At 59.5% G+C, this 113,633-nt stretch carries 111 protein-coding genes (1 of these 111 running past the window's edge); 55 read left to right on the forward strand and 56 right to left on the reverse strand.

Features of this window, described 5'->3' with window-relative positions:
* A partial coding sequence (locus tag WKI41_RS12070; protein ID WP_340193757.1) for a hypothetical protein occupies positions 1–658 on the reverse strand: 658 nt, incomplete at its 3' end.
* A gap of 11 nt (positions 659–669) precedes the next feature.
* Here WKI41_RS12070 and WKI41_RS12075 point away from each other — a divergent pair.
* Positions 670–948, forward strand: a complete 279-nt coding sequence (locus WKI41_RS12075; RefSeq protein ID WP_340193758.1) for a hypothetical protein — start codon at positions 670–672, stop codon at positions 946–948.
* A gap of 157 nt (positions 949–1,105) precedes the next feature.
* On the opposite strand, the gene WKI41_RS12080 is transcribed toward WKI41_RS12075, so the two are convergent.
* A complete protein-coding gene (locus tag WKI41_RS12080) occupies positions 1,106–3,523 on the reverse strand; it encodes a hypothetical protein (protein WP_340193759.1) in 2,418 nt (805 codons plus the stop codon).
* Between the two features lie 336 nt (positions 3,524–3,859).
* On the opposite strand from WKI41_RS12080, the gene WKI41_RS12085 reads away from it, so the two are divergent.
* From WKI41_RS12085 to WKI41_RS12105, 5 genes are all read left to right on the forward strand, one after another.
* On the forward strand, positions 3,860–4,468 hold the full coding sequence (locus tag WKI41_RS12085) for a hypothetical protein (RefSeq protein WP_340193760.1): 609 nt from the start codon (positions 3,860–3,862) through the stop codon (positions 4,466–4,468).
* Positions 4,469–4,473: 5 nt separating this feature from the next.
* Positions 4,474–5,280, forward strand: a complete 807-nt coding sequence (locus WKI41_RS12090; protein WP_340193761.1) for a hypothetical protein — start codon at positions 4,474–4,476, stop codon at positions 5,278–5,280.
* A gap of 93 nt (positions 5,281–5,373) precedes the next feature.
* Positions 5,374–6,015: a hypothetical protein gene (locus WKI41_RS12095; RefSeq protein WP_306934324.1), complete on the forward strand. Its 642-nt coding sequence runs from the start codon at positions 5,374–5,376 to the stop codon at positions 6,013–6,015.
* A gap of 270 nt (positions 6,016–6,285) precedes the next feature.
* Positions 6,286–6,891 carry a hypothetical protein gene (locus WKI41_RS12100; protein WP_340193762.1) on the forward strand — a complete coding sequence of 202 codons (606 nt, stop codon included), beginning with the start codon at positions 6,286–6,288 and terminating at the stop codon, positions 6,889–6,891.
* Positions 6,892–7,008: 117 nt separating this feature from the next.
* Positions 7,009–7,554: a hypothetical protein gene (locus tag WKI41_RS12105; RefSeq protein WP_340193763.1), complete on the forward strand. Its 546-nt coding sequence runs from the start codon at positions 7,009–7,011 to the stop codon at positions 7,552–7,554.
* Between the two features lie 54 nt (positions 7,555–7,608).
* On the opposite strand, the gene WKI41_RS12110 is transcribed toward WKI41_RS12105, so the two are convergent.
* From WKI41_RS12110 to WKI41_RS12125, 4 genes are all read right to left on the reverse strand, one after another.
* Positions 7,609–8,118, reverse strand: coding sequence for a virion core protein, T7 gp14 family (locus WKI41_RS12110; RefSeq protein ID WP_340193764.1), 510 nt, complete (start codon positions 8,116–8,118; stop codon positions 7,609–7,611).
* A gap of 3 nt (positions 8,119–8,121) precedes the next feature.
* On the reverse strand, positions 8,122–8,646 hold the full coding sequence (locus tag WKI41_RS12115; protein ID WP_340193765.1) for a hypothetical protein: 525 nt from the start codon (positions 8,644–8,646) through the stop codon (positions 8,122–8,124).
* Positions 8,647–9,316: 670 nt separating this feature from the next.
* On the reverse strand, positions 9,317–9,862 hold the full coding sequence (locus WKI41_RS12120) for a terminase small subunit (protein WP_340193766.1): 546 nt from the start codon (positions 9,860–9,862) through the stop codon (positions 9,317–9,319).
* A gap of 119 nt (positions 9,863–9,981) precedes the next feature.
* Positions 9,982–10,884 (reverse strand): hypothetical protein, encoded by a 903-nt coding sequence (locus WKI41_RS12125; protein WP_340193767.1) that lies wholly within the window; start codon positions 10,882–10,884, stop codon positions 9,982–9,984.
* A gap of 439 nt (positions 10,885–11,323) precedes the next feature.
* Between WKI41_RS12125 and WKI41_RS12130 the strand changes: the two genes are divergently transcribed.
* The gene (locus WKI41_RS12130; protein WP_340193768.1) at positions 11,324–11,770 is read left to right on the forward strand and encodes a hypothetical protein; all 447 of its coding nucleotides are present in this window, start codon (positions 11,324–11,326) and stop codon (positions 11,768–11,770) included.
* 170 nt (positions 11,771–11,940) lie between these two features.
* Here WKI41_RS12130 and WKI41_RS12135 read toward each other — a convergent pair whose 3' ends face one another.
* From WKI41_RS12135 to WKI41_RS12170, 8 genes are all read right to left on the reverse strand, one after another.
* Positions 11,941–12,501, reverse strand: a complete 561-nt coding sequence (locus tag WKI41_RS12135) for a hypothetical protein (RefSeq protein WP_340193769.1) — start codon at positions 12,499–12,501, stop codon at positions 11,941–11,943.
* On the reverse strand, positions 12,498–12,896 hold the full coding sequence (locus WKI41_RS12140) for a hypothetical protein (RefSeq protein WP_340193770.1): 399 nt from the start codon (positions 12,894–12,896) through the stop codon (positions 12,498–12,500). The genes WKI41_RS12135 and WKI41_RS12140 overlap by 4 nt, the downstream gene beginning before the upstream one ends.
* The gene (locus WKI41_RS12145; protein ID WP_340193771.1) at positions 12,893–13,531 is read right to left on the reverse strand and encodes a hypothetical protein; all 639 of its coding nucleotides are present in this window, start codon (positions 13,529–13,531) and stop codon (positions 12,893–12,895) included. Before WKI41_RS12145 ends, WKI41_RS12140 begins: the two co-directional genes overlap by 4 nt.
* Positions 13,524–13,997: a DUF1376 domain-containing protein gene (locus tag WKI41_RS12150; RefSeq protein ID WP_340193772.1), complete on the reverse strand. Its 474-nt coding sequence runs from the start codon at positions 13,995–13,997 to the stop codon at positions 13,524–13,526. Before WKI41_RS12150 ends, WKI41_RS12145 begins: the two co-directional genes overlap by 8 nt.
* 10 nt (positions 13,998–14,007) lie before the next feature.
* The gene (locus tag WKI41_RS12155; protein WP_340193773.1) at positions 14,008–14,214 is read right to left on the reverse strand and encodes a hypothetical protein; all 207 of its coding nucleotides are present in this window, start codon (positions 14,212–14,214) and stop codon (positions 14,008–14,010) included.
* Between the two features lie 358 nt (positions 14,215–14,572).
* Positions 14,573–14,704, reverse strand: coding sequence for a hypothetical protein (locus WKI41_RS12160; RefSeq protein WP_340193774.1), 132 nt, complete (start codon positions 14,702–14,704; stop codon positions 14,573–14,575).
* On the reverse strand, positions 14,701–14,931 hold the full coding sequence (locus WKI41_RS12165) for a hypothetical protein (RefSeq protein WP_340193775.1): 231 nt from the start codon (positions 14,929–14,931) through the stop codon (positions 14,701–14,703). The genes WKI41_RS12160 and WKI41_RS12165 overlap by 4 nt, the downstream gene beginning before the upstream one ends.
* Entirely contained in the window at positions 14,924–15,103 is a 180-nt protein-coding gene (locus WKI41_RS12170; RefSeq protein WP_340193776.1) for a hypothetical protein, read from the reverse strand. Before WKI41_RS12170 ends, WKI41_RS12165 begins: the two co-directional genes overlap by 8 nt.
* 409 nt (positions 15,104–15,512) lie before the next feature.
* Here WKI41_RS12170 and WKI41_RS12175 point away from each other — a divergent pair, with 409 nt between their 5' ends.
* From WKI41_RS12175 to WKI41_RS12185, 3 genes are all read left to right on the forward strand, one after another.
* Positions 15,513–16,112 (forward strand): helix-turn-helix domain-containing protein, encoded by a 600-nt coding sequence (locus WKI41_RS12175; protein WP_340193777.1) that lies wholly within the window; start codon positions 15,513–15,515, stop codon positions 16,110–16,112.
* Positions 16,113–16,336: 224 nt separating this feature from the next.
* Positions 16,337–16,705, forward strand: coding sequence for a hypothetical protein (locus WKI41_RS12180; protein ID WP_340193778.1), 369 nt, complete (start codon positions 16,337–16,339; stop codon positions 16,703–16,705).
* A 254-nt stretch (positions 16,706–16,959) separates the two neighbouring features.
* Positions 16,960–17,628 (forward strand): outer membrane protein, encoded by a 669-nt coding sequence (locus WKI41_RS12185; protein WP_340193779.1) that lies wholly within the window; start codon positions 16,960–16,962, stop codon positions 17,626–17,628.
* A gap of 210 nt (positions 17,629–17,838) precedes the next feature.
* Here WKI41_RS12185 and WKI41_RS12190 read toward each other — a convergent pair whose 3' ends face one another.
* Entirely contained in the window at positions 17,839–18,222 is a 384-nt protein-coding gene (locus tag WKI41_RS12190; RefSeq protein WP_340193780.1) for an acyl-CoA thioesterase, read from the reverse strand.
* 378 nt (positions 18,223–18,600) lie between these two features.
* On the opposite strand from WKI41_RS12190, the gene WKI41_RS12195 reads away from it, so the two are divergent.
* Entirely contained in the window at positions 18,601–18,807 is a 207-nt protein-coding gene (locus WKI41_RS12195; RefSeq protein WP_340193781.1) for a hypothetical protein, read from the forward strand.
* Here WKI41_RS12195 and WKI41_RS12200 read toward each other — a convergent pair.
* Positions 18,785–20,560, reverse strand: a complete 1,776-nt coding sequence (locus WKI41_RS12200) for an ABC transporter ATP-binding protein/permease (RefSeq protein ID WP_340193782.1) — start codon at positions 20,558–20,560, stop codon at positions 18,785–18,787. The two genes, WKI41_RS12195 and WKI41_RS12200, sit on opposite strands and share 23 nt — an antisense overlap.
* A 265-nt stretch (positions 20,561–20,825) precedes the next feature.
* Here WKI41_RS12200 and WKI41_RS12205 point away from each other — a divergent pair, with 265 nt between their 5' ends.
* The 13 genes from WKI41_RS12205 (at position 20,826) to WKI41_RS12265 (ending at position 43,970) form a co-directional block, all read left to right on the forward strand.
* Positions 20,826–24,155, forward strand: a complete 3,330-nt coding sequence (locus tag WKI41_RS12205; protein WP_340193783.1) for a DUF2126 domain-containing protein — start codon at positions 20,826–20,828, stop codon at positions 24,153–24,155.
* 1 nt (position 24,156) lies between these two features.
* Complete coding sequence (locus WKI41_RS12210; protein WP_425341024.1) at positions 24,157–26,577, forward strand: circularly permuted type 2 ATP-grasp protein; 2,421 nt, start codon at positions 24,157–24,159, stop codon at positions 26,575–26,577.
* Positions 26,578–26,580: 3 nt separating this feature from the next.
* The gene (locus WKI41_RS12215) at positions 26,581–27,459 is read left to right on the forward strand and encodes a transglutaminase family protein (protein WP_340193784.1); all 879 of its coding nucleotides are present in this window, start codon (positions 26,581–26,583) and stop codon (positions 27,457–27,459) included.
* A gap of 189 nt (positions 27,460–27,648) precedes the next feature.
* Positions 27,649–29,034: a vWA domain-containing protein gene (locus WKI41_RS12220; protein WP_340193785.1), complete on the forward strand. Its 1,386-nt coding sequence runs from the start codon at positions 27,649–27,651 to the stop codon at positions 29,032–29,034.
* A gap of 325 nt (positions 29,035–29,359) precedes the next feature.
* Complete coding sequence (locus WKI41_RS12225; protein WP_340193786.1) at positions 29,360–31,822, forward strand: glycogen/starch/alpha-glucan family phosphorylase; 2,463 nt, start codon at positions 29,360–29,362, stop codon at positions 31,820–31,822.
* A complete protein-coding gene (gene glgB, locus WKI41_RS12230; RefSeq protein WP_340193787.1) occupies positions 31,822–34,029 on the forward strand; it encodes a 1,4-alpha-glucan branching protein GlgB in 2,208 nt (735 codons plus the stop codon). The genes WKI41_RS12225 and glgB overlap by 1 nt, the downstream gene beginning before the upstream one ends.
* Before the next feature lie 120 nt (positions 34,030–34,149).
* The gene (gene glgC / locus WKI41_RS12235) at positions 34,150–35,412 is read left to right on the forward strand and encodes a glucose-1-phosphate adenylyltransferase (RefSeq protein ID WP_340193788.1); all 1,263 of its coding nucleotides are present in this window, start codon (positions 34,150–34,152) and stop codon (positions 35,410–35,412) included.
* A 5-nt stretch (positions 35,413–35,417) separates the two neighbouring features.
* Positions 35,418–36,860: a glycogen synthase GlgA gene (glgA, locus tag WKI41_RS12240; RefSeq protein WP_340193789.1), complete on the forward strand. Its 1,443-nt coding sequence runs from the start codon at positions 35,418–35,420 to the stop codon at positions 36,858–36,860.
* Complete coding sequence (locus WKI41_RS12245; protein ID WP_340193790.1) at positions 36,861–38,492, forward strand: alpha-D-glucose phosphate-specific phosphoglucomutase; 1,632 nt, start codon at positions 36,861–36,863, stop codon at positions 38,490–38,492.
* A 312-nt stretch (positions 38,493–38,804) separates the two neighbouring features.
* Entirely contained in the window at positions 38,805–40,763 is a 1,959-nt protein-coding gene (glgX, locus tag WKI41_RS12250; protein ID WP_340193791.1) for a glycogen debranching protein GlgX, read from the forward strand.
* A gap of 50 nt (positions 40,764–40,813) precedes the next feature.
* Positions 40,814–41,299, forward strand: coding sequence for a MaoC family dehydratase (locus WKI41_RS12255; RefSeq protein WP_340193792.1), 486 nt, complete (start codon positions 40,814–40,816; stop codon positions 41,297–41,299).
* Positions 41,300–41,368: 69 nt separating this feature from the next.
* Positions 41,369–42,406 carry a DUF2332 domain-containing protein gene (locus WKI41_RS12260; RefSeq protein ID WP_340193793.1) on the forward strand — a complete coding sequence of 346 codons (1,038 nt, stop codon included), beginning with the start codon at positions 41,369–41,371 and terminating at the stop codon, positions 42,404–42,406.
* Between the two features lie 193 nt (positions 42,407–42,599).
* The gene (locus WKI41_RS12265; RefSeq protein ID WP_340193794.1) at positions 42,600–43,970 is read left to right on the forward strand and encodes an APC family permease; all 1,371 of its coding nucleotides are present in this window, start codon (positions 42,600–42,602) and stop codon (positions 43,968–43,970) included.
* A 252-nt stretch (positions 43,971–44,222) separates the two neighbouring features.
* On the opposite strand, the gene WKI41_RS12270 is transcribed toward WKI41_RS12265, so the two are convergent.
* The 7 genes from WKI41_RS12270 to WKI41_RS12300 form a co-directional block, all read right to left on the reverse strand.
* Positions 44,223–44,582 (reverse strand): type II toxin-antitoxin system PemK/MazF family toxin, encoded by a 360-nt coding sequence (locus WKI41_RS12270; protein ID WP_340193795.1) that lies wholly within the window; start codon positions 44,580–44,582, stop codon positions 44,223–44,225.
* A complete protein-coding gene (locus WKI41_RS12275) occupies positions 44,582–44,845 on the reverse strand; it encodes an AbrB/MazE/SpoVT family DNA-binding domain-containing protein (protein ID WP_062598912.1) in 264 nt (87 codons plus the stop codon). Before WKI41_RS12275 ends, WKI41_RS12270 begins: the two co-directional genes overlap by 1 nt.
* A 137-nt stretch (positions 44,846–44,982) precedes the next feature.
* Positions 44,983–45,531 carry a sarcosine oxidase subunit gamma gene (locus WKI41_RS12280; protein WP_340193796.1) on the reverse strand — a complete coding sequence of 183 codons (549 nt, stop codon included), beginning with the start codon at positions 45,529–45,531 and terminating at the stop codon, positions 44,983–44,985.
* Positions 45,524–48,484: a sarcosine oxidase subunit alpha family protein gene (locus tag WKI41_RS12285; protein WP_340193797.1), complete on the reverse strand. Its 2,961-nt coding sequence runs from the start codon at positions 48,482–48,484 to the stop codon at positions 45,524–45,526. The genes WKI41_RS12280 and WKI41_RS12285 overlap by 8 nt, the downstream gene beginning before the upstream one ends.
* Entirely contained in the window at positions 48,481–48,795 is a 315-nt protein-coding gene (locus tag WKI41_RS12290) for a sarcosine oxidase subunit delta family protein (protein ID WP_340193798.1), read from the reverse strand. Before WKI41_RS12290 ends, WKI41_RS12285 begins: the two co-directional genes overlap by 4 nt.
* A 9-nt stretch (positions 48,796–48,804) precedes the next feature.
* Positions 48,805–49,206 carry a hypothetical protein gene (locus WKI41_RS12295; RefSeq protein ID WP_340193881.1) on the reverse strand — a complete coding sequence of 134 codons (402 nt, stop codon included), beginning with the start codon at positions 49,204–49,206 and terminating at the stop codon, positions 48,805–48,807.
* Between the two features lie 2 nt (positions 49,207–49,208).
* Positions 49,209–50,462, reverse strand: coding sequence for a sarcosine oxidase subunit beta family protein (locus WKI41_RS12300; RefSeq protein ID WP_112520933.1), 1,254 nt, complete (start codon positions 50,460–50,462; stop codon positions 49,209–49,211).
* A gap of 319 nt (positions 50,463–50,781) precedes the next feature.
* Between WKI41_RS12300 and rpsU the strand changes: the two genes are divergently transcribed.
* Together rpsU and WKI41_RS12310 are read left to right on the forward strand one after the other, a co-directional pair.
* Complete coding sequence (gene rpsU / locus WKI41_RS12305) at positions 50,782–51,012, forward strand: 30S ribosomal protein S21 (protein ID WP_062427830.1); 231 nt, start codon at positions 50,782–50,784, stop codon at positions 51,010–51,012.
* Positions 51,013–51,339: 327 nt separating this feature from the next.
* Positions 51,340–52,164: a tetratricopeptide repeat protein gene (locus WKI41_RS12310; RefSeq protein ID WP_340193882.1), complete on the forward strand. Its 825-nt coding sequence runs from the start codon at positions 51,340–51,342 to the stop codon at positions 52,162–52,164.
* 496 nt (positions 52,165–52,660) lie between these two features.
* Here the strand turns inward: WKI41_RS12310 and WKI41_RS12315 are convergent, their stop codons facing one another.
* From WKI41_RS12315 to WKI41_RS12325, 3 genes are read right to left on the reverse strand one after another with little or no spacing between them, the layout of a single operon-like run.
* Positions 52,661–55,750, reverse strand: a complete 3,090-nt coding sequence (locus WKI41_RS12315) for an efflux RND transporter permease subunit (protein WP_340193799.1) — start codon at positions 55,748–55,750, stop codon at positions 52,661–52,663.
* Positions 55,747–56,829 carry an efflux RND transporter periplasmic adaptor subunit gene (locus WKI41_RS12320; RefSeq protein ID WP_340193800.1) on the reverse strand — a complete coding sequence of 361 codons (1,083 nt, stop codon included), beginning with the start codon at positions 56,827–56,829 and terminating at the stop codon, positions 55,747–55,749. Before WKI41_RS12320 ends, WKI41_RS12315 begins: the two co-directional genes overlap by 4 nt.
* Complete coding sequence (locus WKI41_RS12325; protein ID WP_425341025.1) at positions 56,826–57,902, reverse strand: efflux RND transporter periplasmic adaptor subunit; 1,077 nt, start codon at positions 57,900–57,902, stop codon at positions 56,826–56,828. Before WKI41_RS12325 ends, WKI41_RS12320 begins: the two co-directional genes overlap by 4 nt.
* 217 nt (positions 57,903–58,119) lie before the next feature.
* Here WKI41_RS12325 and WKI41_RS12330 point away from each other — a divergent pair, with 217 nt between their 5' ends.
* Positions 58,120–58,767 (forward strand): TetR/AcrR family transcriptional regulator, encoded by a 648-nt coding sequence (locus tag WKI41_RS12330; RefSeq protein WP_340193801.1) that lies wholly within the window; start codon positions 58,120–58,122, stop codon positions 58,765–58,767.
* 86 nt (positions 58,768–58,853) lie between these two features.
* On the opposite strand, the gene WKI41_RS12335 is transcribed toward WKI41_RS12330, so the two are convergent.
* Positions 58,854–59,744: a LysR family transcriptional regulator gene (locus WKI41_RS12335; RefSeq protein WP_340193802.1), complete on the reverse strand. Its 891-nt coding sequence runs from the start codon at positions 59,742–59,744 to the stop codon at positions 58,854–58,856.
* A 121-nt stretch (positions 59,745–59,865) separates the two neighbouring features.
* Between WKI41_RS12335 and WKI41_RS12340 the strand changes: the two genes are divergently transcribed.
* Positions 59,866–60,735, forward strand: coding sequence for an SDR family oxidoreductase (locus WKI41_RS12340; RefSeq protein ID WP_340193803.1), 870 nt, complete (start codon positions 59,866–59,868; stop codon positions 60,733–60,735).
* Between the two features lie 35 nt (positions 60,736–60,770).
* The gene (locus tag WKI41_RS12345) at positions 60,771–61,244 is read left to right on the forward strand and encodes an AtaL-like protein (RefSeq protein WP_340193804.1); all 474 of its coding nucleotides are present in this window, start codon (positions 60,771–60,773) and stop codon (positions 61,242–61,244) included.
* 102 nt (positions 61,245–61,346) lie between these two features.
* Here WKI41_RS12345 and WKI41_RS12350 read toward each other — a convergent pair whose 3' ends face one another.
* Positions 61,347–62,249, reverse strand: coding sequence for a LysR family transcriptional regulator (locus tag WKI41_RS12350; protein WP_340193805.1), 903 nt, complete (start codon positions 62,247–62,249; stop codon positions 61,347–61,349).
* A 91-nt stretch (positions 62,250–62,340) separates the two neighbouring features.
* Between WKI41_RS12350 and WKI41_RS12355 the strand changes: the two genes are divergently transcribed.
* Positions 62,341–63,357, forward strand: a complete 1,017-nt coding sequence (locus WKI41_RS12355) for an NADP-dependent oxidoreductase (protein ID WP_340193806.1) — start codon at positions 62,341–62,343, stop codon at positions 63,355–63,357.
* A gap of 62 nt (positions 63,358–63,419) precedes the next feature.
* On the forward strand, positions 63,420–63,725 hold the full coding sequence (locus WKI41_RS12360; RefSeq protein ID WP_340193807.1) for a putative quinol monooxygenase: 306 nt from the start codon (positions 63,420–63,422) through the stop codon (positions 63,723–63,725).
* A 6-nt stretch (positions 63,726–63,731) separates the two neighbouring features.
* Here the strand turns inward: WKI41_RS12360 and WKI41_RS12365 are convergent, their stop codons facing one another.
* Both WKI41_RS12365 and WKI41_RS12370 read right to left on the reverse strand, forming a co-directional pair.
* The gene (locus tag WKI41_RS12365) at positions 63,732–64,298 is read right to left on the reverse strand and encodes a TetR/AcrR family transcriptional regulator (RefSeq protein ID WP_340193808.1); all 567 of its coding nucleotides are present in this window, start codon (positions 64,296–64,298) and stop codon (positions 63,732–63,734) included.
* Between the two features lie 2 nt (positions 64,299–64,300).
* A complete protein-coding gene (locus tag WKI41_RS12370; RefSeq protein WP_340193809.1) occupies positions 64,301–64,765 on the reverse strand; it encodes a DUF1348 family protein in 465 nt (154 codons plus the stop codon).
* Between the two features lie 408 nt (positions 64,766–65,173).
* On the opposite strand from WKI41_RS12370, the gene alaE reads away from it, so the two are divergent.
* Complete coding sequence (alaE, locus tag WKI41_RS12375) at positions 65,174–65,635, forward strand: L-alanine exporter AlaE (protein ID WP_425341026.1); 462 nt, start codon at positions 65,174–65,176, stop codon at positions 65,633–65,635.
* Between the two features lie 80 nt (positions 65,636–65,715).
* On the opposite strand, the gene WKI41_RS12380 is transcribed toward alaE, so the two are convergent.
* The gene (locus WKI41_RS12380) at positions 65,716–66,657 is read right to left on the reverse strand and encodes a LysR family transcriptional regulator (RefSeq protein WP_340193811.1); all 942 of its coding nucleotides are present in this window, start codon (positions 66,655–66,657) and stop codon (positions 65,716–65,718) included.
* 104 nt (positions 66,658–66,761) lie between these two features.
* Between WKI41_RS12380 and WKI41_RS12385 the strand changes: the two genes are divergently transcribed.
* A complete protein-coding gene (locus WKI41_RS12385) occupies positions 66,762–67,628 on the forward strand; it encodes an oxidoreductase (RefSeq protein WP_340193812.1) in 867 nt (288 codons plus the stop codon).
* Between the two features lie 53 nt (positions 67,629–67,681).
* Here the strand turns inward: WKI41_RS12385 and WKI41_RS12390 are convergent, their stop codons facing one another.
* From WKI41_RS12390 to WKI41_RS12400, 3 genes are all read right to left on the reverse strand, one after another.
* The gene (locus WKI41_RS12390; RefSeq protein WP_340193813.1) at positions 67,682–68,500 is read right to left on the reverse strand and encodes a diguanylate cyclase; all 819 of its coding nucleotides are present in this window, start codon (positions 68,498–68,500) and stop codon (positions 67,682–67,684) included.
* An 80-nt stretch (positions 68,501–68,580) separates the two neighbouring features.
* A complete protein-coding gene (locus WKI41_RS12395) occupies positions 68,581–68,718 on the reverse strand; it encodes a C2 domain-containing protein (RefSeq protein WP_340193814.1) in 138 nt (45 codons plus the stop codon).
* The gene (locus WKI41_RS12400) at positions 68,718–69,149 is read right to left on the reverse strand and encodes an ester cyclase (protein ID WP_340193815.1); all 432 of its coding nucleotides are present in this window, start codon (positions 69,147–69,149) and stop codon (positions 68,718–68,720) included. Before WKI41_RS12400 ends, WKI41_RS12395 begins: the two co-directional genes overlap by 1 nt.
* 114 nt (positions 69,150–69,263) lie before the next feature.
* Here WKI41_RS12400 and WKI41_RS12405 point away from each other — a divergent pair, with 114 nt between their 5' ends.
* A complete protein-coding gene (locus tag WKI41_RS12405) occupies positions 69,264–69,605 on the forward strand; it encodes a winged helix-turn-helix transcriptional regulator (RefSeq protein WP_340193816.1) in 342 nt (113 codons plus the stop codon).
* 72 nt (positions 69,606–69,677) lie between these two features.
* On the opposite strand, the gene WKI41_RS12410 is transcribed toward WKI41_RS12405, so the two are convergent.
* Together WKI41_RS12410 and WKI41_RS12415 are read right to left on the reverse strand one after the other, a co-directional pair.
* Positions 69,678–70,211, reverse strand: coding sequence for a hypothetical protein (locus tag WKI41_RS12410; protein WP_340193817.1), 534 nt, complete (start codon positions 70,209–70,211; stop codon positions 69,678–69,680).
* A gap of 84 nt (positions 70,212–70,295) precedes the next feature.
* On the reverse strand, positions 70,296–70,517 hold the full coding sequence (locus WKI41_RS12415) for an aa3-type cytochrome c oxidase subunit IV (protein WP_340193818.1): 222 nt from the start codon (positions 70,515–70,517) through the stop codon (positions 70,296–70,298).
* Between the two features lie 427 nt (positions 70,518–70,944).
* Here WKI41_RS12415 and WKI41_RS12420 point away from each other — a divergent pair, with 427 nt between their 5' ends.
* Both WKI41_RS12420 and WKI41_RS12425 read left to right on the forward strand, forming a co-directional pair.
* Complete coding sequence (locus WKI41_RS12420; RefSeq protein ID WP_340193819.1) at positions 70,945–71,484, forward strand: TRAP transporter small permease subunit; 540 nt, start codon at positions 70,945–70,947, stop codon at positions 71,482–71,484.
* Positions 71,485–71,510: 26 nt separating this feature from the next.
* Positions 71,511–73,013 (forward strand): TRAP transporter large permease subunit, encoded by a 1,503-nt coding sequence (locus WKI41_RS12425; RefSeq protein ID WP_340193820.1) that lies wholly within the window; start codon positions 71,511–71,513, stop codon positions 73,011–73,013.
* A 165-nt stretch (positions 73,014–73,178) separates the two neighbouring features.
* On the opposite strand, the gene WKI41_RS12430 is transcribed toward WKI41_RS12425, so the two are convergent.
* Entirely contained in the window at positions 73,179–74,285 is a 1,107-nt protein-coding gene (locus WKI41_RS12430; RefSeq protein WP_340193821.1) for a TRAP transporter substrate-binding protein DctP, read from the reverse strand.
* Between the two features lie 298 nt (positions 74,286–74,583).
* Here WKI41_RS12430 and WKI41_RS12435 point away from each other — a divergent pair, with 298 nt between their 5' ends.
* Positions 74,584–75,339: a gamma-glutamyl-gamma-aminobutyrate hydrolase family protein gene (locus WKI41_RS12435; RefSeq protein WP_340193822.1), complete on the forward strand. Its 756-nt coding sequence runs from the start codon at positions 74,584–74,586 to the stop codon at positions 75,337–75,339.
* 22 nt (positions 75,340–75,361) lie between these two features.
* Here the strand turns inward: WKI41_RS12435 and WKI41_RS12440 are convergent, their stop codons facing one another.
* The 3 genes from WKI41_RS12440 to WKI41_RS12450 all read right to left on the reverse strand — a co-directional run bounded on the left by WKI41_RS12440 (position 75,362) and on the right by WKI41_RS12450 (position 78,145).
* The gene (locus WKI41_RS12440) at positions 75,362–76,324 is read right to left on the reverse strand and encodes a 2-hydroxyacid dehydrogenase (protein ID WP_340193823.1); all 963 of its coding nucleotides are present in this window, start codon (positions 76,322–76,324) and stop codon (positions 75,362–75,364) included.
* Positions 76,325–76,490: 166 nt separating this feature from the next.
* Positions 76,491–77,513: a LacI family DNA-binding transcriptional regulator gene (locus WKI41_RS12445; RefSeq protein ID WP_340193824.1), complete on the reverse strand. Its 1,023-nt coding sequence runs from the start codon at positions 77,511–77,513 to the stop codon at positions 76,491–76,493.
* A gap of 122 nt (positions 77,514–77,635) precedes the next feature.
* Entirely contained in the window at positions 77,636–78,145 is a 510-nt protein-coding gene (locus tag WKI41_RS12450) for a MarR family winged helix-turn-helix transcriptional regulator (RefSeq protein WP_340193825.1), read from the reverse strand.
* Between the two features lie 79 nt (positions 78,146–78,224).
* Here WKI41_RS12450 and WKI41_RS12455 point away from each other — a divergent pair, with 79 nt between their 5' ends.
* The 3 genes from WKI41_RS12455 to WKI41_RS12465 all read left to right on the forward strand — a co-directional run bounded on the left by WKI41_RS12455 (position 78,225) and on the right by WKI41_RS12465 (position 81,509).
* Complete coding sequence (locus WKI41_RS12455) at positions 78,225–79,019, forward strand: creatininase family protein (protein WP_425341027.1); 795 nt, start codon at positions 78,225–78,227, stop codon at positions 79,017–79,019.
* Positions 79,020–79,132: 113 nt separating this feature from the next.
* Complete coding sequence (locus WKI41_RS12460; RefSeq protein WP_340193826.1) at positions 79,133–80,266, forward strand: CobW family GTP-binding protein; 1,134 nt, start codon at positions 79,133–79,135, stop codon at positions 80,264–80,266.
* A gap of 253 nt (positions 80,267–80,519) precedes the next feature.
* On the forward strand, positions 80,520–81,509 hold the full coding sequence (locus WKI41_RS12465) for a WD40 repeat domain-containing protein (RefSeq protein ID WP_340193827.1): 990 nt from the start codon (positions 80,520–80,522) through the stop codon (positions 81,507–81,509).
* 66 nt (positions 81,510–81,575) lie between these two features.
* Here the strand turns inward: WKI41_RS12465 and WKI41_RS12470 are convergent, their stop codons facing one another.
* Together WKI41_RS12470 and WKI41_RS12475 are read right to left on the reverse strand one after the other, a co-directional pair.
* On the reverse strand, positions 81,576–82,022 hold the full coding sequence (locus WKI41_RS12470; protein WP_340193828.1) for a glyoxalase superfamily protein: 447 nt from the start codon (positions 82,020–82,022) through the stop codon (positions 81,576–81,578).
* 427 nt (positions 82,023–82,449) lie between these two features.
* Positions 82,450–83,130 carry an OmpW/AlkL family protein gene (locus WKI41_RS12475; protein ID WP_425341029.1) on the reverse strand — a complete coding sequence of 227 codons (681 nt, stop codon included), beginning with the start codon at positions 83,128–83,130 and terminating at the stop codon, positions 82,450–82,452.
* Positions 83,131–83,489: 359 nt separating this feature from the next.
* Between WKI41_RS12475 and WKI41_RS12480 the strand changes: the two genes are divergently transcribed.
* Together WKI41_RS12480 and WKI41_RS12485 are read left to right on the forward strand one after the other, a co-directional pair.
* Positions 83,490–85,304, forward strand: a complete 1,815-nt coding sequence (locus WKI41_RS12480; RefSeq protein ID WP_340193829.1) for a methyl-accepting chemotaxis protein — start codon at positions 83,490–83,492, stop codon at positions 85,302–85,304.
* 276 nt (positions 85,305–85,580) lie between these two features.
* Positions 85,581–86,405, forward strand: coding sequence for an AraC family transcriptional regulator (locus WKI41_RS12485; RefSeq protein WP_340193830.1), 825 nt, complete (start codon positions 85,581–85,583; stop codon positions 86,403–86,405).
* A 483-nt stretch (positions 86,406–86,888) separates the two neighbouring features.
* Here WKI41_RS12485 and WKI41_RS12490 read toward each other — a convergent pair whose 3' ends face one another.
* Together WKI41_RS12490 and odc2 are read right to left on the reverse strand one after the other, a co-directional pair.
* Positions 86,889–87,455, reverse strand: coding sequence for a GNAT family N-acetyltransferase (locus WKI41_RS12490; protein WP_340193831.1), 567 nt, complete (start codon positions 87,453–87,455; stop codon positions 86,889–86,891).
* A 286-nt stretch (positions 87,456–87,741) separates the two neighbouring features.
* Positions 87,742–88,875 carry an ornithine/lysine decarboxylase gene (odc2, locus tag WKI41_RS12495; protein ID WP_113180914.1) on the reverse strand — a complete coding sequence of 378 codons (1,134 nt, stop codon included), beginning with the start codon at positions 88,873–88,875 and terminating at the stop codon, positions 87,742–87,744.
* 542 nt (positions 88,876–89,417) lie between these two features.
* Between odc2 and WKI41_RS12500 the strand changes: the two genes are divergently transcribed.
* The 3 genes from WKI41_RS12500 (at position 89,418) to WKI41_RS12510 (ending at position 92,218) form a co-directional block, all read left to right on the forward strand.
* Positions 89,418–90,311, forward strand: a complete 894-nt coding sequence (locus WKI41_RS12500) for a LysR family transcriptional regulator (protein WP_062427799.1) — start codon at positions 89,418–89,420, stop codon at positions 90,309–90,311.
* 75 nt (positions 90,312–90,386) lie between these two features.
* Positions 90,387–91,034 carry a DUF1007 family protein gene (locus WKI41_RS12505; RefSeq protein WP_340193832.1) on the forward strand — a complete coding sequence of 216 codons (648 nt, stop codon included), beginning with the start codon at positions 90,387–90,389 and terminating at the stop codon, positions 91,032–91,034.
* An 8-nt stretch (positions 91,035–91,042) separates the two neighbouring features.
* Positions 91,043–92,218, forward strand: coding sequence for a nickel/cobalt transporter (locus tag WKI41_RS12510; RefSeq protein ID WP_425341030.1), 1,176 nt, complete (start codon positions 91,043–91,045; stop codon positions 92,216–92,218).
* Between the two features lie 22 nt (positions 92,219–92,240).
* On the opposite strand, the gene WKI41_RS12515 is transcribed toward WKI41_RS12510, so the two are convergent.
* Complete coding sequence (locus WKI41_RS12515; protein ID WP_340193834.1) at positions 92,241–93,965, reverse strand: diguanylate cyclase; 1,725 nt, start codon at positions 93,963–93,965, stop codon at positions 92,241–92,243.
* Between the two features lie 239 nt (positions 93,966–94,204).
* On the opposite strand from WKI41_RS12515, the gene WKI41_RS12520 reads away from it, so the two are divergent.
* From WKI41_RS12520 to WKI41_RS12530, 3 genes are all read left to right on the forward strand, one after another.
* The gene (locus WKI41_RS12520) at positions 94,205–96,220 is read left to right on the forward strand and encodes an ATP-binding protein (protein ID WP_340193835.1); all 2,016 of its coding nucleotides are present in this window, start codon (positions 94,205–94,207) and stop codon (positions 96,218–96,220) included.
* Between the two features lie 110 nt (positions 96,221–96,330).
* A complete protein-coding gene (locus WKI41_RS12525) occupies positions 96,331–96,771 on the forward strand; it encodes a GNAT family N-acetyltransferase (protein ID WP_340193836.1) in 441 nt (146 codons plus the stop codon).
* Between the two features lie 260 nt (positions 96,772–97,031).
* On the forward strand, positions 97,032–97,976 hold the full coding sequence (locus tag WKI41_RS12530; protein ID WP_340193837.1) for a bile acid:sodium symporter family protein: 945 nt from the start codon (positions 97,032–97,034) through the stop codon (positions 97,974–97,976).
* A 247-nt stretch (positions 97,977–98,223) separates the two neighbouring features.
* Here the strand turns inward: WKI41_RS12530 and WKI41_RS12535 are convergent, their stop codons facing one another.
* A complete protein-coding gene (locus tag WKI41_RS12535) occupies positions 98,224–98,955 on the reverse strand; it encodes a glucose 1-dehydrogenase (RefSeq protein ID WP_340193838.1) in 732 nt (243 codons plus the stop codon).
* A gap of 81 nt (positions 98,956–99,036) precedes the next feature.
* Here WKI41_RS12535 and WKI41_RS12540 point away from each other — a divergent pair, with 81 nt between their 5' ends.
* The 3 genes from WKI41_RS12540 to WKI41_RS12550 all read left to right on the forward strand — a co-directional run bounded on the left by WKI41_RS12540 (position 99,037) and on the right by WKI41_RS12550 (position 101,348).
* Positions 99,037–99,429, forward strand: coding sequence for a winged helix-turn-helix transcriptional regulator (locus tag WKI41_RS12540; protein ID WP_340193839.1), 393 nt, complete (start codon positions 99,037–99,039; stop codon positions 99,427–99,429).
* A 245-nt stretch (positions 99,430–99,674) separates the two neighbouring features.
* Entirely contained in the window at positions 99,675–100,073 is a 399-nt protein-coding gene (locus WKI41_RS12545) for a hypothetical protein (protein ID WP_340193840.1), read from the forward strand.
* An 87-nt stretch (positions 100,074–100,160) separates the two neighbouring features.
* Positions 100,161–101,348 (forward strand): FAD-dependent oxidoreductase, encoded by a 1,188-nt coding sequence (locus tag WKI41_RS12550; protein WP_340193886.1) that lies wholly within the window; start codon positions 100,161–100,163, stop codon positions 101,346–101,348.
* 43 nt (positions 101,349–101,391) lie between these two features.
* Here WKI41_RS12550 and WKI41_RS12555 read toward each other — a convergent pair whose 3' ends face one another.
* Entirely contained in the window at positions 101,392–101,742 is a 351-nt protein-coding gene (locus WKI41_RS12555; RefSeq protein ID WP_340193841.1) for an HNH endonuclease, read from the reverse strand.
* A 132-nt stretch (positions 101,743–101,874) separates the two neighbouring features.
* Positions 101,875–102,078: a DUF4287 domain-containing protein gene (locus WKI41_RS12560; RefSeq protein ID WP_340193842.1), complete on the reverse strand. Its 204-nt coding sequence runs from the start codon at positions 102,076–102,078 to the stop codon at positions 101,875–101,877.
* A 206-nt stretch (positions 102,079–102,284) separates the two neighbouring features.
* Here WKI41_RS12560 and WKI41_RS12565 point away from each other — a divergent pair, with 206 nt between their 5' ends.
* Positions 102,285–102,788: a PAS domain-containing protein gene (locus WKI41_RS12565; protein ID WP_340193843.1), complete on the forward strand. Its 504-nt coding sequence runs from the start codon at positions 102,285–102,287 to the stop codon at positions 102,786–102,788.
* Between the two features lie 40 nt (positions 102,789–102,828).
* Here the strand turns inward: WKI41_RS12565 and WKI41_RS12570 are convergent, their stop codons facing one another.
* Positions 102,829–103,197 (reverse strand): response regulator, encoded by a 369-nt coding sequence (locus WKI41_RS12570; RefSeq protein WP_340193844.1) that lies wholly within the window; start codon positions 103,195–103,197, stop codon positions 102,829–102,831.
* On the reverse strand, positions 103,197–104,591 hold the full coding sequence (locus WKI41_RS12575; RefSeq protein WP_340193845.1) for a sensor histidine kinase: 1,395 nt from the start codon (positions 104,589–104,591) through the stop codon (positions 103,197–103,199). Before WKI41_RS12575 ends, WKI41_RS12570 begins: the two co-directional genes overlap by 1 nt.
* 252 nt (positions 104,592–104,843) lie before the next feature.
* Between WKI41_RS12575 and WKI41_RS12580 the strand changes: the two genes are divergently transcribed.
* Positions 104,844–105,689, forward strand: coding sequence for a diguanylate cyclase (locus tag WKI41_RS12580; protein WP_340193846.1), 846 nt, complete (start codon positions 104,844–104,846; stop codon positions 105,687–105,689).
* Between the two features lie 31 nt (positions 105,690–105,720).
* Here the strand turns inward: WKI41_RS12580 and WKI41_RS12585 are convergent, their stop codons facing one another.
* From WKI41_RS12585 to WKI41_RS12610, 6 genes are all read right to left on the reverse strand, one after another.
* Positions 105,721–106,377 (reverse strand): 4'-phosphopantetheinyl transferase family protein, encoded by a 657-nt coding sequence (locus WKI41_RS12585; RefSeq protein WP_340193847.1) that lies wholly within the window; start codon positions 106,375–106,377, stop codon positions 105,721–105,723.
* Positions 106,374–110,390 carry a Pls/PosA family non-ribosomal peptide synthetase gene (locus WKI41_RS12590; RefSeq protein ID WP_340193848.1) on the reverse strand — a complete coding sequence of 1,339 codons (4,017 nt, stop codon included), beginning with the start codon at positions 110,388–110,390 and terminating at the stop codon, positions 106,374–106,376. Before WKI41_RS12590 ends, WKI41_RS12585 begins: the two co-directional genes overlap by 4 nt.
* A gap of 135 nt (positions 110,391–110,525) precedes the next feature.
* Positions 110,526–110,732 (reverse strand): hypothetical protein, encoded by a 207-nt coding sequence (locus WKI41_RS12595; protein WP_340193849.1) that lies wholly within the window; start codon positions 110,730–110,732, stop codon positions 110,526–110,528.
* Positions 110,729–111,424 (reverse strand): GNAT family N-acetyltransferase, encoded by a 696-nt coding sequence (locus tag WKI41_RS12600; RefSeq protein WP_340193850.1) that lies wholly within the window; start codon positions 111,422–111,424, stop codon positions 110,729–110,731. The genes WKI41_RS12595 and WKI41_RS12600 overlap by 4 nt, the downstream gene beginning before the upstream one ends.
* A gap of 86 nt (positions 111,425–111,510) precedes the next feature.
* Positions 111,511–112,212, reverse strand: coding sequence for a tellurite resistance TerB family protein (locus WKI41_RS12605; RefSeq protein WP_340193851.1), 702 nt, complete (start codon positions 112,210–112,212; stop codon positions 111,511–111,513).
* A 105-nt stretch (positions 112,213–112,317) separates the two neighbouring features.
* Positions 112,318–112,956 (reverse strand): 2-dehydro-3-deoxy-phosphogluconate aldolase, encoded by a 639-nt coding sequence (locus tag WKI41_RS12610; protein ID WP_340193852.1) that lies wholly within the window; start codon positions 112,954–112,956, stop codon positions 112,318–112,320.
* Positions 112,957–113,110: 154 nt separating this feature from the next.
* Here WKI41_RS12610 and WKI41_RS12615 point away from each other — a divergent pair, with 154 nt between their 5' ends.
* Both WKI41_RS12615 and WKI41_RS12620 read left to right on the forward strand, forming a co-directional pair.
* On the forward strand, positions 113,111–113,599 hold the full coding sequence (locus WKI41_RS12615) for a CYTH domain-containing protein (RefSeq protein WP_340193853.1): 489 nt from the start codon (positions 113,111–113,113) through the stop codon (positions 113,597–113,599).
* Positions 113,583–113,633, forward strand: the start of a protein-coding gene (locus WKI41_RS12620; RefSeq protein WP_340193854.1) for a CHAD domain-containing protein. 858 nt of this gene lie beyond the right edge of the window; only the first 51 of its 909 coding nucleotides appear in the window; the start codon lies at positions 113,583–113,585; its stop codon lies off the right edge, out of view. Before WKI41_RS12615 ends, WKI41_RS12620 begins: the two co-directional genes overlap by 17 nt.

Consider the following 113,633-nt stretch of genomic DNA (forward strand, 5'->3'; position numbering starts at 1 on the left):
GAAAATACTCCAATTCTTTGGTATGTTGTGCGACAGCAAGGGCGGATTCACGTGCCGATTCTTCATCGTCCGTGCCGATCATATCAGCATAACGCGCATCTATATACCGAAACGCGGCATATAAGACGCCAACGTCGGGACCACTGTTCGCAATTCCCGAAAATGAAGCCTTGCGATCCCACGCTCGTTCCGCGGTTTGTTGAAACCTGTACTGATTATATGCGATCTTCGTCTTCAAGATGCTACGAGAGATCGAATTTGCTGCTTCAAGCCCGAACCCTTTGATCCATCCGCGTCTACTTGCCTCAATAGAACTAGCATAGGCATCTTCTTGTTGAACACGCTCTAGCGCATGCTCAAAAAGCGCGAGACTTGACAAATCTTTTACGGTTAGGCCCGCATGTCCAGGAGCTTTCAGTGCCTCATTGAGCTTCGGATTTTGCTTTAAAATAAGTTCAACCTGCTTCCGATTAGGTTCTGGAGCGGTCAGTTTGCTCCGCAAATCGATGACAGACGTGCGTTCGCTCAAGAGAAACGGCATGTCGCCTACGCGAAAATATTCAAGGGGCTCCGGCTCACGCCCCACTTCATACGCCGTCTGCTTGACAGAAGACCCGCCTTGTGTACGTGTCCTGTCTCGATTTTCTTCTGGGGACATGGGGGTCTCGCTTGAAAAAGATGTTTTTCGCAGCACTGTGCACGACTGTCGTCGCTGCGCTGGTCACGGCACCGCTTGATTGGGATTCGTCTCGATTGTCTCAGAGTCCTGGCCGGATTTTGGGAGAGTGGGTTGGAGGCATGCTCCCCACATTCGCAGCAGGCGCGATCGTTGGCTCAATCGTCTATTTCATCCGACGACGTTCCAATAATCCGTGGAAAGGCGCGCTTTCAGCGGTCATCGCTTGCGTCATTTTTGAAGCGCTCGCGGTCGTTGGAAAGATGAACTGAGAGCTCCGGCTGAAGATCCGAATCTGACCTTCCAAAGGCGCCAGATGCCGGTTCAAACAGTTACAGCGCCACTCGCCCTAGGGAAATCGCGCTCACAGGTGTTTGAAGCTTAGAGGCATCGCCTCAACAGTCGAGCACGAACCTGGCAAGCCCAGCATCAATCTGTCCCAATGGTTTCCATCGCCTCAGCGCTGTACTCCGCTTCGATTTCAGCTCGTGACGGCGCCTTGCCGTTCTTCTTCATCAGCACCTTGAAAACCCGCGCCCGCTCGTTTGGCGGGATCTTGCCATAGCGCGCCGTAAGTCTGACGTCAGATCCTTCCGGCCTGTGGTCATTGTCGAACATATAGCCGCTGCCAACCTGATCTTCGTCGTCGTCAATCAGCCTCATGGGAGACAGACGAGCACGTTTCTCCGTGTAGATGACTTCCATGGCCAGCATGTTGAACATCGACTGCCTCTCGGCAAAATTCGGATATTCGCCTTTACGCTCCAACCACTGGTCGATCTCGCGTTGCAACCGCGCATCATAACGCAGCGTCTGGCGAGGTGTGTTGATCCCCGCCTCCTCCAGCGTCAACCCGGCTTCCTGGAACGCCTGCTTGTAAAATGTGCCATTGCGGTCGGCCTTGGCCTCGTCGGCCCGGATGGAACCTTGCTTGTCCGCCAGACCCTTCCATTGCTCGCGGGAAAGCCTGTTGATGATCTCCGGTCCGGTGAGGTCCGTCTTCAGAAACTGCCGAGGATTGCTCGCACTCATGATTGAAAGCTGATCGTAGAGATCGGAATTGGGTTTTATCCTGTCTCCCTGCGCCTCGCGCTGCTTGACGCCATCGACAGCATCCGGGCCGGCCGCGAGTTTCAGGTCGAGCGGGATCTGGGACAAGGGCACGTTGTCCATGATCATCTGGCACATCTGCATCTTCGCCGCGTTGGCAGCCGCACTCTCGGCTCTGCCACTCTCCCGGAACATTCCCTTCACATATCGAAGCGCCGAAGACCGCAACTCGGAGTCTTCAATCTGCCGCACCCTTCCCATCGCTTGCGAAAAGGGCAGCATTTGACTGCGCGCCGCTACACCATCCTGCGCCGCAACAAGAGTGCTGCCACCACGACCGAACGCTTCCGGCGCGGTGGAGGATGGAGCAGTCTCATAGGGAAACCGCAGACCATATTGTTCGGCATTGTCGTGCAGCCAGTCGAGAACCTGCGCCGGAGCCTGATCCAGCGGCCGCCCCTCATAGGTCAATTGAATTCTGCGCCCGGTAGAAGTGGACGCAAGAGGCACGCGCGACCCTGAGTCGCTGAAGCTCACTCCCAATCCATTACGGATACGCTCTGGCGCATCCTCGATAAAGGCTTTGGTGTTTTCGGCAAGGGCGTTGTCAAGCGGAAGCGCGTCGCCGGGTCGATCGGGCTTTGCGGAGATTGAAACGAGAAACGCTTTCGCCCGCGTTGGTCCTCCGCGTTGCGGTTCTTCCTCCGCGGCACGGTTCACGCCACCTGTGGATGTCTGACCCGGCTGAGCCTTCGCGTCCGCACCCTCGGGAGGATTGCTCCTGTCCGTTCCGACAACCGTATCCTTGCCGGCATCAGCGGTTGGATTCTGAGCGGCATTGGCATCGCCTCGCGTGCCAACATCCTTCCCAACACCAGTCTCTGCCTTTCCCGACGCAGCTTTACCCACAGCGCCGGTCACAACATCGTCACTCGCACCGGCGGAGGTCCGTTTCTCCGAAACGATCTCCAGGGCAATCTGCTTGCCCTTCTCGTCGATTGCCAAGGGCCTGATCTTGGTCTCCAGGTCCGCCCGCGCCTTCGGGTCCACCTGGGCACTGTTGGCCTTCAGATACTCCATCGCCGCGGTCGCCCCACCAGGCTTTCCGGCCATCGTCATGGCGACCCCGGTGTGCAGTCCCGTTATGAAGTCCATGGACTTGGCCACGATCACCTCCGGCGTCCAGCCGTTCAGCTTACCGAGATTGTGGATTTCGGTGACGCCGGACGCCACCGCGGAAGTGATCTGCTCGGGCTTGTTGTACCCGGCGATCGCCTGGTCCTTGGCAAGAGAAAGCCTGCCTTCAGCAGCCTTGCCCACCCACTCCTTCTGCCCCTGCGCCTTGTGCTTGATGGCGGCTTCCAGGCTGGTCGTCACCACAGGAGCGACCATCGCCTCATATCGTCCCGCCGCCAGCGGGTCTTTCGGTTCAAAGGTCTTTTGAAGCTTGGCAAGCGCCTCTTCATAGCCGGGATAGCCTTCGACAGCGCCTTGGCCGCTTGTGTTGAGATAACCATCTTCGCCATGCTCCAACGCAAGCTTTGCACGCTCGAAGGCGGTCTTGCTGTCCTTGGCGGTGGTGTCGGCCTGAAGGTCGCGCAGCTTGCTGGCAAACTCGGCCATCTTGCCAAGACCTTCGCCAAGAGACTGCATGCCCCTGCCCACCTGCGCACCAAAATCATTCTCCGTCGCCTTCACCGTCAGTGGCTGCTGGAGGATCGGCCGCGGGACAACGCTGCCCTGATAAACAGGCACGGCAGCCTGGCGAAAATATTGTTTGACCGGAACCTCAGCCATGGCGCACTCCATAAAAAAGGCGCCCCGAAGAACGCCTGGCAACATCTAATCTCGTGATTTTGTCAGAGCAGGCCGCAGCCAATAGCCGAGCCCTCACCCGCAGCAGGTCTGCGCATTCTCGCCTGTGAGAACACACGCCTAAGCATGTCGCGCAAAAGTGGTCACCGGTTTTGCGATAACGACATGCGGCAAAAAAAACAAAGATCTAAAGCGTATGAGCGAATCTGAAAGATCGCGACACGCTTTAGCTCGAAGAAACGACTCGACAGCCTTTTCAACTCCTGCGCAAATATCCAGGTCTCAACCCAATACCGCACCCGAACAGCAGGCCCGCACATGAAACTGGCAACCGCCGCCCTTCTTCTGGCCTGCATGCCTTTTGCAGCTTCAGCAGAGGACGCCTTCTCGAAGGATACCATCCTGTGGGGCACATTCGGTGAATGGGGCGTTCGTGTCGATACGACCGCCGGCAATGCTTGCTATTTGGGTCGTGTGTACGACGCGGACGTCGTGCTTCGGTTTGGGCGCTACAGCAAGCAGGGCAACTCCGGCCTGTATTTTTCGGTCAACAATCCAAAGTGGAAGTCGCTCAAGCATGGGAAAGAGTATCTCATCGACCTTCAGTTTGGGGATAATGATCCTTGGTCCGCAAGCGCTATGGGAGTCGTGGAGGACGACGATGTAACGCGCTCGCTCTTGGTCTCCGGTGCAGATGAAAAGTTCCTCGAAGAGTTCGAGACAAGCGACACAGCCAAAGTTTACTATGATGACAAGGAAATCATCAACCTGTCGCTAAAGGGCGTCACCGAGGCCGTGAGGGAGATGAACGCCTGCCAGAAGAAGACCGACGAGGTTTTGAAGAAACTGAACCCGAAGACTGAAGAGGCTGAACCTTTCGCCAAAAAATCTCCTGTCGGAGTAGTGGACCGTCCGCGCGAGCTGTAACGGCGATGGACTGCGCCACCGCTGAGGACAAGCGGCAGCTTTCGAACTCGATGATAGAAGCAATGCAGACTAGGCAGACAAATGCCGCCACCAATGAGAAACCAGTGATTTTTCAATCGATATTGTCTGAGAAAGCGGTTTTGCTCGGGACCGCACAAACGGCCATTGCACTCGCATTCCTCGCATGCTTGCCAACCACCACACGTGCAGAGACCGAATTGTGGGGACAGGTCGGCGAATGGTCGGTTTTCAATGACCGTCGAGCGACGCACGGTTGCTCGATGTACAGGTCGTTTGGCGCAGACGCCTCCATCACCCTCGGCGTCTTACCCCTGGCAGAAGCGCGAGGCGTTTACTTCTCGGTGACACACAACAAATGGACTGTACTTAAACCCAGCAAGAACCTCGATGTGCATCTTCAGTTCGGTTCATCGGCGCCCATAAAGGCGAAAGCCGATTTCATGGACGATAGCCAGATGCTATTTATTGTGGTGCCGCAGGATACTCAACTTTTCGAAGAGTTCGCAAAGAATAAGGTGCTTCACGTCAAACCCATAAAGGGAGCGGAAATTGTATTGAAGTTCGATCGCGCTGCCGAGGCGATTTCTGCAATGCTTGACTGCTTGGCAATGGTTACGGAAGACCTTAAAAGCTCGCCGGAAGAGTTTGGTGATCCATTCGCCAAGACGCCAGAGACTGCGACACCGGATGATCCATTCGCCAAGCCTCCAGCGGAGAGCACCACGGAGGATCCTTTTGCCAAGCCGCCGGCAACAAGCGCAACGGATGACCCATTCGCGCCCAAACCATGAACCAGCTTAGCGTCAATAGCGGCGGTGCACCGAGCACGATCTCACCGACACGGCGAAACGCCTGGACAGACATTTCAACCCGTGTGCAAATGAATGACCTTCAACCTGGTTCTGATCAACAAGTCCCGCATGAAACAGACAATTGCCGCTTTTCTTGTCGTCCTCGCGCCATTTGTTGCTGTCGCAGAGGACGCGCCGCCCAAAGACTCCACCGTCTGGGGCACCTTCGGTGGATGGCACGTCTTTATGGACCCTACCCGCGGAAATGCTTGTTACGTGGCCCGCATCTACGGTGAAGGCGTCGTAATGCGATTTGGACGCTTTCGTCAAAAGGACGGCTCTGGCCTGTACTTGTCCGTCAATAACCCAAGGTGGAAATCTCTGAAGGATGATGAGAGATATGCCTTGGAAGTTCAGCTTGGCGATCATGGAATCTGGAAGACGAACGCATGGGCAACAGTGGAAGATGATTTCCAGCGCAGGCTCTTGATCGCCACAGATAATGAGATGTTCCTCGAACACTTCCAGACCAGCGACACCGCCACGATCTCCTACGAAGGCAGACAGATCGCTAACCTCTCCTTGACAGGCGTCGCCAAGGCAGTAACCGAGATGAACGCCTGCCAGCAAAAGACCGACGAGATTTTGAACGCCCGAGAACCGAAGTCCAGGGAGGCCGATCCCTTTGCCAGGGCCCCCTCCTTAGAACCATCAGGCGATCCCCGTAAACTGTAACACTTGCTGTCTTCGCCCTTATGTCGAGGTCTGATGCGCCTGCTGACGACCCCGGGGTCGGGAGGTCAGCCCCTCGACGCTGGCCTCAGCACAATCTGACCGGCCAAGTAGCCCGGTCAATATTGATCTAACGGACTAAAGCATCCTCTCTGCAACCCATCAGGCGCACCCCGTTTCCAAAGCAAAACCACTCGACAGACATCTCAACTCATGCGCAAATGAGCAAGTTTTGCCCCTAGTCTTGATGACCCTTACGAAGCAGGCCCTCACATGAAACAGGCAATCGCCGCCCTCCTCCTGGCCTGCATGCCTTTCGCCGCCGCCGCGCAGGACGCATCGAAGGTAAAAGACCCGATCCTTTGGGGCGAATTTGGCACCTGGACGGTTCAGATGGAACCGGACCTTGGTCATGCTTGTGTCGTCGCATCCGAGTTTGACACCGGTCATATTCTGGTTTTTGGACGCTATTTCAAACCGGGTAAGCCCGGATTTTTCATTTCCTTTCAGAACGAGAAATGGAAGTCATTGGTGCATAAAAAAGTGTACTCCGTCAGTGTCGGCTTTGATGAGAAAGAAACCTGGGACACAGAGAGCGGAGCCTACGTCCAGGGATCCACCCGTAGACTTGCGATGAAAACAGTCGCGCGCGCTTTTTTTGATGAGTTCAAGTCCAGCAAGACCGTCAAGATGTTTTACGAGGACAAGGAGATCGCTCGACTTTCCCTGAGCGGCGTCCAAAAGGCTGTAGAACAAATGGACGCCTGTCAGCAGACGACGGACGAACTCTTGAAAATCTCCAGAACGGAGTCCGACACATCCGATCCCTTTGCCAAGAAACCGTCTAGACAGGCCTCAGACGACCCCTTCAAACCGTAAGTGAGGTTGCGATAACCTTGTGGCAGTCGATAAGAGCGATGGTCGAACAAAGCTTTCACAACCTCATCCGGCACAATAACCATCCAGCATGATCAGGCGAAACACATGGACAGGCTCTTGAAACACACCCTCCTCGCCGCTTGCCTTTCCTGCACGCCGTTCAGCGTCCACGCCGATCCGGTCGAGTGGGGAACCTTTGGCAAGTGGTCGGTCAATGTTGAGCCCGATCTGGGCTTCGGCTGCTATGTGTCGCGCCTTTATGAGGGCGGCACGATCCTGCATGTCGGCTTCGCCATGCTTCCTGGCAACGCCGGATTTTACGTCCTGCTGAGAAACGACAAGTGGAAGTCCCTGGAAGACGACAAGACCTATACGCTCCAGCTTTCTTTTGATTTCAAGAAGGCCTTGGAGCTTGAAGCAACGGGATCAAGCTCGTCGCACGGATTGAGCATCGTCACAAAAATGGCGAAGCTCATGGCCCAATTCGAAACGAGCAGCCAGTTGCGCGTGACCTATGACGGAAACGAAGTTGTGGACCTTCGGCTCGACGGGGCAGCGACGGCGTTCTCACAAATGCGCGCCTGCCAGAACAAGACTGACGAGATGCTTCGCAAGAGCACCGATAAAGCAAAGCAACAGGATCCCTTCGCCCAAAAACCATAAAGACTTAAGGAATGCGAACGGCCCCTGCCAGCCGCTGAACCGTCATGATGTCCCCTATTTCGGCTTGAACAACGGACTATCGCCAAACGTCTTGCTGGCCCCGGTCAGCAGCGTGCCAATCGCTTTCAGGTTGCCGCCCTGGCGGGTGTTCTTGGCATTCGCCCGTGCAAGGCTTGCCTCCGCCCGGCCATTGGCTGCCGCCACGTCGAAGTCATAGGCCTCGTTTGCGGCGTTGCGGCGAATGGTCAGCGCGTCGATTTCGCCAAGGGTCGCGGTATCGATGAGAAGATCGAGCGGTGAGCCGAAGGTCAGGTCAACGCCATTGGCGGCCATGGCCGCCCTCTGCTGGCCGCTGATCTGCGCCGTCTCCTGGCGCTTCTTCTGCTCTTCCAGCTTGCCGCGCTCCAGCGCATCGCGCGCTCGCCTTTCGGAAAGCCGCACATTCATGTCCGTGACTTTCGCGTTATATTCGCATGCGGCGGCACTTGCCTCCGCCTCCTGCTTTGCGCCGGCCGCACCAATCACGGTCGAGGCGGCGCCAAGGATCAGACCAAAATCACACATGCCTCAAGCCTTCATCTCAAAAATACGAAAAGGGCGCTGCTCATAGCCAAAAGGCTGCGGATCGGAGAGCGTGAAGCCCAGCCATTGCAGCCACCGTTTGGAAACCACATTCCGGTCATCGACGACATTCTGTAGCAGCGTGTAGCGCTTCCGCATCTCGGCCACCCAGTGGAGCGAGCCACGCAGAAAATCGCGCGCATGCCGCTCCAGCGCATCGGTCCCCAGCAGCCACGGCGCACCGGTCCGGGTCAGAATATTCGTCGTGCCACAGCCGAACATCAGCTCCGGCACATCTTCAAACAACACGGTATGGGCAAAGTCGGACCGCTCCAGCGAGTGCAAAAGCGCAGAGGCCGGTCCGGCCCAGATGCCGCGGCTCTTTTCCACCCTGAGCGTGATGCTGGCGATCGCCTTGTTTCTCGCCTGCACGGTGCCAAGCTCGCCCACATTGGCACGATCGATATCGAGCGTTCTCAGCTCGCCCTCGTGAGGCAGGCCCACATGCACTTTTGAGGCGGCAATCGGCAAGCGTCACCATGCCATTCGTCACCACCAGATCGCGCACCACATTGCGATCAGCCAGCGCCACCAGCACCTCGCCCTCCAGTTAGCGAAGCCCGCGCATCGTCTTCGTCGGCGCGCCCTCATAGGAAAGCCCGCCATCGACGAAGAACGCATCTTCACACGGTGCCGGGTAGCGGTTCTCGCTGTTCAGATGCTGACGGATCTCATCATTGATATCGGCCTACCAATCCCGCGGCCCCGCAATACCCTCAAGCTCGCCTCGCCCCAGTCCCACGCAAACCGCGCCCAGCCTCGCGGATCAAACTAAAACCGAGCCGCGACGCAGCTCGGCGCGCACTCCCCCGATCCAAGCGGGTCACGATCTTTCAGATCACACGGCAAAGTTGCTTGGTCAGCTGTATACTTTTTCATATATGTTCGAAAAAGAGTACTTACGCACGACGTGCGATTAGGCTGGATCTCTCCTCCTCCGTCATCCCAGACTTGATCCGGGATCTAGCGTGACCAAGTCCTGATCACGAAAGCCTCTTTTCGCTGCGCAGAAGCGCGGCAGCTGGCTTCCGGCTCAGCGCCGGAATGACGAAAGGACAAAATCTCTCGCCCAAAAACAGATGTCCCGGACAGCAACACTCCGCGAGAGAACCCACAGCACCACCCTCAGCAACAAAACCCGTCAGCCCAAACTCCGCGCCTTGGCCCGCGCCAACCGCTCAGCCAGCGAGCCACTGACCTCAACCTCGACCTTCTCACGAAACGCCTGCACATCGATATGCTTGCCGATCAGTTCCAGCCGCTTGATCCGGTCGCTGAGCTTCACCTGCGAAACCCGCCCAATCGCCTCGCGGCTCTCGCCACGCCCCTCAAACAGTTCCTTGACCTCGACCGCCGCAACCAGCCCCTGCCGCCAGATCAAAGGCCACTGATCGACCGGCTTCAGCCCACCGCTCTCATCATAAAGATCGGCAATATCCGCCAACGCCTCCTCGGCGAGCCGCGACAGCAACCAGTCCGCATGGATTTGCGTGCGCTTCGAACGCTGCTCCTTCGCCTTGTCGATCGCAGCCCTGATCTCGGCATTCTGCAACAGCTTCCAAGCTCCTTTGTCGGAAAACGAACGGCTATACCCCGCCCGGATTGCAGCGTGGGCGGCGTTCAGATCGACCAGATACTCCTCAACGAAAAGGCGTTGCCTTGGATTTAATGGCCGTGGTGTTTTCATAGGAGGTTATTCCGTGCACGGAAGTGGCGCATCGTCTGTCGAGCCATGAGTAACGGATCTTGGATCGCGACTAATAAATCACTGTGTATTCAGCCACGAAAATACGAGGATGCGTCCGCTTAAGACTTCAGCCGGACAACATGTATTTCTGATGGTGTGAAGCCCAGGCCGATCCTTCGGGATTTCAGGATAATATCAGCTGTGATTTCGTCGTTGTCCCATATCATATCTGGGGTCACGCCATCGACTAACTTCATAGGCAAACGTTTGGGATGGATACCGACGGGAATTGCTGCCCACCCGCTGGTTTCCCGATCTAAATCCTTCTGATGGATTTGCAAAACCACACCGTAGTGCTTTTTTGTCTTCTCCACCTTGATGGCTTCTTCATACACATAATTCGCTTCAGTATCCTCGACAAAGTGCGGTTCAATCCGCCGATTGCCCACCAAGATAGGAGCGTTTCCTTGATCCTTGCTTGGTTTAAAGAATTTGACGGACGCATCAGCCAGTTGCTTCACCCGACCCTTTTTCCCGTATCGCTTATCGAGAATTTTTTTGACTTCGTCTGGAGACTTGCCGGTCTCCGCCGCAACGTCAGCTATGAGACTGGCTTTCCATTGCTTGGTAAGAGAAGCGTCGTTTTCCGGTGAAACCAACTCTTTTACGTAGTCCACCCCGTAAACGACAGCCACCAAGACCAAAACAGTCAGGAGAGTGTGGGTGCTTTCAGGCACCTCAATCCCCAAGAACTCATTAATTATAGCGGGGACGCCTTTCTCAAGCTCTTCTTGAAAAGCCGCAAAGATAGCAACGAGCAGCAATTCTCTAAGACTACCATGAGAAATTTCTTGGACACGAACGTCCACCTTTTGAATTGAAAGGCCCGAGATAAATGTCTCAAGATTCTGAGCAGCTTCCTCCAGGAGAAGCTGCAACGACAAAAGACTATCGACTATTTCAGGTATCGGGACCGAATGCTCGGTTTTGTATTCTATCTTGAAAGGTATTGAGATCTGCATACTTGCCCCCTGGGCAAACATGGAATCAATCAATACGAGAGTCGAGCTTTTTTTACTCGCTGATAACACCCGGTACTTTAAGCGGTAGCGCCGCGTGTGGACAGAGCGAGAAGGGTTCCAGAGCAACCCAAGTAAGCTTCCATGAAGCTAAAAGCCAAAACGCGAAAAGCGACCCGAAGGCCGCTCCCAAATAAAATTCTTCGAATATGAAGACATGTCACTTATCGCTGTTTCGGGAAGAAAAGTCAAACGCTAAAATCACTCAAAACAAAAAAAATATAAAATCCGGAGTTCGTCCTGTCCTGTCCGCCATCCAGCGATTCCTGAAAAGCGCTGCCTGAAGGTCGCGGCGACTTGAATCATTGCGCAAAAAGCGGCCCACAGGCCCTGTTGACATAATGTTTCTGCCGATGCGACCATTCGGGTCACGGGGGACACCATGACGATACTTAGGATCTATGATCTCAACCAACACGTTCTTGCCGTTGAGCTGAAAGACTTGCTGCGACTTTTAGCCCCCCGTTCTTTAGAAGAGCGATGGGTCGTCTCGACGGTCAAGTCCTCAATACCAGGGGACGAATGGTTTGAGGCTACCGGTGAAGGGGGCGAACGGCTTGAGGGGTTGGCGCAACAAGACGGCCAGCTTTCAGGCTCTGATTTAGCCGCCTTAGCTGAGAAGACCCGACAAGTCATCTGGGGAGAGTTCGTTGGCCTGGCATCCACGCAGTCAGATAAGCCGTGGGTGATAATCCGGGCGGTAGACAGCACGTTCTACGAGATCGACTCGGATGACGATGCGGTGCTGAACAAGATCAGCTCGACCTATAAAGACGTCCGAACCGGAGAGGCTCCGATTGCGTCATGGCCCTTGGGTTACGACGAATGATTGGCAGCCAGTCGCGAACTGGCCGCCGAAGCAAGGAAGGCCACGAAAGACCTCGCCGTTTTTAAAATCTCGCCGCCGTCATGGTCGGGCTTGACCCGACCCTCCACACGTTACGATCACCATAAAGTTTCAAGGCGAGGCGGCACTGCGAAAATCGCGCCGCCCCCCAATCAAACCCCAAAAAACCGCGCCAGCACATTGCACACCACCCGCAGATCCCCCAGCATATGGTGTTGCCGCTCGCCCTTGATCACGCAGAAATCCAGCGCCGCCCAGAGGTTCTGGCGAAGTTCGTTCTGCGCGGTCTGGATGGTCTTGCGGCAGTCGTCGTAGCGGGCAATCACCGCCTTGCACCATTTCTCGTAATCCTCGCTGATCGTCTGGCTGGGCGTGCTGCGCTCGCTTTTGTCGCGCTCGCCATCCGGCGCCTTGATCGCCATCATGTAGGATTGGCGCAGTTCCAGAAACCGCACCGCGCCTTCATACTGGTCATCGCTCAGGCCATCGCGTTTGCCCAGCATGTTCAGCGTGCCGATATAGGTTGCCGCCCTTGGGTCCCTCGCCTCTTCCATCGTCACGCCCATGCGGCTTGCTCGCGCCTTCAGCGCCACGCTGTCTGCCGGTGCGTGGGCGCGGCCGGAGCGGGAAATGCGGCCATTCGGCTCGCGCGCCACATTGATCACCTTGCGCCGTCCGCGCTTCTGCTTCAGTTTTTCTGCCTTGCTGGTCATGCTGCTCGTCCTTCCGATGTTGCGTCACAAAGTTCGTTTGATGTCGTCTCCACTGAAGGAGACGCCGCCGCTTGCGCCTTCGCCTTGCGATAGAGATGCAGAATGGAGGTGTGGTCGCGGCGCATGAAGCGGGCGATCTGCGGGTAGGTCTTGCCCAGCGCATCGCGAAAATGCACCACCATCTCCATGCGGATTCGCACCAGCCAGCGGGCGCGCACGTCGCTGCGCACCAGTTGCAGCGTGGCGTCCGGGTGCTTTTCGAGAACAAAGCGCGCCGCATCCGCCATGCTGTCGCGCGCGCGGTACTCCAGCGGGCTGACGAGGCGCAGAAACCCGTCCACGCGGCTCGTCTGGATCAGGGTGAAACTCAGCTGTGTTTGCGGATAGGTGTTCATCGTCTGGCGTCCTTGCCGATGCGTGTCTGAGAAATCTTCGAAGGGTGCTGCGGCGTCTTTTTCATCGCATCCAGCACCGCCTGTGCTTGCTCGCTGATCGCGCCATGCGAGCGGGAAAACGCCACCGGCGCACCGGCCCGCGCATCGGCCACAATTGCCCTCACCCGCGCCTTCACCGCCGGATCGGCCCGCTCGATGGCAATCAGCGCCCGGCGCTTCTCATCCGCCGCGCGGTCGAACAGCCGCAAGGCTTCGATGCGCAGCGCATAGCGCTCGGCATGAAAAGGCGCGATGATGGCTCTGGCCTGCTTGCCGAACTCGGCGCAGGTCGGCACGAACTGGCCGGTGTGGTTGGTCACCCGCCCGGCAATGAAATCATTGGCCGCCTCGCACACTGCCCATTCCGGCAGATCGGCGCAGACCCCGCGAAACTCCCGGCCAAAACCCGCCACACCCATGCCCGGCTGCGGGCAAAACTGGCCGATCAGCCGCAATGCGGTATCGCGGACGGTCTCCGGTGAAGCAGGTGCAAGCAGCCGGTCGATTTCGCCAACCCGCAAGGCAATCTGCCGTGCGCGCTCACGGTAGCGCTCCGGCAGCCGGTCGAACTGATCCTTGGCAATGAGGTCAAACATCCTGAAAAGCCTCCATCAACACATCGCGGGATGATTTTTTCAGCGCGACCGCGCCTTTAGAAAAATCGCCAGATTTTTCTTCTATGGCTGTGACTCTGGAAGCAGTGCTTCGGCTCTGCGTCCGCAATGCCTTCGCATCGCTGTTTTTCTCAGCCTTCCAACGGGTTACGGCGCTATCCCTGGCTTTCGCCTTGCGCTCCATGGCCTTTTCCCGCTCCAGCCGCAGGCGCTTTTGCACCCATTTCTTCCGCCGCTTGTCGAGCTTCCAGAACGCCATCACCACCGGCTTCATCGCCCGCCATCTGGCCGGCGAAACCTTGGCCTGCAACGCCAGCAATGCGTCGTCGTCAACAAGCGAACAATCGGGTGAACGCCACGCCTGAAACAACAGCAGCAGATAGGCTCCATGCTGCTCGGTGGTCAGATGCACCGTGTCGGCCAGATAGGCATCGGTCCAGAAGGGCATGAAAGGGAGGTTAGCCATTGGCATTCTCCGCGCGCATCGCAGGCACGCCCCAGGCATCCTTGCCGGGGTGATATTTGATCACCGCCACATTCGCCGCCCGGCTCTCTTCGCGAAGCCGCGCAAGCTCGTTGTAAACATCGGCTTCCGAGCGCCCCAGAATGTAGGCAATCTCGGCGGTGTCATAGCCGGAGCGGAAAAGTGTCAGTGCCTTGCTCATGCGTCATCTCGCTTCTCGCCATCCGGCGGCAAAGGTCGCCCGTCGTCTGAACCGCAGGCGCAGACGTCAGGCTTGGTCTTGGCAATGGTGATGTCCGCCGCACCGTCACGGCGCGGTCGAGGCGCGTCAGGCCGAAAGCTCGGCGCTCCGGCTCAAAGTCTGTCTCCCGACAAGCACATCCAACCGTCCACTTGGGACGGCGAAGCCTTCAAGATAGGAAAGGTTGGGCTGACGGCCCGGGGAGGACAAGCCGTCAGCCCGCTTTTGATCGCCGGAGAGGAGAAGCGATCAAAACCTATGATCCGGCGGTAGAACCACCGAAGCTTGATATGCAGTCATGCGGCGCACACTCCGGCCATCAGGCCGCCAGCCGCTCCCGGTTGATGCGCTCCACCTCACAAAGAAGCTCGGCCTCGAAAGCCTCGATATCGAAGCTCACATCCACATCGTCATTCGTCGCTACAGGATGCACAGTGCTGCGTGTCGTCATAGCCGCGCGGCCTCCTCGATGGTCAACAGCTCGCAAACCGGGCGGGTAAAGGTCACGGTGATCTTGATCAACGTGTTCCAGTCCGGCCCGCGCTCGATCAGGTCATGCAGTTCGTCCAGTTCCTCGACGGCATATTCGACATCGACGACACCCGCGTCGCTGCGATATTCGGCAACCGCCTTCCAGCGCCCCACACCCAGACCGGGCCTGTCCAGAACGTCAGTCATGCTCTTTCCCTTCCCGGATTTCGACCGGCGTCACGGTTCCGCAATCATCGCAGAACCGCTCGATCTGGTGTTCGATGGACAGTGGCCGCCGGCACTCGCGGCAACCGATGTAACTCGTCTGAAACGCAGCGCGCCGGGCCTGCGTGATTGCTTCGATACGGACAGAACTCATGCGCGCAAATCCTCCTTCAAGGCCCAGCCCCCCTTTGCCTCGCCCCGATGCCTGAGAGCAGACGGCCCGGCAAAAGACGCTTCCGTCTTTCGCCTCAGCGCGTGCGCTCACCAAAGACATCGGGGCGCAGGTCCAGACGAGGGACAAACCCATTCCCCGCCATTCGCAAGACTGGCTTCGTCCCACCCACAACGGCGCCAACCTCTCTGGTCGTCGGCTGTGACTGCCAAACAAATGACCCAAGCCGGCTCTCAGCAGCAGCAGGTAGAGCCCGAAAGCCATCAGCCTCGACAGCCGGTTTGTTGTGATGACGAAATCTATTCATACAAGAAAACTAGTAGAAAATTCGGCGCCCGTCAACTAGTTTCCTTGTGTGCTTTTCCACAAGCGTTCTGGTAGAAACTAAGCCATGGGAATTGTTGGCGAAAATCTGAAATCGATCAGGAAGATCAAAAATCTTTCGCAGGCGAAAGTTGCGGAACTGTCTGGCGTCAGCCAGCAGCTCATCTCGCAGCTGGAGACCGGCTTGACTGAAAAGACCACGGAGCTGCCTGCCCTTGCCCAGGCGCTCGGCGTCGGCATCCATGAACTCGACCCGTCCTACACGCCGGATGCGGAAGGCATTCCCACCTTGAGCGTGCCCTATCTCGCCTGGGTCAGCGCTGGCGCCATGATCCGCGACGACATCGCCGACGAAGCCCTTGGCCTTATCCGCGTGGCGGATTTACCAGCCTCTGGTGACTGGATCGCCTTGAAAGTCATAGGAGATTCCATGGACCGGATCTCTCCGCCCGATTCCATCATCTTCGTTGATCGCAGCGACTGTAACCTTGTGCCCAACGGCTGCTACGTTATTTCGGACGTGGAGGGCAACGCCACATACAAGCGCTACCGCTCTGGCCCCATGCGCTTCGAGCCCGTTTCTACCAACCCACAGCACGAACCGATCTTCCCGGACAACGACCCCATCATCGTCGGCCGTGTTCGCCGCTCGATTATCAATATGTAAACGGGCCGCAAGTCGCGATCCTTCCTGATCTCGGCCATAGCTCGGCCCAATGGATCATCGCATGCGCAACCAAAGCACCTCCTGATTCTCTCTTTGTTCTCGCAATTACTATATTTCTAGTTGACGATGATACTAGAATTATAGTAAATCTTGTTGTTCTTAGGATAGAAGGGTATTCGAAATCGAGTAGCCGGATTCCCCCGCGATGATGAGGAGGTTCTTTCATGACCACGCCTGGCTACATCATCGGAAAAGACGAGATGCTGCTGATTGCCACGCGCTGGCAGGATGGCGATACGGTTCTTCTGGAAATGCCGGTGCGCGTCTACAAGGCGCAAGAAATACAGACCCTCATCGACGAGACCACCTCGGAAAACTGCACAGTGATCAGCGTCGATCTCTATGACGTCACGGCCAAGAAGGGCATGTCCATCGCCGACGATTTCGACATTCGCTCTTTCGCCGAGCGCGCGGAGGATCGTAAAGAGCAGGATGCGCAAGACGAGATGGCGGAGCAACGGCGCCTACGCCAAGGCACCGGGCTTTATAACACGCTCAACCACGAGCAGCAGGGTATCCAGTCGCGGGCCTAGGCAGCCTTGCCAAACACGGGCCAACATCGCCGCGACACAGATGCTCTCGCGAAAGGCAAGCCAAGAGCCAAGAGCCAAGAGCCAAGAGCCAAGAGCCAAGAGCCAAGAGCCAAGAGCCAAGAGCCAAGAGCCAAGAGCCAAGACGTCACGCTCGAAGTAGCAGCGCGCAAGATGTTTCTGTTGTTGCTCGGCGGTTACAGCATTTCTGAGCCAATAGGCTATCGATAGCGACATTGAACCCCAGGATGTTTCCGATGAAAACCACCATTTTTGCCGCCGCCACTTTTATTCTTGCCGCAACCTCCGCAATTGCCGCGGATGCTGTCTCGGACATTCCCGCAGCACCGGTGGCAATCGAAAACCCGGCCTTCTCCTGGACCGGTTTCGACGCGGGTGTTCAGGTTGGCTATGGCTGGAACAAGCAGGATATCCTCGGCATCGCGCCGGCCGGTACGGTGAATGCCGATTTCAACACCGGTATGGCAGGCGCCTTCGCCGGCTATAACTACCAGTTCTCCAACAACTGGGTCGCAGGCGTCGAAAGCGATTTCGAAGGCAACTGGGGCGATGGCAAGCTGACGGTTCTCGCACCGGATTTCTATCAGTACGGTTTCGACTGGCAGGGCTCGGTACGCGCCAAGGTCGGATACGCGGTGGATCGTGCGCTGGTTTACGGCACGGCCGGCTGGGCCATCGGCCGCGGCTACCTGACGGTTCCGGGTGCCGGCACGCAGAAGGAAAACTTCTACGGCTTCACTGTCGGTGCCGGTGTCGATTACGCCTTCACCGACATGATCTTCGGCCGCGTCGAATATCGCTACACCAATTTCGGCGAGCAAAATTTCGATTACAACGCCGGCCCGCTGCTCAACTCCGATATCGACCAGCACGGTGTGCGCCTCGGCCTCGGCGTGAAGTTTTAAACCAACTTGGCCGTCCGATTATGTGGGCCGGCCAAACTTCTCGCCTTGCCTGCAACCCGCCCACTGCCGTCATCCTCGAGCTTGACCCGAGGATCCACAACATCAATTGCTTAACAGGCGATCAGCGCAAGCCACCACGCGCAATAAACCCTGAAAGGCGTGGATTCTCGGCTCAACGCCGAGAATGACGCAGGAGAGTTTAGCGGCCCCTCACCCCGTCACCGGCCGCGGGTTGCCCGCATCATCCACAGCCACCATGATGAACACGGCCTCCGTCACCTTGTCGCGCGAATGCTGAGAATAGTGGCGCGTCCAGGCTTCGATCTTCAGCGTGATCGATGTGCGCCCCACCTTCTCGATGCGAGTATAGACGCAGAGCGTATCGCCGATCTTCACCGGCTTCTTGAAGACGATCTCGTTAACGGCGACCGTCACGGTGCGCCCACCGGCCACATCATTGGCGCGGACGAAGGCCGCAAGGTCCATCTGCGACATGACCCAGCCGCCAAAAATATCGCCGGCGGGGTTGGCGTCGGCCGGCATGGCAAGCGTGCGCAGGGTCAGTTCCATATCGGAAGGGGGTTGGTTTTCCATCAGCATACCTCTTGATCGCGCGCCTCCCAGTGCCGCGATAGCCTATTCGCCATACCTCCGAATACAGCGAATTCGTCTTGGCAGCTTTTCGCCCACAGCATGCCCGCAAAGGTCTAGAGCAGCTTCGCGACAAGGCATGCGTCATCAAGAGACATCCCCGCAAAGGCGTGAAGCTATTTTATCGAGAGTGGCAGAGCGTTAGCGAATGAGATCGCGGCCTGCTCCAGCGGAGGCCCTGCCCCACCCTCATGAAGAGCTTTTCTCGTCGCCCACAACCATCCCTCCAGCTTCGGTAACGGTCCGTTTACCATAATCGGGCAGGCTCTTAACGGATAAGGTTAATTTCACAGACTTCCAGATGCGGAGCGAGGCTCGAAAATGGCATATGACTGGAGTGGGAATGACATCAAACAGAGGCACTACGACCGCCTGATCGTAGTCGCCTTGCTCACCATCGTCTCGATTGCGGTGACGGCGCCCTTCATGCTTCGTTTCGAAACGCAGGCTTCGAAGGGAGAGCGGATCGAAATCCGCTCGCCGGTGGTCATGGAGGAGACACGCTCTATTCAGCTCGCCCGGTCGTAACCAGATCGAGATGCAGCACGCGCGGTGACAGCGTCTGCATGATCGCCTCCGAGCGACCGATATAGATAACAGCGGTGTCCTTCATGCCGCTCAGCACCTCCACCAGCCGGTCGATGGTGTGCTTCTCGAGACCTTCCAGCAGATCGTCTATGAACAGCCAGCGTGGCTTTAGCAGCAGCGCATTGGCAACACGAATGCAGGCCTGCTCGTCAGAATCGAACTTCTGGTCCCAGCGAATATTGTCGTTCATACGCGGGATGATGTGGCCAAGGCCGCAGGCTTCCATGGCGGCCAGAAATTCCGCTTCCGTGAACTTCTGCGGCGCACGCGGGTAGGAGAGAATTTCGCGCAAAGGCGCTGCCGGCATATAGCCGTGCTGGGCAATGAAAAGGGTCTCCTCGCGCGGCGGCATGGTGATCTTGCCGCGCCCCCAGGGCCAGAGCCCGGCAATCGCCGCAAAGAACAGCCGCCGGTTCACGCCCTGCTCTCCGTCGATGACCACCCGGTCGCCAATGGCGATCTCGACAGGAGCTTCCCGCAGCCTGAAACTGCGCGTCATATCCTTGCCGCCCGCCTCCGGACTGATTTCGATCGATGACAGCCGAACGATATCGGTCGCGGAACGGTCGAGGTCAATGGCGTTTTCGTGCCTCTCGACGCTGTCCATCTGGATCAGCGCGTTGCGAAACACCGAGACGCGCTGCAACGTCGCCTTCCAGCTGGCGATCGGGCCGAAATTGTCGATGTACCAGCGCAGCGCCACATTCACTTGGTTGAAGGCGCCTACTGCCATCATCAGGCCCCCAAAGGTCAGGTTGCCGGAAAAATAGACCGGTGCTGCAATCAGGATCGGCGCGACGATCGCAAGCCAGCCATAACCGGCCGACACCCAGGTCAGATGCGTCAGGCCCATGGCCAGGCCGCGAATCACGCCCAGCACCGCATCGATATCCTGACGAATACGATGCCGCTCGTTCTTCTCGCCGCGCGAAAGGGTGATCGCCGTCAGGTTTTCGCTGGCGCGCATCAGCGAGAAACGAAGCTCCGCTTCCTTGGAATAGCGCTCCGCATTCAGCGGCACCAGCCGGTAGCCGACGATGTTGCTGAGAAGCGAGGCCGAGCCCGCATAGAGCAATGCCGCCCACACCATATATCCCGGGATCGCCACCATCTTGCCGCCGATCTCGATGGCAAAACCCGCCGACAGGCCCCACAGCACGCCTATGAAGCTGACCAGCAAAATGGTCGCGTTGACGAGGCCGATCGCAAGCGCCGTGCTGCTTTCTGCCAGGTTGCGTACATCCTCATGCAGACGCTGGTCGGGGTTGATGGATATGGTGCCGAAGCTTGCAAGCTTGGCGGCGCGTCCGGGCTTCAGCCACTGCTCGACCATATCTTTCGCCAGACCTTCGCGCATGTTCAGCGCTGTCATCTGGTTCAGCCATGTCTGGAACACGTTGAGAAGCAGCAGGCACCCGGCAATGATGGCAAACACTTCCAACTGGTGAACGAAGGCATTGAGGTCGCGCCGCTCGAGCGAATTATAGAAGGGCGCATTCCATTCGTTCAGCCTCACCTGGCCATAGGCCGTGACGAGAATGATGGTCAGCAGTCCGCAGGCCAACAGGATAAGCCTGCCCCGCACGGGAGACCCCCAGAAGGCGTTGCCCATCATGCGCAATTGCGATCTGAAATTGAGATCGAAGCGCGTGTAAGCGGCAATCTCCTCCGGAGAATTTCCTTGCGTTTTCAATTCATTGCCACTTTCTCAAATCACATAATCGCGCTGACTGACAGAGGTGAAGTCTCTGCCCTGGCCATGACAGCAATATCACTAAGCCAATACTTGTCCACATAACCCGGAGGACACCCCTGAAGCGCCCTTTGAAATACCGCGGCGACGAATGCGCGACAGGGCCGAAATGTTCCTTGCATTATTCGCGTGCATTGCACAAAGTCGATGCAACAGAGGGGGCGGACCAATCCGCAAATGCCGGGAAAACCGGATTAGGGTGTACATGTCGATCAAGGCCAGCATCTATCATCTGACGCATTATAAATATGACCGCCCGGTTCGGCTTGGACCTCAGATCATCAGATTGAAGCCCGCGCCGCATTCGCGCACCAAGGTCATCAGCCACTCGCTGAAGGTCACGCCCTCCAATCATTTCGTCAATCTGCAGCAGGATCCCTACGGCAACTTCCAGGCCCGTTTCGTCTTTCCCGATCCGGTCACCGAGTTCAAGATCGAGGTCGATCTCGTCGCGGATATGACAGTCTACAATCCCTTCGATTTCTTCGTCGAGGAAAGCGCCACCAAATGGCCTTTCGATTATCCCGAGACGCTGAAGGACGATCTGTCGATCTACCGCAAGGCGGAAGAGACCGGCCCGCTCTTCGATGCGCTGATGGCCACCATCGACAAGACACCCGGCCAGACGACGGTCGATATGGTCGTCGGCATCAATGCAAGGCTGCAGCAGGAAATCGGCTACGTCATCCGCATGGAGCCCGGCGTGCAGACGCCGGAAGAAACACTTCTGTCCGGCAAGGGCTCATGTCGCGATACCAGCTGGCTTCTGGTGCAGATCCTGCGCCGCCTCGGCCTCGCCACCCGTTTCGTGTCGGGCTATCTCATCCAGCTCGCACCCGATTTGAAGGCGCTCGACGGTCCGTCGGGCACGGAAGTGGATTTCACCGACCTGCACGCCTGGGCGGAAGTGTATCTGCCCGGCGCCGGCTGGGTCGGGCTAGATCCGACGTCGGGGCTTCTCACCGGCGAAAGCCATATTCCGCTTTCAGCCACGCCGCATTATCGCAATGCCGCGCCCATTTCCGGCGGTTATTTTGGTGAGGCGAATACCGAGTTCGCCTTCGACATGAAGGTCACGCGGGTGGCTGAACATCCGCGCATCACCAAGCCCTTTTCGGATGAGAGCTGGGATCAGCTGAATGCGCTGGGCGAAACGGTGGACCGGGTGTTGAAGGCGCAGGACGTGCGCCTTACCATGGGCGGCGAACCGACCTTCGTCTCCATCGACGACTTCGAATCCGACGAGTGGAACACCGGCGCTGTCGGCCCCACCAAGCGGCAGAAGGCCGACATCCTGATCCGCAAGCTGCGCGAGCGCTTTGCGCCGAACGGCTTCCTGCATTATGGCCAGGGCAAGTGGTATCCGGGCGAAAGCCTGCCGCGCTGGACCTTCTCGCTCTATTGGCGCAAAGACGGCAACCCCGTCTGGCGCAACGCCGATCTGGTCGCTGAGGAGGGCAAGGATACCGGCGTCAGCTCGACGGATGCCGAACGGCTCCTCACCTCGATTGCCGGTCATCTGGGCATCGAGTCCGATCTGGTGCTTCCGGCTTACGAAGACCCGGCGGAATGGCTGATCAAGGAAGCCAATCTGCCCGACAATGTCGATCCGTCGAACTCCAAGCTCAAGGACCCGGAAGAGCGCAACCGCATCGCCCGCGTCTTCGAGCGCGGCCTGACGGAGCCGACCGGCTATATTCTGCCCGTCCAGGCATGGAATGCGCAGAGCTCCGGCCACAGACGCTGGGTCAGCGAGCGGTGGAAGACACGGCGCGGCAAGATCTTCCTGGTGCCGGGCGATAGCGCTGTCGGCTACCGCCTGCCGCTTGGAACGCTGCCCTATGTTCCGCCATCGCAGTTCCCCTATATTCACGAGGCAGACCCTTCCATTCCGCGCGGTCCGCTGCCGGATGCTCTGCCGCCGTCTGCGCGCAGCATGCCCGAAGCCTCCTTCCAGGCCGGCGATGCACCAAACATGGGCCGCAACGAACAGGTCATCAGCGATATTGCCGGAACGGTGCGCACCGCATTGTCCGTCGAAGCGCGCGATGGACGCCTTTGCGTCTTCATGCCGCCGGTCGAGCGCATCGAAGATTATCTCGATCTGATTGCGTCGGCCGAAGCCGCCGCCACAGACCTTGGCCTGCCCGTTCATATCGAGGGCTACGCACCGCCGCACGACGAGCGGATGAATGTCATTCGCGTCGCGCCCGATCCCGGCGTCATCGAGGTCAACATCCATCCGGCCGCAAGCTGGAAGGACTGCGTCGATATCACCACCGCCATCTATGAAGATGCCCGCCAGTCGCGTCTGGGTGCCGACAAATTCATGATCGACGGTCGCCACACCGGCACCGGCGGAGGCAACCATGTGGTTGTCGGCGGCGCAAACCCCAATGACAGCCCGTTCCTGCGCCGTCCCGATCTTTTGAAGAGCCTCGTGCTGCATTGGCAGCGCCACCCCTCGCTGTCCTATCTCTTCTCCGGCCTGTTCATCGGCCCCACCAGCCAGGCGCCGCGCATCGATGAGGCGCGCCATGACAGCATGTATGAGCTGGAAATCGCCATGGCCCAGGTCCCGGCACCCGGCGAAGGCGTGCCCCCGCTGCCCTGGCTGGTCGATCGCCTGTTCCGCAATCTGCTCGTCGATGTCACCGGCAACACGCATCGGTCCGAGATCTGCATCGACAAGCTGTTTTCGCCGGATGGCCCGACGGGTCGCCTTGGCCTGGTCGAGTTCCGCGGCTTCGAAATGCCGCCGAATGCCCGCATGTCGCTTGCCCAGCAATTGCTGGTGCGTGCATTGATCGCCCGCTTCTGGAAGAACCCGATTGGCGGCAAGTTCGTCCGCTGGGGCACGGCTCTGGCCGATCGCTTCATGCTGCCCCATTATGTCTGGGCGGATTTCCTCGATGTGCTGGCCGATCTTCGCGAGCACGGCTTCGACCTCAAAGCAGAATGGTTTGCCGCCCAGCTCGAATTCCGTTTCCCCTTCTTCGGTGAAGTGGAATATGAGGGCTCGAAGCTCGAACTGCGCCAGGCGCTGGAACCATGGCATGTGATGGGCGAACAGGGCGCCATCGGCGGAACGGTGCGCTATGTGGATTCCTCCGTCGAGCGCCTTCAGGTGCGCCTGGAAACGACCAACCCTGCGCGCTACACCGTGTCCTGCAATGGCCGCGCAGTACCCTTGAAGGCAACCGGCGAATCCGGCGTTTCGGTCGCTGGCGTGCGCTTCAAGGCGTGGCAACCGGCATCCGGCCTGCATCCGGTGCTGCCGGTCAACTCGCCTTTGACATTCGATATTTATGATACATGGTCGAACCGTTCGATCGGCGGCTGCATCTATCATGTTGCCCATCCGGGCGGGCGAAACTATGACACCTTTCCCGTCAATGGAAACGAGGCGGAGGCGCGTCGCCTGGCGCGTTTCGAGCCATGGGGCCATACGGGCGGCCAGTATACCGTCTGGCCGGAGGCCGTGTCGCCGGAGTTTCCGCTGACACTCGATCTGCGACGCCCGCAAGGAGTATAAGGTGGCGAAGGCACCTGCAACCGAACGCAAGACCGGAGAAACCGGCATGAGCTCCATGCTGGACTATCGCGCATTGCCGGGCGTTGCCGATGAAATGCTGGATATAGACGGCCGCATCCGTCCCGTCTGGCAGCCCTTCGTCAATGCGCTTTCGCGCATGGATGAGCGTGAGTTGCACGACCGCTTCTCGCGCACCGACCGGTATCTGCGCGATGCCGGTGTCTTCTATCGCGACTATAGCGCCCAAGGGGTCGGGGGTGGCGGCAGCGAACGCAACTGGCCGATCTCGCACGTCCCTGTCCTGATCGACGATGCCGAATGGCAGGTCGTCTCCAAAGGCCTCGTCCAGCGCGCCAACCTGCTCGAAGCCGTCGTTGCCGATATCTACGGCGAGAACAAGCTGGTGCAGCAGGGCTATGTGCCGCCTGCCCTCATCGCTTCCAATCCAGAATTTCTGCGCCCCATGGTCGGGGTCAAACCCGCCAACGGCCATTACCTGCACTTTTGCTCCTTCGAGATTGGCCGTGGGCCGGATGGAAACTGGTGGGTGCTGGCCGATCGGGCCCAGGCACCATCCGGTGCGGGCTTTGCGCTGGAAAACCGCGTGGCCACCACCCGCGCCTTTTCCGATATCTATGCGGAAGCCCATGTCCATAGGCTTGCGTCCTTCTTCGGTGCGTTTCGCGATACGTTGCAGTCGCACCGCCAGCATGTGGATGAGCGCATCGCCGTCCTGACGCCTGGCCCTGCCAGCGAAACCTATTTCGAACACGCCTATATCGCTCGCTATCTCGGCTTCATGCTTCTGGAAGGCGAAGACCTGACGGTCGTCAACAACCGCGTGATGGTGCGCACCGTTGCGGGCCTGAAGCCTGTCGGTGTTCTGTGGCGGCGTCTCGATGCATCCTATGCCGATCCGCTGGAGCTCGACCAGAATTCCCATATCGGCACGCCTGGCATGGTGCAGGCGCTGCGCGCCGGCTCGCTCAACATGGTCAATGCGCTCGGCAGCGGCATTCTCGAGACCCGCGCGCTTCTTGCCTTCATGCCTGCCATCTGTCGCCACATCCTCGGCGAAGATCTTGCCATGCCGACGATTGCCACATGGTGGTGCGGCCAGCCGACCGAGCGTCAGCAGGTGGCCCGCAATATCGAGCGCATGGTCATCGGCCCCGCCTATTCGCGCTTGCCCTTCTTTGACGATAACGGCCAGTCGGTGCTCGGCTCGACACTGCGCGAGACGGCCAAGGATTCGATCAGCGACTGGCTGGCAACCGACGGCCACAAGCTCGTCGGCCAGGAGGTCGTGACCCTCTCCACCACACCCGCCTTTGTCGATGGCAAGCTCGTGCCGCGACCCATGAGCCTTCGCGTCTTCGTTGCCCGCACCCAGGATGGCTGGCAGGTGATGCCAGGCGGCTTCGCCCGCATCGGTCGCAGCAACGATGTCGCCGCCATCGCCATGCAGGCCGGTGGCCGCGCGGCCGACGTCTGGATCGTCAGCGACAAGCCGGTGGAGCGCACCACGCTCCTGCCGCCGGAAGAAAACTTCATCCGCAACATGCCGGGCAGCCTGCCAAGCCGCGCCGCTGACAATCTCTTCTGGCTGGGACGATACATCGAGCGCTCCGAAGGGGCGCTTCGCATCCTGCGCGCCTGGCACGCACGCTACGCCGAATCCGCCGATCCGAAGCAGCCGCTGCTGGCCCATGTCACGGGCTATCTGGAGACCGTCGATATCGACGTGGAAGAGGCCATTCCGTCCAGCCTGATTGCCAATATCAACAGCTCGATCTACTCGGCTAGCAACATCCGCGACCGCTTCTCGCCGGATGGCTGGCTGGCGCTGAACGATCTGGCAAAGACCGCCCGCCGCTTCCAGAGCAAGATCCACGCGGGCGATGACGCCACCCACGCCATGACCATCCTTCTGCGTAAAGTCGCGGGCTTTGCCGGTCTGGTGCATGAAAACATGTATCGCTTTACCGGCTGGCGCTTCCTGGCGATCGGGCGTTATCTGGAGCGCGGCCTGCACATGACGCGGCTGCTTGCCCATATGGGCGGCCCGGAGGCGCCCGACGGCTCCTTCGACATGCTGCTCGAAATCGGCGACAGCGTCATGACCCACCGCCGCCGTTACAATGTGAATACGGCCGCGCTGACCGTCATGGACCTTCTGGCGCTCGATCCGCTCAACCCGCGCTCCATTCTCTTCCAGCTGAACGAGATCCGCGCCGAAGTGGAGCAATTGCCAAACGCCTTCGTCAACGGCCAGATGTCACCCTTCTACCGCGAAGCCATGCGCATCCATTCGACGCTTGCGGTCATGACCTCGGAAAATCTCTCCGGCGATGTCTTCCGCCAGTTGGAGAAGGATCTCGAACGGCTCTCCGACATCCTCGCGCAAACCTATCTCGGATAGTCGATGCTCTACGATCTCTCTTTGCATATGGGCTATCTCTACGACACGCTGGCATCCGGTGCGCGCCACATCATCCGTGTCACGCCGTTGTCCATTCCAGGTCGGCAGAGGCTGGTCGCGTCCGCGCTTACCGTCTCGCCGACGCCGGAAGAGCGCACCGTATTCGATGATTTCTTCCATCAAAGCGCCACGTCGATCTATCTGCGCGCCCTCCACGACAAGCTCGACATTCGCATGCAGGCCCGCGTGGCGGTGGACAGCCCGTCGCTGACGGCGGATTTTTCCCCCCAGCTCGACAAGCTTCAGGCTGAGCTTGCAAGTATCAACTCGCTCGATCCGCAAGCACCGCACCATCTGGCGGGCGCAAGCCCACGCATCGGCGAAGATGCTGCGATTGCGGCTTACGCGCGCGACATCGCCAAGCCCGGCATGACGGTGCGCGAAATCGCCTTTGCGCTGTGCCAACGCATCTACAAGGACTTCAAATATGATGGCGAGGCCACGACGGTGGATACGACGCCGGCGCAGGCCTTCAGGCTGAAGCGCGGCGTCTGCCAGGATTTCTCCCACATCATGATTTCGGCACTGCGCAGCCTCGGCATTCCGGCGGGTTACGTCAGCGGTTTCTTACGCACCATTCCCCCACCCGGCAAGGAGCGGCTGGAAGGCGCAGACGCCATGCATGCCTGGGTACGTGTCTGGTGCGGCGAGGCAGACGGCTACATCGAGCTCGACCCCACCAACGACATCGTTGCCGGCAGCGACCATATCGTCGTCGGCTATGGCCGCGATTACGCCGATGTGGCCCCTGTCATCGGCGTGTTAAAAAGCTACGGCAACCAGAAAATCACGCAAGCGGTCGATGTCGTTCCGGTCAGTTGATCATCCTGATTGCCATTGAAAGTGGTCCATGACGGACTGTTTTCGAGGAAAAAACGTCACCCTGATAATTATTATTGAATAATAACGCCGCTTTACTCAAACAATAGTGTGCAAGTTAGCAAAGCATCAATAAAGCCGCAGTAAGGCTACCCCCATAAAAAACAAGGCGATAGCCCGGGGGTCGGCTGAATGATGATGGTACGGTCATTAAGAACTTTACTCGCCGACAAGCGCGGCAACTTCGCAATTCTGACTGCACTTGGACTGCCAGTCCTCCTGGGCACCGCCGGTGCCGGCATGGAAGCCACCCGCGTCATGCAGGTGAAAAACGACATGCAGATCGCGCTCGATAGCGCCGTGCTTGCAGCAGCAACGCATGCTCGGCTTGATGAGGGTCGCAGAACCGACGCGGAATATGCCGCGGAGGTCAAGAAGTTCGTTGAAAACTACTCCAAGGGCGGCCTCGATAACGGAAATGGCGGCGGCAGCGGAAACGGAAGTGCCGGCGCAAGCGGAGGCAGCGCCGACAACGGAGGCGGCAACGGAAACGGTAGCGGAAAAGGAAAGGGAATCCTGCTCGATCATGAAGCCCTTCTCGACCATGGGCTCGGGCTCGGTAAAGGTAACGGCAACGGCAACGGCGCTGATAAGGACAAGTCCAAAAAAGACGACACCAAAGTCGATGCGGTTGCGAGCCGCAACGACACGAAAAAAGGCACGAGCTTCAAGATTTCTGGCTCGATCACCCTTAATGTACCCCTTAATCCTCTCATGGGCTTCATCGGTCTCGATGAGGTCACGATCACCGTCAACAGCACGGCCGAAAGCAGCTTCAGCAAGGGTGCGGCTCTTTCCCTCTATCTCGTACTGGATCGCTCCGGCTCCATGGCCTTCAAGACCGATACGTTGGACAAATCCAGGAATTCATGTGACAATTACACGGAGAAATCCTGGCCGAGAGTAGCCTTCACCACCCCGTGCTACGTCAAGAAGATGGCGTCGCTGCAGGCAGCCGTCTCCTATCTGGTGGACACGCTGAACAAGGCTGACCCGTCCTATAACGACAAAGGCAGTCCGGAGTCCGAGTTCATCCGCACCGGCGCCATTGCCTATAATTCGGCAAGCTTCACTGGGCAGAAGATGAGCTGGGGCACGTCGGCCACAGAGCGATATGTTGACGCGATCCCTGCGGTGCCGACAGGGGGCACCAACGCCTATCCGTCACTGACGACCGCTTTCAACACTCTGAAAAGCGCCAATCCGGAAGAGCGCTCGCAGCATGACGCCAAAGGCAACAAGATGTTCCAGCGTTACATCGTGTTCATGACCGATGGCGAAATGACGGATTCGAACATCGACAGTCAGGTGCGGTCCAGTTGCGCGGCCATCAAGGCAGACGGCATCAAGATCTTTACCGTGGCTTTCATGGCGCCGGACAAGGGCAAGTCGCTGCTCAAATATTGTGCCAGCAGCCCGGACAATTATTATGACCCGGAGAACATGGAAGAGATCGTGGCTGCCTTCGGCGAGATCGCCCGCAAAGCCGCCAGCATCCCCACCCGCCTGACCAACTGACGCCAGATCGGCTCCAATACTAGCAAGCGCGCGGCGAAAGCTGCGCGCATTTTGCGTTTTGCGACAGGCTTTCTACAACCTCTCGTGTCCCTTTCTGGGCAATCGCTTCTCTTGCAAAAAGGGCTGTTGCCACAGCCGCTTATCGATGCATAAACTGCAATCGAAGCAGTGCAGCATGCCGTGTGAACCGCGAGGCGATTTGTGGTCGTGGCATGCAACAATGAAAGGATCGAACGCGTGACGAGCCGCTCCCAAGGATCGAGACGCGCTTTGATCGATAGACGACATCAGGCCCCTCTCCTCCCATCAAGGTGCTGACCGACCCATGATCAATAAACTCGCCACCAACGACCTTCCCCGCCCCGCCCCGCGCAGTTCCGAACCGGATGTGCTCGCCTCTGAAATCATCGAGCGCCTGACCTACCGCATCGGCAAGGATGTGAAGGTGGCAAAGCCGCATGATTGGCTGACGGCCACCATTCTGGTCGTGCGCGACCGCATCATCGACAAGTGGATGGAGTCCACCCGCAAGGCCTATCAGAACGATTCCAAGCGCGTCTATTATCTGTCGCTGGAGTTCCTGATCGGTCGCCTGATGCGCGACGCCATCTCCAATCTGGAGCTCATGGAAGAAATCCGCCAGGCGCTGACCTCGCTTGGCGTCGAGTTTGACGTGATCGCCGCACTGGAGCCGGATGCGGCACTCGGCAATGGCGGCCTTGGCCGTCTGGCTGCCTGTTTCATGGAATCCATGGCCACCGTCGATATCGCCGCCTATGGCTATGGCATCCGCTATGTCCACGGCCTCTTCCGCCAGCAGATGGCCGATGGCTGGCAGGTGGAACTGCCCGAAACCTGGCTTGCGCACGGCAACCCGTGGGAATTCGAGCGGCGTGAAAGCGCCTATGAGATCGGCTTTGGCGGCTCGGTGGAGACCATCGGCGGCTATGAAGAGCCACAGCGTTTCGTCTGGAAGCCAGCCGAGCGCATGATCGCCATGGCCTATGATACGCCGGTCGTCGGCTGGCGCGGCACGCGCGTCAACACGCTGCGCCTCTGGTCTGCCCAGCCGATCGACCCGATCCTGCTTGATGCCTTCAATGCTGGCGACCATATCGGCGCGCTGCGCGAAAGCAACAAGGCCGAAGCGCTGACGCGCGTTCTCTATCCGGCGGACGCAAACCCCGCGGGTCAGGAACTGCGCCTGCGCCAGGAATACTTCTTCTCGTCTGCGTCGCTGCAGGACATTCTGCGTCGTCACCTGCAGCAATATCCGGATTTTACCAATCTGCCGGACAAGGTCTCCATCCAGCTCAACGACACGCACCCGGCCATTTCCATTGCCGAAATGATGCGCCTTCTGTGCGACGTGCATGGTCTGGAGTTCGAAGAGGCCTGGACGATCACCCGCGGCACCTTCTCCTACACCAACCACACGCTTCTGCCCGAAGCGCTGGAAAGCTGGCCGGTGCCGCTTCTCGAGCGTCTCTTGCCACGCCACATGCAGATCATCTACGCCATCAACGCCAACACGCTGATCTTCGCGCGCAAGGAAAAGAAGCTGTCGGACGGCCAGATCCGCTCGATTTCGCTGATCGACGAAGGCGGCGAGCGCCGGGTGCGCATGGGCAACCTCGCCTTTATCGGTTCGCACTCCATCAATGGCGTCTCGGCACTCCATACAGAACTGATGAAGGAAACGGTCTTCTCCGACCTGCACACGCTGTTTCCAAGCCGCATCAACAACAAGACCAACGGCATTACACCGCGCCGCTGGCTGATGCAGTGCAATCCCGGCCTGACCAACCTCATCCGCGATGCCATTGGCGATTCCTTCATGGATGACGCCGAAAAGCTTCTCGATCTCGATCGTTTTGCCGAAGATTCGAGCTTCCGCGACAAGTTTGCCGAGATCAAGCGGCAGAACAAGGTGCGCCTTGCCAACACGGTGGCGCAGCGCATGGGCATCCGCGTCGATCCGTCGGCGCTCTTCGATATCCAGATCAAGCGCATCCATGAATATAAGCGCCAGCTCCTCAACCTCATCGAGGCGGTCGCTTTATATGACCAAATTCGCTCTCACCCGGAACTCGATTGGGTTCCAAGAGTTAAGTTCTTTGCCGGTAAGGCCGCGCCGAGTTATCACAACGCCAAGCTTATCATTAAGCTCGCCAACGATATCGCCCGCGTCATCAATAACGATCCGGCAGTGCGTGGGCTTCTGAAAGTGGTATTTGTTCCGAATTATAACGTCTCGCTGGCGGAGATCATGGTTCCCGCCGCAGACCTGTCCGAACAAATTTCGACCGCCGGCATGGAAGCGTCGGGCACCGGCAACATGAAATTTGCTCTCAATGGCGCACTCACCATCGGCACGCTCGATGGCGCCAATGTCGAGATGCTCGAGCATGTCGGGCAAGACAATATCGTCATCTTCGGCAAGACGGCCGACGAGGTGGCGAAAGCCCGTTCCGAAGGTCACAACCCGCGCGCCATCATCGAGAACTCGGCAGAGCTTGCTCAGGCCGTCTCGTCGATCGCGTCGGGCGTCTTTTCGCCGGATGATCGCTCGCGCTTCACCGGGTTGATGGACGGTCTTTACAACAATGACTGGTTCATGGTCGCCGCCGATTTCGATTCCTATGCGCAAGCGCAGCGCGATGTCGACGCCATCTGGAGCAAGCCCTCCAGCTGGTATGAAAAAACCGTTCGCAATACCGCGCGCATGGGCTGGTTCTCGTCCGACCGGACGATCCGCCAATACGCCACGGAAATCTGGAGAGCCTGATGAAAAAACCGCTCAATTCGGCCGAAGACAAGACCTTCAATCCCATACCCACGGCCGAAATCGAGGCAATCAAGAGCGGTTTGCATTCCAATCCTTTTGCAGTGCTCGGTGTCCACCAGACGCCGGGCGGCCTGGTGGCGCGCTGTTTCATCCCCGGTGCCGAAGAGGTGACGGTGATGACGCTTGACGGCAACGTTGCTGGAGAGCTGACCCGTACCGACGACGACGGTTTCTTCGAAGGCGTGATCGACATTTCCAAGCGCCAGCCGGTGCGCTACCGCGCGCTGCGTGACGATGCCGAGTGGGCAGTCACCGACCCTTACAGCTTCGGCCCGGTTCTCGGTCCCATGGACGATTATCTGGTGCGTGAAGGTTCGCATCTGCGCCTCTTCGACAAGATGGGCGCCCACCCCCTGAAGCTCGAAGGCGTCGAAGGTTTTCATTTTGCCGTCTGGGCACCGAATGCACGCCGCGTCTCCGTCGTCGGCGATTTCAACAATTGGGATGGCCGCCGCCACGTCATGCGCTTTCGCAAGGACACCGGCATCTGGGAAATCTTCGCACCGGATGTCTATGCCGGCTGCGCCTACAAGTTCGAGATCATCGGTCCCCATGGCGAGCTTCTGCCGCTGAAGGCCGACCCCTATGCGCGGCGTGCCGAGCTTCGCCCGAAGAATGCCTCCGTCACCACCCCCGAACTCGTGCAGGAGTGGGAGGACGAGGCGCACCGCAAGCATTGGGCCAGCATCGACCAGCGCCGTCAGCCGATCAGCATTTACGAGGTCCACGCCGCCTCATGGCGCAAACGCCAGGACGGCTCGATGCTGACCTGGGACGAGATGGCCGCCGAGCTTATCCCCTACTGCGCCGATATGGGCTTCACCCATATCGAGTTTCTGCCCGTCACAGAACACCCCTACGATCCCTCCTGGGGCTACCAGACGACCGGCCTTTATGCGCCGACCGCCCGCTTCGGCGAGCCGGAAGGTTTTGCCCGCTTCGTCAACGGTGCCCACAAGGTCGGCATCGGCGTGATCCTGGATTGGGTGCCTGCCCACTTCCCGACCGACGAGCATGGCTTGAAGTGGTTCGACGGCACCGCGCTCTACGAGCATGCCGATCCGCGCCAGGGCTTCCACCCGGACTGGAACACCGCGATCTACAATTTCGGTCGTGTCGAGGTCATGTCCTACCTCATCAACAATGCGCTCTACTGGTCGGAAAAATTCCACCTCGACGGCCTGCGCGTCGATGCGGTCGCCTCGATGCTCTATCTCGATTATTCCCGCAAGGAAGGCGAGTGGATCCCCAACGAATATGGCGGGCGCGAGAACCTGGAATCGGTCCGCTTCCTGCAGAAGATGAACACGCTGGTCTACGGCAATCATCCGGGCGTCATGACCATTGCGGAAGAATCCACCTCCTGGCCGAAGGTCTCCCAGCCCGTGCATGAAGGCGGTCTCGGCTTCGGCTTCAAGTGGAACATGGGCTTCATGCACGACACGCTGAGCTATTTCTCGCGTGAACCCGTGCATCGCAAGTTCCATCATCAGGAACTGACCTTCGGTCTGCTCTATGCCTTCAGCGAAAACTTCGTGCTGCCGATCTCGCATGACGAAGTGGTGCACGGCAAAGGCTCGATGATCGCCAAGATGCCGGGTGACGACTGGCAGAAATTTGCCAACCTTCGCGCCTACTACGCTTTCATGTGGGGATATCCCGGCAAGAAGCTGCTGTTCATGGGCCAGGAATTTGCGCAATGGAGCGAGTGGAGCGAGAAGGTCTCGCTCGATTGGAACCTCCTCCAGTACCACATGCATGAAGGCATGCGCCGCCTGGTGCGCGACCTGAACTTCACCTACCGCTCCAAGGCAGCACTTCATGCGCGCGACTGCGAGCCGGAGGGCTTCGAATGGCTGATGGCCGACGATCACGACAATTCCGTCTTCGCCTGGCTGCGCCGTGCGCCCGGTGAAAAGCCGGTGGCCGTCATCTCCAACCTGACGCCGGTCTATCGCGAAAATTACTACGTGCCGCTTCCGGTTTCCGGACGCTGGCGCGAAATTCTCAATACCGACGCCGAGATTTATGGCGGCACCGGCAAGGGCAATGGCGGGCGGGTCCATGCGGTGGATGCCGGCGGCAGCATTGGCGCGACGCTCACACTTCCGCCGCTCGCCGTCATCATGCTGGAGCTGGAGAACTAATCCGCTTTGCGCCGCAGGGACGTGAGGCAGACAAGAATGGAGGCGTGATGGGACACCTTAAAAACTCCCAACACGTTTGAGACCAAGGGAACAGTAGACTTTTATGGGAGGACTCGAGCGATGAGTGAAAAGAGAATTCAGCCTCTGGCACGTGATGCAATGGCGTATGTCCTCGCGGGCGGGCGCGGCAGCCGCCTGAAAGAACTGACCGACCGTCGGGCAAAGCCCGCGGTCTATTTCGGTGGCAAGGCGCGCATCATCGATTTCGCGCTGTCGAACGCGCTGAACTCCGGCATTCGCCGCATCGGTGTTGCCACGCAATACAAGGCGCACTCGCTGATCCGCCACCTGCAGCGCGGCTGGGACTTCTTCCGCCCCGAGCGTAACGAAAGCTTCGATATTCTGCCCGCCTCCCAGCGCGTTTCCGAAACGCAATGGTATGAAGGCACGGCCGACGCCGTCTATCAGAATATCGACATCATCGAATCGCACGGGCCAGAATATATGGTCATCCTCGCCGGCGACCATATCTACAAGATGGACTACGAATACATGCTCCAGCAGCATGTGGATTCCGGTGCCGATGTCACGATCGGCTGTTTGGAAGTACCGCGCATGGAAGCCACCGGCTTTGGCGTCATGCATGTCAACGACAAGGACGAGATCATCGCCTTCATCGAAAAGCCGGCCGATCCGCCGGGCATTCCAGGGGATGAGGAACACGCGCTCGCCTCCATGGGCATCTATGTCTTCCACACCAAGTTCCTGATGGAATGCCTGCGCCGTGATGCGGCCGACCCAAGTTCCAGCCGCGACTTCGGCAAGGACATCATTCCTTACATCGTCGAACATGGAAAAGCCGTCGCCCACCGCTTCGCTTCATCCTGCGTGCGCTCGGATTTCGAGCACGGTCCATACTGGCGCGATGTGGGCACAATCGATGCCTATTGGCAGGCCAATATCGACCTGACCGATATCGTTCCGGATCTGGATATCTACGACAAGTCCTGGCCGATCTGGACCTATGCCGAAATCACGCCGCCGGCGAAATTCGTCCATGATGATGAGAACCGCCGCGGTTCCGCGGTCTCCTCCGTCGTCTCCGGCGATTGCATCATTTCCGGCTCCTCGCTCAACCGCAGCCTTCTGTTTACCGGGGTTCGCGCCAATTCCTATTCGCGTCTCGAAAATGCCGTGGTGTTGCCGAGTGTGAAGATCGGCCGTCACGCGCAACTGAGCAACGTCGTGATCGACCACGGCGTCGTCATTCCCGAAGGGCTGATCGTTGGTGAGGATCCTGTTCTCGATGGCAAACGCTTCCGCCGCACCGACAACGGCATCTGCCTGATAACGCAATCGATGATCGACAAGCTGGATTTGTGAGCCTCATGAATGTTCTTTCGGTCGCGTCCGAGATCTATCCGCTGATCAAGACCGGGGGGCTCGCCGATGTTGCCGGCGCGCTTCCCATCGCATTGAAGGCCTGCGGCGTTCACACCCGCACGCTGATCCCCGGCTACCCGGCCGTCAAATCGGCAGTCAAGGACGCCCATAAGGTTGGGGAATTCCCTGATCTTCTCGGCGAACATGCCGATATTCTCGCAGGCGAGCATGAGGGTCTGGACCTCCTGATCCTCGATATTCCCTCGCTCTACGACCGGCCGGCCGGCCCCTACCTCGATTCCACCGGCAAGGACTTCGACGACAACTGGAAGCGATATGCCGCCCTGTCGCTCGCCGCTGCCGAAATCGCCGCAGGCAAGCTTTCCGGCTGGCAGCCGGATCTTCTGCACGCGCATGACTGGCAGGCCGCCATGGCCCCGGTCTATATGCGTTATGCCGAAACACCAGAAATCCCAAGCCTGCTGACGATTCACAACATCGCCTTCCAGGGTCAGTTCGGCGCCAATATCTTCTCCGAACTGCGCCTGCCACCGCATGCCTTTGCGACCGAAAGCATCGAATATTATAACGATATCAGCTTCCTGAAGGGCGGGTTGCAGACGGCGACAGCGCTCTCCACCGTCAGCCCATCCTACGCCGAGGAGATTTTGACCCCGGACTACGGAATGGGGCTCGATGGCGTTATTCGCAGCCGCGCGCATGTTCTGCACGGCATCGTCAACGGCATCGACGCAGAAGTTTGGGATCCGGCAATCGACCACCTGATCCAGGAAAACTACTCGTCCGCAAACCTCAAGCTGCGCGCCTTGAACAAGGCCGCCGTCGCCAACCACTTCCGCGTGGACCATGACAACGGCCCGCTCTTCTGCGTCATCTCCCGCCTCACCTGGCAGAAGGGGATCGACCTGATCGCCGAGGTTGCCGATGATATCGTCGAAATGGGCGGCCGGCTTGTGGTGCTGGGCGCCGGCGAAATCGCGCTGGAAGGCGCGCTGATGGCGGCCGCCACCCGTCACCCCGGACGCGTTGGCGTGGCCGTTGGCTATAACGAGCCGCTGTCGCATCTGATGCAGGCCGGCTGTGATGCCATCATCGTTCCCTCCCGCTTCGAGCCTTGCGGCCTGACCCAGCTTTATGCGCTGCGTTATGGCTGCGTTCCCGTCGTTGCCCGCAACGGGGGCTTGAACGATACGGTGATCGATGCCAATCACGCTGCTGTTTCCGCCAAGGTCGCAACCGGCGTCCAGTTCACCTCCGTCACACCGGATGGGCTGCGCCAGGCGCTCCGCCGCACTATGCGATATTACCGAGACCCGAAGCTGTGGACGCAGATGCAGAAGCAGGGGATGAAATCGGATGTTTCCTGGGAAAAGAGCGCAGGACTTTACGCCGCGCTTTACACCCAACTTACGTCGAAAGGCCATTGAATGTCGATCAAGACCGTCCAGACCACGCCGTTTCAGGACCAGAAACCCGGAACGTCCGGCCTTCGCAAGAAGGTGCCGGTTTTCGCGCAGGAGAACTACGCAGAGAATTTCATCCAGTCGATCTTCGACAGCCTCGAAGGCTTTGAAGGCCAGGCGCTGGTGATCGGCGGCGATGGCCGCTACTACAACCGCGAGGTCATTCAGAAGGCGATCAAGATGGCTGCAGCCGCAGGCTTCGGCAAGGTGCTGGTCGGCCAGGGCGGCATTCTCTCCACGCCTGCCGCCTCCAACGTCATCCGCAAGTACAAGGCCTTCGGCGGCATCGTTCTCTCCGCCAGCCACAATCCAGGCGGCCCGAACGAAGACTTCGGCATCAAGTACAATATCGGCAATGGCGGCCCGGCCCCTGAGAAGATCACCGACGCCATCTTTGCCCGCACCAAATCGATCGAAACCTACCGCATCGCCGATGTCGCCGATATCGATCTTGACCGGATCGGCACCAGCGACGTTGCCGGCATGCAGGTGGAAGTCATCGATCCGGTGGCCGATTACGCCGCTTTGATGGAAGAACTCTTCGACTTTGGCGCGATCCGCGATCTGATCGCTGGCGGCTTCAAGGTCGTGGTCGATTCCATGAGTGCGGTGACCGGTCCTTACGCGGTCGAAATCATCGAGAAGCGCCTTGGCGCACCGGCAGGCTCGGTCCGCAACTCCGTACCGCTGCCCGACTTCGGCGGCCATCACCCGGACCCGAACCTCGTTCACGCCAAGGAACTCTATGACGACGTGATGAGCCCGCAAGGCCCCGACTTCGGCGCCGCCTCCGATGGCGATGGCGACCGCAACATGGTCGTCGGCAAGGGCATGTTCGTCACGCCTTCGGATTCGCTTGCGATCATCGCCGCCAACGCCAAGCTCGCCCCCGGCTATGCATCGGGCATCTCCGGCATCGCCCGCTCCATGCCGACCAGTGCAGCTGCAGACCGCGTGGCGGAAAAGCTCGGCATCGGCATGTATGAAACGCCAACCGGCTGGAAGTTCTTCGGCAACCTGCTGGATGCCGGCAAGGTCACCGTCTGCGGCGAGGAAAGCTTCGGCACCGGCTCCAACCACGTGCGCGAAAAGGACGGCCTCTGGGCCGTGCTCTTCTGGCTGAACATCGTCGCCGCCCGCAAGGAAAGCGTGAAAGACATCGTCACCAAGCACTGGGCCGAATATGGCCGCAACTATTATTCGCGCCACGACTATGAAGAAGTCGACAGCGACGCCGCCAACACGCTCGTCGCAACGCTGCGCGAAAAGCTCGCCACCCTTCCAGGCACCACCTATGGCAATCTGAAGGTCGAAAAGGCCGACGACTTCGCCTATCACGACCCGGTCGATCAGTCGGTCAGCAAGAACCAGGGCATCCGCATCCTCTTCGAAGGCGGCTCCCGCATCGTGCTGCGCCTCTCCGGCACCGGCACATCGGGCGCAACGCTGCGCCTCTATGTGGAGCGCTACGAGGCCGATGCGGCCCGCCACAATATCGAAACCCAGGAAGCGCTCGCCGACCTGATTGCTGCAGCAGACACGATTGCCGGGATCAAGAAGCACACGGGCCGCGATGCGCCGACGGTGATTACCTGATCTGCGGTTGGCAGGATTGGCGCGCCCCTCCGCCGTTATGACAGGTGGGCACCCCCCTCTGCCCTGCCGGGCATCTCCCCCTCAAGGGGGGAGATCGGCCAGAAGTAAACTCGCCCTCATCATTTATCGTCGAGAGTGGAGAAATCTCTTCGCTGAGTTAGCCGAAGAGGCGGGCGGTCAACCCAACGCGATCTCCCCCCTTGAGGGGGAGATGTCCGGCAGGACAGAGGGGGGTCCTTCACAAAAATCCTCTGGTCTTCGACTAACAAGATGACGGCGCAAGCCCCACCCTCAAACCCAAACGGACCCGCCATGCCAACCAACTCCACGTTCCCCCAAGGCGCAGTCCCCACACCAACCGGCACGCAGTTCTCCGTCTACTCCCAACACACCACCAAACTCGAACTCTGCCTCTACGACGCCGTCGGCAACACCGAAACCGCGCGCCTCCCCATGCAGCCCGGCGAAGACGGCATCCACCGCCTCACCGTCCTGCAGGCCACCATCGGCACCCGCTACGGCTACCGCGCCCACGGCCCCTACGCGCCGGACCAGGGCCTCTGGTTCGATCCGGCCAAGTTGCTGCTCGATCCCTACGCCACGACAATCGACCGTCCCTTCCAGAACCACAAAAGCCTGTTCACCTACGGCAAAGACACCGCCGCCGTCATGCCCAAGGCCATCGTCGCGAAGGACACGGCCGTCACACCCGAGCCACCCCGCTTCAACCGCACCGGCCTCATCTACGAAGTCGCGGTCAAGCCGTTCACCATGCTGCATCCTGAGGTGCCCGACGCCATCCGCGGCACGGTCGCAGCGCTCGCCCATCCTGCCATCATGGCGCATCTGCAAAAGATCGGCGTCAGCGCCGTTGAATTGATGCCGATCACCGCCTGGATTGACGAGCGGCATCTACCGCCGCTGGGTCTCACCAATGGCTGGGGCTACAACCCGGTCGGGTTCATGGCGCTCGATCCGCGTCTCTGCCCCGGCGGCATCGAAGAATTGCGCGACACCGTCGCCAAGCTGCACGAAGCAGGCATCGGCGTCATCCTCGATCTGGTCTTCAACCACACTGGCGAGAGCGACCGCTTTGGCTCGACGCTATCGCTGCGCGGGCTCGACAACCTCACCTATTTCCGCCACGCGTCGAACGACCCCGGCACGCTGATCAACGATACCGGCACCGGCAACACCGTTGCCTGCGACCACCCGCAGGTGCGCAATCTGGTGATCGAAACGCTCCGCCATTTCGTCGCCCATGCCGGTATCGATGGCTTCCGCTTCGATCTCGCCCCCGTTATCGGCCGCACAGCGGAGGGCTTCGATCCGCAAAGCGAAACTCTGCGCCAGATGCATGAAGACCCGCTTCTGGCCGACCGGGTGCTGATTGCCGAACCCTGGGATATCGGCCCCGGCGGCTACCAGCTCGGCAATTTTCCTGCGTCCTTCCTCGAATGGAACGACCGCGCCCGCGACGATATCCGCCGCTATTGGCGCGGCGACGATCACACCATGGGCGCGCTTGCCGACGCGCTTGCCGGCTCCGCCCCGATCTTCTCACGCAACGCGCGCACCGAAACCCGCAGCGTCAACTTCATCGCTGCCCATGATGGCTTCACGCTGTTCGATCTCGTCTCCCACGCTCACAAGCACAATGAGGCGAATGGCGAGGAGAATCGCGACGGGCACAATGACAACCACTCCTGGAACAATGGCATCGAAGGCCTGACCGACGATCCCGCGGTCAAGGCCGCTCGGATTGCCGACGCCAAGGCGCTGCTCGCCACCCTCTTCGTCACCCGCGGCACGGTGATGCTGACGGCAGGCGATGAAGGCGGGCGCAGCCAGCGCGGCAACAACAATGCCTATGCCCAGGACAACGGTATCACCTGGGTAGACTGGAAAGTACTTTCGCCTGACCTGATCGACCACACCGCCTTCCTGGCAAAGCTGCGCCAGCGCTTCGCAGTCTTTGACGAAAGCACCTTCTTCTCCGCAGACAGCGGCGAAATCGAGTGGCTATCCCCCTTGGGAGACCCCATGCGCGACGAGGACTGGAACCACCCCGATGCCACGACCTTCGCCATGGTGCTGAAAACACTGGACCGGGAGACCGGCAAGGCGGTGCGCCTCGCCACCCTTATTAACCGCAGCCGCAACGCCATTCCCTTCACCTTGAAGGGTGACGGATGGAAGCCGCTCGGCGTCAATTTCGGCGTGCCCGCCTGGCTGCCGCCGCGCTCCGTCGTCTTCTATCTTGCCGGTTGATCGGGCCGCGAGCATCGGCCTATAACATCTATCAAAAAGGACGATGAGCCGTGAAACACGTATCGCTGAGCGAAGTGAAGGATTTGGTCGGCACGGAAGTGGGCGTGTCCGACTGGATCACCGTCGACCAGGCAATGATCGATGCCTTTGCAGGCGCCACGCTGGACAACCAGTTCATCCACACCGATCCAGAACGCGCCAAAGCCGAGAGCCCCTTCGGCGGCACCATTGCCCATGGCTTCCTGACCCTTTCGCTGCTGTCGGCCATGAATTACAGCGCGCTGCCGAAAATCCGCGAACAGACCATGGGCATCAACTACGGCTTTGACAAAGTCACCTTCGTCGCCCCGGTCAAAAGCGGCGCGCGCATTCGCGGACACTTCACCCTGGCAGAAGCCCGCTTCCGCGGTGCCGCCATGCTGACGACCAGCTATGATGTGACGGTGGAGATCGAAGACGAAAAGAAACCCGCGCTTACCGCTCGCTGGACGACCATCTCTCAGTTCGACCCGAAGGATAGGCCCGAAGACGCGTGAGCTTTATTTAGCGCAAACGCTTTGGTTTGCGTCTGAAGAAGCTTGCTGAGACACCGCAGGGAGTACGCCATGCCGGAAGCAATCGTTAAAGAGGCATTCCAGACGCAGGCCAAGGCTTGCGATGCGCTCGGTTCCCCCTTCACCGCAAGGCTCTGCAGGCTGCTTGCCGAAAAGCTGGACAGCGCGCAAGGTGCGGTGGCGAAAGCCATCCTCACCTGGCCTGGCCCGCCCGGCCCCAGCGACGATTCCGTGCCGCTGCGCACCGCCGGTGCACTGCATGCGCTGGTCCTTCTCCACCGTATCGATCCGCTGATCGAACTTATCGATGGCTCGCTATGGACAGCCGTCCAGGCGGCGTTCCGGCAGCACGAGGCCTTCATCCTCGATCGTCTGACATCACCACCGCAAACCAACGAAGTCCGCCGCTCCGCCGCCCTCCTGCCCGGCCTCTTCATCGTCGCCGAGCGCACCGGCAAGCCGTTCATCCTCTCAGAAGTCGGCGCGAGTGCCGGCCTCAACCTCCAGCTCGACCGCTACCGCTATCGTCTCGGCAAAACGCAGTGGGGCGCGACAAGCCCCGTCCTCCTCTCCCCTGAATGGCGCGGACAAGAGCCGGACATCCCCGGCACCTTTACGGTCATCGAGCGCGCGGGCTGCGATCTCAACCCCTTGAACCCGTCTTCTGCCGATGATCGCCTGCGCCAGCTCTCCTACATTTGGGCTGACCAGAAGGATCGGCTGGAGCGCACGCAAAACGCGCTCAGCATTGCGGCAGACAATCATCTTCAGGTGGAAAAGGCAGACGCCGTCGACTGGCTGGCAAAGCGGCTGGAGACCCCAAGGCCGGATGCTGCCCACATCATTTTCCACTCCATTGCCTGGCAATATTTTCCCGACGCCCTCAAACAGAAGGGCGAAGCCTTGATCGCCGAAGCCGGCGCCCGTGCCACCGCAGACGCTCCTCTCGCGCGGCTGCAAATGGAAGGCGACGGCCAGCCCAGCGGCGCGGCGCTGACCCTGCAAATCTGGCCAACCGGCGAAAAACAGGAGATCGGCCGAGCCGATTTTCACGGGCGCTGGGTGGAGTGGAAGGGCTGGGTCAATTGAGCACTCCGGCTTGCAGCCGATAGGAAAAGTGAAACAGTCTACGGTTCATCTTCTAGCTGCAGCCCTTGACGCCGTCTATGACGCTCTACGCGGACAATGCCGAGCGTAAGCAATTGAACTTATTTGTTCTTAATGACTGGAACCCCCACACCATTTCTTGCGTTATCGCAATTATTGTTCGGGGGAACTCCATATGGCGCACAATGTCACACAACCGGATGATGCAGGCGAGCAGAAGACAGAGCTCAAGCGCGTCATGGGGCCGGGGCTGCTGCTTCTTTTTATCGTCGGCGATATTCTTGGTACGGGCATCTACGCACTGACGGGACAGGTCGCAGCCGAGGTTGGTGGCGTGGTCTGGCTGCCCTTCCTCATCGCTTTCGGCGTGGCGTTGCTGACAGCCTGCAGCTATCTCGAGTTGGTGACGAAATATCCGCGCGCTGCGGGTGCAGCGCTCTACACGCACAAGGCCTTCGGCGTGCACTTCATCACCTTTCTCGTCGCCTTCACCGTCATGTCGTCCGGCGTCACATCCGCCTCGACAGCATCCCGCGCCTTTGCCGCAAACTTCGCCACCGTCACCGGCTTCAATTTCGGCGGCTTCGGTGTCACCGGCATCGCCATCGCCTTCATCATCGCCGTGGCACTCATCAATTTTCGCGGCGTCGGTGAAAGCGTGAAGATGAATGTGGTGCTGACTGTGGTCGAGTTGACCGGACTCCTGATGATCATCTGCATCGGCTTCTGGGCGATTGGAAACGGTCAGGGGGATGTGTCGCGCGCCTGGACGTTTGAGCCCGCCGGAGAACACGGCGTCATCTGGTCGGTGGTGGCCGCCACCACACTGGCCTTCTTCGCCATGGTTGGGTTCGAGGATTCCGTCAACATGGCGGAAGAGTGCAAGCAGCCCGCCCGCATCTTCCCGAAAGTGCTGCTCGGTGGCCTCGTCATCACCGGCGTCATCTATATTCTTGTTGCCATTTCCGCCATTACGCTCGTTCCCGCTGCCGAACTTGGTGAAGGCGAAACGCCGCTGTTGAAGGTGGTGCAGGCCGGCGCACCAAACTTCCCGATCGGCATCTTTGCCGTCATCACCATGTTCGCAGTCGCCAATTCGGCGCTGATCAACATGATGATGGCAAGCCGCCTGATCTATGGCATGAGCCGCGAAGGCGTGCTGCCGCCAGCCCTCGGCAAGGTCCATGCCGGCCGCCGCACGCCCTTTGTGGCCATCATCTTCACCTCGCTGATTGCCGTCGGCCTCATCGCTTTTGCAGGCGGCGTGCCAGCCCTCGGCGGCACCACGGCACTCCTGCTGCTCGGCGTCTTCACCATCGTCAATGTCGCCGTGCTGGTGCTGCGCAAGGACAAGGTGGCCCACAAGCATTTCCGCACCCCGACCATCCTGCCGGTGCTCGGCGCCATCAGCTGCTTCTTCCTTGTCGGCCCGTGGACCGGGCGCGACCCTGTGCAATATTCGATTGCCGCCGTGCTGCTTCTGATCGGTGTCGTGCTCTGGGCAGCAACGGTAGGCTTCATGCGGGCGCAGGCAAAGGAGGCGTGAGGCATAAAAGCGCTTTCCCGTGTTGGGACAACCGACCAAATCCTCCGTCATCCTCGGGCCCGACCCGAGGATCCACATTTTCAAACGCTTAGCCGGTTAGCGATGGATCCTCGGCTCAAGGCCGAGAATGACGGAGACGAGAGATTCAACCTCCCCGCAACGCCGTGCGGCAAGGACTGCCATCCCAAACCGCCTCGGACCTCAGCTGAAAATTATTGGCGTCCATCCCCCGGCACCCTCATCACGACGATACTACGCAGGATCAATCATGCTGACGACTCTCGCAACGATTTCGTCGGTGGTTGCCTCGTCCAGCGTGTCGACAAGTCTAGCGGATTTTTGCTTTACCCGCTCAACTATGTCGAGCGCTCTTACCTGATTGCACAGCGCAACACCGGTCGTCTTATGGCCAGAAATATTGACGGCGAGACCAGCCCTGCGGGTAAAGGCGCCGCCTGTTGTGATCGGCACCGTCAGGCACATGCCGACCATGTTGATCTCACGAGGAGTGATCACCACACATCGGTGATCATCCTTCATTTCATTCCCAACCACGGGATTGAGGTCGATGAGAAAAACGTCGCCGCGCTTTGGAACGTTGCTGCGGACCATCAAAAGACTTCTTTACCGACAGGCGGGCTGACATTCCAGGACGCCGCCTCCTTGTTGAGTGCAGCCATTTCGTCCGCGCCCTCGAGCAACTCTGCCAGCGTATACCTCTTCTTAGCCTGCTTAGGCGTCGCCACGAGAGACCCGTTGCTGACGGCTAGCGTCAGCTCCGCGCCAACTTCCACACCGAGCATCTTCAAAAGCGCGGGTGGGATGCTGAAGACGGTTGCACCACCCTGACGACGAATTTTTGCTGTGTTGCTCATATGCGTTGCTCCATGATGTGCTACAAAAATAGCACATAATCCGAGCGGCGCAAGAGAACGTCCAAACCATCCCGACAGTTGCGCGGCACGGTGGGAGAGATACCCCCCCAACCTGTCGGCCGGCAGGGGCTGCTTTCTCAAGCGTCCCGCGAACCCTCGTCCAGCAGACCGAACACGTAGTCCGCAAAGGAACGCCAGCACTCCACGCGGAAGGTGTCATCCGCCACGCGCAGCAGAATGACTTCCGCCTTGCCGAACACCGTGCGGGTGCAGGCACCCACCGGAAAAGCGGCGAGCGACAGGTCCTGCGGGCAGCCGGCATTGATCGTCGTTTCGGCGCCTGGGCCGGAGACGATGATGGCGAGGTTGCGGTGGGAGACGTCGGTGGCGGAGAAGAGGCCGGTGGTGCCGGAAAGGGCTGCCATCAAGTCGGCCTCACCCTGGTCGATCACCAGCCATTCATCCGGGCCTATCCACAAGGCGGAACGCAGTCCCGATGTCGCAGAGGTTTTCGGGCGGGTCGGCAGCGCAAGCTCGAGCGCTTGAGAGACCGCCTCTATCGCCTCTGGCCGCGCACGCAGCACCAGCCGGTAGGCCGGAGCCGCAGGCTTGATGGAGGTGCCGGCGGAGCCGCCATGCACGCCGTCGAGAACGAATGTACGCTTTGCTGTTGCCAAATCAGCCATTGATCCGGCCTCCTTCCTTGTCGAAGAACACCATGTCCGTCACCTCGACTGCAATCGTCCTGTCGGCGAGCGGAATGTAGAGGGTCTCACCCATCCGCGCCCGGCCATCGGCCACCAGACCGAAAGCGATGGCGCGACCAAGATTTTCGGACCAGTAGGACGACGTGACGTGACCGAGCATCGTCATCGGCTTTGGTGCATTTGGATCGACGACGATCTGGCCGCCCTCTTCCGGCACCTCATGGGCGTTCTTCGGCAGAAGACCGACGAGCTGCTTGCGGCCGCTGCGGGTCAGATCCGGGCGCTGCAGGCCGCGAATACCGACGAAATCCGTCTTCTTCTTGGAGACGGCCCAGCCGAGACCCGCATCGTCGGGCGTCACTGTGCCGTCCGTATCCTGGCCGACGATGATATAGCCCTTTTCGGCGCGCAGCACGTGCATCGTCTCGGTGCCGTAGAGGCAGCCGCCGACAGCCTTGGCGCGCTCGGCAATGGCCTGCCATACGGCCGGGCCGTAATCGGCAGGCACGTTGACTTCGAAGCCGAGTTCGCCGGTAAAGGACACGCGGAAAAGACGTGTCGGCACGCCGCAGATCTTGCCCTCGGCCACCGCCATGTGCGGGAAGGCCTCCGGCGAAAGATCGATGCCTTCCACCAGCGGCGCAATCACCTCACGCGCCTTCGGTCCCTGCACCGCGATCACCGCCCATTGTTCGGTGGCGGAGGTCAGCCAGACGTTGAGATGCGGGAATTCCGTCTGCAGATAGTCTTCCATGTGGTGCAGCACGCGTGGCGCACCGCCCGTCGTCGTCGTCACGTGGAAGCGGTCTTCCGCCATGCGGCCCACCACGCCATCGTCATAAACGAAGCCGTCTTCGCGGGTCATGATGCCGTAGCGGCAGCGGCCGGGCTTCAGTGTATCCCAGGCATTGGTGTAGAGCAGGTTGAGGAACTTCGCCGCATCCGGGCCGACAACCTCGATCTTGCCGAGCGTGGAGGCATCGAAGACACCGACGCTTTCGCGCACCGTCTTGCACTCGCGGTTGACTGCCTCATGCATGTCTTCGCCCGCACGCGGATAGTACCAGGCGCGCTTCCAGTTGCCGACATCCTCGAAGGCCGCACCCTCTGCTTCTTCCAGAGCATGCATCGGCGTCTTGCGGGCTGGGTCGAACAGCTTGCCGCGCGAGTGGCCGACCAGCGTTCCGAAGGTCACCGGCGTATAGGGCGAGCGGAAGGTGGTGAGACCGACCTTCGGCAGATCGCGGCCTAGCGCTTCCGACGCAATGGCAAGGCCATGCATGTTGGACATCTTGCCCTGGTCGGAGGCCATGCCGTTGGTGGTGAAGCGCTTGATGTGCTCGATGGAGTGCATGCCTTCGCGCACGGCGAGGCGAATATCCTTGGCGCAGACATCATGCTGGAAATCGATAAAGGCCTTGACGCTGTGGTCGGCACCCGCACCTTCGGCAGCGCCGATCATGCCGCCGGTCCAGTGACGTGTGTTACTGCCGGAGACCGACACGTCTCCGCCACCAGCCGCAGCCGCTTCGGAAAGCAGCGCGGAGAGATCGTCGGTGCCGTTGCAGGCGCCGACGGACACACCGTCCTGCGCATAGACATCCGGCAGGAAGCGCTGATTGGCCGCATCATATTTCAGCTTGCCGCGAGACTGCGAGAAGAGATGCACCGATGGCGTCCAGCCGGCCGAAACGATCAGCGCATCGACAGCGATCTTGCGCTTGCCCGAACCGCCATTGCGGCCAACCGTCATGGAGGTGACGCGAAGACGGCCAGCTGTATCGTAGACGCTGTGGCCGGCGAGCACTTCGATGCCGAGCGCACGTGCCTCATCCAGAAGCTTCTGGTCCGGGTTCGGACGGCAGTCGACGATGGCTGCGATCTTCACTCCGGCGCGCTTCAGGTCGAAGGCCGCCTCGTAGGCGCTGTCGTGGGCGGTGTAGACGCCGACATTGTGGCCGACAGCCACGCCATACTGGTTGAGATAAGTGCGTGCAGCCGACGCCAGCATGATGCCGGGGCGGTCGTTGTTGGCGAACACCATGTGGCGCTCGATGACGCCGGTTGCCATGATCACCTTTTTGGTGCGCACCTGCCATAGGCGCTCGCGCGGCTCATGTAGCGCCGGGCTTGCCAGATGGTCGGTCACGCGCTCGGCCAGACCAATGAAGTTGTGGTTGTAGTAACCGAAGACAGTGGTGCGGGTCAGCACCTCGACATTCGGCATGGCCTTCAACTCGGCCACCACCGACTGCGCCCAGTCATAGCCGTTCTTGCCATCGATCACGGTGCCGCTTTCGAAACGCAGCGCACCGCCAACCGTCGGGTTCTCATCGACCAGAATGACCTTGGCACCGGTCTTGGCAGCGGACAGTGCCGCCGTCAGACCGGCAGCGCCGCCACCGGCAACCAGCACATCGCAATGGGCAAAGCGGCTGGCATATTGGTCGGTATCGCCCTGCTTCGGCGCGCTGCCGAGACCGGCGGCGCGGCGGATGATCGGCTCATAAATCTTGTGCCATGCAGCCTTCGGCCACATGAAAGTCTTGTAGTAGAAGCCCGCAGCAAAAAAGGGCGAGAAGAAATCGTTGATCGCGCCAACGTCGAAAGAAAGCGACGGATAGCGGTTCTGCGACGAGACGATGGCACCATCGAAGACTTCCTGAACCGTGGCGCGCACATTCGGCTGGCGGCGGGATGCATCGCGCGACACGTCGATCAGCGCATTCGGCTCTTCCGGACCGGCAGACAGAAAGCCGCGCGGACGGTGATACTTGAACGAGCGGCCGATCAGGTGGACGCCATTGGCAAGCAGCGCGGACGCAACCGTGTCGCCCTGAAGCGCCGTATAGCTCTTGCCGTCGAAGTTGAAGCGGGCGGTGCGGGCAGGCGTCAGGCGACCGGCACCCTTGATACGGTAAGCGCCACTCATCGGGCTGCTCCTTCGCTTGTGGAGAGAAGCGAAGCCTCATCCGGCTTCGGCTCGCCTGCCTTGTATGTCAGGTGAAACTTGTCGGTTACGGAATGGCGCGCCGCGTTGAAGAAGCGACCGCAGCCATGGATATGGCGCCAGCGCTCGTAAACCATGCCCTTGTCGTTATCGCGCATGAAGAAATATTCGGAAAATTCCTCATCGGAAATTCCGGCAATGTTTTCAGGGCGGGCAATATGCGCCTCGCCAGCCCAGCGGAACTCCAGTTCAGAGCGTTCTTCTTCGCAATATGGACAACGGATCAGCAGCATGATGTTCCCTCAAAGAGAGCTTTCCGGAATCACCGTTCCGGCGGGTTGGTCACACAGGCGCTTTCCCATGGTGATGTAGGGGGAGAGCCTGTTCGTCAGTTCTTCAAAATTCGCATAAGGACGAAACGCATTGCCACGCCCCATATTGGTCATCGCCATCGACATCAGATTGCTGTCGAGAGCGACGGGATATTCATTCTCGCCGTCCGCACCTTTCGGCACGAAATAGACGAGCTTCTGGCCAAGGCTTGGAGCGCACATCAAAAAGCCCTCCTCTGCCAAAAACGGCCAGTTGTCCTCCCCTTGCGCCTTGCGAATGGTCTGCACTCGAAAATCGCCAGCCTCGGGAATAACCGGACCGGCTTCGGCCGCAGAGGCCACGAACGCAGCTGCCAGGAGAGCAGCCGGCACCTTCAATGGGCAACCGCCGCGGCTGCCGCCTCATCGATCAACCGTCCGGTGCGGAAGCGGTCTAGGTTCAGCCCCGCCGCCAGCCGGTGCGGCTCGCCACGCGCAATCAGATGCGCGAAGAGATGCGCCGAACCAGGGGTCGCCTTGAAGCCGCCCGTGCCCCAGCCGCAATTAACGAAGAGGTTCGGAACCGGCGTCACACTCTGGATCGCCGAACGGTCAGGTGTGTTGTCGGTAATGCCGCCCCACTGACGCATCATCTTCACACGACGGAAGATCGGGAAGAGTTCGCAAATCGCATCCAGCGTATGGGTGATGATCTGCAACCCGCCCGTCTGCGAATAGGAGTTGTACTGGTCGGTACCGGCGCCGATCACCAGCTCGCCCTTGTCGGACTGCGAGATATAGGCATGCACGGTGTTGGACATCACCACGCAGGGGAAGATGGGTTTCAGCGGCTCGGAGACCAGCGCCTGCAACGGGTTGGAGGCGAGCGGCACGCGCACATCGGCCATCTTCATGATGACGGAGGAATGACCGGCAGCGGACACGCCGATCTTCTTGGCGCCGATGAAGCCGCGATTGGTTTCTACACCCGTCACCGCGCCATCGGGCCCACGACGGATCGCGGTGACTTCGCAGTTCTGGATGATGTGGACGCCGCGATCGGATGCCGCACGGGCATAACCCCAGGCCACCGCATCGTGACGCGCCGTGCCGCCGCGACGCTGAAGGGCAGCACCATTGATGGCGTAGCGGGCGTTGGCGGAAATATCGAGCGGGGGGCAATAGGCCTTGGCCTGCTCCGGCGTCAGCCATTCATTGTCGATGCCATAGAGACGGTTGGCATTGATATGGCGCTTGAACGACTGCTGGTCATGCACATTATGCGACAGCATCATCACGCCGCGTGCCGAATACATGACGTTGTAGTTCAGGTCCTGGCTCAAGCCTTCCCACAATTTGAGGGAATGCTCGTACATATCCATGCTCTCTTCATAGAGATAGTTCGAGCGGATGATGGTGGTGTTGCGGCCAGTATTGCCGCCGCCGAGCCAGCCCTTTTCCAGAACGGCAATATTGGTGATGCCATGTTCCTTGGCCAGATAATAAGCAGCACCCAGGCCATGGCCGCCGCCACCGATGATGATGACGTCGTATTCCTTGCGCGGCTCGGGAGAAGCCCACTGGGCGTCCCATCCCTTGTGGGCGCGCATTGCCTCGCGAGCCACGGCAAAAACAGAAAATTTGCGCATTCGCAAGCAACTCCCTGAAGACACGCTGGATTATTCCGGCTGAGACCTATGAATGGCAAATATGCGCAGTGTTCAGTGTTCATTTTGCGACGCCGCGACATGATTGTTTTGACATGCGTCATAACTTTCTCGGCACCCCCCTTGCCACCCCTTGTATTTTCGCCGGGAGATACAGTTAACGGCTGGACTTCAAGGAAACGATCTGATATTGCACCTCACCAATCGCGCGGCCAACCCGGCCACACGAACGATTTTTTGTTTGCCTGCGAATGCCTTTATTCGCATGGCAAGATAACCAACCTAAAGGAACGGGATTCACGTGCAGGTACTAGTCCGCGATAACAACGTTGATCAGGCGCTTCGCGCTCTCAAGAAGAAGATGCAGCGCGAAGGTATCTTCCGCGAAATGAAGATGCGCGATTATTACGAGAAGCCTTCGCAGAAGCGCGCTCGCGAAAAGGCTGAAGCCGTTCGCCGCGTTCGCAAGCTTGCTCGCAAGCGCATGCAGCGCGAAGGTCTGATTGCTGCTCCACGTGCTGCGAGCCGCTAATAGGCCGTCTTTTCGACGTTTTTGAATGCTTATGGGGCGGGGGCGATTATTTCGCCGCCGCTCTTTGAGTTTTAAAGCATGTCGCGCAAAAGCGGTCGCCGGTTTTGCGAGAACGACATGCGAACGAAGACCGCCTGAAGCGTTGGCAGCGTATCTGAAAGATCGCGACACGCACTGGTCTGTCTGAATTCGCCTGCACGATCGGCCTGCATGATTGGCGCTGCATGATCAGCCTTGAGAGGGAACCCATATCGCATGAACGTTGTTGATACCCGTGAATCCAGACGTCCTTCCGCCCTCTCCCACGGCGTATCTCAGAGAAAAACCATGCGGCTCTCTTCTACCCTCATCCTTTGCGGCATGGTTGCGGCGCTTGCCGGCTGCGCCACCACCACCCAGACGAACGACGTGTTCCAGATCGACCGCGCTCAAGGCTCGGAACAGAACATCGCCTCGCTGACATCGGTCATCAACGCCAACCCGCAGGATCCGGAAGGCTATAACGTCCGTGGCTCGGCCTACGGCCGCGCCGGCGATTCCAAGCGCGCCATTGCCGATTTCAATCAGGCACTGCAGCTCAATCCGCGCTTCTATCAGGCCTATGCCAACCGCGCGCTCGTCTACCGCAACATGGGACAGCAGCAGCAGGCGCTTCAGGATTACAACAGCGCGCTGCAGATCAATCCGAATTACGACGTGGCGCTCATCGGCCGCGGCAACCTCTATCGCCAGACGGGCCGCACCAACGAAGCCTTCAACGACTTCACCGCCGCCATCAACACCGACACGACCGACGGCCGCGCCTACCACAATCGTGGCCTGATCTACCAGCTGCGCAACCAGCACAGCCAGGCGATCGAAGACTTCTCCAAGGCCATCTCGCTTTCGCCCAACTCGCCCGAGCCCTATAACGGCCGCGGCATTTCCTACGTGGCGCTGAACGACGACGAAAACGCCTTTGCCGACTTCAACCACGCGATTGCGCTCGACGACAGCCGCGCGGAATCCTGGGCCAACCAGGCGCTGGTCTATGAGCGCCGCGGCGAAAAGGACAAGGCGCTGAAGTCCTACAACCACGCCGCCCGCCTCGACCCCAAATACAAGCCCGCCGTCGATGGCCTCGCCCGCATGCGCGGCGCCGGCGCGTCGTAGGATCGGTTGGCGAACGCCGCCCGTCCTTTCGGACACGACAGTGAAATACGCCAATGGCTCTTCTTCCGTGCACTCTGTGATCGGAATTAGGCGGGCTTCCTTCCGCGCGACGTGTATGGGACGCTAAATCCCTCCTCCCGTCATCCTCGCCCTTGAGGCGAGGATCCACGACCCAATCCTCAAGTGATCGAAAACGATGGATCCTCGGGTCAAGCCCGAGGATGGTCAGCGAGAGGCTTTCTCTTTCGGTCGCCGCACTTCTGTTACTTCTTGTACTCTGCCCGAGGGGTGCCACCCCCCTCTGTCCTGCCGGACATCTCCCCCTCAAGGGGGGAGATTGGAAGGAGGGGCGCTCCCCATTTCAAGATCAACATGGACGAGGTGCGAGGGTTCGCCACGGGTCGATCTCCCCCGTTGAGGGGGAGATGCCCGGCAGGACAGAGGGGGGTGAGCCCCAGATCCAGAACTTAAAATGGATCGCCTCGAGCTTGTCTTGTCACGCAGGCTTGGCGTCGCCTTCGGCCTTTGCCTCAGCCTCAGCCGTCTTCTCCTCCGGCTTGATCCGGAACCATGTCACGTAAAGCGCCGGCAGGAAGAGCAGTGTCAGCACCGTGCCGACCACGATACCGCCCATCATCGCATAGGCCATCGGCCCCCAGAAGACTTCGCGCGAGATCGGGATCAGTGCCAGTGTCGCAGCCGCCGCGGTCAGCATGATCGGTCGCATGCGGTGTTCGGTCGCCTCGATCACCGCCTGCCAGGCGGGCACACCCTCCTTGCGAAGATCCTCGATCTGCACCACGAGAATGACCGAGTTTCGGATGAGGATGCCGATCAGCGCCAGGATGCCGAGGATCGCGACAAAGCCCATCGGTGCATTGCTGAGAAGCAGTGCGGCCACCACGCCGATCAGCGCTGTCGGTGCCACGGCGAAAACCAGGAACAGCCGGCTGAAGCTCTGCAGCTGGATCATCAGGATCGTTGCCATGGCAAAGAGCATCATCGGCGCCACCGCGGCAATCGGTCCTTGCGCTTCGGCGCTCGATTCCACCGCCCCACCGATCTCGACCTTGTAGCCGACCGGCAGTGTCTTGTTGAAAGCGTCCACCTGCGGCTGAAGCTGGGTGACGATCGTCGCCGGCTGGGTAGGGCCTTTGATCGCCGCTTTCAGCGTGATGGTCGGAATGCGATCACGCGAGGCGATCATCGCCTGTTCTACGTCATAGCGAAGGTTTGCCACCGCCGAGAGCGGAATGAGCTTGCCGTCCGAACCTGCGATCTGCAGGTTCTGCAGCGTCTCGATCGAGCCGCGCTCATCGGCCGCTGCACGGCCGATCACGTCGATGAGGTAGATATTGTCACGCACCTGCGTGGCGCTCGCCCCTTCAACGATGCTGTTTAGCACGGTGGCAATATCTTCCGAGCTCACCCCAAGCTGGCGGGCCTTGTCCTGCAACACATCGACCTTCACCACGCGTGATGGCTCGTTCCAGTCGAAGATCATGTTGGTCAAGAGCGGATGCTGGCCGACGACACCGGCAAAGCGCATGGAGATATCGCGCACCTTCTGGACGTCCGGGCCGCTGATGCGATACTGCACCGGCTTGCCAACCGGCGGGCCGATATCGAGCAGCTTCACGAAAGCATCGGTGCCGGGGAAGGTCTCGTTCAAATATTTCTGGAAGTCGGCGCGCACGCGGTCACGCGCTTCCAGGCTCTTCGGCACGATGACCGTCTGGCCGAAGAAGACATTCTGGCTCTGCACGTCGAAAGACAGAATGAAGCGCGGCGCGCCCTGCCCCACATAGGTCGTCCAGTGGTCGATATCGGCATTGTTGGCGAGCTTTTCCTGCTCGAACTTCGCCATCTGCCGGTTGGTCTCGGCAATCGAACTGTTTTGCGGCAGGTTCCAGTCGATGATCAGTTCGGGCCGGTCGGAGCTTGGGAAGAACTGCTGCTGCACCAGGCCCATGCCCGCGACGGAAACGCCGAAGACACCGATCGTCAACAGAATGGTCACCCAGCGCCACCGCATGGCGATCGTCAATAGACGCGAGAAGATCGTCGCAAACCGGCCCTTCTTGTCGTGATGCTGCTTCATTGTCTTGGGCAGCATCAAGACGCCGAGAAGCGGGGTGAAGAGCACCGCGACGATCCACGACACCAGCAGCGAAACCGCAATGACGACGAACAGCGTAAAGGTGAACTCGCCCGCCGCACTGCTGTTGAGACCGATCGGAATGAAGCCTGCGACGGTGACGAGCGTACCTGTCAGCATTGGAAACGCAGTGGACGTATAGACATAGGTCGCGGCCTTGCGCAGATCATCACCCGCCTCCAGCCGCGCCACCATCATCTCCACGGCAATCATCGCATCATCCACGAGAAGACCGAGCGCAATGATCAGCGCGCCAAGCGAAATTCGCTGCAGCGAGATGCCGGTATATTCCATGTAGACGAAGGTAATGGCGAGCACGAGCGGAATGGAAACCGCCACCACCAGACCGGCGCGGAATCCAAGGCTGATGAAGCTGATGATCAGAACGATCGCGACGGCTTCGAAAAGCGCATGGGTGAAGCCGGACACCGCCTCCTCCACCACAGCCGGCTGATCAGACACGCGGTTGACCTCGACTCCGATCGGCAGGTCGGCCACCACCGCCTTGATGTGCTCGTCGACCGCCTTGCCGAACTCCAGCAGGTTGGCCCCTGCCCGCATGCCGATGGCAAGACCGATGGCTGGCTTGCCATTGTAGCGGAAGAGTGCCGTTGGCGGATCGACATAGCCGCGATGGATCGTTGCCACATCGGTCAGCGGGAAGAAGCGGTCATTGACGCGCAGATTGATGGATTCCAGCGCGTTTTCCGAGGCGAATTGCCCGCCCACACGGATGGCGATGCGCTCCGGTCCGGCGGTCACGAAGCCGGATTGCGTCACCGCATTCTGCGCCTGCAGCGTGGCGATGATCGACTGGCGATCGATGCCGAGCGCTGCGATCTTGCGGGTGGAAAACTCCAGATAGATCGCCTCGTCCTGCGCCCCGATAATATCGACCTTGCCGACATTCTCGATGGTCAGGATCTTGGAGCGCGCATCTTCGACCAGATCGCGCAGCTGGCGCTGCGAAAGCCCATCGCTTGTAAAGGCAAATATGTTGCCGAACACGTCACCGAAGCGGTCGTTGAAGAACGGCCCCTGCACGCCGGAGGGAAACTCGCCCTTGATATCGGAAATCATGTTGCGAACGCGGCGCCATGTCGGCTCCACATCACGCGCCTTGGTGGTCGGCAGAAGCTCGAGGAAGACGGTCGTCTTGCCGGCCGTCGTTTCGCTGCGGGTATAATCGAGCGATTCCAGCTCCTGCAGCTTCTTCTCGATACGGTCCGTCACCTGACGGCTGACCTCTTCTGCCGTGGCGCCGGGCCAGGCGGCGGAAATCACCATCGTCTTGATGGTGAAGTTCGGATCTTCTTCGCGCCCCAGATTGAGATAGGAAAACACGCCGGCGATCAGGAAGACGATCATGAAATAGGAGACGAGCGAGCGGTGCGCCAATGCCCATTCGGAGAGATTGAACTTTTTCACTGTACGCGCTCCTGATCGATACGAATGGACTGCCCGTCCTCAAGCGAGTTGACCCCGGCAATGACGACGCGCTCTCCCGGCTTCACGCCATCCTTCACCACGACATAGCCGTAAGCATTCGGCGGCCCGTCCAACACGACCGGGCGAAGCGTCACCTTGGCGGCAGCCTCATCGACGATCCACACGGCGGTGTCCTTGTCGCGCGTGCGGATGGCGGTCGCCGGCAGCATCAGATTGGGTTTAGCCGCGATGCTGGCCGATGCGCGGATCACCGCGCCAAGACGGAAGGCATCGCCCGGATGGTCGAGCGCAATCTTCGTGCGGCGCGTGCGGGTTGCCGTATCGGCCTGCGGAGCGATCTCACGCACCGTTCCAGCCACCCGCACCTGCGGGTCGAGCTGCAACGCAACATCGAAGGGCATGCCAAGCTTCAACTGGTCGGCAATGGACTGCGGCACATCGATGACCGCATCGCGCTCATCGGGCTTGGCAATCGTCACAACTACCTGCCCGACGGTCACCACCTGACCAAGTTCGGCCGAGGTTGCCGTCACCACGCCGTCAAATTCGGCGGCAAGCTGGGCGTAGCTCAATTGCTCATTGGCCTTGTTGAGATTGGCCTGCGCGCGGGCAACGGAGGCAGTCGCGGTCTTCAGGCCCTGGTCGGCCTCTTCCAGTGCAGCCCGCGTGCCGGAGCGTGTTTCGGCAAGCTGCAACTGGCGTTGCTGCGTGCTCTGCGCATTGCGAAGCTGCGCCTGCGCATTGGAAAGATCCGACTGGGCGCTGCGCACAGCAAGCTCCAGCGATGTCGGATCGATGGTGGCAATGACCTGCCCCTTCTCCACGAGATCGCCGACGCTGACGGTGCGCGAGGTCAGCCGCCCCAGCGTGCGAAAACCAAGCTGCGCCTCAAAACGCGGAGTGACCGTGCCTGCAAAGCTCAGAGACTGGGTTGGCATTTCCTTCGCCACCACCGAGAGCACAGGGCGCGGTGGCGGCGGAGCCTCGGATTGATCCTCGCTGCAACCCGCAAGCAGCAGCCCCGACAGAAGGAGGGTCGCGATATGGGTTCTCATCATCGTGCTGCCACCTTCTCGAACGCGACCTTTTCATCCGGGCGGAGGAATTTGGCCCCCTCCGCCACGACGCTCTCACCGGGCTTCAGCCCCTGCTTGACGATGAAATGACCCGTTTCATAATCTTCGACCTCGATCACACGCAGCGCCACCTTGGACGAGGCCGGATCGACCACCCAGACGGCAGGCTTGCCATCCTTGGAAGACATCGCCGACCACGGCAGTACCATCGCGGCCTCCGGCTCATAGAGGAAGTTCCCCTGCACGGCTGCGCCGAGCGGCATCGGAACGTCAACGCCAAGCCCCACCTTCACTTTTACCGTTCCCGTGGAGGAATCGATGGTGGGCGAGATCTCGCGGACCTTCGCGGTCACCTGCCGCCCCGGATCGGTCAGAAGCGTGATCTTCACCTCGGGCTGAATATCGCGGCCGAGGAAGAGCGTCTCCACCACCTCGAAGATCGCATCGCGCGGTCCGTCCTGCGCCAGCGTGAAAATGGCCGAGGCCGCCTGCGCCACCTGGCCCACTTCGGCATTGCGCGCAGTGATCACACCATCCTGATCGGCCTTGAGCTCCGTATAGGACAGCGCTTCCTTGGCGCTGCCAAGCTGGGCTTCCGCCGCCCGCTCGCTGCCTTGCGCGGTCGAAAGCGCCTCCTGCGCCTGATCCAGCGCCGAGCGTGGCGTGACCTGCGTTTCGAAAAGTTTCTGCTGACGGGCAAAGGCCAGTTCCGCCTGGATGCGCTGCGCCACGGCTGCCTCGAGATTGGCCTCAGCAACCGCCAGATCTGCCTGCTGCTCTTCGGCATCGATGCGCGCCAGAACTTGGCCCGCTCTCACATGGTCTCCGACATCGACCTGACGATCGATGATCTTGCCGCCCACACGGAAGGACAGGTCCGTCTCCACGCGCGCGCGGATTTCGCCGGTCACTGCCCCGCCGGACACGACCTGTGCGTTCTCAACCGTCACCACCCGCACCTGCCTCAGGTCCGGCTCTCCTGCGTCTTCCATTTGACTGCACGCTGTCAGAAAACCGGCGCTCGCAATCAGGAGGATGCTTACAATCTGCTTCATGGGTGGCTGCTTCATGGCTGGGCCTTGTCATCGAGATATCGTGATTGCGTATATTTGACTGACTGGAAAGTCAATGATACTTCTAGCAGATGTCGCGCAAAACGATGCATGGGTTTTGCGATAATGATATGCGATAACAAAAACGAGAGCGCGGAGCGCGTCTGAACGACTGGCGCTCTGCACCTGCAATGCCGAATGAACGGGATGCCGATCACCGATGTTTAAGCTGTGCCAATCCAAGGCGGGAAAAAAACTGACGCGCGCCGAGCAGAAACAGCTCCGCCCCGCCCAGATCCTGGACGCGGCCTTCACCGAATTCGTCAAGAACGGTTATGCCGCAACCCGGGTCGAGGATATTGCCAAACATGTCGGCGTGACCAAGGGCACCGTCTATGTGTATTTCGAAACCAAGGAAATCCTCTTCGAAGCCACCATCCGCCACGCCTCGACATCCTTCGCCGATATCGTCAAGAGCGAGGACACCCGCACCGGCACGGCCTCGCAGAAGATCAGGTCGCTTCTAAACGCACTCTACGATCATCTCGACGAAGACCACCAGAACCGCGAAATCCTCAAGCTGATCATCGCAGAAGGCCAGAAGTTCCCAGACATCGTCGCCCGACATGAGCAATACGTCTTCCAACCCCTGATCGACAGGATCGTCGAACTCGTCAAGGAAGGCGCTGCCGCGGGCGAGTTGAAAAGCGACTACATCGCCTTCCCCGAACTCGTCATCGCGCCGCTGATGACACTCACCGTTCTCAGGATCATCTTCGAAGATCGCATGGACATCGACATAAAAGGCTACCGCACCGCCCATCTCGATCTGCTTCTGAACGGGCTTTTGGTGAGGAAGGCTGGGTGAGACCCAGAGCGTTGGCGCCGCCGGCCGGTCAAATTCAAATGTTCTCTCCGGCCACTCAGCGCTAGAGTCAGGTACGCGTGGCGCGACTAATCCTCGACATAGGCTGCCAGCTCATCGGCCGTCCCTAGAGGAAAGGCTTGCTTGAGATAGTCGAGGAATGCAGATACCCGCGCGCTGAGGAGACGACGTGATGGGTAGAGCGCCCACAGCACCGTTTCCGGCCCTTCGACATCTCCCCAACGAACCAACCGCCCCTCAGCGAGATCGTGGCTTACCAAAGACAGGGGAAGGCGAGCCGCGCCGACGCCCATGCGCACCGCATCGCGCACCATGGTCATTGAGGAAAGGCTGAGCACGGGGTCGATTTGAAGACTGATCTGCCCTGTCGGTGTGTTCATTGTCCAAGACCTCGTTTGAGCCAGCGTGCCGCGTATGACGACTGGCACAGCGGCGCCGCTGTCGTATGCGAGGTGTGGTGCCGCCACGACCACCAACCCGTCACGCAGGAAGGCGCGGCCCACCAGACTCTCGTCTGGATCGGGGTTCACCCTGATAACGAGGTCGTATCCCTCCTCCACCATATCGACAGGGCGATCCTCCGTCGTCACTTCCATGCGCACCTCTGGATATTTGAGGGAGAAGCCGGCAGCCAACTTGCCCATGGCCGTCTGGGAGAACAGCAATGGCGCGCTGATCCGCAACCTGCCGCGCGGCCTGTCGCCGCCAGATGCTATGGCGGCGGCAGTCTCGTCCAGTTCGATCAGCAGAGCACCCGCCCGCTCTTGAAGCGCCCGCCCTTCCCACGTCAGCTTGAGCATCCGTGAGCCGCGTTCGAACAGCCTCAGACCAAGGCTCGCTTCCAGTTCAGCGACCCGCCGCGAAAGCGTCGCCTTCGGTCGACCGGTGGCGCGGGCAGCGCGGCCGAAGCCGCCATGGCGGGCTACGGTGACAAAATCAACAAGGGCAGCCAAATCCATGAGTGTTCCACCAGTGAGACGATGCGTCTATTTTTAGCGTCTATTGGGTGGAATGTGAACCAGCCATAGTCGGGGTGTCTTCGAAACCGAAGTCGTTCACAGCAAACCAAGGAGAACCCCAATGACCATTCTTGTAACCGGTGCCACTGGCCGTGTCGGCCGCCATGTCGTTGACCAACTCATCGCACGCAATGCGGATGTCCGAGTGCTGGCGCGTGATCCCGCCAAGGCCAATTTTGCTTCGAACGTCGATGTTGTGCAGGGAGACATGCTCGATATTGACGCGCTCCGCCGCGCCTTCAATGGAGTCCGCACGCTGTTCCTGCTGAACGCGGTCGCCGGCGATGAATTCACACAGGCCATCATCGCCTTGAACGTTGCGCGCGAAGCCGGCGTCGAACGTGTCGTCTACCTCTCGGTATTCGATGCCGATCGCGCTGTGAACGTGCCGCATTTCGCCGTCAAGTTTGGCGCCGAACGCATGCTGGAGGCGATGGGCTTTAGCGCCACGATCCTGCGGCCGGCATACTTCATCGACAACGAAGTCATGATCAAAGACGTCATCTTCAATTATGCTGTCTACCCGATGCCGATTGGCAGCAAGGGTGTTGCCATGGTCGACACCAGAGATATTGCAGAAGTTGCTGCGTCCGAGCTCCTTCGTCGCGACCGCGCCGCGGAAAAACTGCCGAGTGAGAGCATCAATCTGGTCGGCCCGGAGACGCTGACTGGCTCGGAACTCGCAGCCATCTGGTCTGATGTTCTCGACCGCCCTGTCGTCTATGGCGGCGATGATCCATCCGGCTTCGAACAAAACCTCGCCAGTATCATGCCTAAGTGGATGGCTTATGAAATGCGCCTGATGGCTGAGCGCTACGTCAGCCACGGCATGGTTCCGAACGCCGGCGATGCCGAGCGCCTGACGCAAATCCTGGGCCGCCCGCTGCACAGCTATCGCGAGTTTGCCTCGCAGCTTGCCGCATCTGCCTGAACCGCGCGCGCCTCTCGATAACAAGGACCAGGATCATGATCTATTCCACCGCGACCGTTGCGGTAAATCCCGATGGTGAACGTCCATTGACCCGCGCTCAGATATGGGCTGCTCTCCAAATGAAGGCGCGTGATGCGCGCCTTTTTCTACCGCCGGGCCTGTGCACGCGGTGCGATGTCATCGAGGAAAGCACTACGCATTTCGTACGCGACGCGACGATCGGCGGAACCGACCTTCGCGAAATCATCACGCTTGAGCCGGACAGCAAGGTCAGCTTCTTCCAGGCGAAAGGCCCTCGCGAAGGGGCAATTGTCAACGAACTCTATGAGGACGAGTACGGCGCGTTGCAGCTTCGCTTCTATTGCTACCTCGGCCTGAGGGGGAAGCAACCAGGGGGGCCGGAAGAACGGGCCGAACAGGCCCAATTCGATGGTGACACGGGCTACAAGGCGGCCTTGCTCTCAACCTTGAAACGCACCCGCGAGTTGGCAGCCGAGGGCAGGCTCTGACAATAAACGTGAACACCAACATCGGGACGTCCTCGTCAACTGGCGTCCTGATGGGTGAGGCCTCGGCGCGATACCTGCAGCCAGAAGAAGACGCTCTTCACGTTAGAACAGCTCGATCAGGTGCTCCAGAAAGGCGCGAACCGCAGGATTGGCGCGGCGGCTCTCTGGCCAGATGGCCGTGATATTGTGCCGCTCCACGGCGAAGTCGGCCAGGACTGGAATGAGCTCCCCGCGCTGGACGAAGGGTGAAGCCATGAAGGTGGTGGCCATTCCAATGCCTGCGCTTGCGGCAACAGTCGCCAAGACGACCTCGCTCGCATCGGCGATGATGCCGGAAGACGGCACGATCTCGATCTCGCGCTCTCCGATCCGGAAAGGCCAGCGAAACAGCTGGCCGGTGCTTTGGTATCGTAGACTGACCGTTTCGTGCACCTCCAATTCGTCGGGATGCCTCGGGGTGCCGCGCAAGGCGAGATAATCGGGAGACGCGTAGCAGCACAGCCGATGAGGCGAGAGCCGTCTCGAGATCAGGCGCGAGTCGGCAAGGTCACCGATCCGAACGGCGAGATCGATCCCTTCGTCGATAAGGTCCACCATGTGGTCACTCAGACGCAGGTCGATCGTCACTTTCGGATGACGCCTTCGAAACGACGCAAGCGAAGGCGCAATGACGTGCAAGCCGATCGGCAACGAGGCGGCAATTCGCAGCGGGCCGGCGGGTTCGGCGCGCGCCGTCTTTGCCGCTTGTTCGATCTCCTCGGCATCGCGCAGAAGCTTCAGCGCCCGGCCATGCAGGTCGCGTCCCTCAGTCGTCAGGGTCAGCGAGCGCGTCGTGCGCATGAAGAGTGCAACGCCCAGATGACGCTCCAGTCGCTGGATGCTCTTACTGATCGCCGATGGCGAGACAGATAGCGAACGCGCCGCCGCACTGTAGCTTCCGAGCGAGCCAGCGCGGGCGAACGCAATGAGGCCAGTCAGTCTGTCAAAACCAATTTGTTCCTTCATGGAACGATTAAAGCGAAATGCAGCCCAATTATCAACCTGTCGAAACGGTCCTATCTTGTGAGCCAGCAGAAAAACGCACAGCGAGATGAAGATGACCGAGATGATGAAAGCCGTACGCATACACGAATTTGGCGGGCCGGATGTGTTGCGGTACGAGAACGCGCCGCGACCGAGCGCTGTGGCCGACGAGGTGCTTGTGCGCGTGCATGCGGCAAGCATCAACCCGCCAGACCTGTACCTGCGGGACGGATACCGCGCGCTCCCGCCGGAATGGCAGCCCGATCCGTCGTTTCCACGGATTTTAGGCACCGACATTTCCGGCGTCGTGGTTGCCATCGGCGATAAAGTTTCTGGCTTCAGCGTCGGAGACGAGGTCTATGCGATGGTGCGCTTCCCGCAGGACCTGATGACGGGGAGTGGCGCCTATGCCGAATATGTCAGCGTGCCCGCATCGGAACTGGCGGTAAAACCCGCGGGGATCGATCACATTCAGGCTGCAGGCGCGCCGATGTCCTTGCTGACAGCATGGCAGTTTTTGGTCGAGCTTGGACACGATGCGGCAAACCCCTTCCAGCCCTTTCCCCATGCACCCATTCCACTTCAAGGCAAGACGGTGCTGGTGAATGGCGCGGGCGGTGGCGTAGGACACATCGCCGTGCAAGTGGTAAAATGGAAAGGCGCACGCGTCATAGCTGTCGCCTCCGGCAAGCACGAGGCGCTTTTGCGAGACTTGGGCGCCGACCAGTTCATCGACTACACCAAGACGCCGGCCGAGGCGACCATACGCGATGTGGACCTGGTGATCGATGCCGTGGGCGGCGCAAACATGGAGCGCTTCTTAAACGTTATCAAGCCGGGTGGGGCTCTCTACCTCGTCAATCCGCTTGGCTTTGCCGGCTACGACCAAGCGGCACTCCGTAAGATAACAGTCTCGACAACCCAGGTTCGTTCAAACGGACCACAACTGGCAGAGGCTGGTCGCTTGCTCGACAACGGCACCATTCGTGTCGTCATAGACAGCACGTTTGCCTTGACGGATGCATCTGCGGCGCATGAGCGCGCCTCAAGGGGCGGCATCCAAGGCAAGGTCGTCCTCATCACTATCTGATCACCTCAAGCTCTGATCGCCGGTTGGCCGGTGGTCGGAGCGCAAACGGAAGGAAGCTCGTCATGCTGATCGTGACAGGCCACATCCATGTGGATCAACTTCATCTGGCGCAGTGTGTTCGCGATCTGCAAGTGCTCGCGGCTGCAGCCCGGCAGCGCGCCGGCAACATCGCCTACGACTTCGCGGTGGCGACCGACCAGAACGCCGGACGCCTGCTGATCGCGGAGAGCTGGTCGGATCAATCGGCGCTCAGCGCTCACCTCGATGCCATGGACACCAAAGCGTTTGTCAGAGAATGGCGGGATCGTATGCAAGGCGATATCCGCAAATACGACGCAGCGAACGAACGCGGCCTTATGGATCCCTAGGCTGGGTCATGCCCGGGCCGTCACCAGTCGCCCGCGCAGCTGATCTATCGCACGTTGAAACACGGCTGGGTCATCAAGCGCGCGCGACAGGATGATAGCCCCTTGTATCGACAGCACTGCGTCTTCTGAAAGAGTTTGTGCTTGATGATGGTCGCATCCTTGCCGGATGAGCGCCGATCGCAGGGCATCGACCCAATTTTCAAAATAGTCTCGGATGGCTTGCGAGAAGCGATCCCGGGTGTTGGAGACCGCCAGGGCACCGACGAGGCACACGCGCCTGCCAGACCTGAAGTAGTCCGTAACGCCATCGAGCATTGCCAGAACAGCACCGTTACTATCGGTGCCGTCCCGCAGGGGGGCGTAAATCTTGCTCTCGAACCAGGTATCGATCTCGTCCAGCACAGCCTGGACCATCTCCTCCTTTCCGCCTGGAAAGAAGTGGTAAAGGCTTCCCTTGCCGAGACCAGTGGCCTTGCCGATCAAGGCAAGGCTTGCACCTTCATAGCCGTACTCACGAAACACCTCCGCCAGAGGGGCGATGGTGTCCGACCTCTCTGCGACCATGCGTGCCATGATCAGAGACCGAGATCGCTGAGGCTGGCGTGATCATCCGGCCTGCGGCCCAGCGGCCAATGGAAGAGGCGATCGCTTTCAGCAATCGGCATTTCATTGATGCTCGCATGCCTGTGAGCCATCAGACCATCCTCCGCAAATTCCCAATTCTCATTGCCATAGGCGCGAAACCAGCGTCCGCTGTCATCACGATATTCATACGCGTAACGCACCGCAATGCGATTGCCGGTGAAGGCCCAGAGCTCCTTGATGAGGCGGTATTCATGCTCCTTGTTCCACTTGCGCGTGAGGAATGCCTGGGCTTCATCGCGGTTGGTCGCGAACTCGACGCGGTTGCGCCAACGCGTGTCGAGCGTATAGGCCAGCGCGACTTTGGCAGCATCGCGGGTGTTCCAGCCGTCTTCTGCCAGACGGACCTTCTCGATTGCAGTTTCGCGCGTAAAGGGTGGGAGTGGGGGACGTGACATGAAGGCTCCTTGTTTGTACCCTTTGGTATTATGTTTACCAATTGGTACAATGCGCCTCAGCAGGGTTTATGTCAACCGGCTTCCTGACGTTAGGACGGTTTTATGCTGCGGTCAGAAAAAGACAGACGCTATCCGCCCTCTCCGAACCGACTGTCTTCCGCTGATCGCGCGCGCGGTCGTGCGGATCATCTTTGGCGAGTGACCGGAGAGGATAAGAAGCTCATCCCGATGTGTCGCTGAATGGGCTTTTGGTGACGAAGGTAAGGAGCGCAAGCGAATGCCCGTTATTTTCTGGTCACTGCGGCTAGTTGCGCCAGAGGCGGTCATTTGGAGATCGTCTGCCATAGGAACAAATTGAAGATCTATGCACTATGTCCTTGGTGACATGAACAGGCATGGAGGATGGGTTTGGCAGAAACGGCGAAGCAATCACATGGCGCGTGGGCCTATGCTGCAGATACGCTGGCTTTGATCCTGTTCTTCACCACGACCGGCATCATCAACGAAAGATTCATTGCAGGAATGACGTGGGAGCAGGTCCTTCATGCGCGCCTGATAGGCGGGCTTCTCATGGTCCCAATAGGGCGTCCTTATGGCATGTGGCGCGACTGGATGATGAGCCACGCGAAGGAGACCCGGTCATCTCAGCTTCTATGGGACAGCTTGGCGCTGATGAGCTTCCAAGTGCCCATCTACGCCGCGATCATCGCTTTTAGCGGAGCCTCTGGAGATGGGCTGATAAGAGGTATTTTGGGTGCGGCGGCAATGATGATCCTGCTCGGTCGACCTTACGGGGCATTCCTGAACTGGATTAGGCATCTCTTCGGCTTGCCGCCTGGAGGTGAGAAGCCAATGTCATTGAACACCTGAACGTAGGAGAGCATTGGACGTCCGCTGTTCGCCATCGAGATGAACATAGTGGAATGGTCTGGCAGACCTTTTTCGGTTGTTCACTGCCCCGATCGCAAACCTTTCCCTTCATCCTTGTTCGCCTGCCTGACGAAATCGATAAACGCCCGCAGCGGCGCCGGCACCAGCCGTCGTCCGGAGTAATACAGAAACGGCCCGGGAAACCGCAGCCACCAGTCTTCCATTACCGGCACCAGATCGCCTCGATCGAAGTGCGGCCTCAGCCAGTCCTCGAAAATGTAAATCAGACCGGAGCCGGCAATGGCGGCATTGATGCCGAGATCGGTGCCGCCGCCGAATTGGACGATAAGGTTGCCTTTTGGATTGATGACGACCTCTTCCCCGTCCCGTTCGAACTCCCAAGGCGGAATGGCGCGGCCTGAAAACCGGCCGAGAATGCTCTCATGCGCGAGCAGGTCTTGCGGGTGTTGAGGCGTGCCTCTTCTGGCCAGATACTCCGGCGCGGCGGCAAGGGCGAAACGCTGCTGGCGCGGGCCGATCGGCAAGGCGACCATATCCTGCTCCAGCCTTTCATCGTAGCGAATGCCGGCATCGCAGCCGCTCTGGATGATGTCGACGAAACTCTCATCAGTGACGACCTCCAGCCTGATGTCCGGATAGGCCGCAAGGAACGCTGGCACGATCTGCGGCAGCACCAGCTTTGCCGCACTCATCGGCACATTGAGCCTGAGTTCGCCGGAGGTACGACCACGGCTGCTTTTGACTTCGTTCAACGCCGATGCCACTTCTGCGAAGGCCGGTGCGGTACGCTCCAGCAGCAGGCGTCCCGCATCCGTCAGCAGCACGCTTCTTGTGGTACGATTGAACAGCCGGACCCCTACGTCGTCCTCCAGCCGCTTCACCGCATCGCTCAGCGCCGAAGAACTGATGCCGCTTTCACGCGCGGCCTGGCGAAACCCCTTGGACCGCGCCACCAGCAGAAAGGCATTCAAATCCGTCAAATCAGCCACGCTAGCCTCCATCGAACGCGCAATTGTCCGTTGGGGCGGACAGCCTGTTCGCACTATAGCGGATTGTCGCATATATGCCACCGCTCTACTTTGTAGCAACACAAAGGAGACAGCCCATGGGCACGATTGCAAATTCAGGAACATTCTCACTTGGCGATCACACCGTATGCCGGCTGGGCTATGGCGCGATGCAGCTTGCGGGCAAGGGCGTTTTCGGCCCGCCGCGTGATCGTGCGGAGGCCATCGCCGTTCTGCGTGAGGCACTCGAAAGCGGCGTCAACCACATCGACACCAGCGATTTCTACGGCCCGCATGTGACGAACGAAATCATCCGCGAAGCTTTGCATCCATACCCCAATGACCTTCTGATCGTCACCAAGGTCGGCGCCAGCAGAGGCGCGGACGCGTCCTGGAAGCCTGCGTTTTCGCGGGCCGAACTGACGCAGGCCGTCCATGACAATCTCCGCAATCTCGGGCTCGACGTGCTCGATGTGGTCAACCTGCGCGCCATGTTCGACGTTCACGGCCCCGCGGAAGGTTCGCTTGACGCGCCGCTTGAGGTGCTGGCGGATCTGAAGCAACAGGGCCTGATCCGGCACATCGGCCTGTCCAACGTCACGGCAAAGCAGATCGAGGACGCAGGCAAGATCACCGACATCGTCTGCGTGCAGAACCAGTACAATCTTGCGCATCGCCAGGACGATGCCTTGATCGACACGCTCGCCGCCCGAGGCATCGCCTATGTGCCGTTCTTCCCGCTTGGCGGCTTCTCGCCGCTGCAATCGTCTACCCTGTCCAATGTCGCCGCAAGCCTCGACGCCACGCCAATGCAAGTAGCGCTGGCCTGGCTGCTGCAGCGATCGCGCAACATCCTCCTGATTCCCGGCACATCGTCACGCGGCCACCTGCGGGAAAATCTCGCAGCGGCAAACATCGATCTTCCTGCGGAGGCACTGTCGAAGCTGGATAATATGCAGGCCTGATGCCTGAGCCGCACCATGAGGCGCGAGCAGTCGTGCCTCAAATGCTTGCGCGGCTATACAGCCACGCGGGCTTTCGTCTTGAAGTCCTCCGGCAACAGGTCGCTATGGAGGATCTGGTTGCGGCCTGATGATTTCGCCAGGTAAAGCGCCCTGTCGCAGGCGTTGAACAGATCCTCGAAGGAGGCGTAGGACTCCTTGTCAGCCACTCCGCCGGACAGCGTAATATGGACGAGCCTGTCTTTGATGTTCAGCGGCCGGGCTGCCAGCATGTCATTGCACCTCTGGGCCAGCGCCAGACGCTTTTGTGCGGTCAGCTGGACGGCCAGAACGGCAAACTCCTCGCCACCAATTCGTGCAACCACATGCGGCTGGGGGAAAGCAGACATCAGGTGCCGGGCCACCGTCACGATTGCATGGTCTCCCACGTCGTGGCCGAACTCGTCATTGATCCGCTTGAAACGGTCGATATCGAAGAGAATGAGCGAAGCATTGTCGTCCGCTTTCGCCACCTCTTCCATGAAGGCGCGACGATTGAGCAGCCCCGAGAGCATGTCGGTGCGGCTCAGCCTCTCGAATGTCGCACGTGAGATGGACAGATGATGGATGGCGAGACCCACGAGATAAACAATGAAAAACGTCAGCGACGAAGCCACCACGGTCGATATGATCACGCCAACGGTTGCACCCTGCCAGACGTCATAAGGCAGCAATCCGAATGCATCCATCAAATGGTGTGCGACAATATTCAGAACGTCGGCAATCAACGTGACGGCAACCGCCGTGCGAAGAGCAAAGGAGAACACCTTGTTCTTCGTCTCGAACCGGTCCGTGGCGCACGCCTGCTTTATATGGCGTTCAACAAATGCAAGCATCGACCTTGAGGTCCCTTGTTTGAGCGGTCAAGCGCCATGCGTCCCTTCGGACGGACAGACGACGCTCTGTCTTTTAAACGCTAGGCAGCAGCCTTGCCGATACTGTCGTCGCCCCCGACCGGGTCGAACTGTCGCACGAGATGTTTTGATATCTCGTGAAGAACGAAGGTGAATGTTTGATTGAAGACTGCATCCATGGCCTGGTGCGGCTGCATCATCACGGCTGGGATCCCACGAGACCCAGTTGCTGCATCATGATGGAAGCGGCATTATAGCAGTGGAAGGAGACCACCTTGCCGTCTTTGATGCGAAACACGTCACAGCAGGGAACGTCGATTGTCCGTCCTGTCGCGGGAATGGTGCCCGCCGGCGTGGCAAGCGGGCCTTGATGCGTGCCGCGAATGGCAAGTTCGACGACGATCACATCATCCATTGCGTACATGTCGAAGAGCTCTCGATGAATGTCCGGAAACGCATCGGCCATGCCGCTGGCGACAAGCGCGATATCCGGGCCACGGAAATCCGTTCCAGTCGGGATGTTGCGAACAGAGGCATCCTCCGAAAAGCAGGAGAGGAAGCGTTCCAGGTCAAGTGAATGCCCCTCGGCGGCGGCATAGAGATCTTTGATCATTTTGATGTTGTCGCTCATGGTCAGGCCTTTGTTTCCGGTTGAACAGCCACGACACCATCGCCGCAGCTTGACCTTCACATGGGCAAGCGATTACTTTCTTGCTAGAACCTACCAAAAGGTAAGTGTGGATTTATGGACGAAACTGACCCGCAATGCGGTCTCGATATTTCACTGAAGGTGGTCGGCGGCAAATGGAAGCCGCTGATCCTCTATCATGTGCAGGGAGGCCCCACCCGCTTCTCGGAATTGAAGCGGCGCGTTGGCGGTATCAGCGAAAAGGTGCTGATCCAGCAGTTGCGCGATTTGGTTGGCATGGGCGTGCTGACGCGCCGGGACCACCAATGCGTACCGCCGGTGGTCGATTATGAATTGACGCCATTTGGGGAAACGCTCGTCAAGGCGCTCATTCCCTTATGCGAATGGGGAAATGCCAACCGCGCCAAGGTCCAGGACCTTGTGGCGTCGCCGTCATGAGAGAGTCCCGCACGAAATGACAGGTCCACACCCTCAAGCGGGCCTCGCAAGCGCAATATCAGCAGATGCGGATCACTCCACCGGCGCCATCGTTCCGGTCGGGAATTCAACGTTGGCAAGCGACGGATAGACCTCGCGCACGATGTTGATCTGCTGCGCATCGTCTATCCTGACCAGATACCACTTGCCGTCATCGATCAGCGCCAGCGTCGCGGTCTTGGCCTCGATCTTCTGGCCCTTCGTTTCCATCAGGCTGCGCGAAGGCACCAGCACATAGGGCGTGCCATCAGGGGCCCCATTGTAAGCGGCCTTGTCGACATCCATATCGAAATCGAGAAATTTGACCGAGGCGAGCGCGATCTGCATCTGCGTCTGCATCGCGCTTCGAAGCGTCGCCACGTCGACACCAGCCTTGGTGGCGATATGCTGAAGAACCTTGGGCGGCACGGATTCGCCGACAAAGCTGAAGTCGCCCTGCTTCAGCGCGGTCTCGAAGCGCTCGATCTGCGCCTGAAGATCGGCCTTTTCCTTGGCGGTGAATTCACGCGCCGCAGCACCCTGCCAGAAGCAGAGAGCCAGAAACACAGACAGCAACAGAGCCTTCATGACACGCCTCTCATCGATCTTATCACGGTGAGTATCATAGAGCGCGACGGTTGCCGCGCTGTCGTGAATGACGGCCGAGATGGCTTAGAGAATGAAGAAGCCTGCGGCCGACAGAATGAGGAAGACGAGCAGTCCGCCGAAGAAGCCGCCCGTGGTGAAGAAGCCCACGGCCATGCCGATCATCAGCATGCACACCAGCATGGTGCCGTATTTCGAAGCCACCAGAAAACCATTATAGGTCTTGGCGTGCTCGGAATACTCCATCTTCGCACCGACTTCGACGGGACCGCTGTGGTGTTCACTCATGTTATTTCCCCTCTATTGATCTACGCTTGCCGTCATCATCCCATTCAACGATGGCGTCTTCCCTGATAACGAAGCAAGCGACAGAACGCTCCGCGTCAAGACCTACACAAAATTTGGCGCCGACGCAACGCGGGTAACACACTGTTTGTCCGGCAAAAACGACACCCGGTTCAGGCATTCCGCGACGAGCCCCTGCCCTGGAAAACCGGCGTATTTGTCACATCCACGCCACCGGCACACAGGAAAGAACGGGATGGCGCATGGTCGACCTTCTTCCTAGTTGATTTTGGTAAATCCTGCCCATAACGATGCACAGAGGGAGGATTTCTGGTGGGGAGCAACAGGCGTGGGAGGACGTTTCGCCTTGAGGTTTCCGCCATAAAAATTCCTCCTCGAAAACCCGCAAAGGGATCGAAAGGGGAAAACAATGCACGCGCTTTTGAAACTGAGCCGCGCCATCGACCTGTTGAGCGAAGCTCTGGGGAAATTCTCAGGCTATCTGGTTCTGATCTGCTGCCTCGTCAGCGCCGGCAACGCCATCGTGCGTTATCTTTTCAATTACAGCTCGAACGGCCTTCTGGAGATTCAGTGGTATATGTTCGGCTTCATCGTTCTCATCGGCGCGTCCTATACGCTGCGGATGAATGAGCATGTGCGCGTCGATATCATCTACGGCGCGATTGCACCGCGCACCCGCATCTGGGTGGATATTATCGGCATCGTTTTCTTCCTGCTTCCCGCCTGCTTCTATCTCGCCTGGCTCAGCTGGCCGGTGTTCCTTCTATCCTGGCAGCAGAATGAAATCTCCTCCAATGCCGGCGGCCTTATTCGCTGGCCGGTCAAGCTCATCATCTTTGCGGGCTTCGCCCTCCTCGTCCTTCAGGGAATATCCGAATTGGTGAAGCGCATCGGTGCGCTGAACGGGCTCTACCAGCTCGACACCAAATACGAAAAACCGCTCCAGTAACGCCGGCGCATTTTAAGGATATTCTGATGTTCGAATACGGTATTCTTCCGCCGGCGATGTTCCTGGGCATGATCATCTTCATGCTCTACGGTTTCCCGGTTGCTTTTTCGCTTGCCACCGTCGGCCTTCTCTTTGGCGTCATCGGCATCTTTACCGAGCATTTCTCGCCGGCCTTCATGCAGGCGCTGCCGCTTCGCATCTTTGGCATCATCTCCAACGATCTGTTGCTCGCCATTCCCTTCTTCACCTTCATGGGCGCCATTCTTGAGCGATGCGGTCTGGCGGAGGATTTGCTGGAGGGAACGGGCAAGCTCTTCGGAGCGATCCCCGGCGGTCTGGCCTATGCGGTCATCCTGGTCGGTGCCGTCCTCGGCGCCATCACCGGCACGGTGGCGGCCTCGGTCATCACCATGGGCGTCATCTCCCTGCCGATCATGCTGAAATACGGTTATAATCCGCGTGTCGCCACTGGCGTGATCGCCGCATCCGGCACCATCACGCAGGTCATCCCGCCGTCTCTCGTTCTCATCGTTCTGGCCGACCAGCTCGGTCGCTCCGTCGGCGACATGTATCTCGGCGCCATCGGCCCGTCCTTCCTGCAGGTCGCAATCTTCATGCTCTTCATCCTCTTCCTCTCGGTCTTCCGGCCGAAGGATGTTCCAGCGCTTCCGCCGGAAGCGCGCGGAGAGCTGAACCGGGCACTGGTGCTGAAGGTTCTGGGCGGCATGATCCCGTCCATCGTGCTGATCTTCCTGGTTCTCGGCACGATCTTCCTTGGCCTTGCAACGCCAACCGAAGCAGGTGCGCTCGGCGTCGTCGGCGCCATGGCGCTTGCCGCCGCCCACCGCCGCCTGACCTGGGATCTCATCAAACAGGGCATGCATTCCACCATGCACATCACCTCGATGGTGGTGTTCATTCTGGTCGGCGCCACCTGCTTCTCGCTGGTATTTCAGGGCATGGATGGATCGCTGTGGATCGAGCACATGCTGTCGGGCATTCCGGGCGGCCCCATCGGCTTCCTGATCTTCGTCAACATCTTCATCTTCTTCCTCGCCTTCTTCCTCGATTTCTTCGAGATCGCCTTCATCGTCGTGCCGATGCTGGCGCCGATTGCGCAAGCTCTCGGCATCGATCTGATCTGGTTCGGCGTGCTGCTGTGCATCAACATGCAGACGAGCTTCATGCACCCGCCCTTCGGCTTCGCGCTCTTCTACCTACGCTCGATTGCGCCACGCACGGTAAAGACCTCGGACATTTACATGGGTGCGATCCCCTGGCTCGGCATGCAGCTGATCCTCGTCGCCATCGTCATCTTCTGGCCGGAATCCGTCACCTACTGGCTGGACAAGACACCTGAAGTCGACCTCAACACCATCAAGATCGAAGTCCCCGGCTTCGGCAACCAGGGCGGCAACACCATGCCGAATTTCGGCTTGCCACCCATGGACCTCGCGCCCGGCCAAGGCGGCGGCAACGGCCTTCCCGGCATGCCGAACCTCAACGAACCACCGAAGATCAATCCTTGATCGGACTGATCCTCTCAGTGCTTTGACAGGTATCGATCGGAAGGCGGGGCGGAAGCGCCCTGCCTTTTCAGTTTTCAAGCAGGCCGCCGTACTGCCTCAGTGCTACCCAAATGAAAAAAGCCCGGACCTTTCGATCCGGGCTTCCAATTAATCCTACAGATAACTTCAGAGCTTGCCGTTACGCTGCTGGATCATCATGAACGTATCATAGGTGTATTCCGCCAACTGCATCCACAGATACCCTTCGCGCTTGAAGGCAGTCTGGTCGTCATAGACCTTCTTGAAGTCGGGATTGACGGCGGAGATTTCCGCGTAGACTTCGAGTGCGGCCTTGTAGCAGGCATCCAGAATCCCTTGGTTGAAGGGCCGCAGCATGGCACCTTCGGAGACGATCTGCTTGATCGCCTTCGGGTTTCTGGCGTCGTACTTCGCAAGCATGTTGGTGTTGGCAAATGAGCAGGCGTCCTGCAGCACGGCCTGATAGTTCTTCGGCAGGCTGTTCCATTTGTCCAGGTTGACGAAGGAATGGATGACCGGACCGCCTTCCCAGAAGGCCGGGTAGTAGTAATACTTCGCCACCTTCTGGAAGCCAAGCTTATGGTCGTCATAGGGACCGACCCACTCAGCCGCGTCGATCGTGCCTTTTTCCAGCGCCGGGTAGATATCGCCGCCGGCGATCTGCTGCGGCACGACGCCAAGCTTTTCGACCACCTTGCCGGCGAGACCGGCAATACGCATCTTCACGCCCTTGAGGTCGTCCACGGTGTTGATTTCCTTGCGGAACCAGCCACCCATCTGCACGCCGGTATTGCCGGAGATCATGCCATAGAGCTTATGCTTGGCATAAAACTCGTTCATCAGCGTGTTGCCATTGCCTTCATAGAACCAGGAATTGGTCAGACGCGCGTTCAGGCCGAAGGGGATGGCGGTGCCGATTGCGAAGGTCGGGTCCTTGCCGACATAGTAATAGGAGCAGGTGTGGCACATTTCCACCGTGCCGGAGGAGACAGCATCGGCTGCCTGCAGACCGGGCACGATTTCGCCTGCCGCGAACACCTGAATGTTGAAATTGCCGTCGGTCGCGGCCTTCACGTGGTTGGCGATATCCTGCGCACCGCCGAAGATCGTATCGAGCGATTTCGGAAACGAGGAGGTCAGCCTCCAGGTGATCTTGGCATTTTCCTGCGCGATTGCCGGTGCGGCCAAAACCGTTGCCGCTGCAGCGCCCGTGCCCGCAAGCGCGCCCTTTTTGATGAATGAACGTCGATCCATATTATCCTCCCAGATACGAACCATCTCACCGTGCGGCTTCCTCCCCCACACGAGATGGCTTGAGAAAAGCATGGGTCATGGCAACTGACAAGCGGCGGATCGAAGAATAAATTTTCCGACATGCTTGGTGGCGATAAAATTGACTGCCGTGAAGGAAAGTCGATCATCCAAGCCAGACGATCTTATACTTTAGACCAATAAATTTCGTCACTTACGCAAAGAGAGTGCTTGACGAATCCACCCCGTCGGCTTCACTGACGGCAGTGTATTTGAGAAGCGCAGCACGTCCGGAGCCATCATGTCGAAGCCCATCATCGCGATCCCTGCCGATATCAAACAGGTGGATGGTGCCGAGTGGCACGCGGCGCAGACGCAGTATCTCAAAGCGGCGCTAAACGTTGCCGGCGTCATGTCTTTGATCGTGCCGGCTTTCGAGAGCGGCAATGAGGTCGATGCCATTCTCGACCGGGTGGATGGGCTGCTCGTCTCCGGCTCGGCCAGCAATGTGCACCCCTCGCTCTATGGCGAGCAAGCAACCGACGCCGATGGCCCCTTCGATGCCGGGCGCGACGCGACGAGCCTCGACCTCATCTGCCGCGCGATCGATCGCGGCATTCCCATGCTCGCCATCTGCCGCGGCATTCAGGAGTTGAACGTGGCACTTGGCGGCACGCTTGCCAGCGAAATTCAGGAACTGCCAGGCCGCTGGGACCACCGCAAGCCGGAGACGACGGAGCGCGACGTGATGTTCAGCATCCGCCAGCCGGTGCATGTGCGCGAAGGCTCGTGCATCGCGCAGCATCTGGGCTTGTCCGGCGAAATCCAGATCAACTCGGTCCACCGCCAGGCCATTGCCGAGACGGCACCACGGCTGCAGGTGGAAGCGACAGCGCAAGACGGCACCATCGAGGCGGTGTCGGTCATCGATGCCAAGGGCTTTGCCATCGGCGTGCAGTGGCATCCGGAATATTGGGCCGAAACCGATGGCCCGTCGCGGGCGCTCTTCGAAGCCTTCGGCAAGGCCGTTCGGGAGTATCAGGCGAGCAAGGCGTAAAACGCCTCGCTCCCCTTTGCGATCATCCCTTCACCGGCGTTTCCGGCACCGGTGTGATCACCTTGCGCTCCGAAAGCCAGCCGAGAACATTGTCCGCCACCAGATCCGCCATGGCGTTGCGGGTCGGCACCGAAGCGGAGGCGACGTGCGGCAGGAGCGAAACATTGTCGAATGCCAGCAACGCTTCGGGCACCTTCGGCTCCGAATAGAACACGTCGAGACCGGCGGCACCCAGCGTGCCATCCTGCAAAGCCTTGATCAACGCATCCTCATCCACGCTGGAGCCGCGGCCGACATTGATGAACACGCCGTTTGCGCCAAGCGCCGATACAATTTCGCCATTGATGGCCTTGTGCGTTTCCGGCGTACCCGGGACGATGCAGATGAGGATATCGACCGCGCTCGCCATTTCCTTCAGCGAGGCGTAATAGGTGTAGGACAACTCGTCGCGCTTGCTGCGGGTGTGATAGCCGATCTCCACCTTGAAGGGCTCCAGGCGCTTGGCGATTTCCTGGCCAATGCGGCCCATGCCGAAGAGGCCGACTTTGCGGCCACGCAGCGAGAAGGGCGAGAGCGCAAACGGCCCTTCCTTCACCCACTTACCCTCGCGCAGATAGCTCTCGGCCTGATAGAGGCGGCGCACCGTGTTGATCAAAAGCGCAATCGTCGTATCGGCCACTTCGTCGTTCAACACATCCGGCGTGTTGGTCACGATGATGCCACGCGTGGCCGCATGCTTGGCGTCCACGCCATCATAGCCCACACCGAAATTGGCAATGATCTCAAGCTTCGGCAATGCATCGATCCAGGCGGCATTGACGCTGCCGGAAACCGCGACCGCGCGGACGCGCTCCGCCACATCGGGCGAGATGGTGAGCGTCGCACCGACCGGTGCGGAAACGATCTCCACCTTGCCTTCAAAGCGCTCAAGAACGCGCGGATGGATTTTTCCCGGAACGAGAACGACGGGCTTTTGATCTGACATGGACGGTGCTTCCTCCTGCAATGCGCATTTCCAAACGACGGCGAGTGACGCTCACATGGAAATGCATGACGCTTCAAAGCGGCGATACCGCTTTGCGATGGGAAAGGCTAACCGATGCGGGCCAAAATCAAAACCCGCTAATGGACGAGAACGGTACTGTTCCTCATCAATGCCGTGGAATGCATGGGCCGGTGGATTGGCGAATGCGCATTTCCGGCTTGATCAGGTGAATGCCGTCCGGCTCATGGCTGCCCGCCAGCCTGTCGAGCAACGCGCGCGCCGCAAGCCGCCCCACTTCCGCCTGGCCGTTGGACACGGTCGTCAGCGACGGCGTGGAAATCGACGCCTCTTCCAGATCGTCATAGCCGGTAACGGAAATATCCTTGCCCGGCACGAAGCCTGCACGCGAAACGCCATTCATTAGGCCGATGGCGACTAGGTCGTTCCAGCACACTGCTGCTGTCGGCTTTTGCGGCAGCGACAGGAAGTTGACTGCCGCTTCGAAGCCGCCCTGCTTGGAGCGGGCGCCGGGGATGCGCAGGTTCGGATCGACCTCGATGCCCGCCTTGCGCAGTGCATTCACATAACCCTGATAGCGGTCACGGCCGGTGGACGTCTGATCGGTGCCACCCACCATGGCAATGGTGCGGTGGCCGAGGCTGATCAGATGGTTGGTGGCAAGCGAGATGCCATAGCTGTCGTCACCGCGGAAGGTCGGCATATCGACGCCATCCATGGAACGCGCCACCAGAATGGCCGGCATGCCGTTTTCTTCCGCGAGCTTCAGATCTTCCGTCGGCGTTCCGATCGCCGGAGACATGATCACGCCATCGCTGCCGAGCTGCAGCAACGTTTCCAAAAATGTGCGCTGCTTTTCCACCGAGTCGTAATGGTTGGACAGAATGAAGGTCTGCCGGCTGCGGTCGAGTTCGCTTTCGATGGCTTTGAGAATTTCGCCGTAGAACGGGTTCATCACGTCGTGAAACACAACACCGATGATGCCGGAGCGGGAGGTGCGAAGGCTGGCAGCACGGCGGTTATAGATATAGCCCAGCGCGCGGGCCTGCTCCTTGATCTTCTCGCGGGTATCGGATGCGACAAGCGGGCTGTCACGCAGCGCCAAAGAAATGGTTGCGGTTGAAAGCCCCAGGCTTTCGGCAATCGTGGAAAGCTTCACCTTCTGCGCCATGTCCCCTCCCCGAGATTGCGCGCCGCCGTCGGCGACATTTAAATTGTGACTAAACAATTTAAACAAAAGGCGCAACTGGTTTAAGGGTTTTGCGAACTCTTGAAAGCCGATCCTTCAAATCTTTAATCGATTAAATCGAAGGCCTGCAGATTGGCGTCGATGGTGCGCAGCAGCTTGACGACGTTTTTCACGTCTTTGGCGGACAATCCCTCGACCGCACGTGCTCCGCAGGCAGCAAGCGAGGTGTTGATATGATCGACGCTCTGCTGGCCGGCTTCGGTGAGCTTCACCATGGTGAGGCGGCCATCGCCTTCGCCGGCACTGCGCTCGACGAAGCCTTGGGCTTCCATCCGGCCAATGGTGCGGGTCATGGTCGGGGCCTTGACGCCAAGCTTCTGGGCGATCTGGCCGGGCGTCATGCTGCCTTCCTGCGCTAGCGCCAGGATCACGCCGTCCTGGCCGGCATAAAGGCCGCTCGCCGCCAGATTGTGGCTGAGTGCTGTGCGCATGGAGCGTGCGGCCTGGGTGATGGATTGCGCCAGCTCCTCCGGGCTGAAGGCGATATCCTTCTTCTTCTGCGACTTGTCCTTCTTGGACGCCTTGTCCTTTTTGGAGGCCTTGTCCTTGCTCATTCAGCCCGTGCCTTTTGCCAGATCGCGAAACGACTATATGATGTTGTAACTTCTAACGAATACAGGCGCGGATCGCCATATGCCACACACATACACGCAATTTGACGACGAAACGATAACAGCCGGATTCGAGCCTTCCGAGATGATCGCCGTGCTGCCGCTCGGCGCGCATGAGCAGCATGGCCCGCATCTGCCCTTCGAGACCGACACGCTGATCGCCAAAGGCATCGTCTCTCGCCTGAAGAAAGCCCTGCCGCCAGATTTTCCCGTAACCTTCCTGCCCGTGGAACCCGTCGGCTATTCCATCGAACATATGGATGTCGCCGGCACGAAGACGCTCGCCTTCGATGAGGCCGTCCATCGCTGGCTGGAGATCGCCCGCGCTGAGCATGAGAAAGGCATACGCAAATTTGTCATGCTGAACGCCCATGGCGGCAATTCGCCCCTGCTCACGATCGTTGCGACCGAAGCCCGCAAGCGCTTCAACATGCTGGCCGTCGCCACCAGCTGGACGCGCTTTGGCCTGCCCGAGGGGCTGATTGCGCCGGAAGACAAGGCGATCGATATCCATGGCGGCGATATCGAAACCTCCGTCATGCTGGCGCTTGATCCCGATAAAGTCGTCATGGAAAAGGCAGCAAGCTTTTCCTCCCGCCAGAGCGAATTTATGAGCCGCTTTGCGCATCTGCGCGCCTATGGCCCACACGCACTCGGCTGGATGATGAGCGATCTCAACCCGCTCGGCGTCGCCGGAAACGCCGCCGCCGCAACCGCCGAGAAGGGCGAACAGATTATCGCCCATTCGGTGCGCGGCCTGATCGCGCTTCTGGAGGACGTCCGCGCCTTCGATGTAACGGCCTTCGATCGGCATTGAGCCGCAGCATCAAAATTCTTGAACAGAATTTCTTTGAACTGCCTTCTTCGCGAGCCTATATGAACGGCAACATTTTGTCTGTCGCGCCACCCGGCCGCCTATCGAGGTTTCCCATGACCGAAACAAACACCGCCGCTGCTGCAAAGCCCATTCCCGTCACCGTGCTGACCGGCTATCTGGGTGCCGGCAAGACCACGTTGCTGAACCGCATCCTGACGGAGAACCACGGCAAGAAATATGCGGTCATCGTCAACGAGTTCGGCGAGATCGGCATCGATAACGACCTGATCGTGGAATCCGACGAGGAAATCTACGAGATGAACAATGGCTGCATTTGCTGCACGGTGCGCGGTGACCTGATCCGCGTCGTCGAAGGCCTGATGCGCCGTCCGGGCCGTTTCGATGGCATCATTGTCGAAACCACCGGCCTTGCCGATCCGGTTCCCGTCGCCCAGACCTTCTTCATGGATGACGATGTACGCGCCAAGACCGAGCTCGATGCCGTCGTCGCACTCGTCGATGCCAAGCACCTGCCGCTGCGCCTGAAGGACAGCCGCGAGGCCGAAGACCAGATCGCCTTTGCCGATGTCGTCGTCATCAACAAGAGCGACCTCGTCACCAAGGAAGAGCTGGCCCGCATCGAAGATATCGTGCGCGCCATCAACCCGTCGGCCCGCATCTACAAGACCGAACGCTCCGGCGTCGATCTCGCTCGCGTGCTGGATCAGGGTGCCTTCAATCTGGAACGCGCGCTGGAAAACGATCCGCACTTCCTCGAGCACGGCCATGAAGATCATGTCTGCGGCCCGGATTGCGACCATCACCACCACGATCATGATCATCACCATCATGGGCATGATCACGGCCACGATCACCACGGGCATGACCATGATCACCATCATCACGACCATGATCATGACCATGCAGCGCCATCGCCCATCCATGACGTAACGGTCCAGTCGGTTTCGCTGCGTGGTGGCGAGATGAACCCTGAACGCTTCTTCCCCTGGATCCAGAAGGTGACGCAGACCGACGGTCCGAACATCCTGCGCCTCAAGGGCATCATCGCCTTCAAGGGCGATGCCGACCGTTACGTGGTGCAGGGCGTGCACATGATCATCGAGGGCGACCACCAGCGCCCGTGGAAGGATGGCGAAAAGCGCGAAAGCCGCCTCGTCTTCATCGGCCGCGAACTCGACCGCGCCAAGCTGGAAGCCAGCTTCCATGCGTGTGAAGCGAAGGCTTAACCGGTCCAGCGACAATCAACCTGAGCCGGTTCAGCCCAAACTAGCCCGACTTGAGGCAATCTGTTGCCAGCCCCCTCTCCTGTCATCCTCGGGCTTGACCCGAGGATCCACGCCACACACTCTATACGGAACAGGCGGGATGGATGGTCGGGTCACCCTCGGGCGAGACCCGGGGGCCGACCATGATGACCGAGAGGCCTAGTCTCCACAACGCCCGCAGCCAAAACTCAAAAAGACGAAAGACTCATTGCCCATGCCCACCGTTGCTCCTCTTGACCTTGAAGGCCACGTCGTCGCGGCGCATTTTCTGGGCGATATCCCGCTGTTTGCCACCGCCGCTGGCACCATTCATCGGCTCGATGGCGGGGAAAAGGTAACGGAGGCCCATGAGGGCCTGCTCACCTGTATTCGTGATCCTTACAGCGCCACGCTTCTGACGGGCGGTGAGGACGGCAAGGTGCAGCGCATCGGTCACGATGGCACGATCACCGAGCTTGCCCACATACCGCGCAAATGGATCAGCGTGGTCGCTGGTGGGCCGCAAAATGCCGTGGCCTATGCCGTCGGCAAATCAAGCTTCGTCCGGCTTGCGGACGGCACCACCAAGGAATTCAAGGAAGAGCGCACAGTCGAGGCGATCGCGTTTGCGCCGAAGGGCCTGCGCATCGCTGCTGCCCGTTATAATGGCGTCACGCTGCATTGGGTCGCGACCGCCGGAGATCCTGTCGATCTGGAATGGAAGGGCGCCCATACCGGCGTCACCTATTCTCCCGATGGCCGCTTCCTCGTCACCACCATGCAGGAAAATGCGCTGCATGGCTGGAAGCTCGATGCGCCGAAGGGTGCCGACGCCCGACACATGCGCATGACCGGCTATCCGGCCAAGGTAAAATCGCTCTCCTGGTCGCCGAAGGGCAAATGGCTCGCCTCGTCCGGCGCACCGGCCGCCATCGTCTGGCCGTTCTCCGGCAAGGATGGCCCTATGGGCAAGCCGCCGGAAGAACTCGGCACCCGCGGCAATATCATGGCGACGCAAGTCGCCTTCCATCCGAGCGACGACGTGCTCGCCATCGGCTTCATCGACGGCATGATTTTAGGCGTGCGCATGGTCGACGGCAAGGAAGCGCTGCTGCGCCGCCCCGGCAAGGGCGCCATCTCCGGCCTCTCCTGGAGCGCCACCGGCAAGCTGCTCGCCTTCGCCTCAGAGGCTGGCGATTGCGGCATCGTCGACATCTCGGCGTAACAACACAAGACCTCTGCAGCGATAGCGCATCCGGTGCTGAAATCATCACTGGACGCGCCTGCGCTTTTACCAGGTAAGCTCCACCTGCGCCCGCCCGTCGGAGGTCCGCTCCGTCGTTCGACCGCTCGCATCCACATTGCAGTGGACCCGCTGGCGAAAGGCGGAGAAGCTGTCGAAGGTGACGACATCGACCGGATCGTCGAAATGCATCGTCAGACGATAGCGCTCCGGATCGCCGCCGAGCGACTGGACGCCGAGAATGGCACCGGTAAACGGCTGGCCGAGATAAAAGCCGCTGATCCGCGAGCCCAGCATGTAAGGGTTGAACGGCGGGCGATTGCCGACCGCCGCATGAAGCGTGTTCCAGTCGCGGTAGCCGTATTGCGCCGCGACCAGTTCCAGCGCGCGCGAGTGGCCGATCGTCGTGCCGTCCTCGCCAAGGCTTGCGCGTAAACGCTTGGCCTGGTCTTTCAGAGTATCAAGACTGGGTAGAGGGGATGTCGTGTTCCGCATGGCGGTTCTCCTGCATCGGCATACAGTGTCGAGGAGGGGTCCGCATTGCCACCGTCTGCATGCCTGAAAAAGGAATGACCGTATCGGAGGTTTGACAGAGAGTTTCACCAAAGCTTTGACGCTCGCGGACGGCAGGCACTCTCGACCTGCCGAGGTGTTTAGCGGATTTGTGAGGAGCGGTCAATTTCGGCTGAAGGCAGCGCGTTAAGATGAGGACTGTGAGGTGCCGATACCGCAACGACGCGGTGGAACTGAGGCGCTCCACTCCCACCTCCGTCATCCTCGGGCTCGACCCGAGGATCCATAAGCCGTTGACTCTATCGCGAATAATTGGATCCTCGCCTCAGGGGCGAGGATGACGGTGGAGAGCGTGGCGCATGAACGGGAAAAGGGGCCGCACCCTCCAGCGACGCCCTCCCCTGTACCCTCAAAACCGATAGGTCACCCCCGCGCCCACCAGCCACGGATCAATCTTCGCCTTGCCGCTGATGTCACCGAACGCGTCACTCGTCGCTGTCCATTTGGTCTCGAGAAAGATCTTCTTCACGTCGAAGTTCACGCCCCAGTTCTTCGTCACCATATAGTCGAAGCCCACCTGGAGTGCTGCGCCGAACTCGTTCTTGACGTCGAGATTGCTGAAGCCCGGCTTTTCGCTCTGGTGATAGAAGAGCGAGTAGTTCAAACCGGCACCCACATAGGGCTTGAAGGCACCGAAATCGGTGAAGTGATATTGCAGCGTGAGCGTCGGCGGCAGAAGCCAGGTCTTGCCGACATCGATTTCGCCGAGCGCCCCCGTCGTGTTGATCCTGGAAAAGGTCGTGCCGAGAATGAGTTCGGCGGCAATATTGTCGGTGAAGAAGTAGCTGATATCCAATTCCGGGATCACCGTGTCCGAATAGGAAAGCCCGGCACCCGGCACGCCATTGATCGTGCCGCTGTCATGGGTCAGCACGCCCAGCGCGCGAACGCGGATCATCCATGGGCTGGAAGCGGCGATGGCCTCTTCCGCTGTGGGTGTCGGTGCAACGGTTGCCAAGTCCGCAGCGATAGTGGCGCCAGGCAGGATGCCGCACAGGATGGCAAGCGGAAGGGTGGCTCTTCGGATGATCGCAAACACGTTTTCTCTCCTTGATCAGATCGATGAACACGCTTTTTGCCCGCTCCGCGCAGCGTTTAGCGCGCGAAACGAAACAGCGGCGATGTTCGCCTCATCCCTAGCGGGTTGTGCTGTTGAGGTATTTGAGGTGGATCAATCGAGCGAATTCGTCGCCTTCCAAGTGGATGACTGACGCTCGGCTCGCGATCTGCGCAACGAAAATTGCAGTAAATTCGACGAGACTAAAACATGAAATACTTATTAACCATAATTAATTCAAAATACACTTATTGATCCTACGTATAACGTACCAAAGCGAAATTTCCCTTGCACGCCGCATCCGGCGCGCCCGGGCTGGGAGGATTAAAGGGATGCGTATTTCAATTTCGGCCGCCGTCACAGCCACGGGTATCGTCCTGATCGCAGGCGTCATCCTGACGCTTGCCACCGGCGCTGGCGCGCTGAACCGCTTGAAGGTCAACGGCCCGATCTATGAGGATATCATCTACAGCAAGGACCTGATTGCCGATATTCTGCCGCCGCCGCTCTATGTGATCGAAAGCTATGCGCTGGCCAATGAAAGCACGCTCCATCCCGACACGCTGGCCGTCAACGCACCGCGCCTGAAGGTTCTCAAAGACCAGTACGAGGAGCGCCGGGCCTATTGGAAAACGACGACGCTTCCCGATTCCCTGAAGACCAAGCTTCTGGACGACGTGCTGATCAAGGGCGATGACTTCTGGCGCGAAATGCAGGACGTCACGCTTCCTGCCCTGCAGGCCAATGATCGCAATGCGATCGTCGCCTCATTGAGCGCGCTACGCCTCAAATTCCACCGCCATGAAGCCGCCGTCAACGAACTAGTGGCCATGGGCAACGTCTTCGGCAAGGAGAAAGAGGCCTTTGCCGCCTCACAGACGAGCCTGCTGCAGGGCGCGAGCTACGGGCTCGGCGTCTTCCTCATTCTGCTGTGTATTGCCTCCACCCTGTTTACCAGACGCCGCGCCATTCGTCCGCTGGGCGACATGACGAATGCCATGACGAAGATGGCGGATGGCGATCTGAAGGATGCTCCGCCGCATCTTGTTCGCCAGGACGAGATCGGCGCGATGGCAAAGGCCCTTGCGATCTTCCGTGATGCCGGACTTGCCAAGCGGCGGCTTGAAAGTGAAGCTGAAGAGGCGCGTCAGTCGAGCGATCGCGAGCGCCAGGAGCGCGAGCGCGAACGCCTGGCCGATGCCGATGCACTGCGCTTTGCCGTGGAGCAACTGGGCAGTGGCTTGAGCCAGCTTGCCACCGGCGATCTCAGCCGCAGCCTCGATCAACCGTTCCATCCGCGCTTTGAGACGCTGCGACAGAATTTCAACGAGTCGATTTCCACCCTGCGCCTGACCCTTCGCGATGTGCTGTCGGAGACCGATCACCTGAACCGCCAGGGCCAGGACCTGCGCGGCGGTGCCGACAATCTGGCGCGGCGCACCGAACAACAGGCCGCGGCACTGGAAGAAACGGCCGCCGCCCTCGAGCAGGTCACCTCCACCGGAAAGGCCGCCGTGGAGCGCATCGAAGATGCCCGCAATCTGGTCAAGGACGCCCGCAACGCCGCTGTCCATTCGTCGCAAGTCGTCGGAAAGGCTATTACCGCCATGCACCGCATCGAGACCGCATCCGGCGAAATCGGCTCGATCATCGGCGCAATCGACAACATCGCCTTCCAGACCAACCTTCTGGCGCTGAATGCCGGCGTGGAAGCCGCCCGTGCGGGTGAGGCCGGAAAGGGTTTTGCCGTAGTCGCCCAGGAAGTGCGCGAACTGGCGCAGCGCTCCGCCGCCGCCGCCAATGAGATCAAGCAGCTCGTTGCCAAATCCGGCCAGGAAGTGGCGGACGGCGTGGATCTCGTGCAATCGACCGGCGCGGTTCTGGCCGAAATCGAAGCCGTGGTTTCGCGCATCGATCTCAACATCGACAGCATCGCCACCGCCGCGCGCGAACAATCCGTGGGCCTGTCGGAAATCAACACCAGCGTCAACACGCTTGACCAGATGACCCAGCACAACGCCGCCATGGTGGAAGAAACCAACGCCGCCACCCAGAACCTCGCCGAGGCCGCCCATACCCTCGCCTCGCTAGCCGGCCGCTTCGATATCGGCGCCAACGGCCACACCGCGACGCGACGCGCCGCCTGATCGGCAGCCGAAATGAGAGACCACAGCATCGGCCCGAAAATCGGAATCGATTTTCGGAGAAGCAAGATGCGTAGATCAAAGAATTCAGAGCGTCCTTGGTGGATTCAATAAGACGCGCGGCACTCTAGGGGCGTGGTGCGATTTCAGGGATCGCACCACGCTTCTTGCTTTTTAGGCCATCCGCCTCTTGCTTCACGCCTCGTCGCAAAGTCAAATGCGATCAAGCGCTGCCTTTGCCGATCCGCAATAAGGAACGGGTGGAGGACAGGAGAACCCATGGCCGTACTGGAAAGACTGATCTGGCAGATCGAGACAGACCTCAAATCCGATCTCTCGCTACCGTCTCTCTCCAGGCGTTGTGCCGTCAACCTTCACCACATGTGCCGGGTCTTTCAGCTTGCGACGGGCATGTCGATCATGACCTATGCCCGCGCGAGACGACTGTCGGTTGCAGCGCGCGCCATAGCGTCCGGTCGGGATAGCATCATAGCCATTGCGGTGGATGCGGGCTATGGTTCTCACGAGGCCTTCACCCGCGCCTTCACCAGCTACTTCGGCACCACGCCAAGCAGCCTTAGAAGCGAGCGGTCCATCGCAACTCTCGATCTCATGGAGCCTTTTGAAATGAACAAGGATATGATCGTTCCGCTTGCGGCACCCCGCCGAGAAGAACGTGCAGCCTTTCGCGTTGTCGGTCTCGGTCTCGATTGCGCCTTCGACAAGACCGGCGAGATCCCCGCGCTCTGGGGAGCTTTCATGGAGCGCGAGGGCGAGGTACAGAACCCTGTGCCCGGCCCGGTTTACGGCGTCTGTTGCATGGGCGACGGCGCCGGTAACTTCCGCTACATTGCCGGTATCGAGGCAACCGGATCGACACCGGGCATGGAGCATATCGACATGCCCGCGCAAACCTACGCCGTCTTTACCCACAGCGGCCATATCTCCGATATCGGCAAGACGGTCTATACGATCTGGAACAAGGCGCTGCCGGAGGCCGGACTTGAAAGCGCGAACGCACCGGATTTCGAACGCTACGACCACCGCTTCGATGGTCGCACCGGTCGCGGCGAGGTGGAAATCTGGATTCCGATCGTTTCGTGAGGGGCCGCCGACCTACAAGTCGGACACAAGCCGACCGTCATTCCGCACGTGATCCAAACAGTGTCCATCTTCAACTTACTGGACAATGGACTTGATATTGATTCGACTTGGTTCTGGACGTTTCACTGCGTTCTGGACAGCGAGGATGACGACAGCGTCCTTCATCGGCGTCGACAGCATGTTCGGTGGTCTGTATCCAGATCTACATCGCGCGGATTGCCCATATCCTTCTACGTTTTGGACTCGCCGCTCACCCCCCTCTGCCCTGCCGGGCATCTCCCCCTCAAGGGGGGAGATCGAACTGTCGCACCGTCTTGCCACAACTCACGGTCAGATGTGACATGCGAAGAGCGCCTCGTGCCGATCTCCCCCCTTGAGGGGGAGATGTCCGACAGGACAGAGGGGGGTAGGATGCCAAGCATTCAAAGCTGCTTTGGCAGCTTTACAATCAACATGACAGGCCTCAAGGGCCCCATCCGCCCCTCAGGAAAACCGGCGGCCGCTGGCGACAAGCATGCCGGCCGCGCCATCCAGCCAGCCGGGCTTCAGTTCCAGCGCCAGAAAGCGGTTGCGCTCGAAGGGGCCGGGCATGACGAGGTGTTGGGTCTTGGTCGTGAAGAAGCCGAAGCGTTCGTAATAGGGCGCGTCACCCACGAGCAGGATCGCACCGTGGTCGCGGCGGGTTGCCTCGGAAATGGCGGCGCGCATCAGCGCCGAGCCGATGCCCTTGCCCTCATGCGCGGCGTCGACGGCGAGCGGTCCGAGCAGCAGGGCTGCAACCGGGCGGCCTTCGCGGGTGACGCCAGCTTCGACGTTCCACAGGCGCACCGTGCCGATGACATGGCCGTCCTGATCGCGGGCAACGAGCGCCAGACCTTCGGCCGGCACGCGGCCAGCGCGCAGCTTCTCGGAAGACTTGCGGCGGCGGCCGGGGCCCATGGCGCGGTCCAGCAGGTTTTCGCGCGCGACAATGTCGCCGGCGTTTTCGGTTTCGATGAAGAATGTCTGCGGCGTGAAGAATGCACGAACCGAATTGAGAACAGCGGCCATCTCGGCCTCCCGTTACCAAGCCGCCCACGAAAGCGGCACCTGCGAAGGAACATGTCGCGCATGCTTTTGATCGAAGCCTGCAACGACAAGGATTGAACCGTTCCGGCCCGGCGCGCGCCGCAAGCTTTTCCCTCGGCTGGACAGAGGGTTTGGCAAGCAGGGTTTGCGCCAGGCCCGGGCGTCAGCCGGGCCGGAACGGGAAGATCCGGGAGAACGCCGTCCGCCCCAACGGGCAGCGTCTCGCGCAGATCACATTGCTTTGGATCAGTGAAACCCTGAGACGGGTTTAGATCACATAGGCCTTCAAGGGCTCGAAGCCGTTGAAAGCGACCGCCGAATAGGTGGTCGTGTAGGCGCCCGTGCCTTCGATCAGAACTTCGTCGCCGATGGTCAGCGAGACCGGCAGCGGGTACATGTTCTTCTCATAGAGCACATCGGCGCTGTCGCAGGTCGGACCGGCCAGAACGCAAGGCTCCATCGTGTCCTCATCGCGCGTGGTGCGGATGGGGTAGCGAATGGCTTCGTCCATGGTTTCGGCCAGACCGCCGAACTTGCCGATATCGAGGAACACCCAGCGATGGTTGTCATTGTCGGACTTGCGCGAGACGAGAACGACTTCCGCCTTGATCACGCCCGCATTGCCAACCATGCCACGGCCCGGCTCGATGATGGTCTTCGGAATCTGGTTGCCGAAGTGCTTGCGCAGCGCCGTGTCGATTGCCTGGCCGTATTCTTCAGCGGCGGGAACGTCGCGAAGATACTTGGTCGGGAAACCGCCGCCCATATTGACCATCTGCAGGTGGATGCCCTGCTTGGCAAGAGACGCGAAGACGCGCTTGGCATCGCCAACAGCCGCATCCCATGCGTCGAGGTTCATCATTTGCGAACCGACATGGAAGGATACGCCGTAGGATTCCAGACCCAGCTGGTGAGCATAGACCAGAACGTCGACAGCCATCTGCGGCACGCAGCCGAACTTGCGCGACAGCGGCCATTCAGCGCCTTCGCCATCGGTCAGAACGCGGCAGAATACGCGCGCACCTGGGGCTGCACGGGCAACCTTTTCGACTTCCTCATGGCTGTCCACGGCGAAGAGATCGATGCCGAGCGCGTGAGCGCGTGCAACATCGCGTTCCTTCTTGATGGTGTTACCGAAGGAGATGCGGTCCGACGTCGCGCCGGCATCGAGCGCCATCTGGATTTCAGCCACGGAGGCGCAATCGAAGTTGGAGCCCATGGAAGCGAGCAGCTTCAGGATTTCAGGAGCCGGGTTTGCCTTGACGGCATAATAGATCGCGCTGTTTGGCAGGGCGTGACGAAACGCGTGGAAATTATCGCGCACGACGTCGAGATCGACCACAAGGCAGGGACCTTCGGGACGGCGGGTATTGATGAAGTCGAGGATGCGAGCAGTCGTCATCGTTGTGTTCCCTAACTTGATCCGGCTCCGGAAAATTCCGGAGGACAAAGAACGCTCGAGATATGCAAGACGAATCAGCCGGTGGAGGCGCAGATTCATTCGCATACGCTCAAGGCGCAAATATGAACAACGCCCTGCCAGGAGCATCATTCGGCTTTGTCTGCCATGGGATTGGAGGGAATCATACCCAACCGCACTTACGGCAATGATGGTGTGCCTCTTCAGTACCCCGGCTGATGGAAAGCCGGCAGAGAACCAGAAAGGCCCGCACCGTCGTTGCTTCGTATGTCCTCGCATATCCGGTTGGCCGGAACAGCGACTGGAGGGGTTAATTCCAGGTACCTTACCGAACTCCTCACCACATCGAGGGTCGGCGGACACACATGGGCACGTGCGACTTTGGGCAGGGACGGAGATAAGAATATTCGCCGTCATAATCAAGAGGATTTTTTCACCATTTCGCGAATTTTTTCGGCAGTGTTTTTCTTGTTGGACAGTGGATTCCAATCGTTCAATTATATGGAACGAACAGGAGTTTTTGGATGGACACGCTGACCCGCATTCGCGCCTTTATCGACGTGGTCGAAGCGGAAGGTTTCTCCGCCGCCGCGCGCAAGACCGGGCGCTCCAAGGCACTGCTGTCCAAATATGTGCGCGAGCTGGAAGACGATCTCGGCGCGTTGCTTCTCAACCGCACCACGCGGCAGTTTTCGCTGACCGAAGCCGGTCACACCTATTACCGCACCGCCTCCGATATCCTGAAGGAGATCGACAATCTCGCCGACCTCGTGCGCGAGAAGAATTCCGACCTGAAGGGCAAGCTGCGCCTATCCGTCCCGCGCACCTTCATCGATGCCGATGTCGGCCAGAGCCTCATCGATTTCGCTCGCGAAAACCCCGAGCTTTCCATGGAGATCGTCGCCGACGACCGCTTCGTCGATCTGATCGAGGAAGGTTTCGACCTCGCCATCCGCATCACCAAGCTGGAAGATTCCGGCCTGATTGCCCGCAAGCTTTCGGATTTCCGCGTCCATGCGGTGGCAACACCGGATTTCGTTGCCCGCCATGGGCCTCTGGAAAACCCGCAGGATCTGGGAAAGGTCCCCTGCATCATCGATACCAATTCCCGCTTCCAGAACCACATCCGCTATTTTGAGCCGGGCGGCGGCACCAATTCGGTGGCAACCCGCGGGCCGATCGAAGTCAACAGCCCGCAGGCGACGCTGCGCGCCGCGCGCTCCGGTCTTGGCGTTGCCATCGTACCGGACTTCATTGCCCGCCCGCATATCCAGTCCGGCGAGCTGGTGACGCTTTTCGATGATTATATTTCCCGCGATCGCGGCATTTACGCAGTCTATCCGCACCGGCGTTACCTGCCCGCAAAGGTGCGCAGCTTCGTCGATTATCTGTCCAACTGGTTCCGAAAGAACGGTTGATCGGCGCTCCGCCGAAATTCAGACCCAATTTGTTATAGAGTAACCGCAGATTCGCCCGAGGATAAAACGCGGCCCATGAAAAAACTCATCCTGCCTATGGCCGCCTGCGCCTCCGCTTGTCTTGCGCCGCTTAACGCTTTCGCCCATCCGCACATCTTTGCCGAAGCGCGCATGGAAATCATCGAAGGGGCGGATGGCAATGTGCAGGAAGTGCGCAACATCTGGCGCTTCGACGAGATGTTTTCCGCAAGCGTGGTGCTGGATTACGACAAGAACAGCGACGCCAAGCTCGACAAGGAAGAGCTCGCCGAAATCGGCAACACGGTGCATGAATCGCTGGCGGAATATTCCTATTACACCTTCATTGCGGTGAACGGAAAAAACATCGACTTCAACAAGCCGGATGTCATCCATGTGGATTACAAGGATGGCCAGATCCTGATGTTCTTCTCCGTCAAGCCGAAAGACCCGCTGCCGGTCAAAGGCAAGCTCTCCTTCGGCGCCTGGGACCCGACCATGTATACGGCCATCGATTTCGCCAAGGACACCGACATCGTGGTGAAAGGCCCACATCTGGCCGCCTGCAAACACAAGGTGGTACGCCCTGACCCGGATGAAATCATCGCCCAGAACCAGAGCAGCCTGACCGACGCCTTCTTCAACGACCCGACCGGCACCGACATGACCAAGCTCTTTGCGACAAGACTGGAACTGCAATGCTAGGCAACAGCGTGTTATCGCGACGAGCAAGACAGAACGAGTCAGCTAAGCTTCTGCTGGCGCTGACCACCCTCACCCTGCTCCTCGCCTCGCTCGGCATTGCGCATGCCCAATCGCCGCTCGGCATCGGCTCGGCCGAGCCGTCCATTTCCGTCGGCGGGCCGCTCGCCCCCTTCTTCCAGTGGATCAACGTCCACCAGCAGAGTTTCTACCGCGCACTGACCGGCGCGCTGAAAGCCATGCGCGAAGACCCATGGGCGCTGACATCGCTGATCGGCCTCTCCTTTGCTTATGGCGTGTTCCATGCGGCAGGACCCGGCCACGGCAAGGCTGTCATCTCCTCCTACATGATCGCCAATGAGACGCAGCTGAAACGCGGCATTTTGATTTCCTTCGTCTCGGCGCTGATCCAGGGCGTGGTCGCCATCGGCCTCGTCGTCGCAGCTTACTTTCTGCTGCGCGGCACCTCCATCACCATGACGAAAGCCACGCAGGCGATGGAGATCGCAAGCTTCGCCATGGTCGCGCTTTTCGGTGCATGGCTCCTGGTGCGCAAGATCTGGAGCCTGATGCGCCAGCGCGCCGATCATCCTGCTGTTTCGCCGGCGCAAACACCCGCACCGGCGCTCGTCGCATCGGCATCTCCCGTCACAAGCGCTGCCTTCTCATTCAAGTCAACCGACACCACAACGAGCGGCTTCGCAGAGGCCGGAACCGCAGCCCCCCGCCGTACCGGCATGGGCACGGGCCTGCGCTTCCAGGGCCAGCCGGTGTTTGCCGATCACGCCCAAAGCGGCAGCGGTGACATCTGCGATGCCTGCGGCAAGGCGCACGCGCCGGACCCCTCCATCTTCCAGTCGCGCACCTTCAGCCTCACAGAGGCTTGGTCCGCCATCGTCGCAGTGGGTCTTCGCCCCTGCTCCGGCGCCATCATCGTCATGAGCTTTTCGATGCTCAACGGCCTGCTCATCGGCGGCATGCTCTCGGTGCTTGCCATGTCCATCGGCACCGCCATCACCGTCTCGCTGCTCGCCATCCTCGCTGTCACTGCCAAGGACGCCGCCATCCGCTACGCCGGAACCGGAAGCCGTCGTGCCTCCAGGATCGCCAATGGCATCGAGATTGCCGGGGCGCTGGTGGTGCTGTTGATGGGGCTGGCGCTTCTGGGCGCGTCGTTGCAGGCGTGAGGCTTTGTGGGGCAGCAGCCCGCTAGGCTCTGCTCGCCTTGTTGATCTTCACAGCTTTCGGTGGAGCAGTGGCGCTGACTGCGCTATGGGTCTTGTTACGGCCGTCATCCTTGGCCTCGTAGAGCAGCCTGTCGGCGCGTTCATAGAGGGACGCCAGGTCTTCATCGCCGGAAATGGACATGATCCCCATGCTTGCGGTGACGGGCGTTTCCAGGCCGGGAACCACAGTGGAGATAGTTCCCGGGATGGCCTGTCGGCGCAACTCCGCCTGCGCCACAACGTCATCCCCTCTCAAGAGCAGCACGAACTCTTCGCCGCCAAGGCGATAGGCACGCACATCCGGCGCATCGTTCAGCGCGACTGCCACGGCTTTCAGAACCTCGTCTCCGACATGATGGCCGTATCGGTCGTTGATGGCCTTGAAATGATCGAGATCGATGGCGGCGAGCGCGATGAAACCCTCAGTGCGAAGCTGCTTGAACTGCCGCTCAAGGGCGCGCCTGTTGCGCAAACCCGTCAACGGATCGGTTTGCGACAGCCGCTCAAGCAGCTCCGCTTCGCTTCGCGCGCGGTCTCTCTCCCGCCGGATGATGACGAAGCGGTCGGCCACGCCAAGCGTCGTCATGACGATTTCAAACATGCAGCCGAAATAGAAGAGCAGCATGGCATCGGCAATTTGCAGCGACGGCGTGATACCCGTTACGACCCGGATCGCCCCGACGACGGCCAGCGGCGCATAGCCGATCATCTGAAACCGTGCAGCGCGGCTTCCCCGATAAAGCGAGTCGAACATCGCCAGCAGAAATACAGCCAGCACCGGCACGAACCCCGCCGTATATGCCGCTGACTGGATGGGCCGCGCGACGAAAGGAAAGCTCGCATGAAAGACTGCGAGCAACATCGCCCATGCCGCACAATAGGGAAGGACGCGCCGCAGCAGCGGATGCATCAAACCCGGCTCGATAAAGCTGTAGGTGAACATCGCGCCGGAGCCGATCGTCATCCCGAAGATCAGCGTCGTCATCCAGCTCAGCCTCAGTGCCGGAGGATCGAAGAAAGCAACCGCCAGACCGGAAGACACGACGATCGTCATCATCAAGGACAAGGTGAGAGCCGTGTGCCAGAGAACGAATGGCTGGCGCAACACCCGGTAGAATGCAGCATTGAAAATTAGCGGCATGACGAGCATGCCCGCAAGGGCTGCGAGAAGCAGCAGGAACCGCAAATCCTCCGTGCCGGCTGCCGTATCGGTCGGCGAAAGAAACGCATTCTCCAACGTCATCCGGTGCGTGGGCAGATCAAACGCTGCAACGACCTGCCGCGTGGCGGACGTGACCGCAGGCAAGGACGCAAAGAAGTACCCGCCATCCATCGAACTGTTGAGCGCCCCACCCGGATAGGACGCCTGGCGAACCGCCCCATCATCATCGACCGCCAGCAGATGCACCGCTTCCAGCGCGCTTCGGCGCGACAACAGATATTGGGGAAGCACGCGATCCGCGTCGATATCGAACCGAAGCAACACCCGCTCGGCATCGATCGAAAGTGTCTGCCGCGTGCCGGAGCACGACCACCTCGGCTCATCGCGAACAACGGCAACGAGATCTTCCGTCGGCGCGGCAGTCGCCCAACAGGAGGCACGAATATTGGCAGAATCGGCAGCCCCGGCGACGGCAGCGCTGAAGAGTGCCACCATCACCAGAAGCAGAGAGGCCATCAGACCTTTGAAGACGCTGCTCGGGATCATGCACTGATGCTAATGGAGAAACCTTGTGATGGCGTTAAGAGGGAGAAGCGGAGCTGGTTGTGCTGGTGGTGCGGGTTGAGCTGTAATGCACATCGGTGCTTACTTTTACCAAGAGCGAGTATAGGTGTGCGAAGACACATAAATTACTGGCGAGCTTGTTCGGACAGCACACACTTCCGAGTTGAAAATGTTACGTATGCGTGGAATTAATCAGCCTTGAAAATCACCTGGGCTCTTCCGTGAAACAGCAGTTTGAAGTTGAAGTAGAAAACGACCACATCCAGAGGGTTACTTCCGCAAAACCACTTGCAGCACTTTGCGAGCTTATCTGGAACGCCTACGACGCAGACGCGCAAGAGGTAAAAATCGAACTCGAAGCGGGCCAACTTGCAAATCTTGGCGTCATCCGAGTCGTCGATGATGGAAAAGGTATTCCAGCCGACAGAGCGAAGAACTTCTTCAAATCTCTCGGCGGCTCCTGGAAAAAGCGTACCCCAAAAACCGAAGGTGGTCGTTCAATTCACGGGGAAAAAGGACAAGGCCGCTTCAAAGCGTTTGCGCTGGGTGAGCGCGTGACCTGGATTTCATGCCATTCTGGTAAAAAGTTTTCCATCAGTGGCGACAAATCAGACCTCAAGCGGTTTTCGATTTCCGAAAGCGTGCCAGCAGCAAATACCGGCTGCGTAGTGGAAATTGACCGTGTGCTTCGCGATTTTGAGATTTGGGCGAAAGACGGGTTCGCGGAGCAGGTGCGTGATGTTTTCGCTCTTCAACTCTACGAAGATCCGAAATTCCGCATCGTTTATGACGGTGAGGAAATCGATGCGCGTGAAGCGATTAGACATGTGACGCCTTATGAGGTGATGGCGACCACCGAAGGAGGTAAAGAGTACCGAGCGACGGTGGAGATTATCGAATGGAAGAAGAGGGTCGAGCGCAAGCTGATGCTTTGTCTCCCCGGTCGATTCAGCTTTCATGAGATGGCACCAGGGATACATGCACGCGGATTTGACTTCACCGCCTATCTGACCGCCAACCACTTTCAAAATCTAGTAGACGCCAATACTGAAGGGCTTGTGGAGCTCGACCCGCCCTCTATGGCACTTGTTGAGGCCGCGAAGACAAAACTACGTGAGCACTTCCGAGTAAGAGAAGCGGACCGCTCTCGTGTGAAAATTCAAGAGTGGAAAGAGGCGGAAATATATCCTTACGAGGGAAAAACGTCTGATCCCATCGAATTAAATGAAAGGCAAGTATTCGATGTCGTCGCTTTGAACCTAGCCGACTACAGCCCTGACTTCGAAAAGGCACCGCCTAAGCAGCAGAAACTCATTTTACAGCTCGTCAAAGCAGCCGTTGAAACAGGGCCTACTGCACTGCTGTCCATATTTGAGAATGTCCTTGATCTGCCTACTGAAAGGCAGGAGGAACTGGCTGATCTGCTGCGAAAGACGTCTCTTACCGCTGTAATCAACGCTGCGAAAGCTGTGACTAATCGTCTGGAGTTTTTGCGAGCTCTGCAAATTTTGGTGTTCGAGCCGAACTCCAAACGCCAACTTCTCGAACGCTCGCAACTACATCGTATTATTGCTCAAGAGACTTGGATATTCGGGGAACAGTTTAATCTGATGAATGACGACGAGGACCTATCTGCGGTCCTGCGAAGTCATATCCGATTGCTCGGTAGCGATAATGCCGATGGGACGCTCAGAGATGAACTTGCGCCACCACAACCAGTCGTAGACGCGGATGGAAAGGCTGCCATTGTTGACCTGATGCTTTCTTGTCGAGTGCCTACCCCAACCGACGATCAGCGAAAACACCTTGTCGTGGAACTGAAACGGCCAAGTCAAAATCTCAACGAGGATGTGATCAACCAGATCAAGAAGTATGCGAAAGCGGTGGCGCTCGATGACCGCTTCAAACACTCTGATGTCGAATGGGACTTTGTAGCTGTAGCTAACCGCTTCACAAAAGATGCAGAGTTTGAGGCACGCCAGAAGGACAAGCCACGTGGTATAGTGCTTGAAATAGATGATCCCATCAAAATTAGGGTTTGGGCTAAGACTTGGGGGGAGATCATACAAGAGGCAGAGGGCCGATTGACCTTCTACAAGCGAAGACTCAATTATCAGGCGACCGATACAGAGGCGCTTAGATACCTCAGTACTATCAATTCGGACTATCTCAGTGATGAAATCAAAGAGCGTCTCTCTGCACTGAATATGCAAGGAGCATTGGTTGCTGGCAAGTGAGGTACCAGAGCATTACTCCGTTGGCACTTAAATTCTCAGCGCCTAAATTCTGAGACGCAACCTGCTTGTCAATTAAGTGGGCTGTTCCTTTTAAGGCTCGGTTCAAGAATGTGATAACAACAAAGATCAGACCCGCCAATCCCGCCGATGTCCCGGCACTGTTTCATATCCGCACGTCTGTTCGGGAGAACCACCTCAGCCGCGAGCAACTTATAAGTCTCGGCATCACCGAAGCCTCGATCGCCAAGATGATTTCCTCAGCGCCCTGCGCTTGGGTTGCAGTCGTGGACGATCAAGTCGTTGCCTTCTCGATGGTCGATATTGTCGAAGCGTCTCTCTTCGCTGCCTTCGTTCTTCCGTCGTATGAAGGGATGGGGCTTGGCGCTCAGCTTGTTCATGCTGCTGAGGAGGAGTTGTTTCGCCACCATCGTGACATATGGCTGGAAACGGCTGCGGAAAGCCGCGCTGCTGGCTTCTACCGGCGTTTGGGATGGGGCGATGAACGCAAGGTAGAGGGAGATCAAATTCGGCTCACCAAGACGAGGCCTTGATCGCTCTTTCAGGCAGGGTCAGTTGGTCGTAGGTGTTCAATAGCACTCCATGGCGCAAACTTCTCTGTGCTGCATCGCGAGAGGACAACCGATGTGCGTCGAGGTCCAGCAGACATCGTCGATTTGTTCTACGCGCCCACGAACTGCATCGGACAGAACGCCCGCAATATTAGACAATACGCAACAACGTCGCCGAAGTGACCTTGACAGGCAAGGTCACGCATTTACAGGTCCCCCCTTAATTTACGGAGGGAAAGATCATGAAGGCACTGGCGCAGATATCGTCGTTCGTTGGCAAGACATTCGCGGCCTGGGTGGTGCTGTTTGCGGTCCTCGGCTTCTTCTTTCCCGATACGTTCAAGCAGATCGGCCCATGGATCGTGACGTTGCTGTCCATCATCATGTTCGGCATGGGTCTGACCCTTTCGCTGGATGACTTCCGCGAGGTGGTGAAGCGGCCATTCGATGCGACGATCGGCGTCCTCGGCCAGTTCCTGATCATGCCGCTTCTGGCTGTTCTCTTGACCAAGTTCATTCCGATGCCGCCGGAAGTGGCGGCAGGCGTGATCCTGGTAGGCTGCTGCCCTGGTGGCACCTCCTCCAACGTCATGACCTACCTGTCCAAGGGCGATGTGGCGCTTTCGGTTGCCTGCACCTCGGTCACCACGCTTGCGGCGCCCATCATCACGCCCTTCCTCGTCTGGCTGTTTGCAAGCCAGTACCTGCCCGTCGATGGCTGGGCGATGTTCATGAGCATCATCAAGGTGGTGCTGGTGCCCCTGGCGCTTGGCGCACTGTTGCAAAAGCTTCTGCCCGCCTTCGTCAAGGCTGCGGTTCCTGCTCTGCCTCTCGTCAGCGTCATCGGCATCGTCCTCATCGTCTCGGCAGTTGTTGGCGCGTCCAAGGCGTCCATCGTCCAGTCCGGCCTGATGATCTTCGCCGTCGTCATCCTTCACAACGGCCTTGGTTACCTGCTGGGCTTCTTTGCCGCCAAGGCCTTCGGCCTGACGCTTGCCAAGCGCAAAGCCATCGCCATCGAGGTGGGCATGCAGAATTCCGGCCTTGGCGCAGCCCTTGCCACAGCCTATTTCTCGCCACTCGCCGCTGTGCCCAGCGCCATCTTCAGTGTATGGCACAACATCTCCGGTGCCCTTTTGGCCAACTGGTTTGCTGGCCGCGGCAAGGAAGAGATCACGCAGCGCTGAAACATCTGCTTATCGACAGGCGAAAAATGGTTCGAGCGAGCGGGTTCGATCCGCTCGCTCGCATGCTGTGCGCGCGGGGCAATGACCCCAAGACGACGAACAAAGCGGCAGACGGTTCTATCGTGTGCCCATCTAACGGCTGGGTGCCGCCACCATTCTGAGCCATATGCTTGAAATTGTCTCGCGACCGGCTGCATCTGCGGGTACCCGCCCGTTTCATGACCGGGTACCCAATGTCGCAAGGTTCTTAGACCTGCAGCAAACCGCCATCGACGCAGAGTTCGGCACCTGCGATATAGCTCGCCTCATCGCTCAACAGGAACAGAGCGGCGGCAGCCACTTCCGAAGGTTTGGCCATGCGACCCATGGGGATTGGCGCGACGATGCCTGCGCGCACGTCGTCGGCAACAGCCGCCATCATGTCGGTATCCGTCGGGCCGGGTGCAACGACGTTGACGCGGATGCCTTTGGGCGCAAGTTCCGCGGTCCATGTGCGGGCATAGGAGCGGACCGCCGCCTTGGTTGCACAATAGGTGCCGTAGCCGGCATAGCCTGCGCTACCGGCAATCGACCCGATGAGGACAACCGAACCGCCGCCTGTCATTGCAGGAAGAGCGGCCTGGAAGCCGAACACCATGCCTCGGACGTTGACATCGAAGTGGCGGTCGAAATGCTCCGGCGTGACCTCGGCGATGGGCGACGGCTCGGAAAGACCGGCATTCAAGACCAGCGCGTCTATATGGCCGTGGGCTTGGCGGACGGTTTCAACAGCCGCGAGCATATCCTCCGGCGAGCTTGCATCGGCGGCGATGCCGACCGCGCCGTTGCCGATGTTGAGGGCTGCCTTTTCAGCCTCGTCGCCTTTGCGGCTGGTGAGGAAGACCTTGGCGCCTTCGCCAGCCAGTCGCTCTGCTATGGCGAGACCAATGCCCTTTGCACCGCCCACGACCAGAGCCACCTTGTTGTTCATGCGAGCCATCGTAATTCCTTTCAATCAATGACCCAGCCATGATATACAGTGGATATCTGATATCAATTACGCACCTGGAATAGCCTAGATATGGATGAGTATACCGACCTGGAAACCCTTTCAGCGCAGGCACTTTGCGATATGCCCAAGGTCCGCCCGGTGCTGGACAAGATCGCCGACAAGTGGACGATCCTGATCCTGACGGTGATTTGCCCCAAGCCATCGCGCTTCAACGAAATCAAGCGGCGTCTCGATGGCATCACCCACAAGGCACTGGCCGACGCCTTGAAGAGGCTGGAGCGCAACGGGCTTGTGACCCGAACGGTTCTGCCGACGCAGCCGATCGGCGTGGAATATGCCATCACGCCCCTCGGCCACTCCCTGCGACAACCATTCGAAGCCTTGTGTGCATGGGCAGCGGCCAACAGCGAGACGATCGAGGCGGCAACGAAGAGCTACGACGACGCGAAGGATCGTCGTTGACGCGATCTCTCTATTCGCTCATGGCGCGGACTTTCAAATGGCATCGTCAAGCCGCAGATGGGGTTGCGCCGAGCCGCCGTCTCCGCCCATTCATCCTTCTCGTCCAGTTGGCGGTCGAGACAAAAACATTGAAGCTTGCGGCCTGACCCCATAAAGCCTGCTCACAAAAGGCCTTGATGCTGGCGATGGTCGATCCCTGACGACCGCACATCCGGAAAGCATGGACCCCGAACAAAGGAACTGAAATGTCGATCACGGTACAGAAAACGATTCCCGCGCAACGCATGCACCAGTTCGATCAGATGGTCGATCGCTGGCTGGCGGAAGGCCCGATCAAGCTGGCGACGAATGCGACAATCACCGCCATGGACAATGCCGGCATCCCGAAGGAAGAACAGGCCGCGATCATCGAGGACCGCGATATCATCATGCGCTACAACATGCGCCTCGGCGTCATCAGCGAACTCTTCGCCCCTGCCATCGAAAAAGCAGTGGCTTCGACCCGCTCCGGTAGCGAAGCGCAAGACGAGATCGCGCGTTTGATCGTCACCGCCATCGGCATCCGCCAGAGCGATGACAGCGAACTGGTGACCTTCACCTTCTCCACCCAGGCCGAAGCCGATCTGTTCGAACAGTCCGTCTGAGAGCTTTGCTGAACGCGCGTGGCTCATAAGCCTGACGATTGCGGGGTTGAACGCGTCACCGCTCAAATAGCGTCGTCTACGACGATTATGTCGCAGTACAAAACTCGACCGACGGCGATATGCTGCGGGCGAAACTGTCGCAGCAGTCTTGTACGGCGGCCGCGGACAGGCATCGGATCACGCGTCGGGGTTATGATGGCTCAGTTGGCAAGGGTTTTGATCGTCGGTGGCGGCGCCAGTGGCCTGGCATGCGCGCTAAGCTGCGCTCGCTTGGGCGCACAGGTCAGAATCATTGAGAAGAGAGCTTCAAGAACATCGGTGCAGAAGGCAACCGGTGTTGCCCAAGGGGTTTGGCACCAGCTGGCGGATTTCGGGATAACCGAAAGGGTGATCTCCGACGCCATACCCATGCGGCGCTTCGTGTTTCACGACGATGACCGCTTGGTAGCGAATATTCATGTTCCGGCCGTCAATGGCGAACCGCCCGCGCATCTGTTCCCGCAGGCGAAGCTCGAGCAAGCCATGGAAGATGCACTGGCGTCATACGGCGTAAAGGTGGAGTACGGGCGAGTATTCCTGAGCGTGGTGAACAACAGCCACGGCATCGAAGCGACTGTCAGTAACGGACATGAGACCGAGGTCATCGAGGCGGATTGGCTCGTCGCCGCTGACGGAGGCAAAAGCGATGTCAGATCATTCCTCAAGGTGCCGTTCGTTGGACGTGACTACCCCGAACAGTGGTCCGTAGCGGAGATAGAAACGCGCGCGTGGCCCCAGGAAACACAAGCCCAACTCTTTCTGCAAGCAGACGGAGTGGGTCTCTTTCTTTCACAACCCAGTCGTGGCGTCGTTCAGGGCATTCTCAATGCGAAGGGTGCAGCCTCAAAGCTGACGCATATGTTTAAGGATGCGAAATTGCTTTACGAAAGGGAATTTCGTGTTTCCCTTCGGCGCGTGCCTTCGCCCCGAATTGGTCGAGTCTGGCTGATTGGCGATGCAGCACATGTACAATCTCCAGTCGGAGGCCAAGGCGTCAATTTGGCAATCTGGGACGGCATCACGCTTGGACGCGCCTTGGCGCAAAACCGAACCGATGAGGAAAAGACGTTGCGCGATCGCGCACGATCGGTCCTTCGGTTCACGCACTTCGACTACCTCATGCTGTCGACGACGTGGCGCAGTGTCCGCTATCTGAGAAATAGCTACTGGAAATTTGCAGCCCGGTTTCCCCGCAGTGCGGGTTGGTTCTTCAGACTCATCTCCGGACGGTGGTGACGCGCAAGCGGTCCGCGTCGTGCTTTACATGGACAGGGACGTATCACGATTTGCGCCCACGACCGAACGACTGCCGCGAGTCTTTGGCGGAGTCAGCAAAGCCCGGCGGCTTGTTTTTCACCCAGGCAACGAAGGTCTGCACCGCAGGATCTTCCAGAATGGCCTCGATCGTCGAGAATTTCTTGGCAAGTTGAGCGTCGGTGAAGATCGAATGAATCTGGTCATGGCAGATCCGGTGCAGGCAGACGGTCTTCTTTCCGCCTTTGCTCTTGGGAATGAGATGATGCTGGACCTGCTGGTCATCCGGGATGACGCGCTCGCACAATGGGCAGATCACCGGCTCTGGCGTCGGCGCGTACCATGATTCCAGCTCGTCCCTGTTCTTTCGGGCCATGGCTTGATCTTTCCTGTTTTGCGCGCAGATCCTGGTTCCTTGAGGAGCTACGCGTACGACCGTGTTCCTAGCGCGAAACGGTCAAAACTGCGCGGCTTGTTTCCACGCCACCTCACTCGGAAGACGTTTTCTTCACTCCTTTAACGTATCTGCAACAAGAGCATTGGCGTGCCCATGGCCCAAGCCGTGCTCCTGCTTTAGCCAGGCAACCAGTTCCATGTGCTTCTTGCCGCTCTGACTGCGGATGAGGTCTTTCCATTCCGCGATCGGCCGGCCGTACTTGGCTTCGATGGACGGAAAATAGGATGCTGGACCTTTTACAGGCTCTTTGGCCATCTCGCCTCTCACATCTCGATACGTTCAAACAGCGAGAGTAGCACAGCGTTGCGCCCCGGCAATCTTTGCCGATCATGATTTAGAATATGCGCACACACAAATGTGATCGACAGAACAGGGGCAACCGGCCACGTGCCGGGTTTGCAACCCATTGGCGAAGCCGATCTCGTGGTTTAAATGGCCGATGGGGAATGGATTGGGGCGCCATGGACTCTTTGCAGAGAGGCTTGATCAAAAACCTTTTGGAAGGCGGGGGATTCTATTCCTGGTCCCTGTCGACGAACCTGCTGACAGCCGATGGGGCTTTCGCCCAGATCTACGAGATCGATCAGGACGAACTGGCGAAGGGCATTCCGGTCGAAGCCATCCTCGAGAGAATTGTCGAGGAAGACCGGCCGCGTCTGGCCGAGCGTATCCATGATGTCATTCTTGGCGGCACGCCGCTCGTCTCCCCCTACCGGATCTATTGCGCCGGCGGAAAGGTGAAGTCGCTTCTGAGCATGGGATCCTGCGCCAAGGATGCCGACGGCGTGCCCTCGGTCTACTCGGGGGTCGTGCTTGTCGAAAGGCAGGTTGACGCGAGTTTGGAGGCCGTGGGCCTGGAAACGCATATCGGTGCTGCAATCGAACTGGCGAAGGCGAAGAAATTCGAACTGACGGAACGCTACCTCTCGTCCGCCCTCAGATCGCTCTCGGTTGGCTCCGCATAAGCCGTTCGACGAGCTCGTTGACAATCGATCAACGCTTGCTTCAGTTCAAGAGCTCGACGAGAGAAGACAACACCTCCCGCTCGGAGTAAGGCTTGCCGACGAACCCCAGCGGCTTGGACGCCTGCGCAAGTGCGCGAGTTCGTTCATCCAGGTTGGCGCTGACGAAGAGGGATGGCACGTCGAAACGGTTGCGCAGCACCGCGGCCGTCTCCACACCATTCGTTCCGCGCGCAAGATTGACATCCATGATGGCTACGTCGATGGCTCCATCGACTTGTTCGGCAAGCGCAATTGCCTGCAGCATGTCGGAGGCCTGCCCGACGACGGTATGGCCGGCGTCGACGAGCATGTCCTCCAGATCCAACGCCAGAAGCATCTCATCCTCGACGATCATTACGCGCAGCGGCATCAGCGCGCCTCCGCCGGGAATGTAACTGCCCAGAAGCCTTGGTCCACGGGGTGCACGATCGTGCCATCGAGCTGGCTCGCCATGCTGGCGATCAGCCGTTGCGAAAGGTCGATGGATGAAGAGGCGACCTCATCGCCGCGCACGCTCAAAACGCACTCGCTCGGCGAACTGCGCTTCAACGCCACTTGAACCCGGCCGCCACCGGAGCGGTGGTTCGGCAGATCATGGATCAACTCACTGACGATCACCGAGACAGGGATCGCGCGTTCGGTCGCAAGAGCAATGTCGTCGACATCGAGATCGATCTCCGCTCCACCGGCGACGGTGATGTCGCGACACAGCTTGTCGAGATGTTCTGCCATGTCGACAGCGAGCGAGTTCTGATCCCGGTAAAGACCCTCATGCACCGATATGATCGCCCGCACGCGAGAGATCGCCCGATCGAAAGCCTCGGCGACGGCAGGATCGTCCAGCCGGCGTGCCTGAAGCCGCAAGGTGCTGACGACCAGTTGCAGGCTGTTCTTGACGCGGTGGTTTACCTCGGCCAGCAGAAGATCCTTCTGGGCTACAAGTTCACTCTTCTCATCGAGCGCTGACGACAGTGCTGCCTCGCGTTCGCGGTCTGCCGTCACGTCCATCAAAACGCCGATCATCCGCACCTTGCCGGTGGATGTTCTAAGCACCTCCCCGCGCGAAGCAACGTGCCGCACTTTCCCGGAATGGAGAATGCGATAATCGAAGTTCATCACGGTATGGTCGGGTGAGGCAATGACCGAGGCGACCGTCTCGCGAACCCGCACGAGATCGTCTGGATGCATTCTGGCAAAGAAGGGTGCTGCAACCGACCCGCCGTCTCCCGGCTCGAAGCCGAACATCACGTCGACTGCCCCACTGCGACGCCAGAGGTCCGTCTCAGGCTCATATTCCCACGACGCAAGATCGGCCGCGTGAAGGGCAACACGCAAACGCGCATCAGCCTCGCGCGCTTTCAGCACGCTTTCGGTCACATCCATTGGGTTCTGGATGATGAAGGCCGGCTTGCCATCGGCACCGGCGACGGGCGTATGGATAGGCGTCCAGAATTTCTGCACGAACCCACCACCGGGCTGCGGGATGTCGTACTGGATGACCGCCATCTCATGCGGCTTCCCGGTTGCCAGCACGTGGCGAAGAGACACTTCCAAAGGTCCTTGCTCGACAGTTCCAGCGGCCTCGGGATTTTCCGGAAAAGCCTCGAGAATGGAGCGACCGACAATATCGTCCAACGTGCGGTCCGTCAGTTCCAGATAAGCATTGCTGGCACCCACAATGACCAGATCGGCATCAAGGATGAGATAGGGCTGCGGCATCCCTTGCACGATTGCGACGAGATCTGTGGTGGTCAAACTGTGCAAGAGGAATAGTTCTCCGGAATGGCGGGACTGAGTTCATGACGATAATCTAAAGTCTTCCAGTCCTGGGACAACAAAAACCAGCGCAGATAACAAGCGGCGCGCGAAAAGGTTTCATCAGGATGCATGATTTGTCTGGTCGATTTGCTCGTGTCTTAAGCTGCAAGATGTCGCCTACCAGAACAAGGTCTAGGATTCTCCTTCTCTCGCCCCTAAATGAGCGCCCAGGTAAAAGACCCGCCACCTGAGGTGCACTTGCAGAAGATCAAATCCTCCTTCGTCGCGAAGACCTTTCTCGTCTGTTTCGTCAGCGTTCACGTGCCACTGATTGCGCTTGTCGCCTATCTGGCGATGGGCTTCGAGCCTGGCACCTTGCCAGTCCTTCTTCTCATTCTGGGCGCAACTTTGGTTGGCGCGGGCGTGTGCCTTTTTGCGATCTGGCGGCTGATACGGCCCCTGAACCTCCTGGCAGACGCGATGAAGCGGTATCCGGAAGATAAGGGGATTTTGAAGCTCTATCCAAAGTCGCCTGACGAGATCGGCACGGTCACCGATATTGCGCGCGCAACGCTCTTGCAGGTCGAGACTTTGACCAAGCAATTGAAGCATCAGGCGATGACGGATTTTCTCACGGGCCTCGGAAACCGCCGTGCGCTGATGGAGCAGATGCCGATCATTCGCGCCAAGGCCGCACGCCCGGAAGAAGCGGTGTCGCTCATCCTCTTCGATCTCGATCACTTCAAGCGCATCAACGACGAATACGGCCACGATGCCGGCGACAGCGTTTTGATGGCCATCGGCGAAGCGGTGAAGGATCACCTGCGCCCTTATGACTACGCCGCGAGAATGGGCGGCGAAGAGTTCTGCATCGTCCTGCCAGGCGCCGACCTCGCAGCCGCAGAATCGGTGGCCGAACGCCTGCGCCGCGCCGTCGAAAGTCGCGTTGTCGAGCCGCTGCCAAAAGGCCGCATCACCTGCAGCTTCGGCGTCGCGCAGGCGCGTCCGAATGAGAGACTGCAAGAGCTGCTCTTACGCGCCGACGCGGCACTGTACGTGGCTAAGGACCAAGGCAGAAACGTCGTGGTTCGGGCGCAGCCTTAAGCGGGACCATCACGCTGGTGCGTATTACCGACTATCGCGAGCCGGGAACCGATAGCGTCGCAACCGCTTGTACTGTCCCTGCCTCCTGACGAACGGATGCTCGCGTCTCCCCTTCCCTTGACTTTACATTCAAGCCATCGCCGACAGCCCTTGTCTCCATCTCCGCTGCATCGATACGCGAGGCGATTCCGAGGCATTTGGCGTGGGCTTCTTTTGCTGTCCAGCGGGTGACGAGCGTGTCGGGAGAGGCCCCCTGGAGGGCCAGCCATTCGCTGCGCGTAAAGCTGTCCTCCGGCGGCGGTTCGGCATCGATAGGTTCGATGTCCACGCCGATGGGAAAACGGCTGAGGCCGATCAGGCAATGGGGGAAGCGGCCTGCAAGGCTGATGTGCCAGCCGGGTGGATTGAGGACCCGCGGTGCGCCGTGCTCGGTTCTACCGATACTGATCTCATCCGGATGCAACCCTGTGAGCCGTGCCAGAAGGACCTTTGCGAGACGGCGGCGGAACGCCCGCATGCCGGCCTCCGGCTTGGCTGCCAGATCCTGTCTATCGGCGGCAGAGAGTGCTGCTCCGCCCGCCAATGTCTCTGTCTCGGAGCTGTCGAGGCGCAGGTGCCACACGACCGGCGTCTCGCCGGTGGCTGTTGTCAGATCGTCCGTGCCGGAAAGCCAGACGATCTCGCTCATGCGTTGCGCACGGGTTGCGCTGGAGAGCCTTCCCATGACGTGCCTGTCGGCAGCGTTTCGCCCTTCATGACGACCGACAGGTCGCCGAGTTGGGCATCGTCGCCGATTTCCGCATCGTAGAGCACGATGGCGTAGGAGCCGATCACGGCGCGGTCGCCCACGGTCACGCTGCTGACCTTCATCACCCGGTCTTCGAAGAGATGGGTCTGCAGGCCGGAGAACTCGTTCAGCGCCACCTCGTCGCCAATGCGCACCAGATCGTGCTCGGTGACGTCGGTCGTGTCGATGAAGCAGTCGCGACCGATCTTGCAGCCGAGCAGACGCAGATAGGCCGAGATCCACGGCGTGCCGCGCAAGGGCTGCAAAAGGTTTGGTACTGCGAGGTTCTCATATGTGGCCGTCACCAGTTCGGTGCGCCAGACGAAGGTGCTCCACAGCGGCTTGGTCGTCGGCTTGTAGCGCCCCATCACCAGCCATTTCAGCGCCACGACCGAGAGACCAGAGGCCAACGCGAAGCCGATATAGAGGAAGGGGAAGACGGCCGCGATCAGCGCCTGGCTGTCATCGTAATCCTGAATATCCCCGACGATGGAAAAGAGGATACTGAAGAAGGCGAGGAACAGGGTCAGTGGCAGGATCACGCGGATCGCCTCGATCGACAGACGCATGGCGACGAGGCGCGGCCGTGGGTTGAAGCGCGCACCCTCATCGAACAGGCCGACGGCCTGGCGCACGGGCAGCGAAATCGGTGGCGAGCCGAACCATGTGCCATCCGGCTTCTCGGCCCCGCCATCCGATGGCGGCTTGGAGAGAACGCCGATCAGCGTACCATCGGCAATCTTGGCACCGGTCGGCAGCACGGCGGAGTTGCCGATGAAGGAGCGGCGGCCGATGCGAGTATGCGCAAGCTCGATGATGCCCGGCTCATGGCGCGCCGCACCAAAGATCACGCCATCGGCAATGAAGCTCTCCGGCCCAATATCGACGAGATCCGGCACGATCTTTGCAGCAGTCGAAATCTCGGCACGTTTGCCGATCCGCACACCCAGTGCGCGATACCAGGGCAGCACATAAAGGGTGGCGTAGATCGGGTGAAGAAGTGCCAGCGCCAGATCCGTCACCTGCTGGACGAACCAGAAGCGCAGGTAGAACCAGCTATGGATCGAGTAGCGTCCCGGCCGCACGGGCCCGAGGATCATGCGCTTGGCAAAGACGGTCAGAACGCACATCAAAACGATATAGGTGAGCGCCAGGAAGGGCGAAATCAGCAGGTAGGAATAGCCATCCGTGTTCCAGTCGATTTCGATCATCGCGATCAGACCGGGCGCAATCGGCAGGATGGCCACCACCGGAAGAAGGGCAGCGGCGATGAACAGCCCCACACCGACCAGGAAGCGGCGTAGGAAGCCAGCCTCGTCATCGCGCCGGGCAACGCGACCCGTGGCGGCGCATTTGGCCGGAGAACCGTTCCAGCTTTCACCAGCCGGGATCGACTGGTTCATCGGTAGCGAAGACAGGTCTTCGAGCGCTGCGGCATCGCCCACCACGCAGTTGCGCCCGATCACCGCCATGGTGCCGATCGACGCACTACGGCCGATCTTGACCGAGCCGAGGCGCAACAGACCGCGCTCCACGGAGCTGGTGGCAAGCATCGCATAATCGCTGACGATAGCATCATCGCCGATACTGACGAGGTCCGCGGTGTCGATGGCAACGGTGCCGATAAAGGCACGGCGACCAATCCTGGCACCCAGCAGCCGGTAATAGGCGCGGATCATCGGGGTGCCGCTGAGATAGGGTGTGGCGATGATATCGGAGAGGCGGCGCACAAACCACCAGCGCAGATAATAGCTTCCCCATAGCGGATAATCGCCCGCCTTGTAGCGGCCAATCACCATCCATTTGACGAGGATGGCAAAGACCATGCCGAGTGGTGGAATGAGAATGAAGCTCAAGCCGCTCAGAAGCAGCGCCGAAACGCGGCCGAAATCTTCGACCAGATAGGTATAGGCGAGATAGGGGAAGAACCATTGCAGGCCCGCCACCGCATAGATCGGCACCAGCGCGATGGTCTGCAGCGTCCAGCAAAGACGCTTCTGGAAGTTGCTGACCCGGTGGAAGGGCTCCAGGGCGGCGCTCTCGGCCATCACCCGCTCGCCAAGGCGTGCGGCAAGGCGGCGGATCGTCGGCGCGGCGTAGAGATCCTGAATGGAAACGCCGGAGAGGCCGGGCGCCTTGCGCATGGCCGACGCCAGACGTGCGGCCTTCAGCGAATGGCCGCCCAGATCCTCGAAGAGGTCATCCTCGACCGAGACCTTCTGCGGCGCGAAAGCCTCAGACCAGATGGCATGCAGCTGGATTTCCAGCGGCGTTTCGGGCGCGACAGTGGCGCGATCCGAGGATGCCACCACCGAGGGACGCTGAAGCGCCTTGCGGTCTACCTTGCCAGAGGCAGGCAGCGTCGGCAGCGCCTCTAGCACCTGATAGGCGGCAGGGCGCATGTAGTTCGGCAGGCGATCGCTGACCCGCTTGCGGGCAGCGTCGATATCAATCACGCCACTGCCGCGCGCCACGAGGAAGGCGGCGAGAAGCTCGGACCCGTCATCGTCCCGAAAGAGATGCACCACGGCCTGCGCCACGGCAGAATCCTCGGCAATCACCGCTTCGATTTCGGCAAGCTCGACGCGGAAACCGCGGATCTTCACCTGCGTATCGATGCGCCCCATGAATTCGATATCGCCGACAGCATCGAGCCGCACGAGGTCGCCGGAGCGGTAGATTCGGGCGGGAAGCCCGTCCGGGCCGTTAAAGGGCGTCATGACGAATTTGTCTGCGGTGAGATCGGGACGGTTCACATAGCCGGAACTGACCCCCGGCCCGCCGATCACAAGCTCGCCTTCGGCACCGGCGTTGACCGGCCAGAGCTTGTCGTCTACGATCCAGGCGGTATAGCCCGGCAGCGGCCGGCCGATGGTAACGCGCCGGCCCGGCTGCACCTCCGTCCAGGTGGCCGTCACCGTCGTTTCGGTGGGGCCATAGGTGTTGAGAATGCGAAGACCGGCGCGCGCCCAGCGGTTGACGAGATCGGGCGGGCAGGCTTCGCCGCCCAGATTAACGATGCGAAGCGTCGGAAGCTCGGTTTCCACCAGCGTGAAGAGCGATGGCACCACATGCCAGACGGTGACGCCCTCCTCTGCCAGCGTGATCGCCACATCCGGCCCCGCCTTGTGCAGCGCTTCGTTGGCAACCAGCAGTTCGGCACCGGCGGAAAAGGCGCTCCACATGGTTTCGATCGACATGTCGAAGGCAACGCTGAAGCCGCCGAACACCTTGTCGGTATCCTCGACCGCCAGGATCGCGCCTTCGGCCCGCAGGAAATGGCAGGCGCTGCGATGCGAGATCATCACGCCCTTGGGGCGACCGGTCGTTCCGGAGGTGTAGATGATATAGGCGAGATCGTCGGGAGACGCGCCGATTTCTTCCCGAGTGATCGGCAGCGCATCCTGTGCAGCAAGATCCCCCAGATTTTCATTCACCACCAGCGTCTTGATACGCATGGCGCCGGCCCGTTCGGCATCGGTGACGATCAGCGTGGCACCGCTATCCTCGGCAATGAAATCAATGCGGTCCTGCGGGTACGTCCAGTCCACCGGCACATAGCAGGCGCCGGCCCAGAGCGTCCCGAGGATCGCCATATATTGATCGAGCCCGCGCGGCAGGCAGATGACGACACGGTCGCCACGTCTGACACCCATGGTCTGCAGCGTGCGGGCAAAGCGAATGGCGCGCTCAGCCAGTTGCTCGTAGGTGAGCTCCGTGCGGCGGCTATATTCGGGATCGTTTCCAAGAAGCCTTAAAGCGCGTTTGGTGGGATACCGCCTGGCTGTCTGCTCAAAGATTTCCTGCAACATCTCGTCGCGGGCATAAGGTTCATCCTCTCGGACGGGAAGCGACGGGGCAATCGGCGCAAAGACGGTCAATTCCATCGGCCTTTCGGCCACATTCCGGTCCATGAAGTCACCAAAAATATGTAAAACGGCATCCAAATGCCGCCGCTATACATCATTTGGAATTGCGCCGAAAGAAGGTGCAAGAAAAGGCCGAATGCAGAATTTTTGGGCAGTCGTGCCGACCTTTACGACAGCCGCTCAACCCCGCCGCTGCTGGCGCGCTCTGAGCCAGAACACCAGGAAGAAGGCCAGCACCGCCGCAACATCGAAGGCCGCCGCCAGCCATACCGAATAGGTATTGGCAAGCCACAATGTGACCGTGGGCACGAGGTAGAAAAGAACCCCGAAGCCGAGGATGATGGCGATGGCGGCAATCGCAGCCGATTTCGTATCCTTGCCGCTCATGCTGCGGCCCCGCCGGAAAGACCTTCGCGGATATCTTCAAGCTTGCGCTTCTGCGTTCCGTCTTCGTTGAAATTGTCGGGCGAAAGCCACGACTCGAAGGCTTCGCGGATCACCGGCCACTCGCTGTCGATAATCGAAAACCATGCCGTATCGCGGTTCTTGCCCTTGGAGATCATGTGCTGGCGGAAGACGCCTTCGAAGGTGAAGCCATAGCGCTTGGCCGTCACCTTGGACGGCTCGTTTTCATTGTGGCACTTCCATTCGTAGCGTCGGTATCCGAGATCGTCGAAGACATGCCGGGCCATCAGATAATGGGCTTCGGTGGCAAGCGGCGAGCGCTTCATCTTCGGCCCATGCGCCACGGAGCCCACCTCCACCACGCCATTCTTGGGATCTGGCCGCATATAGGTCGCCATGCCGACCACCTGTTGTGTGGCATTCTCGATGAAGACCAGCGTCACCCATTGGAAGCTTGCCGCCATGCCCTCAATCCAGTCGCTGAAAGCAGCCGCATCGGGGAAGGGTTCGTTCGGGAAGTACTTGATCAGCTCATTGGTGCCGAGCCCGCCAAGTGCATCCCAAAGCGCCTGCTGGTGCGTCGCCCGATCGAAGGGAACGGCGGTCACGAACCGGCCTTCAAGCGTCACCGGCTGCGGTGCTGGACATCCTTTGAACTGGCTGAGATCGCGCATGTTTCCTCCTGAGCGGTTCTACCCAGAGGAATAGGTCAGCTGTCCATCAAAGACAACCGACCTCTGATATGGAATAATTTGATCGATCAGACCTTGGCCGCCGACACGGTCGCCTCGATATGCTCCACCAGCGCATCCGGCAGGCCAAGACGACCGGCGAGAAGATCGAGATAGCCGCGCTCGGCCCGGCTGTCCGGCTCGATGGTGAGACGCGAGGCAGTGTAGATTTCCACCTTCTGCTCTTCGGTGGTTGCCGCAGCCACCAGCGCGTCGATATCAAGCGGATCGGCCAGTTCCTTCTCGATGAAGGCTTCCGCCTCATGGTCGAGACCCGAGACCTTGACCTTCTCCATGATATGGGCGCGCTCGACAGCGTCAATGTGGCCGTCAGCCTTGGCGGCGGCAATCATCGCCTGCACCAGCGTCAGCGCAAAGCTGTTGGACAGCGCGGGAGACTGCGGGTGGAACGGAGAATCGACCGGTGGCGGCAGCAGCTCCTGCGTCGGCTGCGGCTGGGTCACGGCCTGCGGCGACTTGCCGGACTGGTAGTTGCGGTAAGCGAGGTAGCCAAGACCGGCAATGGCGGCGATACCGCCTACGGCGGCTGCATTGCCTGCCAGCTTGCGGCCCGTCTTGGTGCCGAGAATTGCGGCAGCAAGGGCGCCAGCCTTCATTGGGTTGTTCTTCGCAATCTCTGCGGCTTGGCCTGCCCGGTCCCGCACGCTTCCTGACAGCCCAGGCACCTGCGAACCCAAAAACTGGTCGAGAAGCTTCTTCGCGTCGAACATCAAAATCTCCTGTTTCGGTCAATGTCGAAACAGGAGATAGGAAGTGTCGGGGTCAATACAATTGGCGGCGCTCATCACGCCGTCGTGAACGGCGTGATCGCGATATCAGCTGCGAAGAGCGGCGGCTTCTGCCGCAAGCTTGGTAATGCCGGCCCAATCGCCTGCGGCGATCAGTTCCTTCGGCGCAACCCAGGAGCCGCCGACGCAAACGACGTTTGGCAGCGACAGGTAATCCTTGGCATTTTTCAGAGAGACGCTACCGGTCGGGCAGAACACGGTGCCGGCGAGTGGCGAGGAAAGCGCCTTCAGGTAAGGGGCGCCACCGGCCTGCTCGGCGGGGAAGAACTTCAGAACCTTGTAGCCCGCATCGCGCAGCACCATGACTTCGCTGGCTGTTGCCGCACCTGGAAGGAGCGGCACGTTGGAGCCTTCGGCAGCCTCCAGCACGCTCTTGTTGACGCCGGGGCTGACGATGAAGGTGGAACCAGCCTTGGCAGCGGCATCGAAGTCCTTGGCGTTCAAAATGGTGCCAGCACCCACATGCGCGCCTTCCACCTCTGCGGCAACCGCGCGGATGGCATCGAGCGCCACGGGCGTGCGCATGGTGATCTCGATGGCTTTCAGACCGCCTTCGACCAGCGCGCGGGCCAGTGGTACGGCAGAGGCCAGATCGTCAACGATCAGCACAGGCACCACGGGTTGAAGTTTCAGGATGGAAAGAAGCTTTTCGGAATCCTGGGCCATGGCGATATCTCCCGCTTTTGGATCGATTGAAATTGGGCTTTCAAATACCGCGCTCATCCCGTCATGTCGAGGCCGAGGCAACGATTTCTCATTTATTGCTTTTTCATGACAATCACTTGGTTTACCGTCCCGGCAAAACAGCACAGGGTGTTGAATGGCAAAAGAAATCGAACGCAAGTTTCTGGTCCGCAACGATGAGTGGCGCAGAGAAACGACGTCTCGGAAATCCTTCCAGCAAGCCTATATCGCCTCCATGGAAGACCGCTCCGTGCGCGTCAGGATCATGGACGACACCGACGCCCGGCTGACCATAAAAATCGGCACCAGCGCGCTTGTGCGCGACGAATACGAATACCCCATCACCGTCGAAGACGCCCGCGAATTGATGACGACAGCACTCGGCATCGTCATCGAAAAGACCCGATATACGGTGGATCATGAAGGCTTCGTCTGGGAAGTGGATGTCTTCGACGGCATCTATCGCGGCCTCGTGGTCGCCGAAGTCGAGATGCGCGAAGAGACCGACTGCCCTTCCCTGCCCGCTTGGCTTGGCACCGAAGTCACCGGCGACCGGCGCTATTCCAACCAGCATATGGCCATGGAAGATCTAAGCGGAGAGCTGTGCGATGTCCTTCAGGATTGATCCCACCCGCTCCTTCGTCGAGGAGATCAAGCGC

It is taken from the genome of Agrobacterium larrymoorei, from assembly GCF_037722385.1.
GTDB classification, from domain to species: domain Bacteria; phylum Pseudomonadota; class Alphaproteobacteria; order Rhizobiales; family Rhizobiaceae; genus Agrobacterium; species Agrobacterium larrymoorei_C.

Coding starts and splice junctions, on each gene's coding strand:
- WKI41_RS12095 (WP_306934324.1), top strand. CDS start 5,374: ATGACCTTCAACCTGGTTCTGATCAACAAGTCCCGCATGAAACAGACA.
- WKI41_RS12350 (WP_340193805.1), bottom strand. CDS start 62,249: ATGAAGGAACAAATTGGTTTTGACAGACTGACTGGCCTCATTGCGTTC.
- WKI41_RS12435 (WP_340193822.1), top strand. CDS start 74,584: ATGTCGAAGCCCATCATCGCGATCCCTGCCGATATCAAACAGGTGGAT.
- WKI41_RS12325 (WP_425341025.1), bottom strand. CDS start 57,902: ATGAAGCAGATTGTAAGCATCCTCCTGATTGCGAGCGCCGGTTTTCTG.
- WKI41_RS12445 (WP_340193824.1), bottom strand. CDS start 77,513: ATGGCGCAGAAGGTGAAGCTTTCCACGATTGCCGAAAGCCTGGGGCTT.
- WKI41_RS12120 (WP_340193766.1), bottom strand. CDS start 9,862: ATGAAAACACCACGGCCATTAAATCCAAGGCAACGCCTTTTCGTTGAG.
- WKI41_RS12420 (WP_340193819.1), top strand. CDS start 70,945: ATGCACGCGCTTTTGAAACTGAGCCGCGCCATCGACCTGTTGAGCGAA.
- WKI41_RS12355 (WP_340193806.1), top strand. CDS start 62,341: ATGACCGAGATGATGAAAGCCGTACGCATACACGAATTTGGCGGGCCG.
- WKI41_RS12175 (WP_340193777.1), top strand. CDS start 15,513: ATGGGAATTGTTGGCGAAAATCTGAAATCGATCAGGAAGATCAAAAAT.
- WKI41_RS12215 (WP_340193784.1), top strand. CDS start 26,581: ATGCTCTACGATCTCTCTTTGCATATGGGCTATCTCTACGACACGCTG.
- WKI41_RS12150 (WP_340193772.1), bottom strand. CDS start 13,997: ATGCCCTTCTGGACCGATGCCTATCTGGCCGACACGGTGCATCTGACC.
- WKI41_RS12275 (WP_062598912.1), bottom strand. CDS start 44,845: ATGAGCAACACAGCAAAAATTCGTCGTCAGGGTGGTGCAACCGTCTTC.
- WKI41_RS12085 (WP_340193760.1), top strand. CDS start 3,860: ATGAAACTGGCAACCGCCGCCCTTCTTCTGGCCTGCATGCCTTTTGCA.
- WKI41_RS12080 (WP_340193759.1), bottom strand. CDS start 3,523: ATGGCTGAGGTTCCGGTCAAACAATATTTTCGCCAGGCTGCCGTGCCT.
- WKI41_RS12320 (WP_340193800.1), bottom strand. CDS start 56,829: ATGATGAGAACCCATATCGCGACCCTCCTTCTGTCGGGGCTGCTGCTT.
- glgC (WP_340193788.1), top strand. CDS start 34,150: ATGAGTGAAAAGAGAATTCAGCCTCTGGCACGTGATGCAATGGCGTAT.
- WKI41_RS12460 (WP_340193826.1), top strand. CDS start 79,133: ATGACCGAAACAAACACCGCCGCTGCTGCAAAGCCCATTCCCGTCACC.
- WKI41_RS12585 (WP_340193847.1), bottom strand. CDS start 106,377: ATGAGCGAGATCGTCTGGCTTTCCGGCACGGACGATCTGACAACAGCC.
- WKI41_RS12595 (WP_340193849.1), bottom strand. CDS start 110,732: ATGAGCGGCAAGGATACGAAATCGGCTGCGATTGCCGCCATCGCCATC.
- WKI41_RS12190 (WP_340193780.1), bottom strand. CDS start 18,222: ATGGAAAACCAACCCCCTTCCGATATGGAACTGACCCTGCGCACGCTT.
- WKI41_RS12110 (WP_340193764.1), bottom strand. CDS start 8,118: ATGTGTGATTTTGGTCTGATCCTTGGCGCCGCCTCGACCGTGATTGGT.
- odc2 (WP_113180914.1), bottom strand. CDS start 88,875: ATGACGACTGCTCGCATCCTCGACTTCATCAATACCCGCCGTCCCGAA.
- WKI41_RS12385 (WP_340193812.1), top strand. CDS start 66,762: ATGGGCACGATTGCAAATTCAGGAACATTCTCACTTGGCGATCACACC.
- WKI41_RS12145 (WP_340193771.1), bottom strand. CDS start 13,531: ATGTTTGACCTCATTGCCAAGGATCAGTTCGACCGGCTGCCGGAGCGC.
- WKI41_RS12225 (WP_340193786.1), top strand. CDS start 29,360: ATGATCAATAAACTCGCCACCAACGACCTTCCCCGCCCCGCCCCGCGC.
- WKI41_RS12400 (WP_340193815.1), bottom strand. CDS start 69,149: ATGAGCGACAACATCAAAATGATCAAAGATCTCTATGCCGCCGCCGAG.
- WKI41_RS12570 (WP_340193844.1), bottom strand. CDS start 103,197: ATGCCGCTGCGCGTAATGATCGTCGAGGATGAGATGCTTCTGGCGTTG.
- WKI41_RS12090 (WP_340193761.1), top strand. CDS start 4,474: ATGGACTGCGCCACCGCTGAGGACAAGCGGCAGCTTTCGAACTCGATG.
- WKI41_RS12390 (WP_340193813.1), bottom strand. CDS start 68,500: ATGCTTGCATTTGTTGAACGCCATATAAAGCAGGCGTGCGCCACGGAC.
- WKI41_RS12500 (WP_062427799.1), top strand. CDS start 89,418: ATGGACACGCTGACCCGCATTCGCGCCTTTATCGACGTGGTCGAAGCG.
- WKI41_RS12545 (WP_340193840.1), top strand. CDS start 99,675: ATGTCGATCACGGTACAGAAAACGATTCCCGCGCAACGCATGCACCAG.
- WKI41_RS12410 (WP_340193817.1), bottom strand. CDS start 70,211: ATGAAGGCTCTGTTGCTGTCTGTGTTTCTGGCTCTCTGCTTCTGGCAG.
- WKI41_RS12135 (WP_340193769.1), bottom strand. CDS start 12,501: ATGACCAGCAAGGCAGAAAAACTGAAGCAGAAGCGCGGACGGCGCAAG.
- WKI41_RS12310 (WP_340193882.1), top strand. CDS start 51,340: ATGCGGCTCTCTTCTACCCTCATCCTTTGCGGCATGGTTGCGGCGCTT.
- WKI41_RS12180 (WP_340193778.1), top strand. CDS start 16,337: ATGACCACGCCTGGCTACATCATCGGAAAAGACGAGATGCTGCTGATT.
- WKI41_RS12395 (WP_340193814.1), bottom strand. CDS start 68,718: ATGATGCAGCCGCACCAGGCCATGGATGCAGTCTTCAATCAAACATTC.
- WKI41_RS12220 (WP_340193785.1), top strand. CDS start 27,649: ATGATGATGGTACGGTCATTAAGAACTTTACTCGCCGACAAGCGCGGC.
- WKI41_RS12270 (WP_340193795.1), bottom strand. CDS start 44,582: ATGGTCCGCAGCAACGTTCCAAAGCGCGGCGACGTTTTTCTCATCGAC.
- WKI41_RS12415 (WP_340193818.1), bottom strand. CDS start 70,517: ATGAGTGAACACCACAGCGGTCCCGTCGAAGTCGGTGCGAAGATGGAG.
- WKI41_RS12170 (WP_340193776.1), bottom strand. CDS start 15,103: ATGAGTTCTGTCCGTATCGAAGCAATCACGCAGGCCCGGCGCGCTGCG.
- WKI41_RS12550 (WP_340193886.1), top strand. CDS start 100,161: ATGTCGCAGTACAAAACTCGACCGACGGCGATATGCTGCGGGCGAAAC.
- glgX (WP_340193791.1), top strand. CDS start 38,805: ATGCCAACCAACTCCACGTTCCCCCAAGGCGCAGTCCCCACACCAACC.
- WKI41_RS12590 (WP_340193848.1), bottom strand. CDS start 110,390: ATGGACCGGAATGTGGCCGAAAGGCCGATGGAATTGACCGTCTTTGCG.
- WKI41_RS12560 (WP_340193842.1), bottom strand. CDS start 102,078: ATGGCCAAAGAGCCTGTAAAAGGTCCAGCATCCTATTTTCCGTCCATC.
- WKI41_RS12300 (WP_112520933.1), bottom strand. CDS start 50,462: ATGCGCAAATTTTCTGTTTTTGCCGTGGCTCGCGAGGCAATGCGCGCC.
- WKI41_RS12155 (WP_340193773.1), bottom strand. CDS start 14,214: ATGAGCAAGGCACTGACACTTTTCCGCTCCGGCTATGACACCGCCGAG.
- WKI41_RS12610 (WP_340193852.1), bottom strand. CDS start 112,956: ATGGCCCAGGATTCCGAAAAGCTTCTTTCCATCCTGAAACTTCAACCC.
- WKI41_RS12345 (WP_340193804.1), top strand. CDS start 60,771: ATGATCTATTCCACCGCGACCGTTGCGGTAAATCCCGATGGTGAACGT.
- WKI41_RS12440 (WP_340193823.1), bottom strand. CDS start 76,324: ATGTCAGATCAAAAGCCCGTCGTTCTCGTTCCGGGAAAAATCCATCCG.
- WKI41_RS12380 (WP_340193811.1), bottom strand. CDS start 66,657: ATGGAGGCTAGCGTGGCTGATTTGACGGATTTGAATGCCTTTCTGCTG.
- WKI41_RS12205 (WP_340193783.1), top strand. CDS start 20,826: ATGTCGATCAAGGCCAGCATCTATCATCTGACGCATTATAAATATGAC.
- WKI41_RS12515 (WP_340193834.1), bottom strand. CDS start 93,965: ATGATCCCGAGCAGCGTCTTCAAAGGTCTGATGGCCTCTCTGCTTCTG.
- WKI41_RS12125 (WP_340193767.1), bottom strand. CDS start 10,884: ATGCAGATCTCAATACCTTTCAAGATAGAATACAAAACCGAGCATTCG.
- WKI41_RS12260 (WP_340193793.1), top strand. CDS start 41,369: ATGCCGGAAGCAATCGTTAAAGAGGCATTCCAGACGCAGGCCAAGGCT.
- WKI41_RS12185 (WP_340193779.1), top strand. CDS start 16,960: ATGAAAACCACCATTTTTGCCGCCGCCACTTTTATTCTTGCCGCAACC.
- WKI41_RS12130 (WP_340193768.1), top strand. CDS start 11,324: ATGACGATACTTAGGATCTATGATCTCAACCAACACGTTCTTGCCGTT.
- WKI41_RS12430 (WP_340193821.1), bottom strand. CDS start 74,285: ATGGATCGACGTTCATTCATCAAAAAGGGCGCGCTTGCGGGCACGGGC.
- WKI41_RS12480 (WP_340193829.1), top strand. CDS start 83,490: ATGCGTATTTCAATTTCGGCCGCCGTCACAGCCACGGGTATCGTCCTG.
- WKI41_RS12195 (WP_340193781.1), top strand. CDS start 18,601: ATGGCATATGACTGGAGTGGGAATGACATCAAACAGAGGCACTACGAC.
- WKI41_RS12165 (WP_340193775.1), bottom strand. CDS start 14,931: ATGACTGACGTTCTGGACAGGCCCGGTCTGGGTGTGGGGCGCTGGAAG.
- WKI41_RS12535 (WP_340193838.1), bottom strand. CDS start 98,955: ATGGCTCGCATGAACAACAAGGTGGCTCTGGTCGTGGGCGGTGCAAAG.
- WKI41_RS12605 (WP_340193851.1), bottom strand. CDS start 112,212: ATGTTCGACGCGAAGAAGCTTCTCGACCAGTTTTTGGGTTCGCAGGTG.
- WKI41_RS12485 (WP_340193830.1), top strand. CDS start 85,581: ATGGCCGTACTGGAAAGACTGATCTGGCAGATCGAGACAGACCTCAAA.
- WKI41_RS12530 (WP_340193837.1), top strand. CDS start 97,032: ATGAAGGCACTGGCGCAGATATCGTCGTTCGTTGGCAAGACATTCGCG.
- WKI41_RS12405 (WP_340193816.1), top strand. CDS start 69,264: ATGGACGAAACTGACCCGCAATGCGGTCTCGATATTTCACTGAAGGTG.
- WKI41_RS12565 (WP_340193843.1), top strand. CDS start 102,285: ATGGACTCTTTGCAGAGAGGCTTGATCAAAAACCTTTTGGAAGGCGGG.
- WKI41_RS12245 (WP_340193790.1), top strand. CDS start 36,861: ATGTCGATCAAGACCGTCCAGACCACGCCGTTTCAGGACCAGAAACCC.
- WKI41_RS12490 (WP_340193831.1), bottom strand. CDS start 87,455: ATGGCCGCTGTTCTCAATTCGGTTCGTGCATTCTTCACGCCGCAGACA.
- WKI41_RS12555 (WP_340193841.1), bottom strand. CDS start 101,742: ATGGCCCGAAAGAACAGGGACGAGCTGGAATCATGGTACGCGCCGACG.
- WKI41_RS12100 (WP_340193762.1), top strand. CDS start 6,286: ATGAAACAGGCAATCGCCGCCCTCCTCCTGGCCTGCATGCCTTTCGCC.
- WKI41_RS12140 (WP_340193770.1), bottom strand. CDS start 12,896: ATGAACACCTATCCGCAAACACAGCTGAGTTTCACCCTGATCCAGACG.
- WKI41_RS12615 (WP_340193853.1), top strand. CDS start 113,111: ATGGCAAAAGAAATCGAACGCAAGTTTCTGGTCCGCAACGATGAGTGG.
- WKI41_RS12365 (WP_340193808.1), bottom strand. CDS start 64,298: ATGGCACGCATGGTCGCAGAGAGGTCGGACACCATCGCCCCTCTGGCG.
- WKI41_RS12290 (WP_340193798.1), bottom strand. CDS start 48,795: ATGCTGCTGATCCGTTGTCCATATTGCGAAGAAGAACGCTCTGAACTG.
- WKI41_RS12265 (WP_340193794.1), top strand. CDS start 42,600: ATGGCGCACAATGTCACACAACCGGATGATGCAGGCGAGCAGAAGACA.
- glgA (WP_340193789.1), top strand. CDS start 35,418: ATGAATGTTCTTTCGGTCGCGTCCGAGATCTATCCGCTGATCAAGACC.
- WKI41_RS12330 (WP_340193801.1), top strand. CDS start 58,120: ATGTTTAAGCTGTGCCAATCCAAGGCGGGAAAAAAACTGACGCGCGCC.
- WKI41_RS12360 (WP_340193807.1), top strand. CDS start 63,420: ATGCTGATCGTGACAGGCCACATCCATGTGGATCAACTTCATCTGGCG.
- WKI41_RS12505 (WP_340193832.1), top strand. CDS start 90,387: ATGAAAAAACTCATCCTGCCTATGGCCGCCTGCGCCTCCGCTTGTCTT.
- WKI41_RS12465 (WP_340193827.1), top strand. CDS start 80,520: ATGCCCACCGTTGCTCCTCTTGACCTTGAAGGCCACGTCGTCGCGGCG.
- WKI41_RS12340 (WP_340193803.1), top strand. CDS start 59,866: ATGACCATTCTTGTAACCGGTGCCACTGGCCGTGTCGGCCGCCATGTC.
- glgB (WP_340193787.1), top strand. CDS start 31,822: ATGAAAAAACCGCTCAATTCGGCCGAAGACAAGACCTTCAATCCCATA.
- WKI41_RS12425 (WP_340193820.1), top strand. CDS start 71,511: ATGTTCGAATACGGTATTCTTCCGCCGGCGATGTTCCTGGGCATGATC.
- WKI41_RS12280 (WP_340193796.1), bottom strand. CDS start 45,531: ATGGCTGATTTGGCAACAGCAAAGCGTACATTCGTTCTCGACGGCGTG.
- WKI41_RS12160 (WP_340193774.1), bottom strand. CDS start 14,704: ATGACGACACGCAGCACTGTGCATCCTGTAGCGACGAATGACGATGTG.
- WKI41_RS12455 (WP_425341027.1), top strand. CDS start 78,225: ATGCCACACACATACACGCAATTTGACGACGAAACGATAACAGCCGGA.
- WKI41_RS12285 (WP_340193797.1), bottom strand. CDS start 48,484: ATGAGTGGCGCTTACCGTATCAAGGGTGCCGGTCGCCTGACGCCTGCC.
- WKI41_RS12370 (WP_340193809.1), bottom strand. CDS start 64,765: ATGTCACGTCCCCCACTCCCACCCTTTACGCGCGAAACTGCAATCGAG.
- WKI41_RS12600 (WP_340193850.1), bottom strand. CDS start 111,424: ATGCGCGATCTCAGCCAGTTCAAAGGATGTCCAGCACCGCAGCCGGTG.
- WKI41_RS12540 (WP_340193839.1), top strand. CDS start 99,037: ATGGATGAGTATACCGACCTGGAAACCCTTTCAGCGCAGGCACTTTGC.
- WKI41_RS12450 (WP_340193825.1), bottom strand. CDS start 78,145: ATGAGCAAGGACAAGGCCTCCAAAAAGGACAAGGCGTCCAAGAAGGAC.
- WKI41_RS12470 (WP_340193828.1), bottom strand. CDS start 82,022: ATGCGGAACACGACATCCCCTCTACCCAGTCTTGATACTCTGAAAGAC.
- WKI41_RS12335 (WP_340193802.1), bottom strand. CDS start 59,744: ATGGATTTGGCTGCCCTTGTTGATTTTGTCACCGTAGCCCGCCATGGC.